Genomic DNA, 109,736 nt, shown 5'->3' with positions numbered 1-109,736 from the left:
TCTCGCCCTGCTCGGTCAGCACCAGGCCGCGGGCATGGCGATTGAACAGCGGCACGCCGACGTCATGCTCGAGCGCGCTGACCTGCCGCGAGATCGCCGACTGCGACAAATGCAGTGTTTCCGCGGCATGGGTGAACGACCCCGCTTCCGCCGCGGCGTGAAACACGCGTAGCTTGTCCCAATCCAACGCCATGATTTCCCCTCGTCCTGTTTTCTGGCGTCCGCCTGTTTTCGGCGTCTGAATGAAAAATCAGGCTTTTGCGCGGCTTTTCTCAGCCGCTTATCGAACAATCACTCCGCCGCTTCGCGGTGAACCTCGATCCCCGCCAGATATTTTTCCGCCTCGAGCGCGGCCATGCAGCCGAGCCCGGCCGCCGTCACCGCCTGGCGGTAGATGTCGTCGGTCACGTCGCCGGCGGCGAACACGCCCGGCATGTCGGTGCGGGTCGAATCCGGCGCCGTCCACAGATAGCCGTTCGGCTTCTGCTTCAGCTTGCCGGCAAACAGCTCGACCGCCGGCGCGTGGCCGATCGCCACGAACACGCCGTCGACCACCAGATGCATCTCCTGCCCGGTCACCACGTTGCGCAGCTTCAGCCCTTCGACCGACGGCGGCAGCGGCGCCTTGCCGGGCCTGCCGGTGATCTCGTCGACCACCGTGTCCCAGATGATGCGGACATTGTCTTTCCGCAGCAGCCGCTCGCGCAGGATGCGCTCGGCGCGGAAATCGCTGCGCCTGTGGATGACGGTGACGCTCTTGGCCAGGTTGGAGAGATAGAGCGCTTCCTCCACCGCCGAATTGCCGCCGCCGATCACCGCGACATCCTTGCCGCGATAGAAGAAGCCGTCGCAGGTGGCGCAGGCCGAAACGCCAAATCCCATGAAGGTGTGTTCGCTCGGGATGCCCAGCCATTTGGCCTGCGCGCCGGTGGCGATGATCAGCGCGTCGGCGGTATAGATCGCGCCGGAATCGCCCTTGGCGCGGAACGGCCGCACGTTGAGGTCGACCTCGGTGATGATGTCGTTGACGATGTCGGTGCCGACATGCTCGGCCTGCCTGAGCATCTCGCTCATCAGCCATGGACCCTGGATCGGTTCGGCGAAGCCCGGATAGTTTTCGACATCGGTGGTGATCATCAGTTGCCCGCCCTGCTGCAGGCCGGCGACCAGCATCGGCTTGAGCATGGCGCGGGCGGCATAGATCGCCGCCGTATAGCCGGCGGGGCCGGAGCCGATGATGAGAACAGGCGCGTGCTTGGTGATCATGAAAAACCTCTGCGGGGAGCAGCCATGGATTGTGGCATGAACTCTCGTCGATTGTTGCGCGTAATGTAAGTGTTGCCTGCGACGCCAGCAAGGCAAGTTGCCGTTCGTCCCCGGAAAGCTTCGGCGCCGGCGACAGCGACAAGCAACCCGCAGCAAGATGATGCGAAAATCCTCGATCCAGCGGATGGAATAGACAGCAAAGTCGTTTAATTACAAAGTCGCGAAAGATTCTTTCGCGTCACCACGGAAGCCACCATGCCGATCAAGGCCGATCTCGATGCCATCGACTGGAAGATCCTGCGCGAGCTTCAGCAGGACGGACGCATGACCAATGTCGAACTGTCGGGCCGCGTCGGCATTTCGGCGCCGCCGTGCCTGCGCCGCGTCAGGCGGCTGGAAGAGGCCGGCATCATTCGCGGCTACCGCGCTTTGCTCAACGCTCCGGCGCTCGGCCTCGACGTCGTCGCCTTCTGTCTGATCGGCCTGCATCACCAGGCCGACGCCGAACTCAAGACCTTCGCCGAGCGCACTCGTGGCTGGCCGATCGTGCGCGACGCCTGGATGGTGTCGGGCGAGTCCGATTTCCTGCTGCATTGCGTGGCGAGCGATCTCGGCACCTTCCAGACCTTCGTCATCGAGGAACTGGCCTCGGCCCCCAATGTCGACACGGTGCGAACCGCGCTGACCATCCGCCGGGTCAAGGATGAAGGGCTGGTGGCGTTTTCGGCTTAAGAAAGCAGGCAACGCGGCTGCGAAACAAAAAACCGGAAACAAAAAACCCGCCTCGGCGGGCGGGATCGTCGGTGGAAATCATCACCATACCCAAATTAATAGCATAGCTGCCGGCACAAAGCAAGAACAAAATTGCCTTCAGCGTTGAAGATTGGCTTCATTCCAGCTTGGGTTCCTCGCCCCACGAAAGTGAGGAGAGGTGTCTCGGCGAAGCCGAGACGGCGAGGGGAACCGCGCCCTACGAAGCGCCCTCTCCGGCCGCTTCGCGGCCACCTCTCCCCCGCTTCGCGGAGGGCGAGGAACCCAGGTCCTGAGAGTTCGAGGATCACCCTGCGTCGCAGAGGCGCGTTTCGACCATTTCGCACAAATGGTGGTAGAGGCACAAATGCCCCTGCTGGATGATCGGCGTCGAGGTCGAGGGTACGTTGAGCAGGATGTCGGAGAGCGGCTTCAGCTTGCCGCCGGTGTCGCCGGTCAGGCTGATCACCGTCATGCCCATCATGCGCGCCTGTTGGGCGGCGGCGAGGATGCTTGGCGAATTGCCGCTGGTCGAGATGGCGAGCAGCACGGCGCCCGCCGAACCATGCGCCTCGACCTGGCGCGCAAACACCGTGTCGAAGCCGTAATCATTGCCCCAGGCGGTCAGCACCGCCGCGTTGGCCGGCAGCGCGATGACGTTATAGGCCTTGCGCTCCCTGAGGAAGCGGCCGACCAGCTCGCCGGCGATATGGATGGCGTCGCTGGCCGAACCCCCATTGCCTGCTATCAGCAGCGCCTTGCCCTGCGAAAGCGCGGCGACGACGGCGCTGACCGCCCGCTCCATCTCGCTGGTCAGGTCGCGCTCGACCATCGCCGAAATCGCGGCCGCCGAGCGCGCCAGGTAATCGTTCAGTTCGGACATGAAACCCTCAGTTCCCGGCGCGCAATCTGCCGATGGTGCCGGTCGTGCTCTTGCCGGCGACGAGGTCGACCAGCACGACGCGCCCGCCGGCCTTCTGCACGACATCGGCGCCAACCACCTGATCGACCGTATAGTCGGCGCCCTTGACCAGTATGTCGGGGCTCAGCGCCTCGATCAGCGAAAGCGGCGTATCCTCCTCGAAGATGACGACGGCGTCGACCGAGGCAAGTGCTGCCAGCACGCAGGCCCGGTCATGCTGGTCGTTGACCGGGCGCCCCGGCCCTTTCAGCCGGCGCACCGAGGCATCGCTGTTGAGGCCGAGCACCAGCCGGTCGCACTGGCTGCGCGCCGCATGCAGCAGGCTGACATGGCCGGCATGCAGGATATCGAAACAGCCATTGGTGAAGCCGACGCTCAAGCCCTCGTCTTTCCAGCCCGCCACCAGCCGCGCGGCGGCGGCGGCATCGAGGATCGCATCCAAGTGGGCGACCGGACCATGCGAGGCAAACAGCGCACCGGTGAGTTCCTCGATCGTCAGCCGCGCCGTGCCGCGCTTGCCGACGACAACACCGCCGGCGGCGTTGGCGATCGATCCGGCCATGACACGATCAGCCCCTGCTGCAAGAGCCAGCGCGAAGGTCGCGATTACCGTGTCGCCGGCGCCCGAAACGTCGAACACTTCGCGCGCCTGCGTGGCGATATGGCGGGCATCGTCCGCACCGATGACGCTCATGCCCTTTTCGCTGCGCGTCGCGACGACGAAATCGAAACCGTGCGCCGAAATCAGCTGGCGCGCCGCCGCCTCGATTTCGTCGTCGGCAAACACTGCGCGGCCGACCGCCTCGCCGAGTTCCTTGCGGTTGGGCGTGATTGCCGTCGCGCCGGCATAACGCGCATAGTCGCGGCCCTTCGGGTCGACCAGCACCGGCTTGCCCGCTTCCCGGCAGATCGAGATTAGCTCGCCGGCGACGCCGTCGAGCAGCACGCCCTTGCCATAGTCGGACAGAATGACGATGTCGGCGCGTGCCAGCGCTTCGCGAAAATGCCCGACCAATGTCGCGCGCTCGGCATCGCCCAGCGGCTTGATTTCCTCTTCGTCAAAACGCAGCACCTGCTGGTTGAGCGCGCTGAATCGGCTTTTGGACGACGTCATGCGATCGGCATCCTGCGCCAGCCCGCCGGTGTCGACGCGAAATTCGCCGAGCATGCGCATGAGGTTCTTGCCGGCCTCGTCAGCGCCGATCACCGAGACCGGTATGACGGCAGCGCCGAGCGAAACGATGTTGGCGACGACATTGCCGGCGCCGCCCATCGCCAGCGTTTCGCCGCGCCCGTGCAGCACCGGGATCGGCGCTTCCGGCGAAATGCGCTCGATCACGCCATTGACGAAACGGTCGAGGATGAAATCGCCGACCACCAGCACGGTGGCGCCGCCGAAGCGCGAAATGGCGCGGTGAAGGGGTTCGGGAGAGGGCAGCTTGATCATGTCAACGCGTGGGAGAGCCGATTTTCAGTGACGGGGGATTCGATTGGCAGGGCCGGCCGTTCATGGCGATGCCGATATACCGCAATTTCAGCCGACGCAACGGCAGGCCTTCGACCGATCGCGGCGGCGCGATAATGCGTCAGCTTTTCTGCAACGCGACATGCACGCCCAGTCCGACAAGCACCGCACCGCCGGCGCGCCGCATCAGGCGCTGCGCGCGGCTCGACTGCCGCAGCCTGGCGATCACCGCGCCGGCCAGCACCACGCAAACAATGTCGGCCGACGAGAACATCAAATTGACGATTGTTCCAAGCACGACGAACTGCAGCCAGACCGGAAACGCTGCCGAGGCATCGATGAATTGCGGCAGGAACGCCATGAAGAAAATCGCCGTTTTTGGGTTGAGCACCTCGACGGCAACGCTCTCGAAAAAGGCGCGGCGGGCGGATTTCGGCTGAATTCCCGGCAAGACAACGTCGCCTTGCGCCTTGGCGCGAAACAGCGAAACACCGAGCCAGACCAGATACAGCGCACCGACCAGCTTGACCGCCATGTAAAGCACCGGCACGGCATGGAAAAGCACCGACAGGCCGACAGCGGCGGCGAAGACATGAACGTAGCCGCCAAGATGGATGCCGAGCGCCGCCATCAGGCCGGACCAGCGGCCGCGCGCCATGGTTTGCGCGGCGGCATAGAGCATGGCGGGGCCGGGGATATAGGCGAAGATCGCCGTGGTGGCGAAAAAGGCGACAAGCAGTTCGGTTGACGGCATTACCTTGCTCCTGTCGCCGGTCGGCCGGCAGGCCGACTGAAACGTGACGTTTGCGGCGCCACTATGGCGCTCATCCGCCGCCCCGCCACCTGCTTTGTCGACAGCCCGGCCCGCCTCCCCTATAAGGCCAGAATCCCACAAGGGCTACAACCGGCACAAGGTACCAGAGGCTTTCATGATCATCGTCACGGGCGGCGCCGGCATGATCGGTTCCAACATCGTCGCCGCGCTCAACGCCGAGGGTTTCAGCGACATCCTCGTCGTCGACGACCTCACCGACGGCCACAAGATCTCCAACCTCGCCGATCTCGAGATCGCAGACTACCTCGACAAGGACGATTTCCTGGCGCGGATGGAGGCCGGTGACCTCGGCCGCATCGAGGCGGTCTTCCACCAGGGCGCCTGCTCGACCACCACCGAATGGAACGGCAAGTTCATGATGGAGGTCAACTACGCCTATTCGAAGCGCCTGCTGCACGCCTGCCTGGCCCTGCGCTTGCCCTTCCTCTATGCCTCGTCCGCTTCGGTCTATGGCAGCGGCGCCGAGTTCCGCGAGGAGCCGCAATGCGAACGGCCGCTCAACGTCTATGCCTATTCGAAAAAACTGTTCGACGACTATGTCCGCCGCACCGTTTTCGATACCGATCACTCGCCGGTCGCGGGCCTGCGTTATTTCAACGTCTATGGACCGCGCGAGGCGCATAAGGGCGCCATGGCCTCTGTCGCCTTCCATCTGTTCAACCAGGTCGAGCAAGGCCAGAACCCGAAACTGTTCGGCGCCTATGGTGGTTTCGGGCCCGGCGAGCAGAGCCGCGACTTCATCCATGTCGGCGATGTCGCCGACGTCAATCTGTGGCTGTGGAAACGCGGCTCGAGCGGCATCTTCAACTGCGGCACCGGCAAGGCCCAGCCGTTCCGCGCCATTGCCGAAACGGTGATCGATACGCTCGGCCAAGGCCAGATCGAATTCATCGAGTTTCCCGACCACCTCAAGGGCAGCTACCAGAGCTTTACGCAAGCTGATATGTCCCGCTTGCGCGCAGCCGGTTACAATGGCCAGTTCCGCACAGTGGAAACCGGCGTCAGAGACTATGTCGAATGGCTGAAAGCCCAACGATCCTCGTGATCGGCCCACGCTGGGTGGGCGACATGGTGATGGCGCAGTGCCTGTTCCAGGCGCTGAGGGAGCTTCATCCGGATGCCGCCATCGACGTGCTGGCGCCGGCCTGGGCAGCACCCCTGGTCAAGCGCATGCCCGAAATCCGCCAGCAGATCGACCTGCCACTGAATTCCGGCGCGTTCGAATTCCGCGTCCGAAGGCGCTTCGGCCGCCTGTTGCGCGGCCGCTACGACATGGCCTTTGTCCTGCCGGGAAGCTGGAAATCGGCGCTGATCCCGTTCTTTGCCGGCATTCCGCGCCGCGTCGGCCATCTCAAGGAAATGCGCTATGGGCTGCTGACCGACATCGTGCCCTTGCCCGATCGCCTGAAACGGCGCACCGCGCAGGCCTATTTCAGCCTTGCCCGGGGTGGCGCCTTCCAGGCGCCGAAGCTCGCCGTCGATCAAGCCAGCCAGGCGGCACTGCTCAGCCGTTTCGGGCTGACGGGGGGGAAATTCGTGGCACTCATGCCCGGCGCCGAATTCGGCCCGGCCAAGCGCTGGCCGAGCGAACACTATGCCGGCCTTGCCCGTGAGATGATGGCGAAAGGGTTTGGCGTGGCACTGTTCGGGTCGAAGAACGACGCTGGGGTGACGGCGGAAATCGCCGCGCTGGCTCCGGGCGCCGTCGATCTTGCCGGCCAGACGCGGCTCGAGGATGCCATCGACCTGATCGCGGCGGCGAGGCTCGCCGTCTCCAACGACAGCGGGCTGATGCATGTCGCCGCCGCCGTCGGCACGCCGGTAGTCGCCGTCTACGGCTCGACCTCGCCGCAGAACACGCCGCCGCTCGCCGATCGCCGCGAACTGGTCTGGCTCGGCCTGTCCTGTTCGCCCTGTCACAAAAAAATCTGCCCGCTCGGTCATCTCAACTGCCTGAAGACGCTGGAGGTCGAACGCGTCGTGGCGGCGGCGGAGCGGCTGCTGCCGGCCGCCGCATGAAAGTGCTGATCATCAAGACATCGTCCATGGGCGACGTCATCCACACCTTCCCGGCGATCGAGGACGCGCGCCACGCTCAGCCGGATATCTCCTTCGACTGGTGTGTCGAAGAGGCATTTGCCGGGATTGTGGCGCTGCATCCAGCCATCCAAACCATCCACAGCGTGGCGATCCGGCGCTGGCGCAGGAAGCTGCTCGAGCCCGGCACATGGCGGGAAGTGATCGGCTTGCGCCGCGCCTTGCGCGATTGCCGCTACGACCTCGTTCTCGATGCGCAAGGCTTGCTGAAATCGGCGCTGGTGGCGCGGCTGGCGGCGGCGCCGATCGCCGGTTTCGATCGGTCGAGCGCTCGGGAGCCGTCGGCGACCTTGTTCTACGACCACCGATATCCCGTGCCGCGCGGCCTGCATGCCATCGAGCGCACGAGGCGCCTGTTCGGGCTGGCGCTCGGCTACGAGCCGGATTTTTCCCGGCTTGACTCCGGCATCGCGCCGCCGGCCGGAAGATCCATTCTTGTCGGTGAAAAGACCGCCTTCCTGCTGCATGGCACCAGCCGCGACGACAAGAAATGGCCGGTCGCGGACTGGATCGAAACCGCCCGTCTGCTGGTGGACAAGGGAATAACGCCGGTCACCACTTGGTCGAACGACCGGGAAAAGGCGGTTGCCGAAGCGATCGCCGGCGCCGTTTCGCAAACCGTGGTGTTTCCCAGATCGCCGCTTGCCGAGATCGCCGCCGTCATCGGCGGCTCGGCGCTGGTCATCGGCGCCGACACCGGCCTGACCCATCTCGCCAGCGCTTTCGGCCTGCCGACGGTGGCGATATTCCTCGCTACCGAGCCTGGCCTGACCGGCCCGCGTGGGCCATTCTCATCGACGCTGCTGGCCAGGCCCGATCACAGCGTCACCCCGCCGGAGGTGATGGCGGAAGCCGAGAGGCTTGTGGAGCGCCAGACGCTTGGTCAGGCCGGTGACCGCTGATTTGCTCAATCAATTCAATCGGAAAGGTCAGCGCTGCCCCTTCCCTTCTCCCCTTGTGGGAGAAGGTGGATCGGCGCGAAGCGCCGAGACGGATGAGGGGTGTTGGACGGAGTGCGGAGGGAGCCAAGCTGGAACACCCCTCATCCGACCTCGCTTCGCGAGGCCACCTTCTCCCACAGGGGGAGAAGGCAGAGCAGCGCCAATCCCCTAGATAAATTGCACCTGGACGATCTCGTAGCCCCTGGCGCCGCCCGGTGCGTTGACCTCGATGGCGTCGCCGACTTCCTTGCCGATCAGGGCGCGGGCGATCGGCGACGAAATCGAGATGCGGCCGGATTTCACGTCCGCTTCCTGGTCGCCGACGATCTGGTAGGTCTTTTTCTCCTCGGTATCCTCGTCGACCAGCACCACGGTGGCGCCGAACTTGACCTTGTCGCCGCTGAGTTTGGTGACGTCGATCACCTCGGCCCGCGCGATCAGGTCCTCGAGTTCGTTGACCCGGCCCTCATTGAGGCTCTGTGCCTCTTTTGCCGCGTGATATTCGGCATTTTCGGAGAGGTCGCCATGCGAGCGCGCTTCGGAAATCGCCTCGATGATACGCGGCCGCTCCTGTTGCTGGCGCCAGCGCAGTTCTTCCTTCAATGACGCGAACCCCTCGCCTGTCATCGGGACCTTGTTCATAATGCCTGACCTTTCCTGCCGCCGCCCCCGCAATCGGGAGCGACCTTGTCGATGGTAAAAAAAGAAAACGGTCCGGCAGCCTCGCTAACGGAACCGTCTCACCACAATCTTGCAAGATATAGCAATCTTCGCGGGTTTTTCACGTCCAAAAAGTCGGATTCTGAAAAATCATCCACCGATTGCGCGACTGACCTAACGTCAAGGAGCGCATCACGTGTACCGTGATGCCAAATTCCAGTTCGGAGCAGCATATGAGCACAGCAAAAAACCGGCTGCGATCGCTCGCAGCCGGTTATGAGCAGCGTTCCGGAAGGCGGATCAGCTCCTCATGAAGTGATCGATCTGCTCCGACAGCATGCCGTATTCGCGAGACCCCTTGCCCGTGCGCTTCTCGATCTCGCGGAGCTGTTCCTGGGCGCCGGCAAGATCGCCGATCTGCAGGTGCGCCTCGCCGAGATATTCGCGCACCAGCGTGTAATTCGGGTCGATGCGCAGCGCTTCCTCGTAATAGCCGAGGCCGACGGTGACGCGGCCGGAATGGCGGTGCGAATAGCCGAGATAGTTGAGGATGCGCGGATCCTGCTTGTTGGCGGCGAGGCTGAGCACGGCGATCGCCTCGTCATAGCGTCCATCCATCGCCAGCGCGCGGCCGGCATCATAGATGCTGTCGTCATCCAGCATGCCTTGCTTCGGCGAGACACATTTCTTCTGCTTCTTGTCCCAGACCTGCCCCTTCTTGCACTGGCTCTGGCCGCCGCCGCCATTGCCGCCGCCGCCACCACCACCTCCCCCGCCTTCACCAGCCGAAAACGCCGGAGCCGCAATCAGCGGCAGGGCGGCAATGGCCATGGCGTAAATCAGCAATCGTCTGCGCATTACACTCTCCTTTGAACCTGACAATGCAACACTAACGCCGGGCCAACGCCGTTTCGTCCCCGGAAAATGCCATCCTATCTCAAAACCGCGATCTCCCCCAGCAAGGCCATCTTATCCCGGGAAGAGAGGGCATCGGAAATCATGCTCACGATCAACGCCGCCGCGCAAGATAACGTGACGAGCGCTGCAAATCCGCTATCATCGACCGACCGAGCACGAAGCAGGGAGACGGCCGGTGCAGCAACGCGTTGAACGAGACTGGGAGCTTTCGATCGGTCCCGACACCGTGCGCCTGTTCATCCTGAAGGCGAAGGCGCTCAGCGCCGCCGTCAACGAAGACTATGCCGACGGCGCCGAGCACGAGGTAGAGCTCGACGGCAACGCGCACGACAACCACCATCATGACGGCCTTGCCGAGGAAAGCTCCGAAGATCTCACCGAAGAAGAACTGCGCGAGCTTATCGACGATCTCAATGTCGACGAAGCGGCCGAACTGATTGCGTTGGCCTGGGTCGGCCGCGGCGACTATGACGCGACGGAATGGACGGACGCGCTGTCCGCCGCCCGCGAGCGCGCCAACAAGCGCACGGCAAAATATCTGCTCGGCATGCCGCTGCTGGCGGACTGGCTCGAGGAAGGCCTGGAAGCGATCGGCGCGTGACGGCGCGGTTACCGATTGTGATCGCCTCGAACCTTCGTCCAAGGCAACTTCCCTGCATTCTGGCCGTTGCGAGCTGATGGCGGCGTTTGGTTTTTCCGGATTGTGCAGACTGATGCTCGCCGTTGCGGCGGCGTCGCTGCTGGCGGGACCTGCATTAGCCAAGGCGCCCGAACTACCGCAAACCGCACCGGTTCCCCAGCTCAACCGGGAAGCCACCTCGCCATCCCCAACCGAGATCCCGGTCCCCGAACCACGCCCCGCTCCGGAGGCTGAGCGGCCCAAAGACGGTCAGCCTCAAAACGATCAGCCCCAAAATGGCCAGTCCAAGACCGAGCAGCCGGAGCCGCCGGCGATCGCGCCGCAGCCGCCTGAAAAGCCGGCGCAGGCCGAGCCGCCGGCAAACCCATCGGTCGCGCCACCAAACCCCGCCGAGGCAGACGAGAAGGCGGAGCAAAAAATCCTTCCAGATCCTCGATCGGTCGCCATTGCCGGGAAAGAAATGCCGCCGGAGGAGTTGGCCTGCCGCAGGCGGCTGAAGTCGATGGGCGTCGATTTCGAGGAGCGCAAGCCCGAGCATGATACGGCGGTCGGTTGCTCGATCCCCTACCCGATCGTGCTGAAGACGCTCGGCAAATCCATCGCCATCGGCCCGGACCCAGAGCTCAATTGCCAGATGGCGGAAGCGGCCGCCCGCTTTGCTGCTTCGGTCATCCAGCCTGCCGCAAAGGCCGAGTTCGGCATGGATGTCAAATCGATCGGCCAGGCCTCCGCCTTCGTCTGCCGGCCGCGCCACGCCGGCGGCAAACTGTCGGAGCACGCCTTCGGCAACGCGCTCGACATCGCCAGCTTCACGCTTTCGGACGGGAAGGAGATCGATGTCGGCCCGGCGCCGCCGGAAAAGGACGCGAAATTCCTGGACACAGTGCGCAAGGCGGCCTGCGGGCCGTTCAAGACCGTGCTTGGTCCCGGCAGCGATGCCGATCATTCGCTGCATCTCCATTTCGATCTCGAGCCGCGCCGCAATGGCGGCACGTTTTGCCAATGACGCCGGCCGCCGGTACTGGGCGCCGCAATTTGGCCGCAGGCGTGAACGGCGCCGCTGATTTTTCCTTTACTCTTCAGGTTTAGAGTCTGTGCCATCTGGGGACAGGAACCCTTCCGATGGCCGGGCTATTTCGCGCTGCGCTTGCCGCTGCGCGGCACACAGAATGCGCGCGCAGGGCCGGAAGGCTTGCCGCCCTGCTTGCCGTGGCGGCGGTCTCAGCCTGCAATACCGGCAGCGTGCTGTCGCTGCAGCCGGCCGTCGATGTCGGCAGCCAGACCGCTGCCGTCCCGCCCAATTCGGACCCGCAATATTCCGACCCGCAATATTCCGGCGCGCAAGATTCCGGGCCGCAATATTCGGGTATGCAGCGCCTCGTCCCGTCCAACCCCTATATGACCGCCGCCTATCCGCGCCTGGACAACCCGATGTCGCCGGCCGAACAGATGCCGGCCACCGAGATCGATTGCCGCAAGGAACTGAAACGCCTCGGCGTCGTCTACACCGATGTTGCGCCGATCCATGAAGGCCAGTGCGGCATCGATTATCCTGTCAAGGTGTCGGCCATCGGCAGCGTCGAGATGAAGCCGGCCGCGACGCTGACCTGCGACATGGCCGCCAGCTTTGCCGGCTGGACCAGGAACGAACTCGTGCCGTCGGCCCGCTGGCGCTATTTTTCAGGCGTCAAGACCATCCACCAGGGCTCGAGCTATTCCTGCCGCAGGATTGCCGGCGAAGGTGTTTTGTCGGAACACGGCAAGGGCAATGCGCTCGACGTGATGAGCATCGAGCTTAACAATGGCGACGACATCGACGTCCGCAAGCCCGGCCTGTTCGCCTTCCGCACGCGCGGCTTCCTCAACAATGTGCGCGCCGACGGCTGCCAGTATTTCACCACCGTGCTCGGCCCCGGCTATAATTACGACCACCGCAACCATTTCCATTTCGACATCAAGAACCGCAAGAACGGCTATCGCGCCTGCCGCTGATTGCAGCCCCTGCCCAAGACTTGCTGCGCCGGTTAAGATGGTGCGCAGACGCTTGGGTGGTGCCTCTTGAGCCAACGGAGCCTTCGACGACGTGCAACGACCTGGCTGGTGGCATGCTGTGCCGCCTATCTTTCGCTCGCCTATTTCGCCGCGCCTGAGTTCTGGACGTTACGGGACCGCAATTTTCGCAATCAGCAATTCGAGATGGTGACGCACACGCCGCAAGGCATTCCGGGCGATCCGATCAATGTCGGCCTTGTCGGCACCAAGAAGGAGGTTGTCCATGCTTTTGCCGTCGCCGGCTGGGATACGGCAGACGCCATCACGCTGAAGACCGCGATCGAGATCGGCGAAAGCGTGCTGTTCAACCGCCCCTATCCCGACGCGCCGGTCAGCCGGCTTTTGTTCGAAGGCCGCGCCCAGGACCTAGCCTTCGAAAAGCCGGTCGGCGACAGCGCCGACCGCCGCCACCACGTCCGCTTCTGGCAGACCCAGGCGACCGGAGACGACGGCCGGCCGCTCTGGCTCGGCTCGGCAAGCTTCGACCGGGGCGTCGGCCTCAGCCATGACACCGGCGCGATCACCCATCATATCGGCCCCGACGTCGACGCCGAGCGCGACGGGCTGATGCACGACCTCTCCGCCGCCCGCATGCTGGTCTCGACCAGCGAGATACCAGGCGTCGGCGCCACGAAGACCGGGCGCAACGGCGAAGGCGATCCCTATTTCACCGACGGCAAGGCCATCATCGGGGTCCTGCTGCAACTGCCGTAGGCGCGCAATCGGCCTTCCCGTCTGACAGCCATTTCGTCCCGACGGGTTCAGGGCACGGTGATCACGATCTTGCCGAACGGTCCTGTCTCCAGACGCTCAAATGCCTGCGGCACCTCGTCGAAGCCAAACACCTTGTCGATCACCGGCTTGATGGCAAGCGTCTCGATCGCCTGGTTCATTCGCTCGAAAGCGCGGCGGTGGCCGATCGATATGCCTTGTACGACGATCCGATTGCGCAGGAACGGAATGATCGGGAAACTGAGCTCCATGCTGCCGAGAAGGCCGATGAGCGACAGCCTGCCGTCGGCGCCCAGCGCATTGAGCGAGCGCCGCGCATTGTCGCCGCCAACCATTTCCAGCACATGGCTGACGCCGGCCCCGTTTGTCAGTTCGCGCGCCGCCTCGTCCCATGCCGGCTGGCTGCGATAATTGATCCTCTTCCAGGCGCCGAGCGCCTTCGCCCGCTCGAGCTTCTCGTCGCTGCTCGAGGTGATGATGGTGCGCAGGCCGAAGGCGGCGGCAAATTGCAGCGCAAACAGCGACACGCCGCCGGTGCCCTGGATGAGAACGGTTTCGCCCGGGATCGGCTTGGCCTCCTCGACCAGCGCGAACCACGCCGTCAGCGCCGCAATCGGCAGCGTCGATGCCTCGACGTCGCTGAGCTGCGGCGGCGCCGCCACGGCGGCATCCTCATGAAAAAGCACATGCTCGGACAGCATGCCGGGCAGTGACGAACCAAGCGTATGCTTGTGCAGCACCGGCGGGGCGTCGCCGTCCGGCCAGTCGGCGATCACCTGGCCGAGCACGCGCTGCCCGATGCCGAAGCGGCTGACTTCGCTGCCGGTGGCGACTACTTCGCCTACCGCGTCCGATGTCGGCACGAACGGAAAGCTGAGGTCCGGTATCAGCACGCCATCGACGATCATCCTGTCCTTGTAATTCAGCGATACCGCTGTGACTCGTACCAGAAGATCATGCGGCCCGGGTTGGGGCAGCTTTCCATCAGCCGGCCTCAACCTGGACAGGCCGAAACCGTTCATCTGCCAGGATCTGTTTTCGGTGCTCATTTGGTTCGCGCTCCGTGGTTGATGATTGCGCGAGACATTTACGCCGTTTCACTATGGAGAAAAGTGCTTCCATGTGGCATGTTCTGCAACAGATTAAGGAGCAAAACTCTACAATAGGAGCGCTTCATTGGAATCAGCCAATTTGCAAGGCATCGTCGCATTCGTTCACGCGGTGGAGGCCGGCAGCTTCACCGGCGCCGGCGCGCGGCTGCATGTCACGAAATCGGCGATCGGCAAGTCGATCGCGCAGCTGGAACAGCGATTAGGCGTTCGCCTGCTCAACCGCACCACCCGCAGCCTCAGCCCGACCAGCGAGGGCCTGAGCTATTACGAAGCCTGCGTCAGGGCATTGGCCGAGATCGATGCCGCCCAGTCGCTGCTCGCTTCCCGCAAGCAGGTGCCTTCCGGCCGGCTTCGTGTCGACCTGCCTCTGGCCTTCGGCCGCCGGTGCGTCGCCCCAGTGCTGTTCGAGATTTCCAAAAGATATCCGGATCTGACGATGGAAATCTCCTTCAACGACCGGCGCGTCGACTTGATCGAGGAAGGCATCGACCTGACGGTGCGTATGGGCGACCTCGACGACAGCTTGTCGCTCGCCGCGCGCCGCATCTATGCCCAGCGTTCGGGCGTCTGCGCCGCCCCCGCCTATCTCGACGCCCATGGCAGGCCGCAATCGATCGAGGACCTGGCCAGGCACAGCCTCATCGGCTACGGCCGCGACGGCACGGTCCATCCCTGGACCGTCAGGCATGCCGACGGCCGTCTCGAAAAATTCGCGCCCAAGGCGCGGCTGGTGCTCGGTCACGGCGAACCGATGCTCGATGCGGTACTGGCCGGCTGCGGCATCGTCTATCTGCCGACATGGCTGACGGCCGACAGCATCAGGCGCGGCGAGCTCGAAATGGTTCTGTCGGACTGTCTTGTCGAAAACACCGTGGTGCATGCCATCTGGCCGGTAACACGCAATCTCGCGCCAAAGGTGCGCGTCGTCGTCGACGCCCTGATCGAGCATTTTGCCGCGCCGTCCTGGGATGCGGCAGGAGTGCCGCCTGATTGCCCGGCTCGCTAAATTTAAAAAGCGCGACCGTCCTATTTTCGAAAACAGCGCGGCAATGCTATGGACCCGGCATGCTTTATGCTGAAATTGCCATCGTGGTCGTCCTCATCTGCATTAACGGCCTTCTGTCGATGTCCGAGCTCGCCATCGTCTCGTCGCGGCCGGCGCGCCTCAAGACGATGATCGACCGCAACGTCAAGGGCGCCGGCCGGGCCCTGGCGCTCGGCGCCAATCCGGGAAAATTCCTGTCCTCGGTGCAGATCGGCATCACTTTGGTCGGCGTCTTGTCCGGTGCCTTTTCCGGCGCCACGCTCGGCGAGCGGCTGGCCACCTCCCTGGCGTCCGCCGGCATCCGCGAAAGCCTCGCCGATCCGCTCGGCGTCGGCATCGTCGTCGCCCTCATCACCTATGGCTCGCTGATCATCGGCGAACTGGTGCCCAAGCAGATCGCATTGCGCGACCCCGAACGGGTAGCCGTCAGGGTCGCCCCGGCAATGACCATCCTCGCCAGCGTCTCGGCGCCGCTGGTCTTCCTGCTCGATTTTTCCGGCCGCGCCCTCCTGTGGCTGCTTGGCCAGCGCGGTCAGAGCGAGGATAAGGTTACCGACGAGGAGATCAAGATGCTGGTCGCCGAAGCCGAGCACCACGGCACCATCGAATCCGACGAACGGCGGATGATCGCCGGCGTCATGCGGCTCGGCGACCGTGCCGTGCGCGCGGTGATGACGCCGCGCACCGAGGTCGACTGGATCAATCTGCAATCCGACGAGGCGGCCATCAGGAAGCTGCTGATGGACACCCAGCATTCGCGCCTGCCGGCCGGCGACGGCGGCGTCGACGCCATGATCGGCGTCGTCCAGACCCGCGACGTGCTGGCCGCAATGCTCGGCGGCCGCGCTCTCGACCCGCGCCGGCACGTGCGCGCCGCGCCAATCGTGCATGACCAGGCCGACGCGCTGGACGTGCTTGCGACGCTGAAAGAATCCGACGTGCCGATGGCGCTGGTGCATGACGAATACGGCCATTTCGAAGGCATCGTCACCCCGGCCGACATACTGGAAGCGATCACCGGCGTCTTCCGTTCCGATCTCGATGCCGGCGAAGAGGAAAACGCCGTCAAGCGCGAGGACGGCTCATGGCTGCTCGCCGGCTACATGCAGGCCGACGAGATGGCGGAGGTCCTCGGCATCGACCTGCCTGAGAACCGCGATTACGAAACCGTCGCCGGCTATGTGCTGTCGCATTTGCACCATCTGCCGGCGACCGGCGAATGCGTCGACGCGCAAGGCTGGCGCTTCGAGGTCGTCGACCTCGACGGCCGCCGCATCGACAAGCTCATCGCCACCCGCCTGCCCGGCGGCCACCGCGAGGTCGTGCGGTAACGATCGACGCGACTTATGGGCTATATGCTCGCGGCGACACCGCTCGCACAGTCAAAGTTGATTGGGAATACCGCCTATGGTCGACCACCTTTTCGCCGACCCGTATCTCGCTGCCGTCTACGATGCCTGGCACCCGAGATCTGCGCGCGACGACTATGATTTCTACCTGCCCCGCATTCTAACAGCAGACGCGGTGCTTGATGTCGGATGTGGAACGGGCACCCTCCTTCACGAGGCACGCCTGGCCGGACATTCAGGGCGGCTCTGCGGCATCGACCCAGCACCCGTCGTGTTGAATCGCGCACGAACGCGCGCGGATATCGAATGGGTTCTCGGCGATCTCCAATCGGCCGGCTGGACAGCCGAATTTGATCTCATTGTGATGACGGGGCACGCATTCCAGGCCCTTGTCAGCGACGAAGACCTGAGGGATTTCATGGCGGCTGTCCGACACGCCCTTGTCCCAGGCGGATGCTTCGCGTTCGAAACGCGGAACCCTTCGGTGCGGGCGTGGGAGCACTGGACACCCGAAAATGCGGTCGTCGTTGAGCTGCCTGACGGGTCGCTGGTGCAGATCACAACAGAGGTGATCGTGCCGTTCGATGGACAGACGGTGACATTCACCCACAGGTTCGGCGGAAAGCATCCGAGCCTTCCGCAAGTTAGTCGCAGCACCTTGCGATTCCTCGAGACGGACGCCTTATCGAGCCTGCTGGGGAACGCGGGGCTACGGATCGAACAGCAATTCGGCGACTTTGACGGCAGCCCACTTGGCCCTTCGAGCCCAGAGATCATCACGTTCGCGGCCAGATGAAAAGGAGCATCCGCTCTCCAGCCCTGCAAGCAACGACAACTCGCGGCCCCATTGCGGACGTGGAGCCGTATTTTGCGGCGGCTGCGACGCAGAAATGAGACTGCCGACCGTCAGCCAGGTCAAGCTTGGCAATCGCAGGACTCAGCGATCAATCGATTGCCTCGATGCCTTGTGCCCTCAGCCGTTCGAGATGGTCCATCATCCAGAGTGCCGGTTAGATAGACCCAGGCTGCCTGCTTTCGCGCGCCGTAGTTGGAGCTGTAACCGGCTTCGATCAGGTCTCCCGGTTTAAGATCGGCCCGCGTGCCGTGGTAGAATTGGCGCGGCTGGTCGGAGGCTGTCATCGGCTCGCTACTCATCCTCGTCGTCCCAGGCATCATGGTGTCGTGGCGCGCACTATTTCATGCACGCCATCGAATCAAGCCTCCGGCCGCGCGGTTATCGGCCGTCCGCGCTTAGCGCTGCCGACACCCATTTCGGCCATACCGCCCGATGCGCGCTAGCGGTCGGCTGCCGGCGCGGTTATTATCGGCGCCTGCACCGTCGCTAAGGTGGAAAGATGGATCTGCAAGCCTTCAGGGAATCGATTGCGAAACCACAGCCGCCAGCCGGCTTGAGCCCTGCCCTGCAGGCGCTGTGGTGGGATGCAAAGGGCGATTGGGCTAAGGCGCACGAGTGCGCGCAGCAGCGCGACGATACGGCGGGCATGCACGTGCATGCCTATCTCCACCGCAAGGAAGGCGACCAATCGAATGCGGAATATTGGTATCGCCGCAGCAACGCGGCGCCGTCGACCTTGACGCTTGACGAGGAATGGCAAGAGTTGGCAGGTACACTTTTGCAGCAAAGCTGACGCTTGCTCAGTCATCGTAAAATAGCCGGTCTTGCATCCACTCGCCGCGGTTTCAGCTGGCGCCCTGTGGCTTGTCCCTGTCGTTCCATTCCGCATTGCGCGCCCGCGCCTCTTCGGCGATCAGCTTGAACTCCCGCATCTTCGCAGCTTCGATGGCGAATGCGCGGCTTGGCAGGACGCCAGGGTCCTCCTGACTGTTCTGAAACTGAAAACGGGCCTCCAGTTCGGCCCATATTCGCTCGGGTGCCGTATCCTTGCTGGCAAGCAGCGCAACAACCAGCGCCAGAGTCTCGCGCTGGGCGTTCAGCCGCCCTTCGATCTCTTCATTCGGCAATTCGGACATGCGGGTCGCTTCCAGTTTCTGGCTCAACGGCAAAATCGCACCCTTGTTCCGGAACTCGGGGCTGGCGCGGTCCGGCTGGGCAGCAGATGCTCGCAATCGCAATCGAGATGACCTCTCCTCCTCGATTCTGTTGACTCGGGCCGATGGCACTTCTCGCGCCGCTTGCGTCCAGCTTCTTCGAACGCGGCAATGCGAACAAATCTTGAGAGCCTGAAGCGAATTGTCGAGACTGCTCGTCCAGCAGATTGATCCCAAGGGTCGCCGTTTAACCTCATTCCAGCAGACTTCCGGATTCCACCCCGTAGCCGGCACCTGCGGTTAACTGCCCGCGACGATCAAAGCCTGTCATCGAGAACGGCCATAGGCTGCTGCGAGCACCGGAACAGCTGAGAAGCCTTGGCGTTGTTGGCATCTGGGATCTCGAGCGGACGCTATGAAACCTTCTGATTTTTAAGCCGTTATCGCCGGATGCCCGAGGCTAAATTTAAGCTGAAATCGGTTGACGGCGCCCGAACGCGCGATTCCGAGAAGTCGCGCCGCGAGAAACAATCGACTGTCGAAGTCGCGTCAGAGGTCGTCGGCCAGCCCGCGCCGCCGCCGGACGTCACCGAACCCGATCCTGAGCTGACACCTGAAGAGGCCGAGCGGGCGCGCAAGAGATACCTGCTTAAGCGCTTCTGGATCAGCGCGCGCGGTTACTGGGGCGGCAGCGGCGACAGGGTCGCCTGGCCGTTGACGATCGGGCTGCTGGTCCTGATCATCGCCAATGTCGGCTTCCAGTATGGGATCAATGTCTGGAACCGCGCAATTTTCGACGCCATTGAGCAACGCAATGCCCACACCGTATATTGGCTGAGCGCCGTATTCCTGCCACTCGTGCTCGGAAGCGCCAGCCTTGTGGTGGCACAGGTCTTCTTTCGCATGAGGATACAGCGCCGCTGGCGGTCCTGGCTCACCACCGCGGTCATCGCGCGCTGGCTCGCAAGCGGCCGCTACTATCAGCTTAACCTCGTCGGCGGCGATCATAGCAACCCCGAAGCCCGCATCGCCGAGGATTTGCGGATTGCCACCGAATCGCCCGTCGATTTCATCGCCGGTGTCATCGTCGCATTTCTGTCGGCCTCGACCTTCATCGTGGTGCTGTGGACGATCGGCGGCGCCCTGACCCTGACGATTGCAGGTTCGACCGTCACCATTCCCGGCTTCCTGGTCATCACCGCAGTGCTCTATTCCGCGATCACGTCCACTTCGATGGCGGTCATTGGCCGTCATTTCGTCCACCTCTCCGAGGAAAAAAATCAGGCGGAAGCCGAGTTCCGCTACACGCTGACGCGCGTGCGGGAAAACGGCGAGAGCATCGCATTGCTCGGCGGCGAGGAGGAGGAGCGCAGCGGCATGGACAAGACATTTGCCCATGTGCTCAGGCAATGGGCGCTCCTTGCAGGCCAGCACATGCGCACGGCGCTGGTGTCTCAGGGGTCGAGCCTGTTTGCGCCTGTCGTGCCGGTCTTGCTTTGCGCTCCAAAGTTCCTCGAAGGCAGCATGACACTTGGACAGGTCATGCAGGCTGCCTCGGCCTTTGCCATCGTGCAGGGCGCGTTCGGATGGCTGGTCGACAACTATCCCCGTCTCGCCGATTGGAACGCCTGTGCTCGACGCATCGCTTCGCTGATGATGTCGCTCGACGGGCTCGAGCGGGCGGAACAGAGCAACACGCTGGGACGCATAAAGCGCGGCGAGACCGGCGGCAATGCGATGCTCAGCCTGAACAATCTCTCCGTGTCGCTCGACGACGGCACCGCCGTGGTCAAGGAAACCGAGGTCGTGATCGAACCAGGCGAGCGGGTGCTCGTCGCCGGCGAATCCGGCTCGGGCAAGAGTACGCTGGTGCGGGCCGTCGCGGGTCTGTGGCCATGGGGTAGCGGCAGCGTCAACATCCGCGCCGACAGACGGTTGTTCATGTTGCCGCAACGGCCCTACATCCCGACCGGGACGCTTCGCCGCGCTGTCGCCTATCCAGGCGCCGCCGACAACTGGACGCTGGATAAGATCAAGGCTGCCCTCGACAAGGTGGGGCTCGACTACCTCAACGACCGGATCGAGGAGGACGCGCCATGGGACCAGACCTTGTCGGGTGGCGAAAAGCAGCGCCTCGCCTTTGCGCGTCTTCTGCTGCACCGCCCCGATATCATCGTGCTGGACGAGGCAACGTCGGCACTCGATGAGAAGAGCCAGGACAAGATGATGGAGATGATTATTCGCGAATTGCCGAAGGTCACCATCATAAGCGTAGCGCACCGCGCCGAGCTGGAGGCCTTCCACAGCCGCAAGATCACATTGGAGCGGCACAAGGGCGGCGCAAAACTTGTCAGCGATATCGAACTCGTCCCGCGCAAGGACAGACGGAACTTGCTCATGCGCCTTCTGAGGCAACGGCGCGCCAACGGAAAGCCAGCGCGACCTTGAGCAAAGCGGCGCTGCCCTACGCAAAGAGTGAGGCCGCCGGTCGGATCAGGCGGACCATCGCCGGTTCGAGTCACTGCCCGCATCTGGTCCTGAAAGCAGCAGTCGTGGTACCTTGATTCCGGGCAGCTGCTGCTGTCGGAACGTCGATGGCACGAGCGCATTTCCATGTCCGGTGCAACGCCGATGCAACCCGGGTTGATTTCAAAAGCCCAGATTGATTCGAAAGCAAAGGGACCAGCAATGACAATCGCCAAGAACACGATCTGCCTTTGGTACGACAAGGACGCCGAGGCTGCGGCCCGCTTCTATTCCGAGATTTTTCCCGACAGTTCGGTGAAATCCGTCCACCGCGCTCCCAGCGACTACCCGTCCGGCAAGGCCGGCGACGTGCTGACGGTCGAGTTCACGGTCGTCGGCATCCCCTGTCTCGGCCTCAATGGCGGGCCCGCGTTTAAGCACAACGAAGCCTTCTCCTTCCAGATCGCCACCGACGATCAGCAGGAGACCGATCGCTATTGGAACGCCATCGTCGGCAATGGCGGCCAGGAAAGTGCCTGCGGCTGGTGCAAGGACAAATGGGGCATCTCCTGGCAAATCACGCCGCGCGTGCTGACCGAAGCGATGGCCGCCGGCGGCGATGAAGCAAAGCGCGCATTCGAGGCGATGATGGAGATGAAGAAAATCGACGTTGCAGCGATCGAGGCGGCGCGGCGCGGCTGACAGTTTCGGGTGGCCCGACGCGGAAGTCGGTGCATCACCCGGTCCGGCCTTCCCGTCAGTCCATTTGCGGCGTGACTTCTGAAAGCAGCCAATCCCTGAAAGCCTTGACTTTGCGCTGACGGATCGCCTCCGGCGGGTAGACGAAATAGAAGCTGGAGGGGGATTTCAGGGCGTAGCCGAAGGGGCGGACAAGTCGCCCGGCGGCAAGGTCGGCCGCAACGAGCATGGTCCGGCCGAGCACCACCCCCTCGCCTTGTGCGGCCGACTCCATGGCAAAGGTGGCAGAGTCGAAGGTAATCCCGCTCTGCGGGTCCACGCCCTCGACCCCGGCGCTAGCCAGCCAGGTCGCCCAGTCGATCGGAAAGCTGTCACGGATCAGCGTGTGGTGTTTGAGGTCCTGAGGCGTGCGGAGCGGATGTGCACCCTCAAGAAGCTTTGGGCTGCACACTGGAAACACCTCCTCGCCGGTGAGGAACTCCGACGTGAGCCCCGGATAGTTTCCATTGCCATAACGGACGGCGACATCGATGCCGTCGCCGAGGAAGTTGGTCAGCTTCCCGCTTGTCGAAACCCGCACATCGACGTCGCCATGCGCACGGTGAAAGCGATAGAGGCGCGGCACCAGCCATCTCCCCGCGAAGCCATCGGAGGTGCTGACGTTCAATGTCGAGCTCGAATAGCGGGCTGTTGCTGCAGCGGTGGCGGTGGCCAACTGGGCGAGCGCCTCGCGCACCGCCCGCGCATAGGGCTCGCCAACGGCTGTCAGACTCACCGAACGCGTACCGCGCTCGAACAGCTGCACACCGAGCTGATCCTCAAGGTTCTTGATCGCCCGGCTGATCGCGCCGTGGGTGACATGAAGTTCCTCTGCCGCCTTGGAGAAACTCAACAGGCGCGCCGCGGCCTCGAAGCTCGGCAAGGTGGTGAGGGGAGGCAGCTTCCGGGGCATGGACCGAGACCTATGTGTGAGCATCGCTCACACATTGTCGCCGATAAGTCGTTTGTCGTCCAGGCCAGAAGCCGGCATGTTTGTTCGCGTAATCAGTCATTCACCGTCGCTGCAAAAGGCGAATTTGATGTGACTGATACTCTCGCTGACAAAAGTCGCGGGGCAACTGCTGAAACCAAAACTGCCGCCACTCTGGGAGAGCACCATGAACGCCAAACGAGTTGAACCGATCGTCGACGTCCTGACCGGCATGGCCGGCCGCATCCTCGCCTCGAGCAGCCGGCGCCGGACTGGGCGGCAGATTGCACGCTTCTCCACCCGCCGGCTCGAAGACCTCGGATTTGCCCGCGACTGGGACGGCTCGGTCTATCGGCCGTCGGACCACCGCTAGCCTGAACGAAAGCAACAGCGGACAGGCTCTTCGCAAAAGATCGCTGTCGCAAGGAATTAATGGAGAACGGACATGGCCACCATCCACCCATTCCTCTGGTTCAACACCGACGCGGAGCAAGCTCGCGATTTCTATCTCTCGGTCTTCAAGAACAGCAAAGCGCTCCAGACCGTCGAATACACCGACTGGGTGTCCGGAACCAACAAGACGGTCCCGCATGCCATCTTCGATTTCGAGCTCGAAGGACTGCACCTCACTGCGCTCAATGCCGGGCCGCAGCCGCCCTTCAACGAGCGGCTCTCGCTCTACATCGAGACCAGGGACCAGGCCGAGACCGACTACTACTATGAGGCGCTCACCGCCGGCGGCGGCAGGGCACAACCCTGCGGCTGGCTCACCGACAGATACGGCGTCTACTGGCAGGTCATCCCGGAAATCCTGCCGCGGCTGAGTGCCGATCCGGACCGCGAAAAGGCCAACCGCGTCCGGCAGGCGATGTACGGGATGCGCAAGATCATCATCGCCGACCTCGAAGCCGCATATGCCGGCAAGGCCTGACCCTCACCGCAATCGCAACGAACGGAGAACCCTCATGACATCGCTCGTGGACAGGAAAGTCATCGTCGTCGGCGGTAGTTCCGGCATCGGTCTCGGCGTCGCGGAAGCTGCTCTCAACGGCGGAGCGAAGGTCGTGATCGTCGGACGCTCGCCCGAGAAACTGCTGGCTGCCGAACGGACGCTCAATGCGGGCCGCGTGACCAGCGTGGTCGCCGACATGACCGACGAAGCGGACGTCGCTCGCCTGTTCGACGAGGTCGGTCCCTTCGATCACCTCGTATCGACCGCCGGAACACTGCCGCCCGTCGATCCCATCGGCAGTACCGACATGGAGGCTGTGCGAGGCTTCGTCGATAACAAGCTGATTGGCGCCGTCATGCTTTCCAAGCACGCTGTGCGCACCCTGAAAGCCGGCGGCTTGATGACCTTCACCTCGGGAATAAATAAGGATCGGCCGCCGGTGCCGGGAGGCTCGGTCGTCTCCGCGATTGCCGGTTCATTCAGCTACTTCGCCCGCGCCCTGGCGCTCGAACTGGCCCCGACGCGCGTCAATGTCGTGTCGCCCGGATGGGTCGATACACCGATGTGGGACATTGTTGGAGAAGCCAAATCCAGCTTCTTTGCCGACATGGCTGCCCGGTTGCCATCGAGAAAAATTCCGACCGCTGCGGACGTCGCCGCCGCCTACCTCTACCTCATGGAAAGCGACTTCACGACCGGCGAGACGATCCGCATCGATGGCGGCCATAACCTGATCTAGCCGCCATTTGCACGCCGCCTGGATGGGTTGAGCCGGCATGACTGCTGGACCGGTGCACTGCTGCCGAAGGCGACGAACGCCGGCGGGTCATGCCGGCGCAATCGGGGTTTACATCGGCAGCCAGGTCCCTAGTTTTAGCGTTTCGCGCCGCGCACCTAAGTGTGTGGATGATCGAGGACGGGACCGTGAGCTCTGGCCGGCCCCTCGAAACTTTCAAAGGATGGCTATCATGACACAGGCCAAGAATGGCGACACCGTGCGCATCATTTACAATGGCCGCCTGGCTGACGGCACTCAGTTCGATTCTTCCGGCAACGAACCGCTGCAATTCACGTTGGGTGAAGGACAAGTGATCGCCGGTCTCGAAACCCATGTCGAGGGTATGGAGGTGGGCGCGAAAAGCACCGTCACCATTCCCGCCGAGGCCGCCTATGGCCCCCACCGCCCCGAAGCGGTCATGACCGTCGATCGCGCCCGCGTACCAGACAACATCAATGTCGATATCGGCGCTCGATTGCAGGTCAGAACCCCGGAAGGGCGCCCGATGCCGGTAACAGTCGTCGGCGTGGACGACACCAGCGTCAAGCTCGACGGCAATCATCCGTTGGCCGGACGCGATCTCGTGTTCGACGTTGAACTGGTCGAGATCGTTCAGGCGGCGTAGGGCACGGCAAAGCGCGTAACGGCCATGATTTTCGGGTGACGCATTTCGACCGGCGGTTCCGGCGGTGCGTCACCTGTTCGGAGGCAAAGACCGCGACGGCGGAAATCGTGTAGCGTGCAGCAACCCATAGAGACATTCGGCATCTGGAATGTCCAATTCAGCGTCGCAGGTTCGCGGACCTGTGGAAGGGTAGTGTCTCAGTTTGAAATTAAGACGACTGTCCATCGTAGTCAGGCGGTGGCGGCGTGCCTGGCCACCGAAGCTCGACTTCCTCGCAGGAGTCTTGCATGCGCATGACGCGGACGGCGTTGCCGATCACATCGGCGGGGCGCTTCTGGCCCCTAGGTCCGGTGGGCAATTGCTGCCTCCTGAATTGGCCAGCGCTTATACGCGACGACCCAGAGAATGATTATCATTCCCAACGGGACCACAGAGAGAAGCACCCACGCCCGAGACATTCTTAGTCGCCCAAACAGCACCCACGCGGGGATTGCTGTGAGGACTGTCAACAAGGCGAATGGTAGCAACTGAATCGGATCTGACATTGGGTGCCTTCCATGCTTTCCGCTGAGCACATAGGCGGTTCCGCCTAGACGAGCAAACCGGGATAGGCGCTTTCGCATATTTCAAATTTCAAACTGAGACACTACCTGTGGAAGACCTCGCTTGACAGCCGACTTCTCGTGACCGCAAAGTCCCGTGATGCGGGCGATTGGCTGGAATAGAATTGCGCGTGTCGGGGCAATCGTGCTGATGATTGGCACAAATGTTCCTGCGCCGGCACGTTCCGACTCGCTCCTTCTCACAAGCCCGTCCCAGCCGGCCAATGTCGGCGATGCGATGCTGGCGGCTGCCAATTATCATGATTCCGGCGACTATGATCGCGACCTGGCCGCTGTGGCGAAGCAGGCAGGCGACTGGCTCGTCAAGCGCGCAATGGAGGTGCCTCGCCCCGCACTGGTGCTCGATATCGACGAGACGGCTTTGGCCAACTGGGAAGTGATCACACGTGACAATTTCGGCCGCCCGATCGGCGGCGCCTGCGACATTGCAATCGACGGTCCCTGTGGCTGGGCCGCCTGGGATCAGCTTGCGAAGGATCCGGCCATCGACCCGGTGCTGGAGGTTTTCCGGCAGGCGCGAACGGCGAAAGTCGCGGTGTTCTTCATCACCGGACGTCCGGAGGACCAGCGTCAGGCAACCGAACAGAACCTGCAGTCGGCCGGCTATGCCGGCTACGAGCACCTTTACATGGTCCAGCCTGGGGCCAAATACGGCTCCGCCGCAGATTTCAAGGCACCCATAAGGGCCGAAATCGAAAAGGCCGGCTACACGATAATTGCCAATGTCGGTGACCAGCCATCCGACCTGTTCGGGGGGCATGCGGAGAAGCTGTTCCTGCTGCCAAATCCGTTCTACCGGGTTCGCTGACGGCCTGTACGGCACAACCCCGGATCCTTGCGGAGCACCTACTAAGGTATCAAGACAACCTTGCCGGTCGCGCCGCGCTCGTCCAGCAGGCGATGTGCGTGGCTGGCCTGGTCGAGCGGGAAGCGGCCACCTTTGGTCACCACAAGCTGACCACCAGCGGCCAGATCGAAAAGCTCCAAAAGGCCGTCACGGAGACCGTCCGTAGACAGCAACGGCAGCAGGGCAAAACCCTTCAGCGACTGGTTGCGGCCGATCATCGCCTCCATCTCCGGGGCGCCGAGCGCGTATCTGCCAAGTGCTGCAAACACCAACTCTCCGCGAGGTGCCAGAGCCTCCAGCGCAACCGCCGTCAGCGGGCCGCCGACAATGTCGTAGATGATGTCGACGCCGGCGCCGTCTGTGGCTGCCCGGACGTGCACCGGCCAATCCGTGTTGCTGTAGTCGACGGCAGCATCGGCTCCCAGCGACAAAGCAAGGTCGAGCTTGGCCTTGCTGCCGGCTGCCGCGATGACACGGCTCGCGCCGGCGCGCTTGGCAAGCTGGACGAGCAACGAACCGACGCCGCCCGCGGCAGCGGCGACCAGCACCGATCTGCCGGCCGGCGGGCTTTGCCGCGATAGATACAATGCCGTCAGTCCTTGCACCATCAATGCCGTCGCGTTTTCGAACGAGAGCGAATCCGGCAAGGGCACGGTCAGGCTTGCGTCGATCGTCACATACTCGGCATAGCCGCCAAACGGGCGGCTCGAGGCGAACAACGGCGCGGCGACGCGCGTGCCGAGCAAGGAAGCGTCCACCCCCTGGCCAAGCGCCTCCACGATCCCGGCGGCCTCGACGCCAGGGATCATCGGCAGTTGCGGCGTCACCGCATAGCGATCCGCGCGCATCAGCACTTCGAAGAAATTCACCCCGGCCGCATGAACGCGGACCAAGACTTCGCCGGCTTGCGGCTCAGGCTTCGGCACCGCGACTATGTCGAGAACGTCGGGCCCGCCGAAGCGGCTCAGTTGAATGGCTCTCATCGCATGCACCGATCGCTGTTGGCATCGGCCGCTGTTTGCCACTATCTGCCTGGCTTCGACTACACACCAATTTGTCCGCTGCTGACCGGGAGGTGACCATGGCCAAGCCGATCAAGAGACTGCCGATGCTGCCGGCGGAGCGCGCGCTGAAAGTGATTTCGGGCCGCTGGAAGGCGGTCATCCTGTACCATCTCTTCGACGCGCCCCGGCGGCTGTCGGCGCTGCAGGCGCTGATGCCCGATATCACCCAGAAAGTGCTGATCCAGCAGCTTCGCGAAATGGAAGAGCACGGTCTCGTCCGCCGCGAGATCTTTGCCGAGATACCTTCGCGCGTCGAATATTCGGCGACGCGGCTCGGCCTCAGCCTCGAGCCGATCCTGCTGGCACTTTGCCAGTGGGGCCAGCATCACGCCGACGAGCTGAATGAGATGGACCGCCTTGCCGATTGCATCATCAGACCACGGCAAGCGCAGGACGCCCATGCCGTGTAAACAAAAGGGGCGGCGCATGCGCCGCCCCAATGCTTGGGAGACTTAATCCTTGGGAGGACTGTTCGAACCTGTGCTCAGGCCGCCTTGACTTCCTCGGCGACGGCATCGGCCTGACGCGCCGTCTTCAGCACCCTGGCCCACCATGCAATGTCGTTGACCAGCGCGGTTGCCGCCTGGTTGAGGTGCTCGAACTCATCGAGCTTCTTGTCGCCTTGCTTGACCGCAAGGAAATCGGCCCAGGAGATGTGTACGGCGGACTTCACCGGCGCCATCTGCAACTCGACCGCATGCAGCCTCAGCTGCTCGACCGCGCGCGCGCCACCGACGCTGCCATAGCCGACGAAGCCGGCCGGCTTCTTGTTCCACTCGTTGGCGGCGTAGTCGATGGCGTTCTTCAGCACGGCCGTCGGGCCATGATTGTATTCGGCGGCGGTGAAGATGAAGCCGTCGAATCCGGCGACCTTCTTTTGCCAGCGCTGCGCCACTTCGTTCTGCGACGGCGCCCAGGCGGAGGATGCGACCTCATCGAAGAACGGCAGCGGGAAATCGCGCAGGTCGACGACTTCGACGTCGATGTCGGCGTGCGACTTGGCGATCTTGGCAATCCATTCGGCCGGGACGTCGGCAAAGCGCGCGGCGCGGGTCGAACCAATGACGATGGCAATTTTGGGTTTTGACATAGAGGGGCTCTCCTTACAGGAATACTGGTATCGTTTAGATACCTGAGCTATATGAGTAACTGGCCGCTCAATGTGCAAGGAGGCACTTTTTTGTTACCAAGGCACCCGCACCGCACCGAGGACTGCCGCGCCATCTCGGAAATCCTGCAGCGCGTCGGCGACAAATGGACGGTGCTCGTGGTCGGCAAGCTTGGCAACGGGCCGCTGCGTTTCAACGAGTTGCGCAGCGCGGTCGGCGGGATTTCGCAAAAGATGCTGACCACGACCTTGCGCGGGCTCGAGCGCGACGGCTTCGTTACACGCACCGTGTTCCCGACCATCCCGCCGCGGGTCGACTACGAATTGACCGATCTTGGCTACGAACTGCTGGTGCCGGTCGATGCGCTCGGCGAATGGGCACGCAAGAACACCGAGCGCGTCAAGGCGGCGCGCGAGAAGTTCGACGCCATGCACAGCTGAACCCTTGTGCTGCAAAGGTTTGAACCTGCCCGGGAGCCTCCGGATGAGCGCTACTGCTGTAACTGCATCTTGGTCTTCGGCAGCTTCTCGATCCGGTTCCATTTCGGGTTGGGACTGACCACCCTGCCGCCAATCGTGCAGGTCGTGGTCGTCTCCTTGCGGCAATTGCTCACCGTCGTGCCGCTGGTGTCGCATTTCGTCGCCGAGCAGATCTCGCACTTGGCCGCTTGCCCGTTGATGGTGCGGTTTTCCGACGTGCAGGTGGCGCCTGGATCGCCTTTTTTGACCTCGGCAAAAGCGCTTGCGGACGACAGGCAGAGCAAGGCTGCAAAGGCACCCGCCAGGGCAGCGTTCAGCATGTGTTGACGCATTGTCTTTCCTCCCAATATCCCGTCGGTCGCGCTGCAGGCGCGCATGCGGGAAACCCGTTAGCCAAAGACCACGCGGGATCGCTGTCCGCATCCCCCGCGCGGGAGAGACGGCTGTTTAAATCCGTCTTCTGGAATCAGGCCGGGTCAGCCTTCGGCCGGAACCGCCTTCGGCTTGCCTTCGCCGTCCAGCGCCACCATGACGAAGTCGGCATGGGTGACCTTCTCCATCAGGTCGGAGAGATAGCGCTGCGCCCAGGCCTCGACCTTGAGCGTCATCGAGGTGCGGCCGACGCGTTCGACATGCGTATAGATGCACAGCGTGTCGCCGATCTTCATCGGCTTGGCGAAGGACATTTCCTTAACCGCCGCCGTCACCACGCGGCCCTTGGCGCGCTCGGCGGCGCGGATGCCGCAGGCGAGATCCATCTGCGCCATCACCCAGCCGCCAAAAATGTCGCCTGCCGCATTGGCGTCGGAAGGCATGGCCAGCGTCCTGAGCGTCAGATCGCCGATCGGCCGCCCGTCCGCGTAATGCACCATTTGGCCAATCCTCTCGAAGCCGATTGTCCCGATCCCGTATCGTCATGGCACGGGCAGGTCAACGCGCCACTGAACAGTGTCGCGGCCTGAGGTTCGGCTATCGGTCGACAGTGTTGAAAAGATGCTGTGCGGAGCGGGACGTAGGCATAGGCGTTGCCCTCGCGAATAACATGACCGATTCCTGGAAAGGGCAGGTGCATGCCTGCGACGAGCAGGCCATCCGCCGACACCATGTCGAGCACCTTCTTGCGTGTGGCGATTGCGGCCTCCTGGTCCACGTCGAAGGCGATTGCCCATTCCGGATGCGCAAATTGCAGCGCGGAGGCGTGAATTACGTCAGTGAAGAGCAGCAGGTGGTTGGCCCTCCGAACGGCCTCGCTGAGCCCCGGCTGGCCGCCTACTGGACAGGTTGCCGGGGTTCGAGCGCTCGGCGCAACGTCGGCGCCTCTTGCTCGATATGATCCCACAGACGGTTCGAGATCGGCCCGTGCGGCCGGTCGCGGCGGCGCGCCACCACCAACTCCTCGGTGCGGCCTGGCAGATGACGGCCGGCAACGGATTGCAGGCGTCCGTCGCGCAGCTCATCCTCGATCAGGAAGCGGGGCATGTGGCCCCACGCGAGGCCCTGCAGGATGATTTCCTTCTTCATCCCCTGGTCGGCCACCATGCATTGCGGCGCACCCTCGATCATGAAGTAGTCTTGTTGGGGTGAATGGCGGGCCGTGTCGCGCATGACACATTGGGTGAACGCGTGCATCTGATCCGGCGTGATGGGGTGCTTGATGCGTTCCGGCAGAAAGCCCGACGCCACTACTGGGACGAAGGGCACCTTGCACAGATCGATCCATTCCACCCGCGGATCGCTCTTGTCGATCCAGTGCAGGATCAAATCGGCTTCGTCATCGAAGAGGCGCTCCCACGGGCCGCCCACCGCCTCGAAGTGCAGATGCAGGCGTGTGCCCGGACACTGGGCGAAGAACCGTCCGAGCATGCCCAATGCCTGCGGGCGCGGGCAAAGGTCGCCGATCACCACATGGATCTCGCTTTCTTCGCCCATTGACAGCTGAGCAGCATGAAGCCGCAAGCCCTCGAGCTCGCGCAGCAGCGATTGTGCCCTGCGATGGAACGACAGCCCTGCCTCGGTGGGGCGCACGCGATAGCCGCTGCGATCCAAGAGAACGAGGTCGAGTTGCCGCTCCAGCTTTGCAACGGCTGCGAACACAGCCGGGTGCGAGCGATGCAGCATGGCCGCCGCAGGCTGAAAGCCGCCGCAGCGGACCACGGCATCGAAGCATTGCAGGTCGTGCAGGGTGAATTCGGCCATGTCAGCTTCTATTACAGAGATGGTCCCATCTTTGTAATATCATCAAAAGCGCGCCGCAGCTAGGCTTTGCCACATTCAACGCTCCAAGAAGGAAGGTGTATTCACCATGAATGAGCTGGATTTCGTGACCGTCGGCGATGGCACACGCATCGCCTACCGCATCGACGGCGACGCCGGGAAGCCCGTGCTGATGCTGTCGAATTCCATCGCCACCACGCTGCGGATGTGGGACATGCAGGTCGGCGAGCTGTCGAACCATTTCCGTGTTCTGCGCTATGATTTTCGCGGCCACGGAGAGTCGAGCGTTCCGGCCGGCGCTTATTCGCTCGACCGGCTTGGCCGCGACGTGATCGAGTTGCTCGACACCCTGGGCATTGAACGCGTACACTTCCTCGGTCTGTCGTTGGGCGGCTTCGTCGGGCAGTGGCTCGGCATCCACGCGCCCGAGCGGATCGAGCGCTTGATCCTGAGCAACACCTCGTCCTACCTCGGACCGGCAAAGCAGTTTGACGAGCGGATTGCCGCCGTGCTGCAGGCGCCGGATATGTCCGAAACCGCCGAGATGTTCCTGGGCAACTGGTTTCCTGCGCGTATGCTGGCGGCCAACGAGCCCGTCATCGAAGAATTTCGCACCATGCTGCTGGCCATCGACCGGCAAGGCTTGGCTGGTCTGTTTGCGGCGGTTCGCGATGCGGACCTTCGCCGAACCATAGCGCTGATTTCCAGGCCAACGCTGGTGATCGCCGGCCGGCACGACACTGTGACAGCCGCCAGCCACAGCGAGCTAATCGCGGCGACGGTGCCCGGCGCGGAGTTGGTTGTCCTGCCCGCGGTTCACTTGTCGAACGTCGAGTACCCCGCCGAATTCATGGAGGCCGTGCTTGGTTTTCTGCGCTGAGCTGGAGCACGACAGGTGAGAGCGCCGTCTGCAGTCGCTGTTGGTGTATGTACGGGCGGATCGGCCGTTCTTATCGAAAGCGGCCCGGCGAGGAAAACAACGCAGTGTTCCGGCAAGCCGTCCAGCATGGTCCGCCTCCGGGTTTGCTCGCCTTCGACGGCGATACGGCTGTCGGCTGGTGCCGGGTGACGCCGCGAGATGCCCTGCCCTGGCTCGATCGGCTATGGCAGCTCAAGCGCGTGGACGGACAGGCCGGTCTGGTCCCTGTCCTGCCTCTACGTGCGAAAACGATACCGCAGGCGGGGCGTAACATTCCAGCTGATTGCGGAAGCACTGGAAGTCGCGAGGCGCGCAAATGCTCCGGCACTCGAAGCCTATCCTTTCGAGGCCGACGTATCGCCGAGTGCTTCCGGCAGCGGATATGCCTCCACCTTCGCGCGCGCCGGGTTCAGGGTCGTCGCTCGCAGAACGCCGGCCCGCCCGATCATGCGCTATGATTTCAAGCAGATTGCCGATCATCGCCTGTAATGGTTGGATCGCTTGTCGAGGAAGCGCAGGCACTTCGAAATGAAGCCGGATCGTTTTCAACTTTTGGTCAGAGGCACAACGTGGATTACTTCACACGACGCAAGCCGTTCTCGGGCGCTGCGAAGTCAGCTTTCCCAGTCAGCACGTTGGCCACCGTGGCGGAGGACGAGCTGAAGCCTTTTGTCGACGACACTTATCGGACGCCGTCCAGACGTCTCATTTCTGATGGAGCGGGCATCTATATTCCTGATCGGTTATATTTTCTACCAGGTGTGGGAGAGCATCACCTCGGCTTTTCGTTTCCGTCGCATTGTCTGCTGACACGATCGACAGATGGCTTTTTGCGGCAGAGATCAGCCAGGGTGATCCTTTCGCTGAACGAAAGTTGGAGCATCGCCTTCGTCGTGCTGCTGTTAGGCGAATATGTCGTCGAAATCGCCGAAGATATCTACGCGGCAGTACCTGATCTGGACGCATCGGCCTATGCCAGTTTCGTCCGACAGAACCGAGACGTGATGCGTACGATGCGCGCCAAGGCCACAAGTTATTGGAATGTCTATTACAGGCGTGCTTATCCCAACCGGAAATCCTATCCGGCGATTGCTGTCCTCAATCAACTCGACGCGTGGGCAAGCTAGGTTCTTTTCAAAAAAACTTCTTGGCGCTGGAAGTCGAAATTCAAACGAAGTTGCCGGTCGCTTTTTTCACATCAGATGCCGGAAGACCCGGCGACGCCGCGCCGCGCGCGAGTCTAGGTTAGAGGCCGAATTCCGGAGCCGACCGCAGCCACCATGCAGACCTATGATTTCATCATCGTCGGCTCCGGTTCGGCCGGCTCGGTCCTGGCCGAAAGATTGTCGGCTTCCGGCCGCTTCTCGGTGCTGGTGCTGGAAGCCGGCGGCAGCGACCGTCGCTTCTACGTGCAGATGCCGCTCGGCTACGGCAAGACCTTCTTCGACCCGGCGGTCAACTGGAACTACAAGGCCGAGCCGGATCCCGGCCTGGCCGGCAATGCCGACCACTGGCCGCGCGGCAAGCTGCTCGGCGGCTCGAGTTCGATCAACGCCATGGTCTGGATCAGGGGCGCGCGTGAGGATTTCGACGCTTGGGCAGCGGCCGGCAATCCCGGCTGGGGCTTCGACAACCTGCTGCCTGCGTTCAAGGCGCTGGAGGATAACCAGGCCGGCGCCGACCAATGGCGCGGCGTCGGCGGGCCGCTGCATGTCACCGACTGCTCGACCTCCGTCCATCCGCTCACCAAGCGCTATCTCGCCGCCGCCAACCAGGCCGGCCTGCCGCTCAACCCGGATTTCAACGGCGCCTCGCAGGAAGGCGTCGGCGTCTACCAGATCACCACCAGGAACGGCCGCCGCATGTCGGCGGCGCGCGCCTTCCTGCGCCCGGCGACGAAGCGCAAAAACGTCCGCGTCGAGATCAACGCCCTGGCGACAAAAATCCTGTTCGAGGGCAAACGCGCCGTCGGCATCGAATATCTCCAGAATGGCGCGACGAAAACCGCCCGCGCCGGCCGCGAGATCATCCTGTCGGGCGGTTCGGTCAATTCGCCTCAACTTCTCCAGCTTTCCGGTGTCGGCCCGTCGGCGCTTCTTGGCGCGCTCGCCATTCCCGTCGTTCACGCCAACGAGAATGTCGGGGCAAACCTGCAGGACCATGTCGGCATCAACTACACGTTCAAGGGCAGGCTGCCGACGCTCAACCAGATCCTGCGCCCGTGGTGGGGCAAGCTGCTGGTCGGCATGCAATACGTGTTTTTGCGCTCAGGCCCGCTGTCGCTGTCGATGAACAATGCCGGCGGCTTCTTTCGCACCGATCCGGCCACGGCACGGCCCAACATGCAGCTCTATTTCCAGGCGTTTTCAACCGTCATTCCGAAGAGCGGCGAACGCCCGATCCTGACGCCCGATCCATGGCCGGGCTTTTCCATCGGGCTGTCCAATTGCCGTCCGTCGAGCCGCGGCGAAATCATGATCCGTTCCGCCAATCCGCGCGATTATCCCAAAATCGTCGCCAATGCCTTTTCGACCGAGGCGGACGTCGCTGAAATGCTGGCGGCGGTGAAATTCGTCAGGAAGATCGCCTCGATGCCGGCGATGGCCGAGATCATCGAGGAAGAGGTTTTGCCCGGTCCCTCGATCACCTCCGACGCGGATCTCATTCAGGATTTCAGGAAGCGCTCGGGCACCGTCTATCACCCGGTCTCGACCTGCCGCATGGGGCCGGACGCGGCGCACGCCGTCGTCGATCCGCGCCTCAAGGTACACGGCATCCAGGCGTTGCGCGTCATCGACGCCTCGATCTTTCCGGACAACATAACCGGCAACACCAACGCCGCCGCGATCATGACCGGATGGAAGGGCGCCGAACTGGTTCTGGAGGATCAAAAATGAAAATCACCGACGTCAAGACCTGGGTGGTCGGCAATCCGCCGCCCGGCATCGGCGGCAAGTATTTCATCTTCGTCAAGCTCACCACCGATGGCGGCGTCGTCGGCTATGGCGAGGCCTACAACGCCACCTTCTCGGCCCATGTCACGGCGAAAATGGTCGAGGACATGGCCGAGCGTTATCTGATCGGCCGCGACCCGCACGATATCGAGACCTTCTTCCGCCGCGCCTATTCGTCCGGCTTCACCCAGAGGCCCGACGTGTCGGGCATGGGCTGTTTCTCGGCGCTGGAAATCGCCTGCTGGGACATTATCGGTAAGGAGGCCGGCAAGCCGGTCTACAAGCTGCTTGGCGGCCAGGTACACGAAACGCTGCGTTCCTATACCTACCTCTACCCGCACAGCGGCAGCGTCCATTCGGAGGACGCCCGCGGCAAGAACGTCTACAATGATCCTGACCTGGCCGCCGCCTGCGCGCTCGAATATGTCGAGCAGGGTTTTAACGCGGTCAAGCTCGACCCAGCCGGCCCCTACACCGCCTTCGACGGCCACCAGCCGCGCCTCGTCGACATCGACCTCTCCGCCCGTATGGTCAAGGCGATCCGCGAGGCGGTCGGCACCAGGGCCGACATCCTGTTCGGCACGCACGGCCAGTTCACCGCATCGGGTGCGCTGCGCCTCGCCCGCGCCATCGAGCCCTATGATCCGCTGTGGTTCGAGGAGCCAGTGCCGCCCGACATGCCCGAGGTCATGGCTCAAGTGGCGCGCGGCACTTCGATCCCCATCGCGACAGGGGAAAGACTGACCACCAAGTTCGAATTTGCCCGCGTCATCGAGAACCGTGCGGCGACCATTCTTCAGCCCGACCTCGGCCGCTCCGGCGGCATTCTCGAAACCAAGAAGATCGCCGCCATGGCCGAAGCCTACCACATCCAGGTCGCGCCGCACTGCTATTGCGGGCCGATCGTCGGCGCCGCCAACATCCAGCTCGCGGTAACGCTGCCCAACTTCCTCATTCTGGAATCGCTGAAGCAGTGGAACGGCTTCCACGAAAAGCTGCTGAAGAAGAAAATCGAATGGCAGGACGGCAACGTCATCCCGTCGAAGGAGCCGGGCCTCGGCGTCGAGCTCGACGAAGCCGTCTGCGAGGCGCATCCCTGGACCGGCAAGGACCTGCATTTGCAGATGATGCAGACGCCGCTGATACCGTGAGCGCGCGTCAGAGCTATGCCTTCGTCGGTCTTGGCCATCTCGGCGGCCAGCTCGCCGCCAACCTGATCCACAACGGCTTTGCCGTCACCGTCCGTGCCAGCTCAGGCCTTGGAGAGCAGTTTGCTCATGCTCACGCGCTGCTCGACCTCATACCCGCACTTGCGGTAGAATCCGAGGCCCGCTGAGTTGGAAGCGACAACTTGGAGGTTGATCTTTACGCAGCCAAGGGCGGCGAGCCGTTTTTCGGCTTCGTGGATGAGGGCCTCGCCGATCCCCTTGTGGCGATGGGATTGCAGGACGGCGATCCGGGAAATCCAGCCCCGGTGGCCATCGTATCCAGCCATGATCGAACCGACGACCCGGCCAGATTCAAGCACAACCAAAAAGAGGTTCGGCTGATATCTCAGCTTCTCGGGGATCGAAATATGAGCCGCGTTCCAAGGGCTGTCATCGGGGAATGCGTCCCGCCAAAGCGTATCAACCCCGTCAAAATGACTGTCGGTGTATTCAATGGTCGAGAACATTCATGTCCGTTCCAACTGGCCCGACCGGGGTGTCTGACATCAGGCAGAATATCAGCAATTTCAAAGCGCTGAATGTATCTCCGGAATCAAAGCGGTAACGACCGGATTCAAAGTCTCAACACCTTGATTCAATATCTCAGCGTCAATGCGCCGGGCAGGATCTCGAAAGTCGCTGGTATGCGACCCGGCGATTCGCCGTCTACGTCGATCAGCGCGGCGTTCTTTTGCACATCGCCGAGCGGCTCGACAACCACTTTCTTGCCGCGCAGGATGGTGATCGCAGGATGGTTGCGGTGCCGCCCGCCATAGAGCAGGCGGATGTCCCAGATCAGCTTCAGCTTGCCGGCGGCGCGCAGGATGACGATGTCGAACTCGCCGTCGTTAAGCTCGGCGTCGGGCGCGATCATCATGCCGCCGCCGAAGAATTTGCCGTTGGCCACCGCCACCAATGCCATGCGCGCCTCAACCGGGGCACCGTCGTCGATGGTGATCGCAACCTCCTGGAACCGATAGCGGAGGAATTCCCAGACCGTGCGCCAGTAGAACAGTGCCTTGGCCGAAACCTTGCCCTTGCGCCTGTCGGCGTTGACGGCACGGTCGGTAGCGCCGGAAAGCCCGAGGCTGGCGATGTTGATGAAATGGCGGCTGGCCAGTGCGCCATGGTCGTCGACATAGCTGATGCAGCCGGCATCGACCTTGCGCGGCTTTGCCTCGGCAATCCGCTTCAGCGTCAGATCGACATTGTTCGACAGGCCGAGCCCGCGGGCAAAGTCGATGCCGGTGCCGCAAGGCAGCAGCCCGAGTTCGGCCGTCCGGCCGCTTTCCCGGAAAGCCTTCAGCAGCCCGTCGGCGACTTCGCTGGCGGTGCCGTCGCCGCCGGCCGCGATCACCAGCTCGAAGCCGATGGCGGCAAGGTCGAGCGCCAGCCGTTCGGCATCCCCCTCGGCCTGCGTTTCACGCAGCTCGAAATCACCGAAATGTCTTTTCAGCGAAGCCGCAACCTCGGGCCAATGCCGCTTGAGCCTGCCGCCGCCGGCGATCGGATTGAGAACCACCGCGACCTTCAAGCCTGCCTCCCCAAGGCCATCGAACACGCCTTCCAATCATTTGCCGGCATTGAAGCCCGCGCCGGCCTGCGGGGCAAGGGTCGATTACCCGACAATGCGGCTTCGGCATCGAGGCGGCAAATCCCGACCGGCGGCGGCAGAGATCGGAAAGTCGCTATTTTGGCAGGGTCAGTCCCCGATAATCCCGCTATCCACAGGCATGCGGCAGTTCCGCCAAACGCTTATCCGACGTACGTTAAAACCCATCTCAGGCGGCTACCGATCGCCACGCCGAAAGGCAAAGCGGAACGGCGGATTTCCTGAGGCCCGTACGGCCCTGAACGAGAACAGGCTTGCTTGTTGGAGGGATGGACGCCGAGACCTACGGGGCCGCGGAAAGCGTGCGAACGCCGACGGCGGACCGATGCTGCCATGAAGGACGGCAAAAACCTTCGATGGCGCGCTGGGCAAAGCTCGCAAGAGTGGAGACCGGCGTGGTCCGGAACGGACGCTGCCCTCGGGTGGCGACTGGCAGGACCGTCAAAATCAAGGCCGGCATGGCGCGACATCTTTCGGGAGTTGCTGCCGCGACCGTGTCCTGATCTGACAGGGAGGCGCTGGGAGAAATCCCGGCGCCGACTGTCTATGTGGCCCCGCCTGACGATTTTGCCGGCGACGCTTCACGCTGCGCCAAAATCAGCTACTATCCATTTGCCGTCGGGGGCCGTTTAAAAGGGCTGACGGCAGGGGGACATTTCATGACGCTCATCCAGAAGCTTGCTGTTGCCTATGCTTTCCTGTTCTTCGGCGTTGTTGCCATCGGCTATGTGCCGGCTTTCAACGACGCCGGCGGCAATCTGTTCGGCCTGTTTTCGCTGCAGTGGTATGACGATTTGCTGCACGCCTTCTCCGGCGTCTGGGCGCTGGCCGCCGCCTTCATCTCGCACCGCCAGGCGGTGTTCTATTTCAAGCTGTTCGGCTCGGTCTATCTGTTCGACGGCGTGCTCGGCCTGGTCACCGGTTCCGGCTGCCTCGATGGCGGCATCTTCATCAACGGCTTCCGCTCCCTGAATGACATCGAATTCCCGGCCCGCTTCTTCGCCAACCTGCCGCACATCGTCATCGGCGGCTTCGCCGTCTACGTCGGGTTCTGGCTGTCGAAACGTGTGTACGACCATTTCGCCACGGCCTGACCGGCCATGTTCCTGTTTCGCTGGCTGAAGCGCATCATCAAGGCGATCCTCTGGCTCGTCGTCATTGTCGTGTTGATCCCGATCGCCGGGCTGGCCTACGGCTTTCTCACGACGCCGTCGTTGGACACAACACCATTGCCGGGCGTCACCGAGGGTGCCCCGCCGAAGGCGCTGGCCGACAAGGTCCGTGCCGAGATTCCCGGCTACCAGCGGCCGGAGGAATCGACCTTTCTCACCTATCCGGAATGGGCCATCGTCTACGCCGCGCGCGAATATGCCGGCTTCGTCGACAAGAACCAGCCGAGCGGTTTTCCCTATCTCTCCTATATCGGCCGCTTCTGGCAGGACTATGCGATGGTCATCCGCGCCAGCTCCGCCTACAAGTTCAACCTCGACAACCACCAGATGCTGGTGATCATCGGCACCAGCCACACGATCGAGCACGCCATCCAGTGGGCCTATGAAAATACGGTCGGCCGCATTACCGAAGCGACAGCCGGCAAGCGCACCGCCGCCGACATCTACCAGGCCAAGGTCGCGGCCGACTACGCCGGTTTTCTCGACCAGGTGCCGTGGTACCAGTTTCCCTATGCCGAAAAACGTGCCGGCCTGTTTGCCGTCCAGCCGGCAGCGGACGACAGCGCCTTCCGCACCAGCGAACGCAAGCTCGCCTTCGGCCTCGCCGACACCATCAAGCAGGGCTACGCCGATCTGATCAAGTCGGCGCTCGCCGCCACCACCGACCCGGCCTTGCTCGACATTCACGTCTGGGCCAAGGGTCCGGTCAGCGAGGTGACGCGCAACGAGCCCGACACCTTGCTGGAGCGCGATCTCGGCGCCGACGGCACGGTCTTCGTCACCAGGCGCTATCAGGTGTTCACCGACATGATCCCGCGCCTGATCGACAAGGGCGTCTCCTTCGTCGAGATCGGCGGCAATGACGAGATCATGGTCACCATGCTTTCCAATGACGAGATCAATGTTCCCGAAGGTGCACGCACCTTGTTCAGCTACCCGCTTCCGGCGGAACCCTCCACGCGCCGCACTGGCCTGACTGTCGCCGTGCGCAAGCTGCACATCGTGCTGCCGGCGCTGATGACGGCAGGCGCCAGGCTTGAACACGTCTACGATTACTGAGGCCTTTCAGTCACAGCCGGCCTCCACAAGACGTAGCGTGATGCTCCGCCACGCTCATTCCACAATCGCGGCCAAATCCCGCCTTGTTCCGCAACGATTGATGATGCCGTAGACACGTTGTCTTGCGCACATGTGCCAGGCAACTCGGAGGGACACGACCGTGATCAAGACCGCCCTTGTCGCCATGACCATCGTCGGCTGCGATTGCGACGCCAGGCTTTGCGAATATATCGGCGAGACGCCCGCCAAATGGTCGACCATCGCCGAATGCGAAGCGGCGATGAAAAGCCAGATGCTGCACGAGCGCAATTTCGACTATCCGCTGGTCTCCGGCATCTGCCGGATACAGAACTCGTCTTCGTCATCGCAGCTCGCTGCGACCGCTTCCGAGCCTGAATTGACGACGGCCAGTACGGCCGCGACAGACCCGCTGCCACCGGAACTGAGCCATCGGCCCAGTGCTGCGGTCGGAACGCAGGCCACGGCGACGGAAACGGAAGCCGTCCGGCCGGTCGCCTATGAAGCGGCGGTCGATGGCGGCCGCGCCGTGGTCTACCGCACGAAGGCCGGCTACGCCGTGGTCAAGACCGATCTCGGCCGCGCCGCATCGGCAACGATCGGCATCGCCAGGCGTTCGGCGAACTGGCTGGCGGCGAAGCTGCCTGACGGTTTGTAGCCGCCGCTTCAGGCCGTGCCGATCAGTGCCTTGACGGCGCGATAAAAAATCGACGAAAACAGCTCGCCCGGATCGTATTGCAGCTTCTTCGCCAGGAAGGACGGCAGTTCCGGATAGGAGGCAAGCAGCTCCTTGCCTGTGTAGTGGAGCTGGTAGGGCAGGAAAAAACGCCCGCCATGCTTGATCGTCACGTCGATCAGCGCCCTTGTCAGCGCCCGCATCCTGGCATTGCCGTCAGCGTTTGTCGGCTGATTGATGTAGAGCACCAGCGAATAGGCCGGCTCCGGCGCATAATTCAGCGCCACATCCTCCTTGTGGACGATGCGTACCGACGCGTTGAGCACCGGCAGGGTCTGGTTGCGCAGGATCTCGCGCGCTTCCGCGATGAACGGGTTATAGGCCGCCCGCGGGATGAAATACTCGTGCAGGATGTCGGTCTCGTCGAGCAGATCGTTGAACAGATAGGGCACTGAATCGTGCATCGGGTTGTTGCGGGTGACCAGGCAGGCCTCGCCCTCGCCCATTGCCGTCGTCCGCGCCACCGTGCAGCTCTCGAATTGCGGCTCCAGCGTCTTTTCGGTGAACCATTTCAGCTCCTGGAACAGGCTGCCCCATTTCGCCAGGTTGATGATCACCCGCTTGAGCCCGACCGAACCCGGTTCACCGATTGCCGGCTGGTCGGCCGGCGGCTGGTCGGCGACCTTGTCATAGCGGTAGACGATCATATCCTCGAGGAAATTGCCCGGCGCAGTCGACAGATGCCCATAAAACAGACCGATCGCCCTGTTTGGCTCCAGAACCTCGGCGAAGAACGTCGGGAAATCGTCCGATTTTATGATCTCGCGCGAGGTCCGGTAGACGGCGTTGTCGACGATGTCGAGTGTCGCCTCCAGCACCACGCCGAACAGGCCGTAGCCGCCGACGACGTGGCGGAACAGCTCGGTATTTTCGGCCGGTGAGCAGGTCGTCACCGAACCGTCCGCCAGCATCACCCGCATCGATCGGATCGAACCGGCGACCGAGCCGGCCTGGTGGTCCATGCCATGCGCGTTGACCGACAGCGAGCCGCCGACCGAAAAGATGTCGGTCGACTGCATCGCCTTCACCGCGAAGCGCGGGTGCAAAAGGTTCTGGATGTCGTGCCAGCGCGCGCCCGGCTGCAAGGTCAGCGTCTTTGCAGCCGGGTCGATACTGACCTTGTTGAATTTACGCATGTCGAGGACCAGCGCGTTGTCGTCGAAGGCGTGGCCGCCCATCGAATGGCGCACCGCCGCGACCGAGACCTTCAGGCCATTGGCGCGGGCAAAGGCCAGCGCGCTCGCGATGTGGTCTTCCTTGCTGACTTCGATAACGCCGTAGACCGGTGTCATCGACAGGCCGCTGGCATCGTTGATGTTGCCGCCCTTGGTCAGCCATGGCAGCGCCGGATCGTAGGCTGGCGGGCCCTCCAGCGGCTTCTGCGCCAGGTCGATTCCGTCAATGTCGGCGATGCGCCCGGAATTCTTCTGCCCCGACGGACCGCGCGCCAGCCGCGCCACGGTCGTGCCGCCCCAGAGCATCGCGCCGCCGACCACGGTCGTACCCAGCAGCAGCCGCCGCGACAGGCGAAACCCCTTGCGTTCTTCGACCATAGCCCCACCCCACTGCCCCAGGAATAGCGCCTGATGGAGACAAAAACCAGTTGCCAATCAGACGTTCGGCGAACGATGATCCGGTTTGTCTGGCGAAAATGTCGAAAGCAGTCGCATCATGAAGCTTGCAGCCCGTATCGCGCTTGCCCTGTTGCTTGCGTTTGCTCCGGCATCAGCCGACGCGCAGACTCCTGGTCAAGGCGACGACAAGGTCGTCAGCGTAGCTGGCGACGATCCGGAGATTGCGGCCGCTATCGAGCAGGCGCGTGCCAGCCTCGACGACTTCCTGGTATTGGCCGACGCACGCCATCCGGAACGGCCGACTTCCAATTGAAAGTCGTGGTCAGGGACGGGGACGCCACTGAACATTTCTGGGTCTTTCCCTTCCACCGGACGGCGGCCGGATTTGCAGGAACCTTGGACAACGAGCCGCAGACCGTGCACAACGTCGTGGCAGGCCAGGAGATCGAATTCAGCCGGGACGATATTTCCGACTGGGGCTACATGAAGAACGGCCGCCGGGTGGGAAGTTTCACTGTCTGCGTTCTCTTCAAAAAAATGTCGAAGGAAGACGCCGACTATTATCGCCAGAACTATGGCTTCGATTGCTGACGGCTGAATTCTAGTTCAACCGGCTTCTACATCCTTCACGCCGATCTTGCGGACCAGTGCCGCGGTCGCCAGGATCGTGGCCATGTCGGCGATCATCGGCGCAACATGCTTGGCATAGTCGAGCGGCACAGAGATGTCCGGCAGTTCGAAGAAGTTCTTCGTCTGCGGAAGCAGCAGAAAGCCGTCGCTGCCGTTGAGCGCGACGCGTGCCGGTTCCTTCGGCCATGTTTCGCCAAGCCATTCGAGCGCCTGCGCCAGCCGGCCGGTCACCAGCGGCCGCGCCGCTTCGATGTTGTCGGTGTGGAACTCGTAGGCGGCGTCGAGTTCGGGTACGCCGCATGACAGTTGTTCCGTCTTGCTGCCGAACATGCCTCGGAAGAAACCTACCACCATATTGGCACGGCGCGCCGCCACCAAGATTCCCGGGAACGGCGCAATGGTGTCGAACGCGATAATGACGCCCTTGAACGCCTGAGATGTGGTCTTGCCGTTCCTCTCCAGCAGCGTCACCTCATAGAGCTCGAACGCAAAGCCTTCATACCGACCGGAGACGACGTCCTCGAAATACGAACGGTTGAACACGCCAATCGTCTCGCGCGGCAGCCGATCGAAGGAGTTCGGCGTTACGCCATGCTGATAGCGCACGTCCTGGATGAAGCCGAAGACGATCGGCAGCAAACTGTTGCGGAACGTCTGCTGCAATTTGCGCGCCGGCCTGATCGCCTGGAGATAGAGCAGGATCGCCGCCAGGAACCCGCCGATATAGAGGAACACATGCGGGGTCGAGAACCACTGCTCGTTGGGGTCGGCAACCCCGTTGAAGAGCCAGGCCACCAGCGCCACGAAGACAACCACCGATCCGATGAAAAGTGGCACCCGCCAGTGCGTCCGGCGATAGGCCGAAGCCCTTTGCGCCTCGTAGGCCTCGATGTCCTTCCTGAGGCCGGCGATCACCGCTTCGCTCGGCATGAAATCCGCAGTTTCCATCACCCACCCGCCCCACAAGCCCGCCCGCGTTGGGCATGATAGCCGGTTTGGTGGACCGCGTCAGCGCAGCTGTCAGCGCCCGGCACCGAAGATCGCATCGAGGCGGGCCAGAACCATTTGCCTGGATTTTCCCGCCAACGTTTCAACCGGCATCAGCCGCTCGTGATCGCCGGCGCGCAGCCGCATGAAAGCATGCAGCCGGTAGGCGGCGATGGCCCCGCGCGTGCCGGGATCGTCGCTGATGTCGACGACGAGAATGGCGCCGATGCGGCCGGGCCATGGCTGGCGCGCGAAGGCGGTGCCGATGAAATCGCCGAGCCCATAGGCGACGAGCGTCTTGCCGATCCGCTCGATCGGCTGCACGACATGGGCATGATGCCCGGCGATCAGGCCGACGCCATGTTCGGCCAGAAGTCGCGCCATTGCCCGCGTCTTCGCACGTGGAAAATGCCGGAATTCCCAATCCCAATGCGGCACCGCGCAGAGGAGGTCGACACCCGAAGCGGCAGCGTGCGGCCATTGCGTCGGATCGGCTTGCATCGAGACTCGGCCCGCCAACTGAGCCTCGTCGGTATTGCGCCACAAGGTAAAGGCGGCAAGGCCTATGGTCAGCGAACCAACCGCAAACCGCTCGACCGGAGCCGCACTGCCGATCGTGCGGATGCCTAATTGCTCCAGCGCGGCGACGGTCTCGTCGAAGCCGGCAATACCCTGGTCGAGCACATGGTTGTTGGCCAGCGACAGCACCAGTTTTTCACGCGAAATGCCGGCGGCGGCCAGCGCCTCGGCAAGGAACCGCTCGCTCATCGCGTGGTGCGTGCCGAGCCTGGTGCCCCAAACAGCGCTCGGCCGCTCCACCACCGGGCTTTCGCAATTGCCGACCACCAGATCGGCCGAGGCAAGCAGTGCCGCAATCGCCGGATCGCAGTCCGGCGCGCGGCGATTGGCCACCGCCGAGATATCGCCGACGAAAGCCAGCCGCACCGTCCGCGCCGGCAGTGGTTCGAGCAGGGCTGCGGCCGCCGGAGCAAAGCCGCGCGCGTCGCCATTGAGCGAAGGCCGGAGAAAACGCGGCAGCCACGACAGTTTGTAGGAAAGCGGATAGTTCGACACGCGACGCCCAATCGTTTGCCTTGTGTAGACCGTCCGCCGGATTGATTGAAGCGTCGACTGTTGTGGGTGAACCGCAGGCCACAGGCGCAGCGAACCAAATGCGTGTATGATCCACTGCGGAGCGACAAAGGGGCGATCACGATGACGCGTTTTTCCAGGCTGGTGGCGTGCGCCATCATTCTTCTCCTGCCGCTGGCTTCACCCAGCGCCGCGGCTCCCGAAGCGGCGGCCCTGTTCGAGGCAAAAATCGTAGCCGAACGCGACAGCGCTCTTGCCGCTCTGGAAGCCGCCGTGCCAGGCGATCCGGCAGCCGCCTACGCCGCCGGCGCCGGCGAATTCTTCACCGCGCTGGAGATCCTGGCCGGCGGCCTGCACCGCCACGGTTTCGACAGCCCGCAATCCTTCATGCTGCCGCTGATGCGGCTGCCGGTGCCGGACAATGCCAATCCCGAGCCGCTGACCTACGAACAATTCCGCGCCATTCTCGTCGCCTTCCGCGACCGGCTGGAGAAATCCGCAGCCACGCTCGGTTCGGTACCCCCCGACGCCGACATCGGCATGGTCATCGACCTCACCCGCCTCGGCATCGACCTCAACGAGGACGGCACGATCGCGCCGGACGAGAGCGCCGCCGCGATCATGGCGTCTCTGTCACGCGGCGGTGGTGCGCCAGACGCGGCCGCACCCGCCCTCACCTTCCGCTTCGACCGCGCCGACGGCTATTGGCTGCAGGGCTATGCCGAGTTCCTGATGGCGCAGGCCGACTTCTGGCTGGCGCATGATTTCAGAAACACGTTCGACGGCTCCTTCCACATGCTGTTCCCGCGCGCAAAACTGCCGCTGCAGGATACGCTCGTGCCGCTGGACGGTGGCACGAATGGCGGCATCCTGACGTCCGAATGGCGACTAGCCGACTTTATCTCCCTGGTGCATCTCATTAACTGGCAAGTGGTCGAGCCTGAGCGCCGGCAAGCGGCACGCCGCCATCTCATGGAAATGATCCGGCTGTCGCGCGAGGACTGGAAAGCCATCCGCGCCGAAACCGACAATGACCGCGAATGGCTGCCCGGGCCGCAGCAGAAAGGCACCAGCCCGCTGACCGGTCTCGAAGTTGGTGAGCAGCAGGTACAGGCCTGGCTCGCCGCCCTTGATATGGCCGAGGATCTGCTGGAGGGACGCACCTTGCTGCCGCATTTCCGCAGCGCCGACAAAGGCATCAACATGAAGCGCTTCTTCGGCGAGCCGAAGCCCTTCGATCTGGTGCTGTCGATCACCGGCCCGGCCATCGCGCCCTATCTCGAACGCGGCAAGATTCTCACCAGCGAGGAGTTCGATCAGATCCAGCGCCAATTCGGCGGCGCCGGGTTTCTGACATTTGCGCTGTGGTTTAATTGAGCGGCGCACTTCGACGTTGCTCCTGACAGCCTGCTGTCAGCAGCCAAATTGCGCGCGGCACCCTTCACCACTCCGCTCTTTCCATTTTGGCCGATACCTCCCATATTCGGGCCATGGCCAGACTCCCCGACAAGAAAACGCCGCCGCCGGCGAATGACGAGCGCGCTTCGCCGCACAAGCGGCGCAGTCCGCTGACCGATTTCCTCGATGCGTCGGAGCCCCTGTACAAGGGCGGCTTTGCCGAGGCGCCGCAGACCGAGTTCACCGGCGCCCCGCTGACCGGCTCGATCGCCGACTGGGCCGAACAGATCGAGCAGGAAGCCGAGAAGGAAGGGCGTCAAATCTCCCCCCTCGAGGGGGAGATGTCGCCGAAGGCGACAGAGGGGGTCGGCAAAGGAAGCGCTCGGCATCAAGGGTCGCCGAGCACTGCCGCACCGACCCCACCCGGCGGCTCCGCCGCCACCCTCCCCTCGAGGGGGAGGGAAGGCGCCAAGTCTGCCAAGAAAATCCCGGAGCGCTCCTCTTCTCCCGGCCGTACGGCACGCGGCACCTCGATGGGCGGCGCGGCTTCGGCGCGGGAGCGCACTGCGGCCGGTCTCAACCCTGTCGCTGGCCTCGATGTCTCCCTGGAAGAGGCCGAGACCATGGCCTCGGGCGGCGTCACCGCGACCGTCGCGGCGCTGTCGGCGCTGATCGAATCCGGCAATCCGCTGCACAAGGACGGCGTGCTGTGGACGCCGCACCGCCCTGCCCGGCCTGAGAAATCCGAAGGTGGCATCGCCATCAGGATGGTCTCGGATTTCGAGCCGGCCGGCGACCAGCCGACGGCGATCAAGGATCTCGTCGAAGGCGTCGACCGCAACGACCGCACCCAGGTGCTGCTCGGCGTCACCGGCTCGGGCAAGACCTTCACCATGGCCAAGGTGATCGAGGAGACGCAGCGCCCCGCTCTGATCCTGGCGCCCAACAAGACGTTGGCTGCGCAGCTCTACTCCGAGTTCAAGAAATTCTTCCCGGAAAACGCCGTCGAGTATTTCGTCAGTTACTACGACTATTACCAGCCGGAGGCCTATGTGCCACGGACCGACACCTACATCGAGAAGGAATCCTCGATCAACGAGCAGATCGACCGCATGCGCCATTCGGCGACGCGTTCGCTGCTTGAGCGCGACGACGTCATCATCGTCGCCTCGGTGTCCTGCATCTACGGTATCGGCTCGGTCGAGACCTACACGGCGATGACCTTCCAGATGCAGATCGGCGACCGGCTCGACCAGCGCGCGCTGCTCGCCGACCTCGTCGCCCAGCAATACAAGCGCCAGGATATCAATTTCGTCCGCGGTTCGTTCCGGGTGCGCGGCGACACGATCGAGATCTTCCCGGCCCACCTTGAGGATCGCGCCTGGCGCATCTCGCTGTTCGGCGACGAGATCGAGGCGATCACCGAGTTCGATCCGCTGACCGGCCAGAAGACCGGCGAGCTGAAGAGCGTCAAGATCTACGCCAATTCGCACTATGTGACGCCGCGGCCGACCTTGAATCAAGCCATCAAGTCGATCAAGGAAGAACTGAAGTATCGCCTGCAAGAGCTTGAAAAGGCTGGCCGCCTGCTTGAGGCGCAGCGGCTTGAGCAGCGCACCCGCTTCGACCTGGAGATGCTGGAGGCGACCGGGTCCTGCGCCGGCATCGAGAACTATTCGCGCTATCTGACCGGCCGCCAGCCGGGCGATCCGCCTCCAACCTTGTTCGAATACATACCCGACAATGCGCTGGTCTTCGTCGACGAAAGTCACGTCACCATACCGCAGATCGGCGGCATGTATCGCGGCGACTTTCGTCGCAAGGCGACGCTGGCCGAGTATGGTTTCCGCCTGCCGTCCTGCATGGACAACCGGCCGCTGCGCTTCGAGGAATGGGACGCCATGCGCCCGCTCTCCGTCGCGGTTTCGGCGACGCCCGGCGCCTGGGAGATGGAGCAGTCCGGCGGCGTCTTCGCCGAGCAGGTCATCCGCCCGACCGGCCTCATCGACCCGCCGGTCGAAGTACGCCCGGCCAAGACGCAGGTCGACGACGTCGTCGGCGAAATCCGCGAAACCACGAAGGCCGGCTACCGCACGCTGGTGACCGTGCTGACCAAGCGCATGGCCGAGGATTTGACCGAATATCTGCATGAGCAAGGCATACGCGTGCGCTATATGCACTCCGACATCGACACGCTGGAGCGCATCGAGATCCTGCGCGACCTGCGCCTCGGCGCCTTCGACGTGCTCGTCGGCATCAACCTGTTGCGCGAAGGCCTCGACATTCCCGAATGCGGTTTCGTCGCCATTCTCGATGCCGACAAGGAAGGTTTCCTGCGCTCCGAGACATCGCTGATCCAGACGATCGGCCGCGCCGCCAGAAACGTCGACGGCAAGGTCATCCTCTATGCCGACCAGATCACCGGCTCGATGGAGCGGGCAATGGCCGAGACCAACCGCCGTCGCGAAAAGCAGATGGAGTGGAACGCGGCCAACGGCATCACGCCGGAATCGGTCAAGTCGCGCATTTCGGACATCCTGGACTCGGTCTACGAAAAAGATCATGTCCGCGCCGATATCTCGCAGTTCACCGACAGCGCCGGCGCGATGATGGGCAACAATCTGAAAGCGCATCTCGACGCCCTGGACAAGCAGATGCGCGATGCCGCCGCCAATCTCGATTTCGAGAAGGCAGCCCGTATCCGCGACGAGATCAAGCGGCTGCGCGAGATGGAGCTGTCCATCTCCGACGATCCGCTGGCCAAATATGCCGACATGGAAAGCCCGGTCTCGGGCCGCGAAAAGGGCAAGCACAACAAGGGCGTGGCCAAACACCGTACATCGGAGGAACAGGAGCGTTTCCGCAAGCTCGACGAGGCACGTTCGGCCGAAGAGGCGGCCCGGCCCAACCTCTTCCGCAAGCCGGCACTCGACGAGATGGGCGCCGACGGCGCCGTGCCGGTGAAGAAGCCGCTGTTTTCGAAGCCCTCGCTCGACGCCATGGGGCCGGGCACGGATATGCCGACCCCGGCCGGCGCAGTGTCGCGTTCGCTGTTCAAGAAGCAGTCGGCCGAAGAGGCGCACGGCTCCGACTTCGGCATCCCGGGCGAACCGACCAAGCCGCTATTCAAGAAGAACTCGCTCGACGAGATGACCGTGCGGCGGACGGAAAAGCCGGTCGAAGGAAAGGTGCCAGCGAAACCACAGCCGATCTCCCCCCGTGTGGGGGAGATGCGCGGCAGGGCAGAGGGGGGGGCAAAGGAACGCAACGATTCCGCCAAACCCATTGTCCGCCAGCGCAGTGGTATCGGCTCCTACGAAGACCCGGCCGACGCCCGCCGTGAAAAGCGCCGCCCCGGCAAGACGGGGCGCCCGGGACGCTAGCGAGCTTCCCTTCTCCCCTTGGGGGAGAAGGTGGATCGGCGCGCAGCGCCGAGACGGTTGAGGGGTGCTGGACGGATCGCCGTCGGTGCCAAGCTGGAGCACCCCTCATCCGACCGCTTCGCGGCCACCTTCTCCCACAAGTGGAGAAGGGGGAGCCCAGCCACTTGCCATCGGCCCTAGCCTTGGTGTAGCCAGTTTCTACAACTCGAACGTCTTGAAAGGAGGGCTGCGTGTTATTTTCTCACCACCGTCAGCGCGGCCCTGTCTTTGCCCTGCGAGCTAGCTTGCAGGGCTGACCAGGGACGGTCCGGGTTTTTCCCCGCTTCGATTTTTTGGTCTGCCCTTCGTGGTGCGCAATGCCGAGCCTAATGGCTGGCACGTGCACCGTCAAAGTGCATTGAGCCGGGCTCCGGCAAGACCAGAGAAATCAAAATGGCCCTGATCAGCCTCAAATCCCTCGGCGTCACCCTGAATGCGCCGCTGTTTTCCAACCTCGACCTCACCATCGGCACCGGCGACCGGCTCGGCATCGTCGCCGCCAATGGGCGCGGCAAATCCACTTTGCTGAAGTGCCTGACCGGCGAGATGGAGCCGACATCAGGCGACATCACCCGTACGCGCGGCCTGCGCGTCGGCTATGTCGAGCAAGTCGTCCCGGCAGCGCTGGCCGGGCGCAGCTTCCAGCAGGTGGTCGCTGATGCCTTGCCGGCCGGACAGGTCGAAAGCGAACAATGGCGCGTCGATGTGGTTCTTGACTCGCTTGACGTGCCAGAACCGATGCGCGGGCGGCCAATGCAGGCGCTGAGCGGCGGCTGGCAAAGGCTGGCGTTGATCGCCCGCGTCTGGGTCACCGATCCCGACGTCCTGCTTCTCGACGAGCCGACCAACCATCTCGACCTCGGCAAGATCAGCCAGCTCGAGACCTGGCTGAACGCGCTGCCGCGCGAGGTGCCGGTGGTGATCGCCAGCCATGACAGGGCGTTCCTCGATGCCACGACCAACCGCACGCTGTTCCTGCGTCCCGAACAATCACCGGTGTTTTCGCTGCCCTATTCGCGGGCGAGGCTTGCGCTGGACGAGGTCGACGCCTCGACCGAACGCAAGTTCCAGCGCGACATGAAAGTGGCGCAGCAGCTGCGCCGGCAAGCGGCCAAGCTCAACAATATCGGCATCAATTCCGGCAGCGACCTTTTGACGGTCAAGACCAAGCAGCTCAACCAGCGGGCAGAGCGCCTGGAAGAAGCGGCAGCGCCGGCACACCGCGAAAAGTCGGCGGGCGCGATCAAGCTTGCCAACCGCGGCAGCCATGCCAAGGTGCTGATCACGCTCGACGAGTTGGTGGTCGGAACACCTGACGGCACGGTTCTGTTCAGCACCGGCAAGCGCCACATCTGCCAAGGCGACCGCATCGTCCTGCTCGGCCGTAACGGCGTCGGCAAATCACGGCTGATCGGCCTGATCCGGAACGCCATCGTCGAGCCGGAAACGGCGGCGCAAAGCCTGAAGGTGACGCCGTCGACGGTGCTCGGCTATAGCGACCAGGCATTGTCGGGCATCGGCGGCGACGACACGCCGCTGGCGATGCTCTCGCGCAGATTCGATGTCGGCGAGCAGCGCGCCCGCTCGCTGCTGGCGGGCGCCGGCGTCAGCATCGACATGCAGGAGCGCAGGATCGGCGTGCTGTCGGGCGGGCAGAAGGCGCGGCTGATGATGCTGGCGCTCAGGCTCGCCAATCCCAATTTCTATTTGCTCGACGAGCCGACCAATCATTTCGATATCGATGGCCAGGAAGCGCTGGAAGCGGAATTGCTGGAACGTCAGGCGAGCTGCCTGCTTGCCTCGCACGACCGCTCCTTCATCCGCGCGGTTGGCAACCGCTTCTGGCTGATCGAGAAACGGCGGCTGACCGAGATCGATAGCCCGGAGGAGTTCTTCCGGGAGGTTGCCGAAGCCGGCGGCTGAAGGCTTGCGGAAAAAAATTCCGGCGCTCTGTCGGTTGATGATCGCATGCCACGTCCTTGGGTTGCCGACACGGTGATGCCGGCGCCAATCGAGGAGAAAGCAATGTCTATTCTGTCATCCATAGGTCACGCCGTGACGCGTTACTCGGCGGCTCGCGCCCGTTATCGCAGCGAACGCGCCATCCTTTCATTGCCGATCGAGCTGCGCAAAGATATTGGCTGGCCGGAAATCGTCGTCGACGCGCAAAACAGCCCGCGGATTCGCATGGAAGGTTGAAAGGTGGCAGTTGGCCGTCGCGGCAGGCGCCATTTCGAATCCAAAAAACATCGGCCGTGTAGGATCGTCGCCGTTCCGTTCGTCCTGTGGTTCGCAAAGGCAAACCAGACGCAAAGAGGAGCATGACATGAATGACCAGCCGCAGACCCAGCCCGCCGCCAAAGTGCTTGGCGGATTGACGCCCTACCTTCAGTTGGATGGCGCTTTCAAAGCCGCCGAATTTTACCGAAAGGCCTTCGGTGCCGAGCAGGTCTTTGCCTATCCGCCGGACGAACAGGGCCGTACCATGCATATCCATCTCCACATCAACGGTTCGACCCTGATGCTTTCCGACTTCTATCCCGAGCATGGAATGGCCGCTGTGAAGCCGCAGGGCTACACCATGCAGCTCCATCTCGGCAGCGACGACATCGACGCCTGGTGGCAGCGGGCCATCGAGGCGGGCTGCGAGGAAGTCGTGCCGTTGCAAGTGATGTTCTGGGGTGATCGCTGGGGCAATATGCGTGATCCGTTCGGCGTCGAATGGGCAATGAACGCACCGGTGAAAGCAGCTTAGCATTCCACACAGGCTGTGTCTGAAATCACCTCTCCCCGCTCTAATGGGAGAGGAAAACGATCACATGGAGGAAGTCAGATGTCCTATGTCGACGGTTTCGTACTGGCCGTGCCCAAGGCAAATCTCGATGCCTACAAGAAAATGGCGCAGACGGCCGGCGCCGTCTGGAAGGAGCACGGTGCTCTTGCCTACGTCGAATGCGTCGGCGACGACGTCCCTTATGGCGAGCTCACCTCGTTCCCGCGCGCCGTACAGGCCAAGGACGACGAGGTCGTCATCTTCTCGTGGGTGGTCTACGAATCGCGCCAGAGCCGCGACGCGGTGATGGCCAAGGTGATGGCCGACCCGCGCCTCAAGTCGGACTGGGAGACCATGCCATTCGACGGCAAGCGCATGATCTTTGGCGGTTTTCAGCCCTTCATCGAGCTGTAGGCGCCCCTCGATCAAGTTTGTCGTGCAGCGGCTTCAGCCGGTCGCCATAGCGCTTCCACAGGTCGACCGAGCCCTGATACATCGGCTGGCGCACTTGCGCAGCCGACGCCGTTCGCACCGGCCGGTCGGTCTCGTGGAACGACAGCACGGCGTCGTCCCACGGCAGGCCGAGATGGGCGATCAGCGCCCGCGACCGGCCTTCCTGGTCGGCGACGAAATCCTCGTAGCGAACGTCGTGCACGACATCAGGCAGCACGGCATGCCAGTGCGCCATGATGTCGGTGTACAGATTGTGGAAATCGGCGAGCTCGTCGAGATCGTAGCCGTAGCGATGGCTGTCGCCGCGGAAGTGCACCTTGTAGATCGACAGGCAGGTCGCCGCCGCATCGCGCGCGCAATGGATGATCTTGGCCCGCGGCAGCATCATGTGGATGAAACCGACCAACAGGAAATTGCCGGGCATCTTGTCGGTGACGTGTCGAGAACCCGGATAGCGGGCGTGCAGCATGTCGAGATAGGCCTGGCCGGCCTCGGCATAGGCCTTGTCGGGCATGTCGGCAATGCCCCAGGGAAAGCCGCCCTTCATGCTGAGCGGAAACTGCTTGCCGACCGCCGTCTTCAATATGCTGAGCTCGCCGGCGCCATAGACCTGCGGATGGCTGGCGATGATCTGCTCGACCAGCGTGGTGCCGGAACGCGGCATGCCGACGACGAAGATCGGAGTGTCCTCGGCTATCTCGCTCGGCTTGTGCCTTTCAAAAAAGGCCTTGTCGAACACCGCCTTCATCGCCTCGAACTCGCCGCGCGTCTTGCCGGCGTCGTAGTCGATGCCCTGGCGGCGGATCGCGTTGCCTTCGGCGAAATAGTCGAAGGCGCGGCCATACTCCCTGAGGTCGTCATTGGCCTTGCCGAGACCGAAGGAAAGCTGCATGCGCGCCAGGCTGCCTTGCGGCGCCTTGGCGTGCTCCGCCTCCATGCGGGCAAGCTCGGCGTCGCGCTCCTTTTGGCGCTTGACCTGGGTAAGCATCAGCCAGGCCCTCGCCATGCCGGGGTCCACAGCCAGCGCCTGCCTGAAAAGATCCGCAGCCTGGTCGAGATTGCCCTTTTCCATCAGCCCGACACCCAGGCCGTGCAAAAGATCGGCATCCTTCGGCCGGATCGTCAGCGCCTCGCGAAAAACAGCCAGTGCCTCATCCAGCCGGCCCGCTTCCTGCAGCGTTTCGGCAAGCCCGACGCGGGCGCGGACATGGAACGGGTTACGGCCCATCGTGCCGCGATAAATATCCTCGGCGCCTTCGAATTGGCCGAGCTGCTTCAGCGACGAGCCGAGATTGTCACGCGCCGCCAACTGGTCCGGCCGAATCGTCACCACCTTGCGGAAGAGATCGGCGGCGGCCGCGACCCGGCCGAGGTCGCGCAGCACGGTGCCGAGATTGTTGAGGAAATCCGGATTGTTCGGTTGCAGACGCACCGATTGTTCGATCAGCGCCAGCCCCTCGGCGCTGCGCCCGGTCTGGTGCAGCAGAAGCCCGAGGAAATGCGCAGCAGCCGGGTGGTTGGCCTTTTGCGCCAGCACCTGTCGGTAAAGCGCCTCGGCTTCCTGCCGGCGCCCGGCCTGGTGCAGCTGCAGCGCCTGCTGCACGTGCTGGTCGAGCCCCAGCGGCGGCTGTCCGCCTGAGCCGTAACGTGCGCCTGCCGGTTGTCTCGGATCTCTGTTGATGGGAAACCTGCCGTGTTGTCCGCCTGCCGCGATCTAGGCCATCGCTGCGGCGCGTGCAAGAGCAGACGGCGGTCGCTACGAAGCAAAACTTCGAACCCGGGGGAGCCTACCGAAAGTCGGCCGGCGTCAGCACATACATGTTCCTGCGGCCGTGCGAGTAGGCTTGGCGCGCAATCTCGTGGATCGACGAACGCTTGGCGTCGAAGGCGCTGAGAAATTCGGCCTCGGCTCCGCTTGCTGCCGGGTTTGCCGCCGAAAGTGCCGCGACCTCGACAAAGAACGGGACTTCGAGCATGCCGTCATGGCCGACGAAACGAATGCGCTTGGCCGCCGGGTCATAGGAGCGGCTGGGATTGGGAAAATTGAGCGTCATGGCTTGCGCGTCAAATCAGGCGGTTGCTTTCGGCAAGCTGGCGCGCCCGCCGCGCCGTGCCGTCGGTGTCGGCAATCCTTCGCCTTGCCGCCTCGTCGCTTCTTATCGTGAGACGCGGCGACAAGACCTTTATCGGCTTTGCGACAGGACTGACTGCAACTGTCGGGACATCCGGTGTTCTTGCGGAGTTCATGACTCTCTTCCTTCCATTGCTAGATAAATACAAATGCCGGAGGAATTTTTTCGGAAGTTCTTCAAACAATTTTTGAGGTGCACCGGGACCGTATCATCGTTCTGCGGATAACTATAGAAAAGTAATTTGACGTTGGTAGGGGTAAGAGGCCGAAAACTTCTTGAATAAGTCGTATTTTCAGACTAGAGGTATGAAACCGTTTGGGTCATGCTTGGCCCCGCGGTGTCAGGGATTCTCGGCCCGCCAAACTTATCCAAATCGCCGACACCTGGTACCGCAATGCAGGCTCCGCTTCCGGGGCAGGCCGGAAAGAAACTTCAAGGCACGAGAACTTCAAGGCACAAGCGAGAACTTCGAGGCGCACAAGAATGTCTGCTCGCACCACCCATTCCATAGCGCATTTCGCGGCACCTTTCGTGCTTGGCGGGCTGGATGGCATGCAGCCGGCCGGCGACTATGACATCGACCACGACGAAGAACTGATCGACGGCATGTCCTGGCCTGCCTGGCGCCGCGTCGCCACTTTCATCCATCTGCCGGCAAGGACAGTGAAAAGCGCGACCAGCCAGCTTGTCGCCATTGACCATGCCGAGCTCGACGCAGCGCTTCGGCACGACCAGGAGAATGTCACATGATCCGCTTCCAGCAGAATGCGCGGCGCACGGACACGCCGGCGCATATCTTCACCGTCGGCCAGACCGTCCGCATGAAGAGCCGCACCGGCCTTGCCCAAAAGACCGCGGAGCTGTTCCAGATCAAGAGCCGGCTGCCGGTCAAGGACGGCTCGCCGCAATATCGCATCCGCAGCGATCAGGAGACCTATGAGCGGGTCACCACGGAAGACAATCTCGAACCGGTCGACAACCCGGCCAACTGAGCCGACGCGCCACAACGCTGCTTCACATGCTGATAATGCCGCAGATCCGCATCTCCAACGGGAACGGCGCTGAGCTCTACGCCGGCCCCCAGATGGTGCTTATCCGGCCAGGCTGTAGGTCGGTGCGCTAGCAGGGCCCGTCATCGACGACGCGATAATCCGCCGCGCGGGCTTCGCATTCGTTGGGGAATGTGCGCAGTTCGCCATGGCGACGGGCACAGACTGGGCGGTATTCGCGGGTGCAGAATGTCTGCTCCTCACCGCCACCACCACCGCCGCGGCACTCGCCCTCGCGAATGATGCGGTATCCGGCCCGTTCGGCAAGGCAGGCATTGGCGAAGGTCTGGCGGTCGCCGCCGCGCCGGGCACAGACCGGGTCATATTGCCTAGTGCAGAATTGCGGCCCCGGCCGTGGCGGGCGCGGCCCCGGCCCCTCATCATCCACCACGACGGTGCAGGCTGCGAGAATTGCCGACAGGAACAGGATGGAAAAAACCTGCCGCGGAAAGATTGCCGCAAGAAACCGCATGAATGTTCTCTCCCTCGAAACTCCTGCCTGCACAAATGGTGCCTGGGTCAGGCCAATCCTCGTCATTCCGCTGCCAGATGCAACCCCTGTTTGCAACTGGCGAGCCAGGGCGGTATGCCGGCGCAAGCCAAGACAGCACCTGCCCCGCTGGCTGGACCATGCCTGGGTGAAGTCTGGCCGATGACCGCGCAGAGAACCGGGACTATCGGTGCGATGCGTCGGGATGCGCCTGTTGGGGCCGCCCGCGGCTGTGTCTTGCAAGCATCACGTTTCCGTGCGATAAATTTTGTGTTCGGGCATTTGCGACCCGGAGAGCGGAACGTTTTGGACGACCTTTCCCCGATACTGTGAATCTCTGACAGCCCCGTTTTCGGCGGGGGGTTTTACCCATGCGCCAATGCATGACTGCCGAAGCAACCACCGGGACTTGCCCAGGCGCCAGGCGGCGGGCGGAACCACCAAGACTGACACGGGTGAAGGAGTTTCCCCAATGGCCCAGACCGGCACCGTTAAATTCTTCAACGCTACCAAAGGCTTCGGCTTCATCACGCCCGATGGCGGCGCCAAGGATGTGTTCGTCCACATCTCGGCGATCGAGGCTTCCGGGCTGCGCACGCTCGTCGACGGTCAGAAGGTCACCTTCGATGTCGAGCCCGACCGTATGGGCAAGGGTCCGAAAGCGGTCAATCTCCGCGCCGCCTGAACGGCGGCGTGCCGCGCGTCCTTTCGGGGTGTGAGGATGCTGCAAGGCTTTTGAGTGAACTTGAATTCTGTAAAGGCGCGGCGGTTTTCGTCGCGCCTTTTGTGTTCCGGGATGCTTGCCGGCACCCGCAAAACTTTCTCTTGCCGATGGCACTAAAATAAAGGACAAATTTCCGTCCGGGCATTTGCCGGCCCGAGACTGGACTTGTGGGATCAAAGGAGCTTCCCATGCCGCAGACCGGCACCGTCAAATTCTTCAATCACGCCAAGGGCTTCGGCTTCATCACGCCGGACGACGGGGCAAAGGATGTCTTCGTCCATATTTCGGCCGTGCAGGCGTCGGGTCTTCCCGGTCTCGAGGATGGGCAGAAAGTGACATTCGACACCGAGCCGGACAAGCGCGGCAAGGGTCCGAAAGCCGTCAACCTGTCGATCGGCTGAACCACCCCCGGGCAGAATGGACGTGGGCCGGTCTGGCCTGCGGTATTTGCCGCACGCTTGAACCGCCCAGTTAGATGAACCGCCTGGCCAAATTTCGTTCAGCCCCCGTTCAGCCACGGTCGCATATTAATCTTCGTTAAAGCCGGACCGCATCCCCCGAAACGACCCGGGCCGGCACGAAGGAGACTGACATGAACCGAATTTTCAAGACTGCCATCCTGTCCGCCGCGGTCGTTGCGACCACGCTTGCGACCTTGCCCGCGGCCAATGCCGACGAATGGCGCCATCACCGCCGGCACCACGGCCACGGCGACGCCGTTGCGGCCGGCGTGCTCGGCCTTGCGGCCGGTGCCCTGATCGGCGGTGCGCTCGCCAGCCCGCAGCCCCGCTATTACGACCCGGCCTATGATGATGAATACTACAGGCCTGCCCCGGTGCGCCGTTATTACGTGCAGCCGCGAGTGGCCTATGCCGAAAGCTATGCGGAGCCGTGGACCCGCGGCTGGTACGAATACTGCTCGGACCGCTACCGGAGCTTCAACGCCCGTACCGGCACGTTCACCGGCTATGACGGCGAACAGCATTTCTGCACCGCCAATTAGCGGAGGCAGTTTCCCGTCGGAAAAAAGCGCGGTCGCACAGGCCGCGCTTTTTGTTTCCGGCAAGCGGTTTCAGACCAGAAAAGGATTGCTCCGCCGCTCCTCACCAAAACGGCCGCCGGGACCATGGCCGCAGATAAAGCCGATGTCGTCGCCCAACGGCAAAAGCTTCTCCTTGATCGAGGCGATCAGCGCGGCGTGGTTGCCGCCCGGCAGATCGGTGCGGCCGACCGAACCGCGGAACAGCACGTCGCCGACATGGGCGAACTTCGCAGCCCGGCTATAGTAGACGACGTGGCCGGGTGCATGGCCCGGACAATGGAGCACCTCGAACACGTGCGAGCCGAACGAAACGGTCTCGCCTTCGGCAAGGAACCGGTCGGGGACACAGTTGCGCACGGGATCGGTGATGCCGTAGCGCTTTGCCTGGTTCTCGAGATTGGCGAGCAGCGGCCGGTCGGCGGCATGCGGACCGATGATCTCGATACCGAGCGCCTCCTTCAACCCCATGGCCCCGCCGGCATGGTCGATATGGCCGTGCGTAATCCAGATCGCGCCGGCAGTGATCGCATTGTCCTCGAGCGCCGCCAGCACCTTGTCGATGTCGCCGCCCGGATCGACGACAACGCCTTGCCTGTCGTCCATGTCGAAGAGGATGGTGCAGTTCTGCTGGAACGGCGTGACCGGCACGATGCCGGCGTTGAGCTGACCCATATTCGTCCTTTCACGCTGTCGGAGCGCTGCGCGTCCCCTCGAACGCGTCAGGAGAGCTCCAACCTTGAACCAGGCCCTGATGTAGAGACACACGCGAACGGCGTCCACCGCTCCCACAAACGGCAAACGAAATGGGCGGCCGAAGCCGCCCATTTGAAAACCTGAAACGTCAAAGCTTATTTCTTCATCGCGTTCATGACCGCACCGATGATGCCGGTCAGGATGGCGCCGCCGCCGGCACCGCCAACGATATTTGAAATGTTCAACGCGCTGCCGGCCCCTGCCGCCGTGGCGGCGGCTGCCGGATCGACCGAGCCACCCAGCAGACTGTTGAGGATGGCCGCACCGCCGACGCCGCCGACAGCGCCGCCCAGGATTTTGGTAAGCTGCCCCATCGCCGCAGTCTTGATAGCCGCGCCAACCGCCTGACCACCGATGATACCCGTAATCACCTGAATAATGATCGGAAGAAGCGTGTTCATATCCATATTTCCAGTCCCTCCATAGCTGCCAGCCTCCCGGGCCGACCCCATCATGAGACGCCGAATTGTGTGAAAGTCAAATGCAGAAGCGCTTAAATAAAAGGGGCGGCCCGAAAACCGCCCTTACTAGTTAAAAAAGCTGTGACTTTCGTTATTCTGCAGCGATTGCGTGCTTGGGCTGAACGGCCGCAGAATAGTCATTCATCAGCGTCTTGGCGATTTCGCCGACCTCGAATCGGTATGGACCGATCTCCGAAACCGGCGTCACCTCGGCTGCCGTCCCGGTGAGGAAGCACTGCTGGAAGCCTTCAAGCTCATCCGGCATGATGGCGCGCTCGATCACCTCCAAACCGCGGTCCTTGGCAAGGCCGATAACCGTGCGGCGGGTGATGCCGTCGAGGAAGCAATCAGGCTTGGGCGTATGGATCTTGCCGTCCTTGACGAAGAAGATGTTGGCGCCTGTCGCTTCCGCCACCTGGCCACGCCAGTCGAGCATCATGGCATCGGCATAGCCCTTGGCCTCGGCGGCATGCTTGGACATGGTGCAGATCATGTAGAGGCCGGCCGCCTTCGATTTCGACGGTGCGGTGCGCGGGTCGGGGCGGCGCCATTCGGCCATGTCGAGGCGGATCCCCTTGAGCTTCTGCGCCGGGTCGAAATAGCTTGGCCACTGCCAGATGGCGATGGCGCAGTTGATCCGACTGTTCTGTGCGGAAACGCCCATCTGTTCGCTGCCGCGCCACGCGATCGGCCGGACATAGGCGTCCTGGAAACCTTGCTTCTTCAACAGCGTGCGGCAGGCGTCGTCGATCTCGGCGACCGAGTAGGGTATCTTGAAGCCAAGCAGGCGCGCCGATTCATGCAGGCGTTCGGTGTGGTCGGTCAGCTTGAAAATTTCGCCCCCATAAGCGCGCTCGCCCTCGAATACCGCGCTGGCGTAGTGCAGCCCGTGGGTCAAGACGTGGATCTTGGCGTCGGCCCATTTGACGAATTCGCCGTTCATCCAGATAAAGCCGTCCAGTTGGTCGAAGGGAACGGATGCCATGGTAACCTCCCGCGGGCGGCAGCCCGCACATCATTGTGTCGTTGCGTGTTTCGCCTCGGCCGCTGCGGGCGGCCATTGTCTCAAAGCGTAGGCGGATATTTAAGGTCTGGCAAACTCAGGAAGTTCCGGAAAAAACGGCTTCGCTTGCCTTTTCGTTCGCAATCCGCCGAAAAGCTTGCCAAAAATTACCATCGCGCGGAAAATACGTCAATAGTGCTGACATAATTTCCTGCTTCACACGGAGAAAAGATGACGAGCCACGCAGCCGCAGAGCCGATCAGGACGGCGATCACCGACGAGGACGGCATCGATTTCGCCATCATCGAGTTGTTCTTCTTCGCCTATCGCGACTTTACCTCCGATCCGGACCAGATCCTGGCCGATTACGGTTTTGGCCGCGCCCATCATCGGGTGTTGCATTTTGTCAATCGCCGGCCCGGCCTGACGGTCGCCGAGCTCCTCGATGTGCTCAAGATCACCAAGCAGAGCCTGGCGCGCGTGCTCAAGCAACTGATCGACACCGACCATATCGTGCAATTGCAGGGCCCCCGCGACCGCCGCCAGCGCGAGCTTTATCCGACGGCCAAGGGCCGTGCTCTGGCGCTGGCACTGGCGCGGCCACAGTCGCGCCGCATCCATGCTGCATTGGAAGATTCCGGAGCCACCGAACGCGCCGTTATCGAACGGTTCCTTGAAGCGATGGTAAATCCGGAACTAAGGGCGCAGATCGACATTGTGCCCGCAAAGATGTCAGGGAAAAACCATGGAGACCATTGAGAGGGTTGATCATCCGACAGCACCGGAAGACGACGCGCCGCATCTGCTGGTGGTCGACGACGACACCCGTATCCGCAATCTTCTGAAACAGTATCTGACCGAAAACGGTTTTCGCGTCACCGTCGCCGGAAATTCCGGCGAGGCGAGGCGCAAGCTCGCCGGCCTCGACTTCGATCTGATCGTGCTCGACGTCATGATGCCGGGTGAAAGCGGCGTCGATCTCACCAAGGCGCTGCGGGCCGAGAAAAACGTGCCGATCCTGATGCTCACCGCACTGTCCGAAACCGACAGCCGGATCACCGGGCTCGAGGCCGGTGCCGACGACTATCTGCCTAAACCGTTCGACCCGCGCGAGCTGATCCTGCGCATCAACAATATCCTGCGCCGCGGCGGCCCCGCGACGACGCCCAAGGTCGAACAGCTGGTCTTTGGCCCCTATACGTTCCAGATCGCCAGGCGTGAGCTGAAGCGCGGCGGCGAGGCGCTCAAGCTGACCGACCGCGAGCAGGAAATCCTGGCGATCTTCGCTGCGCGTGCCGGCGAGACGATACCGCGGCATGAGCTTGTCGGCGATGAATCCGAGGTCGGCGAGCGCACGATCGACGTCCAGATCAACCGGCTGCGCCGCAAGATCGAACGCGATCCGTCCAATCCGGTCTGGCTGCAGACCGTGCGCGGTATTGGGTATCGGCTCAGCGTGGAATAGAATGCCGCCGACAGCGGCCCTTTGCCGGGTCCCGGTGAGCGAAAGGACGAATGGCGACCACGCAACTCGAACGGCCGGGAGATGGCGGCTTCAGCGCCCGCGCGACGCGGGCGCTCAAGGCCGTGCCGCGCGCCTGGAACCGTTTCTGGCGCCTGGTGTCGCTTTACATGCCGAAGCGGCTCTATGCCCGCTCGCTGATCATCGTCATCGCGCCAATGATCATGCTGCAGTCGGTCGTCGCCTTTGTCTTCATGGAGCGCCACTGGCAGACCGTGACGCAACGCCTGTCGCAGGCCACGGTGCGCGACATCGCCGCCATCATCGACCTGATAGAGACCTATCCGCATGACGCCGACTACGCCAACGTCATCCGCATCGCCCAGGATCGCATGCAGCTGAAGGTCGACCTCCTCCCGCCCGACCCGCTGCCGCCACCCGGGCCAAAGCCGTTCTTCTCGATCCTCGACGAGATCCTTTCGTCCGAGATCACCCGCCAGATCAACCGTCCGTTCTGGATCGATACGGTCGGCAATTCCAATATCGTCGAGGTCCGCGTCCAGCTCGAGAACAAGGTGCTGCGCGTCTTCGTGCGCCGCAGCCAGGCCTATGCATCGAACACCCATATTTTCCTGATCTGGATGGTCGGCACCTCGCTGGTGCTGCTGATGATAGCCATTCCCTTCCTGCGCAACCAGATCCGGCCGATTCTGACGCTGGCCGAGGCGGCCGAGAGCTTCGGCAAGGGCCGGCCGATGCCGCGCGATTTTCGCCCGCGCGGCGCGGAGGAAGTCCGCCGCGCCGGCTTTGCCTTCATCCAGATGCGCGAACGCATCGAACGTCAGCTCGAGCAGCGCACCGCCATGCTGAGCGGCGTCAGCCACGATCTGAGGACCATCCTCACCCGCTTCAAGCTGCAATTGGCGCTTGCCGGGACCAAGGCGGCCGATACCCAGGCACTCGACCAGGACATCGACGACATGCAGTCGATGCTGGAAGGCTACCTTGCCTTTGCACGCGGCGAAGCTTCGGAAGATGCCGGTCAGTTCGATCTCGAAGCCTTCTTCGACAAGCTTCGCGAGGAAGCCGCGCTGCGCAAGCGCAAGCTGTCGACCGTGCTTGTCGGCGATCCGCATGTGCACGTGCGCCCCAATGCCTTTGCGCGGCTGCTGTCCAACGTCGTCGGCAATGCATTCCGCTATGCCAAGACGGTGGAGATCAATGCCAATCATGGGCGCGGTTCGCTGCTCGTCACCATCGACGATGACGGCCCGGGAATTCCGCCCGAAAAGCGAGAAGATGTATTCAAGCCGTTCGTGCGGCTGGACGAGGCCCGCAACCTCGACGCCAGCGGCACCGGCCTTGGCCTCTCCATCGCACGAGACATTGCCCGCAGCCATGGTGGCGACATTGTCCTCGAACGCAGCCCGCTCGGCGGCCTTCGGGCGGTGATCAAGGTCCCCGCTTGACGGCAGCGACACCCGGCCTTCATCGGCCCGTCATGAAACCATGGTGAAGAGCGCCAATGAAGCGCGCGATCCTGATTGATTCGGCCCTGCGGCCTCATTTCGACCCCGCGCCTGCCCGGGTGCGCTGGTGCGACGCCCGAGCTGCGGCGTGGTCGCCGCTCAGGCGTAGCGGCGAGGCAATCAAGCTTGCCGCCAAGGGACCGCCATGCGCATCCTGATGGTCACCGACGCCTGGCGCCCGCAAGTCAACGGCGTCGTCCACACGCTGGAGCGTCTCTCGGAGACCCTGAAATCCTTCGATATCGAGACGGACTTCCTGACGCCGAATATCTTTCGCACCCTGCCTCTGCCGACCTATCCCGATATCAGGCTGGCGCTGACGACGCCGCACCGCGTGGCGCAGCTGATCGAGGCACGCAAGGTGGACCACATCCATATCGTCACCGAAGGACCGCTCGGCATTATGGCCCGGCGCTACTGCCGCAACGCCGGCCGCCCGTTCACGACCAGCTATCACACACGTTTTCCGGAATATCTGAGCGCGCGCCTGCCGGTGCCTGAAGCATGGGCCTATCGCTGGCTGCGTGATTTCCACAATTCAGGACAGGGCACGCTGGTTGCCACCCAGTCGCTTGCCGACGATCTTGCGGCGCGCGGCTTCACCAAGCTCCGGCCGTGGACGCGCGGCGTCGACACCGACCATTTTCGGCCGGACAAAAGAAAGGACCTGGGATTTCCCGGACCGATCTTCCTCTGCGTCGGCCGCGTCGCGATCGAAAAGAACCTGCCGGCCTTCCTAGACCTCGACCTGCCTGGCAGCAAGTTGGTCGTAGGCGAAGGGCCGGAATTGGCGAAGCTGAAGGCCAGATATCCCGATGCCCATTTCCTTGGCCATCGTCCGAACGACGAACTGGCCGAGATCTACGCCTCGGCCGATGTTTTCGTCTTCCCCAGCCGTACCGACACGTTCGGCAACGTCATCATCGAGGCGCTGGCCAGCGGCACGCCGGTCGCAGCCTATCCCGTCACCGGACCCATCGATATTGTGGGTGACGGCATCGGCGGCGCGGTGTCGGACGACCTGCGGCAAGCAGCGCTCGCCGCCCTTTGCGTAGACCGCGCCGAGGCGCGGCAACGCGCAATGCGCTACAGCTGGAAGGCCTGCGCGGAAATGTTCATGGAAACGGTCGAAGAAGCGCTGGGTACCAGGCGTAAACTGGCTGCGTGAACAACAGCGCAGCTAGAACAACCTGCCGCCGTCCGGCACTTTGCGTTCGATTGCCCCAAGCACCACCGCGCCCTCTTCATCGGGAAAGCCGAGCGTCAGCACTTCCGACATGAATGGCCCGATCTGACGCGGCGGGAAATTGACCACAGCGAACACCTGCCGGCCGATCAGGGTTTCGGGCAAATAGTATTTCGTGATCTGGGCCGAGGACTTCTTCACCCCGATCACGGGACCGAAATCGATTTTCAACTTGATCGCCGGCTTGCGCGCCTCGGGAAAAGGCTCTGCCTCGACGATCGTGCCGGCGCGGATGTCGACGCGGTCGAAATCGGCAAAGCTGATCTCGGGTTTTCGCGCGTTGCTCGAAACCATCGACGGTCAGGCGTTTCCGTAGGTTTCGAACAGCACGCCGGCCAACGCATCCTTGGCCGAAGTTCCCGACCAGACGACGAACTGGAACGCCTGGAAATAGCATTCGCAGGCCTCCAGCGCCGACGACAGCAGCACCTCGACCTGCTGGCTCGACGGCTCGACCCCACCGGCCAGCAGCAGCGACTGGCGGAACATGATGGCGCCTTCCTGCTCCCAGAGATCGAAATGGCCAAACAGCATCTGCTCGTTGATCAGCGAAAGCAGCCGCATCACCTCGAGCGCGCGCGCCTCCGGGACCTTGATGTCGAAGGCGCAGGCCAGGTGCAGCGCCTCGTAGTCCTCCATCCAGGAGAATGAAACGTGGTAGTCGGTCCAGCTTCCGGCAACCGAGATCGAGATCTCGTCGTCGCCGGCCCGCTCGAAGGACCAATCGTTATTGTGCGCCACCTGCTCGATAACATCCACCGGATGGATTTCGCGGGAGAATTCGAGTTCGAGAAGTTCCATGAAATGCTTCCTGTCGTTCTGGGAGCGCCACCACACGCTCCGCGGGAGAGGCACACTCGAACAATTCTGCCTAGAACTCGGACGGCCAGGACTTCGTCAACGCAAAGACCCCGGACCGGACCCCACCGCCCGGCGCATGACCCTGCTCCGAATCATGCAACAAATTCAGTCTATTGATCGGGAGTCGCGTGACCAGCCAAATTTTTCGCACTGCGTCATTCGCATGTGGAAAGGCGCTGTCACAAAGATTCACGCAGTGCCGGTAAGCGATTCACGACAAAGCGCTTTTTGCGATCCGGCTTTGTGGAAAAGTTTAACGATTTATTTCTTTTTATTTTTTTGCACGCGGCTTTGACGCAGCCGCAGGCGCTGGTTGACCGGTCAATTCGGCAAGCCTGGCCTCGAGCGCCTCGATGCGAGCGGCGAGGCGGGTGTTTTCTTCCCTGGCCTTCGCCGCCATGTCGCGAGCGGCCTCGAATTCCTCGCGCTGCACCACGTCCATGGAGTTGAGTATGCGCTCGGCCTGGCCCCTGAAGGCGGTCTCCACCTCGCGCCGCACGCCTTGCGCGGCACCGGCTGCATCGGTCATCAGCTTGGCGAATTCATCGAGAATGCGGTTCGGTCCGGTCGCCATGGCAAATCCTCGCTTGGTCGAATTGACGTAGTGGCGCGCGATTCGGAATGCAAGCATATGCTTGCCTTGACCCCGCCAAAAGCCTGCCGCATGGTCCGCGCCCGAACCTGATTGGGAACCCGGAGACCCTGTTGAGCGAATATTTGCTGCCGCTGGCCGCCCTGCCCTTTCCCAACATCGACCCGGTCATCGTCCGGATCGGACCGCTGGCGGTGCATTGGTACGGCGTCGGCTACATCGTCGGCATTCTGTTCGCCTGGTGGTATGCCAAGCGCCTCGTCACCAACCCAAAACTGTGGCCCGACGGCACCCTGCCGATGAAGCCCGTCGACCTCGACGACTTCATCGTCTGGGCAGCCATCGGTGTGGTGCTCGGCGGACGCACCGGCTACGTGCTGTTCTACGACCTGCCGCGCTACATCGCCAATCCGCTCGATATCGTCGCCGTCTGGCAGGGCGGCATGTCGTTTCATGGCGGTCTGATCGGCGTCATTGTCGCAATGACGCTGTTTTCCCGGTCTCGCGGCATCCGCACATGGTCGCTGTTCGACGTGGTTGCCGCCGGCGTGCCGGTGGGGCTTGGCCTCGTTCGCCTGGCAAACTTCATCAATTCCGAACTATGGGGCCGGCCGACCGACGTTCCATGGGCATTCGAATTCCCCAATGGCGGTCCATTTGCACGCCATCCGAGCCAGATCTACGAGGCGCTCCTCGAAGGGCTGGTGTTGTTCCTTATCCTGCGCTTCCTCACCCATTCGCGGCTCAAGCTGAAGACGCCGCGCTTCGTCGGCGGCGCCTTCATCGCCGGCTATGGCGCCTCGCGCATCTTCGTCGAATTCTTTCGCGAGCCCGACCAGCAGCTTGGCTACCTCCTTGGCACGAGCTGGCTCACCATGGGAATGGTGCTGTCACTGCCGATGGTGCTGGCCGGCATCTGGGCGATGGCTACAGCCAAGCCGGTGACAAAACCGCAGCCGGCATGACGCGGCTGAAGACCCGCATCGCCGAGCTGATCGGTGCGGTGGGACCGATCCCCATCAGCGAATACATGGCGCTCTGCCTGTTCGATCCGCTGGACGGCTACTATACGACACGCGAGCCGTTCGGCGCCGCCGGCGACTTCGTCACCGCGCCGGAGATCAGCCAGATGTTTGGCGAACTGGTCGCCATCTGGCTCTACCAGGCGTGGCTGGCGATCGACCGGCCGACGCCGGTCGCCATCGCCGAAATAGGCCCCGGCCGCGGCACGCTGATGAGAGATATGCTGCGCACGCTTTCGCGGCTCGATCCGACGCTTACCGCCAGCGCATCGTTCGCCTTGATCGAGACCAGTCCGCGGTTGACCGAGGTCCAGAAACGAACGCTTGCCGGGACGTCGGCCACCGTCGCCTGGCATGAGGCCGTGGACACACTACCGCAGGCGCCGCTTCTGATTGTTGGTAATGAGCTGTTTGACGCGGTGCCCATCCGCCAGTTCGTCCGCGCCGGAGCCGGCTGGCGCGAGCGGATGATCGGTCTCGACGATGCGAACCGGCTGCGCTTTTTCGTCGGCGCCGGCTCGCTCGACCCGATGCTGCTGCCGGAGGGTGCCGAGAATGCGCCGCAAGGTGCTATCGTCGAGGTGGCGCCAGCCCGCGCCGCCCTGATGGCGGCCATCGCCGGGCGACTTGCCGGATTTGGCGGCGCCGGCCTGTTTCTCGACTACGGTCACCTCCAGCCCGGGATCGGCGACACCTTGCAGGCCTTGCGCAAGCACGGTCATGAGGACGTGCTGGCCAATCCGGGGCAGGCCGATCTCACAGCCCATGTCGATTTCGCTGCCCTCGCGGCAACCGTTCGGGCACACAGCCTCGATGCCCACCTCTCAACGCAAGGTGAATTCCTGCTCAAGATGGGGCTTCTCGAACGAGCTGGCCGGCTCGGCGCCAATGCCGATGAGGCAGCTCGCGAAAAGATCGCGGCCGACGTCGAGCGCCTCGCCGGCCCGCTGGCCATGGGCGAACTCTTCAAGGTGCTTGCCGTCCTCCCCGCCGGCATTGCCGTTCCGCCGTTTCCAAGCACGGATTGACTTTTCGCTGCCGCCTCTCTCACTCTCCCGTCTCCGACTAGCGCCCGACATCAACTGCGCCAGCCTTCAACTGACCAGCCTTCAACTGACCAGCCTTCAACTGCGCCCCTTCAACTCGCTTGACGAAATCGCCCATACGGACAACAAAGCCGCCATGCTGAATCAGACCAAACCGGATCCCGTTCGGTCGCCCTTGCTGGAAACGGCGCAAGGCATCCGCCACGGCTACTTCACGCGCGTCGGCGGCATTTCCAGCGGCATCTACCGGGGCCTCAACATCGGCACCGGCTCGAACGACGACCAGACGCTGGTGCGCGAGAATCGCCGCCGGGTCGCCGAATGGATGGGCGTGCCTGCAAACCATCTGCTGACCGCTCACCAAGTTCATTCGCCGGACGTCGTCATTGCCAGGGAGCCTTTTGCCGGCGAGCGGCCCAAGGCCGACGCCATTGTCACCGACCGGCCGGGCATTGCCGTCGGTGCCTCGACCGCCGACTGCGGACCGGTCCTCTTCGCCGACGCCGAGGCGCGCATTATCGGCGCCGCCCATGCCGGCTGGAAAGGCGCCTTCACCGGAGTGCTGGAAAACACCATCGCGGCAATGGAAAGCCTCGGCGCCCGGCGCGACCGCATCGTCGCAGTGCTCGGTCCTTCGATCGGCCCACGGAATTACGAAGTCGGACCGGAATTCGTCGCCCGTTTCGTCGACGCCGATGCCGGCAGTGCCCGCTATTTCGCGCCCTCCGCAAATGCCGGACACGCGATGTTCGATCTCAACCGCTACACGGTCGACCGGCTGACCAAGGCTGGCGTCAATGCCGAAGGACTTGGCCGCTGCACCTATGCCGAGGAAGAGCTTTTCTACTCCTATCGGCGCAGCACGCATCGCGACGAGCCCGACTACGGGCGGCAGGTTTCGGCAATCGTTTTGGAGGCTGACTGATGGCTCTGCATTTCGAACGCTCGGAATTCGACGCGCGGCGCGATCGACTGATGATCGAGATCGCCGAAAAGAAGCTCGACGCCGTCCTGCTGTTTGCCCAGGAAAGCATGTATTGGCTGACCGGCTACGACACCTTCGGCTTCTGCTTTTTCCAGTGCCTGGTGGTCAAGGCCGACGGCTCGATGGTGCTGCTGACGCGTTCGGCCGACTTGCGCCAGGCGCGCCACACCTCGATCATCGACAACATCGTTTTGTGGACGGACCGCAACGGCGCCAATCCGGCGGTAGACCTGCGCAATCTGCTCAACGAGCTTGACCTGCTCGGCGCCCGGATCGGCGTCGAATACGACACCCACGGCCTGACCGCCTATAATGGCCGGCGCCTCGACGAGCAGTTGCAGACCTTCGGGCAGATCGCGGATGCCTCCGGCATTGTCAGCCGGCTACGGCTATTCAAGAGCCCGGCAGAAATCGCCAAGGCGGAAAAAGCCGCAAATCTGGCCGACGACGCGCTGGACGCAGCACTGCCGCTGATCAAGCAGGGTGGCGATGAGGCGCTGATCCTCGCCGCCATGCAAGGTGCGATCTTTGCCGGCGGCGGCGATTATCCGGCCAACGAGTTCATCATCGGCTCCGGAGTCGACGCCCTGCTTTGCCGCTACAAGGCCGGTCGCCGCAAGCTCACCAAGAACGACCAGCTGACGCTCGAATGGGCCGGTGTCTTCCACCACTACCATGCGGCAATGATGCGCACGGTGTTGACCGGCAAGGTATCGAAACGCCACCAGGAATTGTTCGATGCCGCCCGCGCCGCGCTACTTGCAGTCGAGAAGGCGATGACGCCCGGCAATACGTTCGGCGACGTGTTCGACGCCCATGCCCGCACCCTCGAAGCCCACAACTTGACCAAGCACCGGCTCAATGCCTGCGGCTATTCGCTCGGCGCCCGCTTCACCCCGTCCTGGATGGATATGCCGATGTTCTATCAGGGTAATCCCGAACCGATTGCGCCGAACATGACGCTGTTCGCCCATATGATCATCATGGACTCCGAAACCGAAACCGCGATGACGCTTGGCCGCACCTATCTGACCACCGAATCCCAGCCGAAGCCGCTGTCCCGCCATGATCTCGACTTGATCGTGCAGTGAATCCATAATGGAGAGAGTGTGAGGGGCGTTCGTCGCCAAGGAGTTTTCAGGCTAATGAGACGATCGCATGTGACGACCGTGTCATTGCTCGTGGCGCTGGCACTGGCGGCCTGCACCAATGCGAAGGACGTTCTCGAACCCTCGGCCATTGCCCCGCAATCGACGCAATCCCTCTCCGGAGCCGGAGGTGCCGCGACGCCCCCCGCAACTCCGGCTCAGCCTGCCGGCACCGCGCAAACTGCAGATACGGCGCAGCCTTCCGCTGCAGCAGCCGTGCCGCTCGCCAAAAGCGCGGCTGCCATTGCGCGGACCCGGCTGCAGGTGGCGCCGATCGTCGGCGCCTCGGTAGAAGCCGCGACACCGCTGACCGCCGAGCTTCAGACACGCGCCAGGCAGCGCGGCATCACCTTGGCCGGCAGCACCGACCAGACCCCAACGCATGTGCTCAAGGGCTATTTCTCGACCATGACGGAAGGCAAGGACACTACCGTCATCTATGTCTGGGACATCTATGACCCGGCCGGCAACCGGCTGCATCGCATCAACGGCCAGCAGAAGGCGCCCTCTGTTGGCGGCGGCGAAGGCTGGACGGCGGTCGCGCCTGCGACCATGCAGGCAATTGCCGACCAGACAATCGACCAGTTCGCCACCTGGCTTGGCGGCGGCGCCGGCTGACCTGGAGCATAATTCCGAAAGTGAAATCCGGTTTTCGGAAAAGATCATACTCAGACTGAAAGATAGAGCTATGCCGATTCCGTCGGCGTCGAAGTGGACCTATCGCCGCATCGTCAAGCCGTAAGCGTTTATTGAGATTAGCCGGCGGATTCCCATTCACGACGCTTGCAATACCGGCGCGGGCCGCTAAAAGCCCGACTAAGAGGCTGGAGTGCTATCGGAGTCTCTCAATCCTTCGCCAGGAACGGTGCATGAAGCTCTTCGCGGGCAATTCCAACAGGGTGCTGGCCGAATCAGTCGCCCGCTACCTCAACATTCCGCTGGGCAAGGCCAGCGTCAGGCGCTTCGCCGACCAGGAAATCTTCGTCGAGATCCAGGAGAATGTGCGCGGCGAGGACGTCTTCATCCTGCAGTCCACCTCGTTCCCGACCAACGATCATTTGATGGAACTGCTCATCATGATCGACGCCTTCATGCGCTCTTCGGCCAAGCGCATCACTGCGGTTATTCCTTATTTCGGCTATGCCAGGCAGGATCGCCGTGCCTCGGGCCGCACACCGATCTCGGCCAAGCTGGTCGCCAACATGATCACCAGGGCGGGCGTCAACCGGGTGCTGACCCTGGATCTCCATGCCGGCCAGATTCAAGGCTTCTTCGACATCCCGACCGACAATCTGTTTTCCGTGCCGGTCATGGCCCGCGACGTAAAGGCGAAATACAAGCAGCTTGCCAATGTCATGGTGGTGTCGCCGGATGTCGGCGGCGTGGTCCGCGCCCGCGCGCTCGCCAAGCGCATCGACGCCCAGCTTGCCATCGTCGACAAGCGCCGCGAGCGCCCGGGCGAATCGGAAGTCATGAACGTCATCGGTGACGTGCGCGGCAAGGATTGCCTGTTGATCGACGACATCATCGATTCGGGCGGCACGCTGTGCAATGCGGCCGATGCGCTGCTTGCCGATGGCGCCACCAGTGTGACCGCCTATACTACCCATGGCGTTTTGTCCGGCGGCGCCATCGCCCGCATCGGCGCCTCGAAACTGCAGGAACTGGTCATCACCGATTCCATCCAGCCGACCCAGGCAGTGCTGGACGCCGCCAATATCCGCGTCATCTCCATCGCCGAACTGATGGGCGAGGCGATCTCGCGCACGGCGACCGAGGAATCGGTGTCGAGCCTGTTCGATTAATGCGTGTCGCGCAAAACTGTGCAGCGGTTTTGCGATAACGACATGCATACAACAAGAACCCAAAGCGCGTCGCATGAGGCCGGTCGAACGCGACGCCCTTCAGGGCTGCGCCTCAGGCCGAGCCGGACCACTTGTTCGTCGCACACCTTCGCCAGCATCACGGGCGCCCCGCATGTAACCGCGTGGCGAGGCTCCCAGCATGCGCTTGAACATGGTGATGAACGCCGGCACGCTGTCATAGCCGAGATCGAGCGCCACCCTCGTGATCGGCTCGCCGTCGGCCAGCCGTGGCAGCGCCGCGAACAGACAGGCCTGCTGACGCCAGGTCGACAGCGACAATCCGGTCTGGCGGTGGAACGCGCGGGTGAAAGAGCGGCGGCTCATGCCGACGATAGCAGCCCACTCGTCGATCGTCGCATGCGGTGACGGTGCCGACACGAAGCGCCGGCACAGCGTCGCCAACCTTGCATCGGACGGGAACGGAAGGCCGAGCGGCCGTTCCGGCAGGTTCGGGATTTCGTGCAGCAGGAGCTTCATGATCAGTCCGCCCCGCCCCTTCAGCTCGGCGCCTTGCGGCAGCTTTTCCGATTCCACGATCAGGCTGTGCATCAGGTCGGTGATGCCGACGACACGCAACCCGTCCGGCAGGCCGGGAATGGCCTCCGGCATCACATAGACGGACCGCATGCTGACGTCGCCCAGCATCTCGACGGAATGTTCGGTGCCGGCGGGGATCCACATCGCGTGGTCCGGAGGCACCATCCAGCGCCCATGCCGCGTCTTCACCAGCACGACACCGACCAGCGCGTGCAGCAACTGGCTGCGGCTATGATGGTGCGGTGGCACATGGTAGCCGTCCGGATATTCGATCGGCAGCGCCACTGCCGGCCCTACGGCCTGCTCCAGCCATTGCCAGCGACGCTCATGCAACAGCCCGAGATCGGTGTCGCCCGCTCTGAACATTTCCCTGCCATGCGGCATCAGCTATGGCCCACTTGCGAAACTATTGGACCAAACCACGAAAGAAGTCGCGTGACAAGCAACGTATAAGGCTGCGCCCTATAAGACCGCCTGCGGGAGCGCCCGCCAAAAAGACCACGGAGCCTGCCTTGACCGATACCACAGCAACCGCCGACGCCAAGCCGGCAGCCGCCAGCCACATTTCAGCTCAGGCGACGGCCTTCACCGTCATCCTGGCGGTGAGCTTCTGCCATTGCATCAACGATATCATGCAGTCGCTGCTGTCGGCGATCTATCCGCTGCTGAAGGACAATTACGGTCTCGATTTCTGGCAGATCGGCCTTTTGACTTTTACCTTCCAGGTGACGGCATCCTTGCTGCAGCCGGTGATCGGCATGATTACCGACAAGCGGCCGATGCCTTATTCGCTGCCCCACGGCATGGCTTCTTCGCTGATCGGGCTGGTCGTGCTGGCCTATGCCGGACATTACTCGCTGCTCCTCATCGGCGCCTCGCTGATCGGCATCGGCTCAGCGATCTTCCACCCGGAATCCTCACGCATCGCCCGCTTCGCCTCCGGTGGCCGGTTCGGTCTTGCGCAGTCGCTGTTCCAGGTCGGCGGCAATTTCGGCCAAGCGATGGGGCCGCTGCTGGCAGCCTTCATCGTCGTGCCCTTCGGCCAGACCAGCATCGCCTGGTTTGCCGGCGGCTCGCTGATCGGCATCATCGTGCTGTGGCAGGTTGGCGGCTGGTACAGCCGCCTGCGCGCCGCACAGGGCACCCGCAAAGCGGCAGGCTTCGTTTCGCCTTTCCCGCGCCGCAAGGTCCTGGGCGCGCTGGCGGTGCTGACCTTGCTGGTATTGACCAAGAACGCCTACATCGCCAGCCTGTCCAGCTACTACACCTTCTATGCCATCCATAAATTCGGCGTTTCGGTGCAGATGTCGCAGGTCATGCTGTTCCTGTTCCTCGGCGCCTCGGCCCTGGGCATCCTGCTCGGCGGCCCGTTCGGCGACCGCTACGGACAGAAGGCGATGATCTGGTTCTCGATCGTCGGCGTGCTGCCCTTCACCCTGGCCCTGCCCTACGCCAATTTCGAGTGGACAATGGTTCTCACCGTGCTGATCGGCCTGATCCTGTCCTCGGCCTTCTCGAACATCGTCGTCTTCGCGCAGGAACTGGTGCCCGGCCGGGTCGGCATGATCGCCGGCATCTTTTTCGGCTTCGCCTTCGGCATGGGCGGCATCGCGGCCGCCGTGCTTGGCGTCGTCGCCGACATGAAGGGCATCGATTTCGTCTTCCAGGTCTGCTCGTATTTGCCGCTGCTCGGGCTGCTGACGGTCCTTCTGCCTAACATGAAGGAAGCGAGGAAGGCGGAGGCGGGGACCACGATCGGGTGAAGTTTGGGTTGGACTTCGGCTTCCCCGCCCACCGGGCAGCGCGAAATTCGGTTCTCGACATAGACTTCGAGCCGGTCAGGGCCGCCGCGTAGCGACATCGCGGCCATTGGCTGACACGCTCCGTCATCTGAAACACGCTCCGTCATCTGAACTTGAAAGCACGCGTCGCCCGCATCAGCCGGAATGCCTGCTCGGCAGCGTTCGCCAGCAGCGTGTCGGCGTCACGGATCGCGTCTTCGAGGGAACACGGTCGGCACAGAATGCTGAAGAAGGCATCGATGCCGATGTCGTGGGTCGCCTCTGCACCTGCTCCGATCGTTCCGGCCAAGGCGATGACGGGCAGATTGTGACGTTTCGCGCGCCGGGCAATCTCGGCTGGTATCTTTCCAAAGCTCGTCTGACCATCCAGGCCACCCTCGGCTGTCATGACGATGTCGGCGTTTGACAGCCGATGATCGAGATCCATATACCGCAGGATCAGGTCGAAGCGCGGATGCAGCCGGGCTCCAACAAAGGCGTGAAGTCCGGCGCCGAGTCCCCCGGAAGCTCCTCCGCCGACAAGCGGCGTCACGTCGACGCCGAGGTCGCGGCGAACGACGTGAGCGACATTTTCCATGCCCTGCTCGAGCAAAACCACCTGATCAGGTGTTGCACCCTTTTGCGGGCCGAACACCCGAGCGACGCCTCTCTCGCCGAGCAGCATGTTGTAGGGATTTACCGCGACGTCGACACGAACATTCGAAAGGCGATGATCACGACTGGAAAGATCGACACGAGCTAGCGATGAGAGGGCCGAGCCGCTCCCCGAAATGGGACGGCCGCCGCCATCGAGCAGACGCACGCCTAATGCTTGGGCCATGCCGGTTCCTGCATCGTTGACACCCGAGTCACCGCAGCCGATCAGAATTCTTTCCGCGCCAAGATCGAGCGCAAAACGAATCAACTCACCAACCCCATAACTTGTAGTGCGGGTCGGGTCACGCATGTCAGTGGGGACGAGCCGGAGCCCGGCAGCCGCCGCGATTTCCAGAACTGCAGTCCGTTTCTTTCTTCGCCCGAGAAAACCGACATTGGCCGCCACGGGTTGTCCCACCGGTCCCGTCACTGTGACGGAATGCAGCTCGCCATCAGACAATTCAACAAGGGTCCGCGTAAAATCCTCGCCGCCATCCACCATTGGAAGGCCCAGGATCTTTGCTGTCGGAACGGCATTGCGAACGCCGCGCGCCAATGCAGCGATGACATCACGAACGCCGAGGCTCTCCTTAAAGCCGGAGGGTGCGACCAATACTCGAAGCCGTCTTCGTTTCGTCAATCCTTTCTTTTTCGACATTCTACGGCTCTCCAACAAGTTGCAGATGGAGCGTGTTGAGCAGGGCTCCGGTGGCTGGCCACACGGCGACCGCGAACACGACGATGAGGATGAACTGCATCGGCAGCAGGATTGAGCTGAGCAAGGCGAGGTCTTTCGGGCCGTAGCCTTCCTCGTCGACCCCCGCGAAAAGCGCCACCGGTTTCGCGCAGATCGCGAGGGTTTGGCAAAAGCCGGTCGCCGAGACGAGGACAAACATTGCCAGGAGAGGGTCGAGCCGCGCTGTCGATGCGAGCATCAGCGCCGGGGGCAGCAGCACCGAGACACGCGCCGTGCGACTGTGGATCACGAGATGACTGAAAAGCCCAAGCAAGGCTAATAAGGAGATAAGCGCCAACGGGCCCAAGCCGGTGCCGCGCAGCGGATCGACAGTCGTCTCGATCAACCACCGATTGAGGCCTGATGCCGTCAGGCCGTCTGCCAAGCAGATCGTCGCCGCCAGAAACAAGAGCAGCTTCCACTCCGCACTCTTGATTGCATCGCCAAACGCCACGGAGCCTACTCTAGGAAGTGTGGCCAAGAGAGCGCCGCCAAGAGCGACAACGGTGGCATCAAGTCCGTGGACAGGTTCGGTCAGCCACGCGATGACAACCCCGCCGGCGATCCAGAGTATCGGCTGCCGTGCCAATCCGGCACCGCCACTAGTCACCGTCGTTGGCTGCAAAAGGGTCATCCGCCGTTCGACCGGCGACAGGAAAAGCCGGAGCAGGCATTCGACCGAAAGGAAGGTGCTTACGGCCGCAAACGGCTTGCCGAAAGCGATCCATTCCAGATAGCTTACTTTCACACCCGAGAGGCGGCCGACCATTTCGATCGCCAGTAGATGGGCACCGGCGCCGACGGGCGATGCAATGGCCGAGAGCAGGATAACAGTGGGGAACAGCAGCGCGAAGGCCCTTCGCAACCGGGCGCTTCCACAGCGTCCCGCGATCGCCTGAAAGGCGGGGATCATCAAAGCTGCGCGACCTGAGGTCGACGGAATGACGAAGGCTGTGGCGATCATGACGGCCGTCAAGGAATAGGCGATTGCGCGAACCGATCGCATGCGCCCCGTCACGAGGCCGAGAACGCGATCTGCGACCCCACTCGCCTTGAAGGTGGCCGCCAACATGAAGGAGGCAAGCAATAGCCAGATCAACTCATCGCCGAGCGCATGAAACAGCGCGCCTGGATCACGGTTGACCAGCAGCGCCATTGCCAGCCCGGCGGCGATCGCAACGAAGGTGTCGTCGAACCGCGTTAAGGTCCACCCGATGATCGCGACAAGCAGGATCTCGAGCGCTCGCCGGGCGTCGGACGGGAGCGCGGAGAGGCCGAATTCAATGATGGCCACACACAGGGATACACAGGTTCCGATCAGTGCGGCTCGCCATATCGGCCAGAGCACCGGCGGTGTCCTTTCCCGAAGGGTGGCGTCACTGTCGGTCCGAAAATCTACTTGTGCCAACCGAAACCTCGTCTAGTTCGCCGCCAACGTGGCGATGAGGGCGTCGCACACCCTCCGCTCGAACTTAGGAGGTTCCGATTAGACGCTTGGGAGGGCTCCGGTTAGAATTTGGTGAGAGGCATTATCCGATCGCCGGCAGGATTACCGCATGACCGTTCGAGGCCGCATCTTCCTATTTCAAATCGTCATTCTCGCCCTTGTCGGACTGATTTCAGGACTGGCATTCGCAACACTCCAGCTGACAGAGGAATTCGTCCGCCGAATCGACAGCGTCCACGGGCGGTTCGAGGCGCTCGCCGAACTCAATGGGCAAGCCAACAATTACACCGAGCAACTCGCTGAAGTCTTGCTGCTTGGGCCCGAGCAAATGCCGGATTTCGAAGCGGCGCGAGAAGCAGTGAAATCCGGATTCTACAAGCTGGAGGGCGCCACTCGCGAGGAACTCGGTGCTCTCGGATATTGGAGCGATAGACGCCAGGAGGAGGCCGAACTCAGATTCGTCGGTCGCGTCAAGGCGCTGTTTGAGGCGATCGATCGGGCCGCCCAGCGACTGTTCAGCCAGCGAACAAAGGGGGATCCAAAGGGCATCGTAGACGCCTTCCGCAACGATGTGGAGCACCGATTAGAGAACGATCTTGAAGAAATGATTGAAGCCGCTTTGCACGATGAGCGCAGGGAGGTTGGAGAGGAACTCGCCGGCGTCCGTGGCGCACAATGGCGGCTGCTGCTGCTGACCGGCGGCTTCGCTGCGTTGCTCATGCTGGGCAGTCTGGGGTTCGGCCTGGTCCTGCGACGATCAATCGCCACACCTGTGCGTGAACTGAACGAAAGCGCCAAAGCCATCGCTGCAGGCAAGCTCGACCATCGCGTTTCCGCGACCGGACGCGACGAGTTCGCTTCCCTCTCGCGAAGTTTCAACAGCATGGCCGAGGCTCTCGAGATCGAACGTGCTGCTCTGATTTCGGTACAGGACCGCTTGGAGGCGGAGGTTCAGTTGCGCACCCGTGAACTGCGGAAAGCCAATGAGCAACTGAGAGCGATCGATAGCCGACGCACACAATTTTTTGCGGAGGCAAGCCACGAACTCCGCACGCCGTTGACGATTCTCCGCGGAGAGGCCGACGTTGCCCTCCGCGGCCAACCGCGTGTTCGATCTTACCGCGAAGCTCTGAGCCGAATCCGCAATTGCGCTGAAGATATGGCTCGCAACCTGGGGGACCTTCTGGCATTCGCCCGCTCCGAAGCTGAAAATTTCAGGTTCTCCTTGCGCAACATCGATACCGGTGAGGTTGTGAAGGCGGCCGTTCAGGAGGCTTCCGTACTCGCAGGTCCCAAGCAGATATCCGTTGACCTGTCGCTCAACCCAGACCATTGCCTCATTCGGGGTGACGCCCAGCGCCTAAAGCAAGCGCTGCTGATCGGCTTCGACAACGCCATAAAGTACTCAAAGCCGTATCAGACAATAGCAGTCGAGATGGCTGAGCGTCATGGAATGCTTGAGATCGCCATCCGCGACAACGGTTCAGGGATCGATGCCAACGATCTCCCGTTCGTGTTTGACCGATATTATCGCGGGCGTGTCGGCGGGAGGTCCGCAGCCGACGGCCTTGGTGTTGGCCTCGCGATCGCCAAGGAGATTATAGACGGGCACAATGGCACAATCGGCCTTGAAGGAATTGAGCCTTCGGGAACCCTCCTCAGAATCAGACTGCCGCTGGTACATCGCACCCATGATTCGAATCCTGATCGTTGAAGACGACCGGCGTGTCTCCGACTTTCTCCGCCGGGGGTTGGAGGCCGAAGGCTTCCACGTGAGTGTCGCGGAGGACGGTCGCGAGGGACTAGCCATTATTCGTACGGATCCATTCGATCTCGTGATCCTGGACCGTCTGCTTCCCTACCTGGACGGCCTTGAGCTGTGCCGGATCGTGCGATTGGAGCAGTGGCCGGTTCTCATCCTGATGCTGACCGCGAAGGAGACAATTCAGGATCGCGTAGATGGGCTCAAGGGCGGTGCCGACGATTACCTGACGAAACCGTTTGCGTTTGATGAACTGGTGGCCAGGATTGACGCGCTGCGCCGACGCCGTCAGGGTGCAGTGGATCGACAATTGCTTCGAGTGAGCCGCCTCAATCTCGACACGAGCGCTCGTCGTTTTGCGGACGGCGACCGGGAAATCAGCCTTACCCGACGTGAATTCGACCTTCTGCATTTTCTCATGCTCAACGCGGGGAAAGTGGTTAGCCGCGAGCGCATCCTCAACAATGTCTGGTCATACAGCTTCGAACCCGGGACGAAGATCGTGGAGGTATACATTCGCTATCTGCGTGCGAAGCTCGGGCCGGATGCATCGGCCAGCATTCAGACAGTTCGTGGGATCGGCTACATGCTGGTCGAGCGGAAGCCATAGAAGGTAGAGCGAAACTCTTTATCGCACCGTTCTCGCCACTCGCTGGAAACCTCCTCTTTCCGCAACGCCGCTTCCACCGCTTGTTTCCGAATAGGTGTTCATCGGCTCCCTTCCATGCTGCCGGCGCGCGCCGTCCACCCGCCGTGGGCATTGCCCCGCCGCGGTTCCCCTTTCCACCCGCCGCGGTTCCCCTTTCCATTTGTGTTCGGGCTTGGGCGGCGACACCGATTTTGGCGGCCGTTAACCGCTTTCGTAATTCACGGCCTCTACCCCCAGGCCTGCAGCCACCCAGTCGGGGAAGCCGCCTTCGAACCGGCGCGGGGCCCAGCCTCGTGCCCTGAGGATTGCCAAGGCGTCGGGCGAAAGAACGCACTGGACTCCACGACAATAGGCGACAACGGGTGAAACAAGAGATGCCAAAATGTTGGAGTTCGTTGTTCGTGCGGCCGTCGTTGGAATCGGCGCGACAGCCCTGATGGACCTCTGGGGATGGTTTCTGAAGCGAATGTTCGCGATTCCACCGCTTGATTACGCCTGGGTCGGCCGCTGGATCGGGCACTTTCCACATGGACGTTTTGCACATGCGAATATCGCACAAGCTGCCCGCGTTCGCGGCGAAACCGCCATTGGATACCGCCATTGGATGGAGTGCGCATTACGCGACCGGCATCGTATTTGCCGCAGCGCTGATTGGAGTGTGGGGCCTCGACTGGGCACGGCACCCGACAGTGCTTCCGGCCCTGTTGGTCGGCGTCTGCACCATCGTCGCCCGATCTTCGTGATGCAACCGGCTTTTGGGATCGGCATCGCGGCTTCGAAAGTTCCCAACCCGCGCACTGCGCGCCTGCGCAGCCTTATGGCCCATCTGTCTTTCGGGGTTGGGCTGTACGTTGCAGCATCGCTTTCGGCATTGCTACTTCCGGCCTGATGGGCCGCCCGCTTGCACCTCGCGCCGCCTTCCGCTATAGAGCCGCCACCCGCGTAGACACCCTTGGAGGCAACGCGGCGGAAGGCCGCCTTCCCGCATGATCCCGAAAAGTGGATTCCGGTTTTCGGACCAGGTCATGCGTCAGCTATGTCGGCTTTCGACGTTTACGGCCCCGGCACGTTGCCGGCCGCGAACGCTCCAGAACAACGCGAAAGGAAATGCCATGAGCCACGATACTTACGAGCTCAAGGCCGAAGCGCGCGAACAGGTCGGTAAGGGGTCCGCCCGTGCAGTTCGCCGCAACGGTAAAGTGCCTGCAGTGATTTACGGCGACAAGCAGCCTCCCCTGGCGATTGCGCTGACCTACAAGGACATCTACTACAAGATCCATGGCGGCGGGTTTCTGACCACGGTCGCCACGATCGATGTCGACGGCAACAAGATCCAGGTTCTGCCCAAGGATTTTCAGCTCGACCCGGTCAAGGATTTCCCTGTCCATGTCGATTTCCTGCGCATCGGCAAGGATACCGAAGTCAACGTCGATGTGCCCGTGCACTTCATCAATGAAGACAAGTCGCCCGGCATCAAACGCGGCGGCGTGCTCAACATCGTGCGCCACGAGGTCGAGTTCCACTGCCCGGCCAATGCGATCCCGGATTTCATCACCGTCGATCTCACCGGTACCGATATCGGCGATTCGATCCACATTTCGGCCGTCACCTTGCCGGCCGGCGTCAAGCCGGTGATCTCCGACCGCGACTTCACCATCGCGACCATTGCCGGCTCCTCGGCGATGAAGCCGGAGGCTGCGGAAGAGACGACTGAAGCGGCTGCGCCCGAAGCGGCTCCTGCCGCCGAAGAGAAGTAACCCCTTCCCGCCCGGAGGCGACGATGCTTGTCTTTGCAGGCCTCGGCAATCCGGGCGCGAAATACGCCAACAACCGGCACAATGTCGGCTTCATGGCGGCGGACGCGATCGCCCGCCGCCATTCCTTTTCGCCTTGGTCGAAGAAATTCCAGGGTCTGATTGCCGAAGGCACGCTTGCCGGCGAAAAGGTGATCCTGATCAAGCCGCAGACCTTCATGAACCTGTCCGGCCAGGCGGTCGGCGAAGCCTTGCGCTTCTACAAGCTCGGCCCTTCGGCGCTGACTGTCTTTTATGACGAGATCGACCTTGCCGCCGGCAAGGTGCGGGTCAAGGTCGGTGGCGGTTCCGGCGGCCACAACGGCATCCGCTCGCTCGACCAGCACGTCGGCAAGGATTTTCGCCGTGTGCGCATCGGCGTCGGCCATCCCGGCGTCAAGGAAATGGTGCACGGCCATGTGCTTGGCGATTTCGCCAAGGGCGACCGCGAATGGCTGGACGTGCTGCTCGACGCAATCGCCGATGGTGCCGGATTGCTTGCCAAGGGCGACGACAATTCGTTCATGAACCGCGTGACGCTGGCGCTGCGCGACAAGCTCACGCCGACGGACGACGACGATCGCCCGCCGCCCAAGGCGCCAAAGGCGCAAAGCCACGTCCGCCAGGCGCGGCCGCAGCAGCCGGCGGCCAAGCTGCCCGAAACCGGCCCGATGGCGGCCATGCTGAAGAAGCTTTTTGGCGGCAAGGACTGAGCCATGGATCTGGATGACATTCAGGAATTGGTCCGTCTCATCAGACAGAAGTATGTTGATTATTTCGTCACCGCTGCCGGCGAACTTGCTCGCAACAGCCAAGGATCGCATGCGACCGAAATCAAGTTTTCGAACGTCGATTCCTTCTATCGAAATTTCATCGCGGTTGATTTCGTCAGTAATGACGGACAGCCAAATCCGCAATTCATCAACAGCGATTCCTATGTGAAATTCTCTCCGGATATTCACGCCGGGATGGGTGGAATGGATGTCCTCATCTCACCTTTCAGGTGGGATGAGGTTCATTTTAAATTCCCTATAAATGAGCTCGACGGCGATCTCTTCGACGAATGGTTTCGCGGCTGGTTCGATATCGATAGCGAGCGTGAAACATCGGAGACCGTCGGAAACGTCATTCACAGTGCGCAATTGCTCGAGGGGCAACTGACCATCGATTTCGGAACCGCTGAGGTCGACGCGTTCTGGCATCTTCTGCAAATACTGAGCAGGTCCGGCGTTCGTTCGTTGGCGATAGGCACCGATGACATCGCGCAGCGTCTGAATTGAATTGCGCCTTGACGATCATCGGGGCTTTCGCCCATAGCCCTGATTAAATTTCGATTTCCCGATAGGACCAGACAAAAATGGGTTTCAAATGCGGCATCGTTGGCTTGCCCAATGTCGGCAAGTCGACGCTCTTCAATGCGTTGACCAGGACGGCGGCCGCGCAGGCCGCCAATTATCCGTTCTGCACCATCGAACCGAATACCGGCGAGGTGGCGGTGCCCGACCCGCGCCTGCAGAAGATCGCCGCGATCGGCAAGTCGAAGGAGATCATCCCGACCCGCATCTCGTTCGTCGACATTGCCGGCCTGGTGCGTGGCGCCTCCAAAGGCGAAGGGCTTGGCAACCAATTCCTCGCCAACATCCGTGAGGTCGACGCCATCGTCCATGTGCTGCGCTGCTTCGAGGATGACGACGTCACCCATGTCGAGGGCCGCATCGATCCTGTCGCTGATGCCGAGACCGTCGAAACCGAATTGATGCTTGCCGACCTCGACAGCCTTGAGCGCCGCATCGTGCAGATCCGCAAGCGTGCCGCCGGCAAGGACAAGGAAGCAGCGACCGCACTTCCGATGATGGAAGCGGCGCTTGAACTGCTGCAGGCCGGCAAGCCCGCCCGCATCCTGCTCAACGGCATCTCGGCTGAGGATCTACGCATCCTGCAGGGGCTGAATCTCTTGACCTCACACCCGGTGCTTTACGTCTGCAACGTCGCGGAAGCCGATGCCGCCACCGGCAACGCGCATACCAGGGCGGTCGAGAAGATGGCCGCCGCGCAAGGTGCCCGCACCGTTGTGATTTCCGCGGCGATCGAGGCCGAGGTCGCCCAGTTCTCGGACGAAGAGGAAATGGAATTCCTGGCAACGCTCGGTCTGGACGAACCCGGCCTGAACAAGGTCATCCGCGCCGGCTACGAGCTGCTCCAGCTCATCACCTACTTTACCGTTGGCCCCAAGGAGACACGCGCCTGGACCGTGCACAAGGGCGCCAAGGCGCCGCAGGCGGCAGGCGTCATCCACACCGATTTCGAGCGCGGCTTCATCCGCGCCCAGACCATCGCCTATGAGGACTTCGTCAGGCTGGGCGGCGAAGTCGCGGCCAAGGAGGCCGGCAAGGCGCGCGACGAAGGCAAGGAGTATGTCGTCCAGGACGGCGACATCATGCTGTTCAAGTTCAACACCTGAACCTGCGAGGGAGCCCAATGGTCACCATTGCCGTCGCTCGATGACAAACTTCAAAGCAGGGTGTCGCAGTGCCTCTTGCGCTGCTTGACGGGCCATCGTGCGGGGTCTAAGGGGCCTCTGCACCGGCCTCGCGCCTCGCCTGCCCGTGTCCGTGCCATGTGACTGACGCGCCCCCTCCAAACGAACGCTCTTTGGCAACAGCAAGGGAGACCCCGGCGATGATCAAGGCCTTCGTCGTCGACAATGATCGCCTGCACCTTGTCGACGATCTGGTGCAAAACAGCGACACTGTCGTCTGGGTCGACCTCTTCAACCCGACAAAGGAAGAAGAGACCACAATCGAGACCTGGCTCGGAATCGCCGTTCCGACCCGCGAAGAGATGGAAGAGATCGAGATCTCGAGCCGTCTCTACGTCGAGGACGGCGCCTACTTCATGACCGCCATTCTGCCTGCGCAGACCGAGGTGAACGATCCCTTGATGTCGCCGGTCACCTTCGTGCTCGCCGGAAGCAGGCTGATCACCGTGCGTTACCACGAGCCGAAGGCGTTCAAGACCTTTCCGCTGCGCGCCGAGAAGGTGGCGACCGGCTGCACCAGCGGCGACACCATCCTGATCGGACTGCTGGAGGCGATCGTCGACCGCCTCGCCGACATTCTGGAGCGCGCCGGCCGCGACGTCGAGGCGATCTCGCGCGACATCTTCGAGGCACGCTCGACCAAGGTTTCCAAGCGCAACCGCGACTTCCAGGAGCTGTTGAAAGGCATTGGCCGCAAGGAAGACCTCGCCTCCTCGATCCGCGACAGCCTAATCTCGCTGCAGCGCCTTGCCGGCTTTCTCGCCCATGCCTCCACCCAAAGCAGGATGAGCAAGGATATCCGCGCTCGCATCAAGACCTTGTCGCGCGACGTGCTGTCGCTCGCCGACCACGCCACGTTCCTGTCGCAGAAGATCAGCTTCCTGCTCGACGCGACGCTCGGCATGATCTCGATCGAGCAGAACGCCATCATCAAGATCTTCTCCGTCGCCGCTGTCATCTTCCTGCCGCCGACGCTTGTCGCTTCGATCTACGGCATGAATTTCGACATCATCCCTGAGCTCAAATGGCACTTTGGCTATCCCTTCGCCATCGGCATGATGGTGCTTTCGGCAATCCTGCCCTTCTGGTATTTCCGCCGCCGCGGCTGGCTATAGGGTCGTCAATACCGCGCTGCGGCTTGGGCGCAGCGGGCTGGCGCAATAGAAATTGCTTGACCAAATGCCGCCCTGCCTGCATCCGGGACCCGGACCCGTAGCGATCGTACAATCCTGAACAGGATTTCCAAACCATGACCGCAAAGACCTGGGCTTATGAGGATTTTGTCGAGGGCGCTTCGCTCGACCTGGGCACCAAGTTGGTAAGCGCCGCCGAAATCATAGAATTCGCCAACGAGTTCGATGCCCAGCCGATGCATCTCGACGAGGCCGCGGGCAAGGCCAGCATCCTCGGCGGGCTGGCGGCTTCAGGCTGGCACACCTGCGCCATGTTCATGCGCATGCTGTGCGATGCCTTCCTGCTCGACTCAACCTCCCAAGGCGCGCCGGGCGTCGACCAGGTCAAATGGAAACGGCCGGTCCTGGCCGGCGACCTGTTGACCGGCAGCACCACCGTCCTTGCCAAGCGACTGTCCAGATCGAAACCCCGCCTTGGCCTGGTGACCATGCGCAGCGAGTTGTTCAACCAGCGCGGCGAAGGTGTTTTCGAGCTCGAAAACACCGTCATGTTCCTCACCCGCGAGGGCAGTGCGTGAGCCTCGACGAATTCTTCTGCATCGGTATCACCGTCACGCTCGGTTCACATCGATTCGAACCGGAGGCGGTCAAGGCGTTCGCCCGCAAATACGACCCGCAGATATTCCATATCGACGAAGAGGCGGCGAGGAACAGCATATTCGGCGGGCTCTGCGCCTCGGGCTGGCACACCGCCGCCACCTGGATGAAATTGAACCTCCAGGCTGGCATAGAGGCAGAGGTCGCCCGCTGGCCCGGTCCCGGGCCGGTGCCGGAATTCGGTCCCTCGCCCGGCTTCAAGAACCTCAAATGGCCCAAACCTGTCTATGCCGGGGAAACCGTGACTTTCACCCGCACCGCGCTGGCCCATCGCCCCATCGCCTCGCGACCGGGCTGGCGGCTGCTGACGCTCCGCTCGGAGGCCTTCGATTCGACCGGCGACAAGGTCATCGAATTCGAAAGTGCCGTGCTGGTGAAGGTGGAGTGAGCGGAGTTCTTCCCTACTCCACAAGAAGGGGAGAAGGAAGAAACGCTCAATGCCCCTCAAACCCGATCAGCGTCCTCACCGGTACGCCGAGCGCCTCTAACCTCTCGCGGCCGCCAAGGTCCGGCAGGTCGATGACGAAGCAGGCGGCGAGGATGTCGGCGCCGATCTGCCGCAATAGCTTGACGGCCGCCTCGGCCGTGCCGCCGGTGGCGATCAAATCGTCGACGAGGATTACCTTCTCGCCTGGAGAAACACCGTCTTTGTGCATCTCCATCTCGTCCAGCCCGTATTCCAGGCTGTAGGCGACGCGCACCGTCTCGGAAGGCAACTTGCCCTTCTTGCGGATCGGCACGAAGCCGGCCGAGAGCTGGTGGGCGATGGCGCCGCCGAGGATGAAGCCGCGCGCCTCGATGCCGGCGATCTTGTCGATCTTGAGGCCGGCATAGGGATGCACCAGTTCGTCGATGGCGCGGCGGAAGGCCCGCGCATTGCCGAGCAGCGTAGTGATGTCGCGAAACAGGATGCCCGGCTTGGGATAATCCGGAATGGTGCGGATCGCGGCAAGCAGCGTCTCTTCGAGCGAGGATTTCATCAAGCGGCTCTCCGGGCCTTTCAGATTCGGCTGAAGACGTGAAGGGAATGGGCCAATCGTAACCCGGTGCAGCTAAGTCCGGCTACCGCCATGTGACGCCTGACGGAAAATTGTCCGGCAAAAGGGGCCACTCTGCGCCGGCAGCGATGAATCGACATGCCTGCAATGAGAAGGGCGTCTTTCGACGCCCTCGCATTCTCGTAGATCGCAGGGCTCAGTGCGCCACGCCGGCCCACACCTTGCGCTTGGTCAGGTAGACCAGTGCGCCGAACAGCAGCAGGAAGACCAGTACGCGAAAGCCGGTCTTCTTGCGGTCCTCGAGGTGTGGCTCGGCCGCCCACATCAGGAAGGCCGACACGTCACGCGAATACTGGTCGACCGTCTGCGGCGCGCCGTCATCATAGGTTACCTGTCCGTCAGAGAGCGGCTTCGGCATCTTCAGCGACACGCCGGACAGGAAGTACGGATTGTAGTACGTGCCTTCTGGTATGACCATGCCCGCCGGCGGCTGCTGGTCGTAGCCGGTCAGCAGCGAGTGGATGTAGTCGGGGCCGCCCTGGGCATACTGGGTAAAGATATCGAAGACGAAGCGCGGGAAGCCGCGTTCGACCCCGCGCGCCTTTGCCAGCAGCGACATGTCGGGCGGTGCTGCGCCGCCATTTGCCGCCGCCGCCGCCTCCACATTGGGGAACGGCGCCGGGAAATGGTCGGACGGCTTGCCGGGACGATCGAACATGTCGCCGGCATCGTTCGGTCCGTCATGGATCGTATATTCGGCCGCCAGCGTCTTGATCTGCGCATCCGAATAGCCAAGGCCCTCCAGTGTACGGAACGCCACCAAATTCATCGAATGGCAGGCCGAGCAGACTTCCTTGTAGACCTTCAGCCCGCGCTGCAGCTGGGCCTTGTCGTAGGTGCCGAATGGCCCGGCGAAGCTCCAATCCATTTCCTCCGGTTCGTGTATCGGGAAATGCGTCGGCGCCGCCTCATTGTGCGCCTCTTCCTGGGCGCTGGCTCCAGTGCTTGCGGCACCCATGCCCGCGGCCAAAAGGCCAAGCAGCGCCAGCGAGGAGAGAATCTTCTTCATGCCAAATCCCCTTGAGATTCTCTGACGCGCCGTCACCGTCTCGAGCATGACCTTGTCCGAGTACCGGTTTCCACTTTTCGGAATCATGCTCAGCCCTTGGTTTCCGGCGCGGTCGTGGCGCCGGCAGGATGTCCACCGCCGCCCTTGTTCTTCTCGAGCACCGCCTCGGTGATCGAGTTCGGCAGCCGCCGCGGCTTTTCGATCAGCCCGAGCACCGGCAGCGCTACCAGGAAGAAGGCGAAGTAGAACAGCGTCGCCATCTGCGCCATGAATACATAGCTGCCCTCGGCCGGCTGCGAGCCCAGCCAGCCGAGCAGGATGGCGTCGGCCACGAACAGCCAGAAGAACAGCTTGTACCAGGGCCGGTAGACTGCCGAGCGCACCTTCGAGGTGTCGAGCCACGGCACTAGGAACAGCATGACAATCGCGCCGAACATGCAGAGCACGCCGCCGAGCTTGGAGTTGATGGGCCCGATATTGAAGGTGATAGCGCGCAGGATCGCGTAGAACGGCAGGAAGTACCATTCCGGCACAATGTGGGCCGGCGTCTTCAGGGGGTTGGCAACGGTGTAATTGTCCGGATGACCGAGATAGTTCGGCAGATAAAAGACGAAATAGGCGAAGACGAACAGGAACACGATCATGCCGAACCCGTCCTTTATGGTCGCGTAAGGCGTGAAGGCGAGCGTGTCGGTCTTCGATTTGACCTCTATGCCGGTCGGATTGTTCTGGCCGACGACGTGAAGCGCCCAGATGTGCAGCACGACAACGCCGGCGATCATGAACGGCAGCAGGTAATGCAGCGCAAAGAAGCGGTTCAGCGTCGGATTGTCGACCGCGAAGCCGCCGAGCAAAAGCTGCTGGATCCAGTCGCCGACCAACGGGATGGCGGTGAAGAAGCCGGTGATGACAGTAGCGCCCCAGAAGCTCATCTGGCCCCAGGGCAGCACGTAGCCCATGAACCCGGTCGCCATCATCAAGAGGTAGATGATGCAGCCGAGTATCCACAGCAACTCGCGCGGTGCCTTGTAGGAGCCGTAGTAGAGCCCGCGGAAGATATGGATGTAGACGGCGACGAAGAAGAACGACGCGCCGTTCGAATGCAGGTAGCGCAGCAGCCAGCCCGAATTCACGTCGCGCATGATCTTCTCGACCGAATCGAAGGCGAGAGTGCTGTCGGCCGCATAGTGCATGGCCAGCACGATACCGGTCAGGATCTGCGCCGCCAGCATGAGCGCAAGGATGCCGCCGAAGGTCCAGGCATAGTTCAGGTTGCGCGGCACCGGATAGGCGATGAAGCTGTCATAGACCAGCCGCGGCAGCGGCATGCGCGAATCGAACCAGCGTCCGATGCCGGTCTTGGGCGTATAGGTCGAGTGTCCCTCGCTCATCGAAATATCCCTTGCCTCAGCCGATACGGATCTTGGTGTCGGAAACGAATTGAAACACCGGCACCGCCATGTTCTCGGGCGCCGGTCCCTTCCGGATGCGGCCGGCCGTATCGTATTGCGAACCGTGGCATGGGCAGAACCAGCCGCCGAAATCGCCTTCCTGGCCGAGCGGGATGCAGCCAAGATGGGTGCAGACCTGGACCATCACCATCCAGGCTTCCTTGCCCGGCGTGGTCCGGTTGGCGTCGGTTGCCGGCGCGTCGGCCGGCAGGTTGGCGTTGCGGGCAATTGGATCCTTGAGTTCGGCGAGATTGACCGCCTCGGCGTCCCTCATCTCTTTTTCGGTGCGGTTGCGCACGACAACCGGCTTGCCGCGCCACTTCACGACGAGCGACATTCCCGGCGTCAGCGAGGAGACGTCGACCTCGACCGAGGCGAGCGCCAGCGTCGAGGCATCCGGTCGCATCTGGTCGATGAATGGCCAGGCAACGGCGCCCGCGCCGACCACTGCGGCCATGCCGGTGGCGACGTAGAGAAAATCACGACGGTTGGGATCCTGGGTGTCGGTTGCGCTCACGGGTGCCTGATCCTTTCGCCTCTTCCGTGCCGGCGGCCGAGCCTTGTTCCCCGCTCAATCGCGCCGGCCCGACAGCGCATGGCGAACAGGCTAGCGAATTCCTCCGGCATTTGGGACTTGGGTTTATGCGTGAAGCCTGTTTTTGTCCAGACGGGTGAAGGCACAAGGGCAGATTGTCGCGGGGGCGTAATTCGCACGGCGGAACGATTGGAAAACAGCAGCAAAACCAAATGGCTGCGTTCGCCTCGACATCTGGCGCTCGCCCGGTTTATCCTCGGCCTATGGCGCATGTCATAGACCGCGGCAAATGGGCCGAAGCGCCCGACCGCTGGCCCGACCACTGGCAGGGCGAGCTGCAAGGCGGAGCTTACGGCTCCCGCAGCTGCCTGATCTTCAACTACCTGCCTGACATCGGCGGCGGCCCCAGGCTGCACAGCCATCCCTATTGCGAGATTTTTATCATCCGGACCGGCACCGGCCTGTTCACCATCGGCGACCGGCAGATCGAGGCCACCGCCGGCCAGATCCTGGTCGTACCGCCGAACACGCCGCACAAATTCACCAATCTCGGGCCAGGCCCGCTGGAAACCACCGACATACACGAGAACGGCAGTTTCATCACCGAGTGGCTGGAATAACGCTTCCCAAACCAGTTCCGGTTCGGATCATGCGCTGGCGCCGAGCCTGGCCAGCACGGCCTTGGGAATGTTGTATTCCCGGATCACCGCGTCGTGCTTGCGCAGGCCGCAGAGTTCGCGCTGGATGAAATACCCGTGCACCGCTTCGGCTGCATCCCTGAGCAGCCGGGCGCGGTCGACATCGTCGCAATTCTCGCGCAGCCTCGTCAATGTTTCCTCGACGCGCCGGCCGGCGCGGCCGAGCGCGGCCTCCGCCGGCCGGGTCTCGGCCAGCGCGCTCTCCTCGTTGAACAGGAAACCGCCGGACTGCCGCTTCCACAGCCTGGCATAGAGCCCGTCGAGCCCGACCAGCTCGTCATGCGTGCCTTGCTCGACGATGCGGCCCTCGTCGAGCACCACCAGCCGGTCGAGTGCCGCAATGGTCGACAGCCGATGCGCGATGGCGATGACCGTCTTGCCTTCCATCAGCCTTGCCAGATTTTCCTGGATCGCCGCCTCGATGTCGGAATCGAGCGCCGAGGTCGCCTCATCGAGCACCAGTATCGGTGCATCCTTGAGGAAGACGCGGGCGATCGCCACGCGCTGGCGCTGGCCGCCGGAGAGCTTGACGCCGCGCTCGCCGACATAGGCCTCGTAGCCGATACGATCGCGATTGTCGCGCAGACCGAGGATGAACTCGTGCGCCTCGGCCTTCTTCGCTGCCGCGACCACCTCGGCGTCGGTCGCTTCCGGCATGCAGAGCTTGATGTTGTCGCGCAGCGAGCGGTGGAAAAGTGCCGTATCCTGGCTGACGACGCCGATATTGGCGCGCAGCGAATTCTGCGTGACCCTGGAGACGTCCTGCCCGTCAATGGTGATCTTGCCGCTCTCGAGGTCGTAGAGGCGCAGGATCAGATTGACCAAGGTCGTCTTGCCGGCGCCGGACGGGCCGACCAGGCCGACCTTTTCGCCCGGCCGCACGACGAGGTCGATGCCGTTGAGCACGCCGGACCCCTTGCCGTAGTGGAACTCGACATTGTTGACGTTGATACGCCCGCCGCCGACGACAAGCTCTTTCGCGTCCGGCGCATCGGTCAGGCCGAGCGGCTGTGAGATCAGCGCCTTGGAATTCTCCAGCACGCCGAGGTTCCGCAAGATGCCGTTGAGCTGCATCATCAGCCGGCCGAGCAGCATGTTCAGCCGCAGCACCAAAGACAGCGTGAAAGCCACGGCGCCGACTGTGATCGCACCCTCGACCCAGAGATAAACGGCAAAGCAGGCGATCGCCGTGATCATAATGCCCGACAGCATCGTCAGCGCCATGCGCACGCCGGTCAGCCTGCGGGTGAACGGGCGCAGCGCGTCGAGATAGATGTCGAAGCCGTTCCTGATGTAGCGGTCGTCGCCATCGGCCGAGAACAGTTTCAACGTCTGCACGTTCGAATAGGAATCGACAAGGCGGCCGGTGATCATCGAGCCGGCTTCGGCGGTGGCTTCGGCATGTTTGCGGATTGCCGGCAAATAGCGCCTGGCCAGAAAGCCGAAGGCGGTAATCCAGATCACCACCAGCACCGCCAGCCGGAGATCGAGCCCGGCGACCAGCGCCAGCGTCGTCACCGTATAGACGACCATGAACCAGACCACCTCGATGAAGCTTTCCATCAGATCGCCGGTCGCCTGTCCCGCCTGCCAGACCTTGGTCGCGATACGCCCGGCAAAGTCGTTCTGGAAGAAGGCGTAGGATTGGCGCGAGACATGGCGATGCGCCTGCCAGCGCACCAGATTATAGAAACCCGGCGTGATCGTCTGCTCGTCGACCAGCGCCGACAGGCCGACGACAATGGTGCGGATGACCAGCACCACCGCGATCATGAAGACAAGTTCCGGGCCGGCGGCAGTCCACAGAGCGTGCCAGCTGCGTTCACCGGGAAGCTGGTCGAGGATGTCGACCAGCCGCCCGACGAAATAGAACAGTCCGGCTTCGACCAGCGGCGCGATGCCGCCGATCACCAGCATGGCGAAGAAGGCGATCTTCGCCTGCCCGACATAATGCCAGAGGAAACCCCTGACGCCGGCAGGTGGCCGAAGGTCCGCAGGCTCGCGGAATGGATAGACCCAGTTCTCGAACCAGCGGTAGATGGCAGTCATCATTCGGCGGCTTCACCCTTGGCGATTGCATCGTTGGCGGCTGCATCGTTGGCGGAGGGGCCGTCGTCGAGCAGGAAGCCGCCCGACTGGCGCTGCCAGAGCTGGGCGTAGAGCCCGCCGCTGGCAACCAGTTCCTCATGCGAACCTTCCTCGATGACGCGGCCCTTGTCCATGACGACGAGCCGGTCCATGGCGGCGATCGTCGACAGCCGGTGCGCAATGGCGATGACGGTCTTGCCTTGCATCAGTCTGTAGAGGTTCTCCTGGATGGCCGCCTCGGCCTCGGAATCGAGGGCGGAGGTCGCTTCGTCGAGGATAAGGATTGGTGCGTCCTTCAGCATGACACGGGCTATGGCGATGCGTTGCCGCTGGCCGCCGGACAATTTGACGCCGCGATCACCGACATGCGCGTCGAAACCCTTTCGACCGTTAGAATCCGACAATCCGGCGATGAAATCCAGCGCCTCGGCGCGCCGCGCCGCCTCGATCAGCATCTGGTCACTGGCGTCCGGCCGGCCATAGAGGATATTCTCGCGCACCGAGCGATGCAGCAGCGAGGTATCCTGCGTGACCATGCCGATCTGGGCGCGCAGCGAGTCCTGCGTCACCGCCGCAATGTCCTGGCCGTCGATCAGGACCTTGCCGCTTTCGAGGTCATAGAAGCGCAACAGAAGATTGACCAGCGTCGACTTGCCGGCACCCGAACGGCCAACGATGCCGACCTTCTCGCCCGGCTTCACCGTCAGCGACAGGCTTTCGATCACGCCCTTCTGCTTGCCATAATGGAAGCGGATGTCCTCAAAACGGATCTCCCCCTTGGTCACGGCAATATCCTTGGCGCCAGGCCGGTCTTCGACGAGGCGCGGCAGCGAGATCGAGGCGATGCCGTCCTGCACCGTGCCGATATTCTCGAACAGCGTGGACATCTCCCACATGATCCATTGCGACATGCCCCAGAGCCGAAGCACGAGGCCGATGACTAGGGCGACGGCGCCGATCGTCACGGCTTGGCCGAGCCACAGCCATAGCGAGATTGCAGTGACCGAAAACAACAGCAGCGAATTCAGGACGTAGAGCAGGCCGTAGAGCTGCGTCACCAACCGCATCGACCGGTAGACTGTATCGAGAAAGCCAGCCATACCGTCCTTGGCGAAGGATGCCTCGCGCCGCGCATGCGAGAACAGCTTGACCGTCTGGATGTTGGAGTAGCTGTCGACGACACGGCCGGTCATGGTTGAGCGCGCATTAGCCTGCTCCTCGCCGACCTTGCCCAGCCGCGGGATGAAATAGCGCAACAGCAGGACATATCCGGCAAGCCAGACGGCAAGCGGCGCAGCCAGCCGCCAGTCTGCCGAGCCGACAATGAACAGCATGCCGAGAAAATAGACGACGATATAGTTGAGCACATCGATGAGCTTGATGACGCACTCGCGCACCGCGAGCGCGGTCTGCATCAGCTTGGTCGCGATGCGCCCGGCAAACTCGTCCTGATAGAAGCTCATCGACTGCTTGAGCAGGTAACGATGCACCTGCCAGCGGATACGCATCGGATAATTACCCATCAGCGTCTGCTGGTTGAGCAGCGAATGGAACCAGACCGTCGCCGGCAGCGCGAAAACCACGATGAAGGCCATCCCGGCCAGCTTCAAGCCTTCGGTCTGCAGGAACGTCTCGCGATTCTGTCCGGACAGCCAGTCGACGATCCGGCCCATGAAGCCGAACATCCACACCTCGGCAAGGGCGATGGCCGTCACCAGTACCGCATCGAGAGCGATGTAGGGCCACGCGCCGCGCGTATAATGCACGCAGAAGGCGATCAGTGTCCGCGGCGGCTCGACCGGCTCCTTGGCAGGGAACGGATCGAGCCTTTTTTCAAACCAGCTAAACATAGAGATGCTCACAATACCTGTTTCCGCTCACGCGGCACGCGAACGGACGGGGTGCCCAGACCGCATGGCGTCAAGGACCGGCGATACGGAATCGTCCGCCTCGCCGGTCCTGCTTCGCGCTATATAGGTTGTCGCGGGCCTTTCGCCGACAGTCTCGTTTGACGATGCTGACGACGTTTTGACGATCCGGATTTTCGCGCTGGTTTTTGCACCAGGCCGGATCAGCCTGATGATCCGGCGCACCAGCGACGGCCGGCTATAGTCCGGAACGGCGCGCGAGAAATCGACGTCCGGCAGCATACCGCGATGCGGACGCCGGCGGGTCTCGGCGTGAACCGCCGACGAGTAGGTCTCGCCGATCAAAAGCGCCCAGGTCGCAGTCTTCCGCTCGTGCAGGCTTCTTGTGCCGGGTATTCTACAGGGATCGAACATCGGTCCGTCCTCCAGTTGAAGATGCAGGTAGAAGGGTGAACCAACCCAGGCCGCGGGCACGCGCGGCGCGGCAAAGGTGGCATCGGTCGAAGCGTGTTCAGGTGGGGCGTTCAGCCCCTTCCACAGCTTGAAAAACATCGCAGGATTCCTTCAAAGGCCGAAAAAGGTTTCGGCGGGAATCGGTGCGATTGAAGTCTAGAAGGTCAGGAGAATCGTCGTACCGAAACCGCCGTCGGGCTGGTAAGCCCACGAGAGGGGTGGTGGATGTGCATGGCCATCATGAATTACCCCTCCATCGGTTCGGGTTGACAATGCTGGCCGTATAACCGACTTCGCAGAAAATGACCACCCGCCAGTCCAGGAATTTCCAAAACCGCGAGAGCTCTGTGGCTGATCTGCCACTTATTAGAAAGACGCGGAAATGACCGACCGTCTCCGCATCGCGCTCTACCAGCCTGATATCGCCGGCAACACCGGGACAATCCTGCGCTTCGCCGCTTGCCTTGGTCTCGGCGTCGACATCATCGAACCGGCGGGCTTCCCGCTCGGTGACCGGGCGCTGAAACGCGCCGGCATGGACTACCTCGAAATGGCGGCGCTGACCCGCCATGTCGACTGGCACGCCTTCGAGGACTGGCGCAAGCTTGCCAAGCGGCGGCTGGTGCTGCTGTCGACCAAAGCAGCTGCCGCCTACACGGATTTCGCCTTTGCCGGCGACGACATTCTCTTGTTCGGCCGTGAATCCGCAGGCGTGCCGGACGCCGTTCACGAGGCGGCGGATGCGCGACTGATCATCCCGATGCAGCCCGGCGCGCGCAGCATCAACGTCGCGCTTTCCGTTGCGATGGTGGCGGCCGAGGCGATCCGGCAGCTCCGCTAGGATGTGTACGCGATCGCCGGCCGCAGCGACCAAGGCGTCGTCCTCACGCAACACTGCGTCCTCTCCGGTCATTCTCATCCAGACGCCCATCGCCTTCTCCTGCCGTTTGCATCTTCGAGGCTTCTTCGCTACAAGCTCAACTTAACTTGAGGTCAAGCGGAAAAATCGGAGATGGCTGCGGCAACGGAATTAACAGTCGGCCAGGTGGCGATGCGCAGCGGCGTGGCGGTGTCGGCGCTGCATTTCTACGAAGCACGCGGGCTGATCCGCAGCCACCGCACATCAGGCAACCAGCGGCGTTATGGCCGCGACGTGCTGCGACGGGTGGCGATCATCAAGGTAGCTCAGGAGGTCGGCATTTCGCTGGCCGAGATCGGCACAGCCCTTCGATCATTGCCTGAAGGCCGGACGCCGACGCGCGAGGATTGGAACCTGCTTTCGACGGCTTGGCGCGATGACCTCGACCAGAAAATTAGTCAGCTCAAGAAGCTGCGCGACGGGCTGAGCGACTGCATCGGCTGCGGCTGCATGTCGATCGACAAATGTCCGCTGCGGAATAAGAACGACAGGCTGGCAAGGGACGGCGCGGGCGCCCGCAGGCTGGTCGTGCGTTGAAGCCATGACGGTCTGGACGGGTTCAGCGAACTTATCCTGTCCGTTAGTCACTATACAGTCTTGTGAAGTTCATGTGCCCGTGCTTGATACGCCACTGCAACTAACCTTGGGGGGCAGAATTGAAATTTGCATACAAGACTTACGCCGCGTTGCTTGGCGCCATTGTGTTGGCTGGATGCATGCCGAGCGAAGGTGAATGGAATACGGCAAGGACTTTGGTTCAGGGCAGTCCTGCCATGTATAAGAAAGTGCTTACGGAATGCATCAGGCATTCGGAGCAATCGCCTCTCAGTTCGAAGCAGGAAGCTGGCAAGATCATGAATGTCAGCGCAGCCGCGGCGCCACGTGTCTGGTGCGGAAGAACCGTGCGGGCCTTCGCGAATGGGCGCCTGACGTATGCCGAGATGAAAAGAGCGCATCTTGGAACGGGCGACAGAAGCGTGTTTATCAAGATCGTTCAGGGCAGATGAACTAGCCCTGATACATTCAGCCTCGATACCGGAGCGTTAATCGGCCGCCGGCAGCCGCCTGATGGTGAATTCGATGACGTCGCCCGGCCGCTCGAACCAGCTTTCGATCTCGGTCCAATAGGCCTGCTTGGGAAAGCGCTCGAACCATTCCTTCGCCTTGAGACGAGCATCGGAGCGCGGCAGCACGAACGTCTCGCGCAGGAAGCCGTCGCGCGGCATGCGCGCGTTCTCGGCGCGCGAACGGTCGAGCCTCTTCTTCAGGCCATCCAGCGGCGGTCTTGCCGGGGTGCGCACGAAAGAACTCCATTCACCCTTGACCCTTGCACCCAAGAGATTAGGGATCGCGGCCGGAAAAGACGAGTCATTTGTCGGGCGCGCCCGCAACCGGAGACAGGATTTGCAACGACCCGAGATACCGGCGGGGCTGCCAGCCGACATCGAACAGAAGAAGACGAAGGCACGGCTGTGGTTCGAGACGTTGTGCGAGCGCATCTGTGCCAGCTTCGAGCAGATCGAGCAGGACCTGCAGGGGCCGCAGGCTAGCTGGTCGCCCGGCCGCTTCGAAAAGACGCCGTGGCAACGCGATGCCGGCAAGGGCGGCGGCGGTATCATGTCGATGATGCACGGCCGCGTCTTCGAGAAGGTCGGCGTCCACACCTCGACCGTCCACGGCGAGTTCTCGCCCGAATTCAGGAAGCAGATGCCGGGCGCCGAAGAGGACCCCTCCTTCTGGGCAAGCGGCATTTCGCTGATCGCCCATCCGTGGAACCCCAACGTGCCGGCCGTGCATATGAACACGCGCATGGTCGTCACCTCGCGCCAGTGGTTCGGCGGCGGCGCCGATCTGACACCGGTGCTCGACCGCCGCCGCAGCCAGGACGACCCCGACACGATCGCCTTCCACAGAGCGATGCAATTTGCGTGCGAGAAGAACGCGGCGATCGCCGACTACGTGAAATTCAAAGCCTGGTGCGACGAGTACTTCTACCTGCCGCACCGTGACGAGCCACGCGGTACCGGCGGTATCTTCTTCGACTGGCTGCATTCGGATGAGGACAAAGGCGGCTGGGACGCCGATTTCAACTTCGTCCAGGACGTCGGGCGATCTTTTCTCGTCGTCTACGAACATCTGGTGCGCGCCAACTTCAATGACAACTGGACCGATGGCGACCGTGACGAGCAGCTCATCCGCCGCGGCCGTTATGTCGAATTCAACTTGCTTCACGATCGCGGCACCATCTTCGGGCTGAAGACCGGCGGCAATGTCGCCTCGATCCTGTCCAGCCTGCCGCCAGAAGCGAAATGGCCGTAAAATCTCGGTGAGCACGACGTGAGCCGCAATCGGGTCCAAATCCCCAGAATTTGACGGCGAATGTGGCGCAAGGCGCGCCAGAAAATATCTTTTTCGTCTAATGTATCATTGTAAAGATTGGGCTATTTGTCGCGTCGGGCCGGGAAACGCCGGCGGTTCTTTACTCCCGAGAGCCGCGACCCGACGTGACCGGACGGCCCATGATTGAATCGGGCACCTTTCCCAAGCGGTGCCCGTATTTTCCAGGAGAGCATGCCATGCGCAAGCTTATTATGACCGCAGCCGCCACTGCCGTTCTCGCCTCTGGTACTGCCGCATTCGCTGCGGTCAAGCACACCACCGGCACGATCAAAAGCTTTGATGGAACGGCGATGAGCCTAGTTCTGGATAACGGAGCCACCTTTACGTTGCCCCAGACCTTCAAGGATCCTGGCCTGAAGGTCGGCGAAAAGGTCCGCGTCACGTGGGATATGAGCGGCAAGGATAAAATTGCCGAGGCAGTCAAGATCGTGAAGTGATGTCCTGCCCGCTGGAGCAAGACGAGGTCTTACTCCTGGGTGGCGTAAGAGGGCGGAGCAGCGATGCTCCGCCTTTTCGCAACCCGATCACCAGAGGGCCGCGTGTCGGCTTGGACGCACGGCACTCTAAGGCAACCAAAACCGTTCGATCGTGTTATGCTTAGCTGGCCAGCGTGTAGCCCGGATACCGTACGCGGTTTCCGGATCGCGCAATCAAAGGTCTGGAGCTTCCGTGTCAGTGCGCTGCGCGGCGCTCCAAGGAGGAGATGAGGAGAAGCCGATGAAGGAATTCCATTGCGGGTCGCTCGTACCCGGCTGCGAGTGGCACACACGCGCCGAGGAGGAGGCTGAGGTCATGCGCCGTGCCGTCGAGCATCTGCGCGAGACGCACGGCGAGACGGTGATCCGCGAGACGATGATCGAGGCGATCCGCTCGCGCATCGAAAAGGTCCGCGACGCAGCGTGACGGTCAGGATTCGAGTGCCTCCGCGGCGCGCTTGAGCAGCGCGCCGCGATCAAGCGCAAAACCGGACTCGACCCATTCCTTTTCGAGATTCTTCAACGTTGCACCAAGCTTCGGCCCCGGTGATGCGCCAAGCGTCGTCAGATCGGCGCCCTTGACCGGAAAAACAGGGTTTTGCCATTTTGCAGCGAAGGCAAGCAGGCGCGAGAAGCCGCCGGCTTCGAGCAGTGCGTCATTGTCTTCGACCGCGCGGGATCGAGCGGAAGCGAGCAACAGCCGCAACCGGTCGACAAAGCCTTGGCGGTCGCCAAAATAAAGCCTTTTCGCCAACTCTCCTTCAGTCGTTTTCGGATCGACGGCAGCCGTGATCGCCCAATTCCGCAGCCGGCTTGCTTCGCTCACGGAAAGCCTCAATCTCTCGGCAAGCGTTTTCATGCGCGCGGCATCCGGCGGCACGATGGATTCCAGCCTGAGCAGCGGGTCCGGCGCCCAGGCCAGGTCCTTCTCGGTCTTGGTCAGCCCGTGGATGGCATCGATGCCCCATTTCTCGCTTTCCGGCAAAACGGCGGTCAGAACGCCGGCCTGGCGCATCCACAGCAGCGCCCGCGACGGATCTGGCGCCGACAGCAATTTCTTCAATTCCCACCAGACGCGCTCGACCGAAAGCTGGTCGAGCCCCTGCTTCAGCCGAGCACAAGCCTTCAACCCTTCGGCATCCGGCCTACCGTCGCCATACCATGCGAAGAAACGGAAGAAACGCAGGATGCGCAGATAATCCTCGCGGATACGGGCTTCCGGATCGCCGATGAATCGCAGCCTCCGCGCTTCGATATCGGCGATACCGCCGACCAGATCGACGACCGTTCCATCGGCCTCGGCATAGAGTGCATTGATGGTGAAATCACGCCGCTCAGCGTCGGCTTTCCAGTCGCGGCCGAACGACACTTTGGCGCGCCGGCCGTCGGTTTCGATATCGGCACGCAGCGTGGTGACCTCATAGGCCTTGCCGTGGCCGACCGCGGTGACTGTGCCATGCTCGATGCCGGTCGGTACCGTCTTGAAGCCTGCCGCCTCGGCGCGCCGGATGGTTTCCTCGGGCACCGTGGTGGTGGCGATGTCGATGTCGGCGACCGGCTGGCCGATGAGCGCGTTGCGCACCGCACCGCCGGCGACACGCGCCTCCTCGCCGCCATCAGTCAGCGCGGCGAGCAGGCGCTGCAGGTGGCGTTCGCCGAGCCACCCGGCCTTGTCCGCGATCGACACTGGATCGCTCACGAATAGAGCCTTTCATAAAGCGTACGGATGATGCCCGCGGTGACGCCCCAGATGCGCTGGTCGCCATAGGGCATCTCGTAATAGAACCATTCGAGGTCGTTCCACATGCGACTGTCTCTGGTGTGGTTGGCGGGGTCCATCAGAAAGCCCAGCGGCACCTCGAAGACGGCATCGACTTCGTCGGAATTCAACGTCAGGCTGAAACCGGGCCGCACAATCCCGAGCACCGGGGCGATGCGATAGCCGCTGCCGGAAACGTAGTCCGGCAGACGGCCGACGATCTCGATGTAATCCCTATCGAGACCGATCTCCTCGAATGTCTCGCGCAACGCCGCCGCTTCCGGGCTCGCATCGGTTTGATCGATGGTACCACCGGGGAAAGCCACCTGCCCCGAATGGTTGCGCAGCTTTTCCGCCCGCCTGGTCAAAAGGACCGTGGCTTCATGGCCATGATCGACCACCGGGATCAGCACGGCGGCATCGCGCAGCGCCTTGGCCAGCTTCAGCCTGGGATGGCCCGGATTGAAGCGGTGGTCGCCAAAATCGTCGCCGGCATGCGCCAGCGGCTGCGCCGCGACGCGCTGGCGAAACCCGGCAACGGAAAACGGCAACGGCATCACCTGATCCATCATAGGCGGTCCATCATGCGCTCAGCCGTTTCAGTTTCTCAGCCGGCATGATTGGATAGACCTCGCCTTTGGAACGGACGGCAAACATCCTCTTGCCACCGATGTCGATCTCTTCGCCGTGCTCGACCAGCTCGTACATCACCGGCCGTGCCACCAGCGCCTCCAGCCGCCCGCGCACCAGCACATAAGGCTTCAGGCCACCTGTCTCGTCCTCATCGACGAAGCGCAGCGGGTGTCCCGCCCCAGCCTCGACCACGTCGCCGACATTGGTGCGAAAGGTGATGATTTGTCCGTCGCCGACGCCCGACACGTCCATCTCGACGGCAATGAAGGGCGCGTCGGCGACGCGGATGCCGACCTTTTCCACCGGCGTCACCAGGTAAGTCCTGCCGTCCGCGTCCTTGCGCAGCACTGAGGAAAAAAGCTGCACCAGCGGCATCCGGCCGATCGGCGTTCCCAGATAGAACCAGGTGCCGTCCTGCTTGATTTCCATGTCGAGATCGCCGCAAAATGCCGGATTCCAGCGTTCCACCGGCGCCGGCCCCTTACCGGCGCGCGTCGCGCGCGAGACCAGCGCTTCCAGCCCGCGCGCCTCGGTCGCGGCCGTCAGGCTCTCTTCACGATGGTCGGCGGCTTCCGTCATGGTCACGAAATAGTCACTGTTGTTCCGCTTGTCAGCCTAAGTCTGTGATTTAAGTTCATTGCAGGCGCATGCGAAGCCGAATCGCGGCATTCTCTGCGGCACCAAGGTGCCAAGCGGTGTTTCCAACAGAAGGATCGATGCTGCATGAGCGTTATGATCAAGGAAAGCCCAATCAGCGAAAAGGACATGGTGGCGCAGGCCGAGAAAGCGCTGGCCGACATTTCGAGGGTCCGTGACGGCGTCGGCCGGGTCATTTTCGGCCAGGAAAGCGTCGTCGAGCGCACGCTCGTCGCATTGCTGGCCGGCGGCCATGCACTGCTGGTCGGCGTGCCCGGCCTCGCCAAGACCAAGCTGGTCGAAACGCTGGGCATCGTGCTCGGCCTCGATTCGCGCCGCATCCAGTTCACGCCCGACCTGATGCCATCCGACATTCTCGGCTCGGAAGTGATGGAGCAGGATGAATTCGGCAAGCGCTCCTTCCGCTTCATTTCCGGGCCGATCTTTGCGCAACTGCTGATGGCAGACGAGATCAACCGCGCCTCGCCACGTACCCAGTCGGCGCTGCTGCAGTCGATGCAGGAATACCACGTCACCATTGCCGGCGTGCGCCATGATCTGCCGTCACCGTTCCACGTTCTGGCGACGCAGAACCCGCTGGAGCAGGAAGGCACCTATCCGCTGCCGGAAGCGCAGCTCGACCGCTTCCTGATGCAGGTCGATATCCTCTACCCCGAGATCGAGGCGGAGCGCCGCATCCTGCTGGAGACCACCGGTATCGAGGATGCCAAGGCTGAAAACGTGCTGCAGCCGGCGCGGCTGAAGGACATCCAGACGCTCATCCGCCGTATGCCGGTGCCGGAAAGCGTCGTCGAGGCGATCCTCAAGCTGGTGCGCTCAGCGCGCCCCGGCCAGGGCAACGCCGATACCGACAAGCACGTCGCCTGGGGCCCAGGCCCGCGCGCCAGTCAGGCGCTGACGCTGTGCACCCGCGCCCGCGCCCTCTACGATGGCCGGCTGGCGCCGTCGGTCGACGACGTCCGCGCGCTCGCCGAGCCGGTGCTGCAGCACCGCATGGCGCTGACCTTCGCCGCCCGCGCCGAGGGCACCACGGTTCGCGATGTTGTGGCGAAGCTCGCGAAAGGGATTTGATGGCGCGCATCGGTGAAGCGCAGGCACCGGCAGCGACGCGCGATGCGCTCGCCAGAGGCCGGTTGCGGGCTTCGTTGGTGCCGGACCTGCTGGTCGAGGCGCGCCGCATCGTCAACACGGTAATTGCCGGCTGGCATGGCCGCCGCAAGCGCGGTATCGGCGAGAATTTCTGGCAGTTCCGGCCCTATGTCGAAGGCGATTCCTCGCGCATTGACTGGCGCCGTTCCGCTCGCGACGACCACACCTATGTCCGCGACCGTGAATGGGAGGCTGCCCACACGGTGTGGCTGTGGGCCGATCCCTCGCCTTCCATGCTCTACAAATCGACCGGGGCCAGCGTTTCCAAGGAATCGCGCGCCCTGGTGCTGACGTTGGCCATGGCCGAGCTTTTGTCGCGCAGCGGCGAGCGCATTGCCTGGCCGGGCCTGACCGACCCGTTCACCGCCCGCAATGGCGCCGAGCGCATCGCGGCGCAACTGATGCACGCCGGCGACCTGCCGGCAAAGCCCGATCTATCCGGCATTCGCCGGTTCTGCGACATCGTCCTCGTCAGCGATTTCCTCGACCCCGTCGAGGACACTATTGCGTGGCTGGACGTTCCCGCCCGCCACGGCGTGCGCGCCCATCTGGTCGAGGTCGCCGATCCGGCCGAGGAAAGCTTCCCCTATGCCGGGCGCACCGAATTCACCGATCCTGAGACCGGCGACAAGCTGACCGCCGGCCGCGCCGAAATGCTGGGCGAGGAATATCGCCTGCTTTATGCCGCCCGCCGCCAGGAACTGGCCGCCTGGTGCAAACGGCTTGGCTGGAGCTTTACCGTCAATCATACCGATCGCCTTGCCTCCGAGGCGCTGGTGCGCATCCACATGGCGATGACCGCCGAAGGCAGCTTTGCCGGGAGGGCCCGCGCATGAGTTGGCTGCCGCTCTCCTTCGGGGCGCCGATGGTGCTGTGGGGCCTGCTGGCGCTGCCGGTGATCTGGTGGCTTCTGCGGCTGACCCCGCCCAGGCCGCAAGCCGAGGTGTTTCCGCCGCTCAGGATTCTCGCCCGCGTGCTGAGGCGCGAAGAAACGCCGCAGCAGAGCCCTTGGTGGCTGACGCTGCTCAGGCTGCTGATGGCCGCGCTTGTCGTGGCAGCACTTGCCGAACCCGTCTTCAACCCGCGCGAAAAGCTGCCGGCCGAAGGCGCCGCCCTGGCGCTGGTGATCGACAATGACTGGGCAAGTGCCGCCGACTGGGGCAAGCGGGTCGCCACCGCCGAGCGGCTGATCGCCGATGCCAATTCGAACGGCGTGCCGGTGCTCATCGCTTTCACCGCCGAGAAGCCGAATGCCGAGATCGGTCCCTTCGATGCCGCTGCCGCGCTCGACCGGCTGCGCGCGGCAAAGCCGCGGCCGATCCCGACCGACCGCCCCGCCGTCTACGCCCGCGTCGCGTCAGCCCTGGAGTCGCTGCCGGGCGCAAGCGTCGCAGTGCTCGCCGATGGCTTGGCGGCGCAAGGCGACGAAGCCGCCTTCAACACGTTGTTGTCAAAGAACGCGGCACGTGTCGTCTGGGCCGTCTCCGACCGGCTGTCGCTGACCGGCCTGACCGGCGCCGACAACCAGGTCGACGGCTTCGCCCTGACCGCCATCCGCGCACCGGGCGATCCGGCACCTGCACAGGTGACGGCCGGCGCGTTCGACGACAAGGGGCGCCGCATTGCCGACGCGACGCTGACCTTTGCCCCGGGCGGAACCACCGCAACCGGCACGATGGCGGTGCCGTTCGAACTGCGCAACGACTTCGCCTACATCGCGCTCGATGGCGAGCGCCAGGCCGGTGCCGTCCGCGTGCTCGATGAGAGCTCAAAACGCCGCCGCGTCGGGCTGCTGTCGCAGTCCGAGGCTGATCAGGCGCAACCGCTGCTGTCGCCGCTCTACTACATTCGCCGCGCCCTGCAGCCCTTCGCCGATCTCGTCGAGCCGTCGAGCGTCGATCTCGCCGACGCCATCCCGCAACTGCTCGACCAGAAACCGGCGATGATCGTCATGGCTGATGTCGGCACCATTCCGGAACAGGCGCGGCAGAGGCTGGTCGACTGGGTCGACAAGGGCGGCACGCTGGTGCGTTTTGCCGGTTCGCGGCTGGCCGCTGCCGGCAATGACGACGATCTGCTGCCGGTCCGGCTGCGCACCGGCGAGCGATCGCTTGGCGGCGCGCTGTCATGGACGGCGCCGCAGCCGGTCACCGAATTCCCGAAAACCGGTCCCTTCGCCGACCTCGCGCCGCCGACCGAGGTCACCGTTACCAGGCAGGTGCTGGCCGAGCCGACGCCCGACATTGTCGAGCGCACCTGGGCCACGCTTGCCGACGGTACGCCGCTGGTGACCGGGATGAAGAAGGACAAGGGCACCCTCGTACTGTTCCACGTCACCCCCGAGGCGACGTGGTCCAACCTGCCGATCTCCGGCAGCTTCGTCGAGATGCTGCGGCGCATCGTGCAATTGTCGCGCAACCAGGGCTCGGCGGTCGCCAATGCCGAGGCAGCCGCCACGTCGCTGGCACCCTATCGCATGATCGCTGCCGACGGCACGCTGGTGCCGCCGACGCCGGATGCCAGGCCGCTGGTGCCCGGCGCCGGCCCGCTGCCGGTGACGCTGGAAAACCCGCCCGGCCTCTACGGCTCGGAGACGGGAGTGTTCGCTCACAATCTGCTCGGTGGCGACAGCGCATTCACGCCGCTGGCCCGGCCTGAAATCACGGTGCCGGTCACCACCATCCAGTATGCCTTCGACGAGCAGCACAACCTCAAAGGTCCGCTTGTCACGGCCGCTCTGGTGCTGATGGTGCTCGACACGCTTGCCGTATTCTGGATGGGCGGCCTGTTGTCGCGCCGGCCGCGCCGTGCCGGCGCTGCGGCCACGGCAGCCGTCCTGCTGATTGCGCTCGGCGCTTTGATTGGCCACGCGGACGTCGCGCGCGCCGACGACGCCAAACCGGGAGATACGGAGGCGATCGGGGACATTTCAAAGACCCGGATCGCCTATGTGCTGACCGGCGAGCCGGGTGTCGATTCGATCAGCCGCGCCGGGCTCGAAGGCCTGACCCGCTTTCTTATCGAAAAAACCGCGCTCGAACCCGGAGCACCGGCCGGCGTCGACATCTCGAAGGACGAACTTTCCTTCTATCCGCTGATCTACTGGCCGATCGATCCCTCGGCCCCGATGCCCAGCGAGGCCGCCATCGCCCGCATCGACGCCTACATGCAGCAGGGCGGAACGGTCTTGTTCGACACCCGCGACCAGTTCGCCAATGGCATTGGTGCGGATTCGACCAGCCCGGCGACGGAGCGGCTGCGCGACATCCTCGGCAACCTCAACGTGCCACCGCTTGAACCGGTGCCGTCGGATCACGTGCTGACCAAATCCTTCTACATTCTTCCGGAGTTTCCCGGCCGTTTTGCCGGCAGCCCGCTTTGGGTCGAGGCATCGCTCGAAGCCAGCAACACCGAGAACCGCCCGGTGCGCACCGGCGACGGCGTTTCGCCGATCATGATCACCGCCAATGATTTCGCCGGCGCTTGGGCCGTCGACGAGAATGGCGACCCGCTATTGCCGACGGTGCCTTCGGATCCGATGCAGCGCATCTATGCGCTGCGTGCCGGCGTCAACATCATGATGTACATGCTGACCGGCAACTACAAATCCGATCAGGTGCACGTCCCGGTGCTGCTCGAACGGCTGGGGCAGTAGACTATGAACTGGTCGCTCTCCTTCGAACCGCTCATCACCTGGCCACTGCTCGCAGTGGTTCTGGTGCCGCTGCTGCTGCTGGCGCTGGTCGGCCTTTGGTTTCGCCAGCGCGGCGCGGTCTTCCGCCTGGCAGCCCTGATTGCCCTGGCGGCGGCGCTGCTCAATCCGGTGTTCCTCGACGAAGAACGTGAGCCGCTGAAAAGCATTGTCGCCGTCGTCGTCGATCGCAGTCAGAGCCAGGATATCGGCGACCGCACCAAGCAGACTGACGCGGCGTTGGCCGGGCTTCAGCAGCGTCTCGGCCGCTTCAAGCAGTTCGACGTCCGTGTCGTCGAAGCCGGCAAGTCCGAAGCCGCTGACGAGCGCACCGAGACGCGGTTGTTTTCCTCGCTCGAAAATGCTTTCCGCGACGTGCCGCCATCGCGCATCGGCGGCGCCATCATGATCACCGATGGCGAGGTGCATGACGCGCCGTCCGGCGCACCCGATTTCAATGCCCCGCTGCACGCGCTGATTACCGGCAACGAGCATGAAAAGGACCGTCGCATTCGCTTCGAGAATGCGCCGCGCTTCGGCCTCGTCGGCAAGCCGCTCGACATGACCTATCGCGTCATCGCCACCAACAACGAAACCGGCCCGGTCGATGTCCGCGTATCGGTCAATGGCGAGCAGGTATCGGTCGAGCACGCCAACATCGGCCAGGCGATGCCGCTGCAGGTGACCATTCCCAGCGCCGGGCGCAACATTGTCGAACTCGCCATCAACCACGAGCCGGGCGAACTCACCGACACCAACAACCGCGCCATCGCGCTGATCGACGGCATTCGCGAAAATCTGCGCGTATTGCTCGTTTCCGGCGAACCGCATGCGGGCGAGCGCACCTGGCGCAATTTGCTGAAATCCGACGCTTCGGTGGACCTCGTGCACTTCACCATCCTGCGCCCGCCGGAAAAGCAGGACGGCACGCCGATCAACGAATTGTCGCTGATCGCCTTCCCGACGCGCGAGCTGTTCGTCGAGAAGATCAAGGATTTCGACCTGATCATCTTCGACCGCTATCAGCACCGCGACGTACTGCCGATCCTCTATTACGACTATATCTCCGAATACGTCGAAAAGGGCGGCGCGCTGCTGATCGCGGCAGGCCCCGAATATGCCGGCGAAAGCTCGATCGCCCGCACGCCGCTGATGTCGGCGCTGCCGGCAATGCCGACCGGCGAGGTCATCGACAAGGCCTTCTATCCGCGCCTCACCGATACCGGCCAGCGTCATCCGGTAACGCGCGGGCTCGACGGCTCCGCGACCGAGCCGCCGCACTGGAGCCGCTGGTTCCGCACCATCGGCGTCGAGAACCCCGAGGGCGAGGTGGTGATGAAGGGCGCCGACAACCGGCCGCTGCTGCTGCTCGATCGCAAGGGCGAAGGCCGCGTCGGCATGCTTCTGTCCGACCAGGGCTGGCTGTGGGCGCGCGGCTTCGAGGGCGGCGGCCCCCATGTCCAGCTCTACCGGCGCATCGCCCACTGGCTGATGAAGGAGCCCGAACTCGAGGAAGAGCGGCTGACCGCCGACGGCCGCGGCATGGTGCTTGAAATCCGCCGCCAGACGATGAGCGACGACCCCGGCCCGGCGCAAGTCATCACGCCGTCCGGCAAGGCACTGATCGTCAGGCTCGAGAAATCCGAACCAGGCGTCTTCCTCGGCAGCGTCGAGACCAACGAAATCGGTCTCTATCAGGTCGGCAATGGCGACCTGACGGCATTGGCCCATGTCGGGCCGGTCAACGCCCCGGAATTCACCGACGTCGTCTCCACCGAGAACCGGCTGAAACCACCGGCTGAGGCAACCGGCGGCAGCGTTCGCCGGCTGGCGCCGGCCTCAGCACTTGGCACTCTCACCAGCACCGTCACGCTGCCATCCGTAGTCCCGGTCCGTTCCTCGGGCGCTGCCTCCGGCGATGACTGGATCGGCCTGCGCACCACCGACGACAGTGTACTCAAGGCCGTCTCGCGCGTGCCGCTGTTCGGCGGCTTCCTCGGCCTCGGCCTGCTGCTTCTGGCGATGGGCTCGATGTGGTACCGCGAAGGGCGGTAACGCGGTTTATCCTTCTCCCCTTGTGAGATCTTTGCACAGAAGCCGATCAGTGATTCTGTTGTGAGGTTGGAGCAGGGAGATTCGCGATGGTGGATCGTGTTCTGGGTCA

119 protein-coding genes (1 of these 119 running past the window's edge) are annotated in these 109,736 nt (G+C 62.9%); 74 read left to right on the top strand and 45 right to left on the bottom strand.

Going from position 1 to position 109,736, the window contains the following annotated elements; all coding sequences use genetic code 11:
• Window positions 1-193, bottom strand: partial view of a LysR family transcriptional regulator gene (locus NKH59_RS19425; protein ID WP_023678345.1) — the beginning only. It extends 704 nt beyond the left edge of the window; the window shows 193 of its 897 coding nt (coding positions 1-193); the start codon lies at window positions 191-193; the stop codon falls past the left edge of the window.
• Window positions 194-291: 98 nt separating this feature from the next.
• Window positions 292-1,266, bottom strand: coding sequence for a thioredoxin-disulfide reductase (gene trxB, locus NKH59_RS19420; protein ID WP_352980364.1), 975 nt, complete (start codon window positions 1,264-1,266; stop codon window positions 292-294).
• 255 nt (window positions 1,267-1,521) lie between these two features.
• Here trxB and NKH59_RS19415 point away from each other — a divergent pair, with 255 nt between their 5' ends.
• Window positions 1,522-1,998 carry an Lrp/AsnC family transcriptional regulator gene (locus NKH59_RS19415; RefSeq protein WP_352469300.1) on the top strand — a complete coding sequence of 159 codons (477 nt, stop codon included), beginning with the start codon at window positions 1,522-1,524 and terminating at the stop codon, window positions 1,996-1,998.
• Window positions 1,999-2,323: 325 nt separating this feature from the next.
• Here the strand turns inward: NKH59_RS19415 and NKH59_RS19410 are convergent, their stop codons facing one another.
• The 3 genes from NKH59_RS19410 to NKH59_RS19400 all read right to left on the bottom strand — a co-directional run bounded on the left by NKH59_RS19410 (window position 2,324) and on the right by NKH59_RS19400 (window position 5,157).
• Complete coding sequence (locus tag NKH59_RS19410) at window positions 2,324-2,899, bottom strand: D-sedoheptulose-7-phosphate isomerase (RefSeq protein WP_023678348.1); 576 nt, start codon at window positions 2,897-2,899, stop codon at window positions 2,324-2,326.
• Between the two features lie 7 nt (window positions 2,900-2,906).
• On the bottom strand, window positions 2,907-4,385 hold the full coding sequence (gene rfaE1, locus NKH59_RS19405) for a D-glycero-beta-D-manno-heptose-7-phosphate kinase (RefSeq protein WP_353022768.1): 1,479 nt from the start codon (window positions 4,383-4,385) through the stop codon (window positions 2,907-2,909).
• 139 nt (window positions 4,386-4,524) lie between these two features.
• Complete coding sequence (locus NKH59_RS19400; protein ID WP_352683552.1) at window positions 4,525-5,157, bottom strand: LysE family translocator; 633 nt, start codon at window positions 5,155-5,157, stop codon at window positions 4,525-4,527.
• A gap of 175 nt (window positions 5,158-5,332) precedes the next feature.
• Here NKH59_RS19400 and rfaD point away from each other — a divergent pair, with 175 nt between their 5' ends.
• From rfaD to waaC, 3 genes are read left to right on the top strand one after another with little or no spacing between them, the layout of a single operon-like run.
• Entirely contained in the window at window positions 5,333-6,283 is a 951-nt protein-coding gene (rfaD, locus tag NKH59_RS19395; RefSeq protein WP_353022766.1) for an ADP-glyceromanno-heptose 6-epimerase, read from the top strand.
• The gene (waaF, locus tag NKH59_RS19390; protein ID WP_353022765.1) at window positions 6,256-7,257 is read left to right on the top strand and encodes a lipopolysaccharide heptosyltransferase II; all 1,002 of its coding nucleotides are present in this window, start codon (window positions 6,256-6,258) and stop codon (window positions 7,255-7,257) included. Before rfaD ends, waaF begins: the two co-directional genes overlap by 28 nt.
• On the top strand, window positions 7,254-8,237 hold the full coding sequence (gene waaC / locus NKH59_RS19385) for a lipopolysaccharide heptosyltransferase I (RefSeq protein WP_353022763.1): 984 nt from the start codon (window positions 7,254-7,256) through the stop codon (window positions 8,235-8,237). The genes waaF and waaC overlap by 4 nt, the downstream gene beginning before the upstream one ends.
• 207 nt (window positions 8,238-8,444) lie before the next feature.
• Here waaC and greA read toward each other — a convergent pair whose 3' ends face one another.
• A complete protein-coding gene (gene greA / locus NKH59_RS19380) occupies window positions 8,445-8,918 on the bottom strand; it encodes a transcription elongation factor GreA (RefSeq protein ID WP_023719113.1) in 474 nt (157 codons plus the stop codon).
• Between the two features lie 318 nt (window positions 8,919-9,236).
• On the bottom strand, window positions 9,237-9,794 hold the full coding sequence (locus tag NKH59_RS19375) for a tetratricopeptide repeat protein (RefSeq protein ID WP_353022761.1): 558 nt from the start codon (window positions 9,792-9,794) through the stop codon (window positions 9,237-9,239).
• Between the two features lie 235 nt (window positions 9,795-10,029).
• On the opposite strand from NKH59_RS19375, the gene NKH59_RS19370 reads away from it, so the two are divergent.
• From NKH59_RS19370 to NKH59_RS19355, 4 genes are all read left to right on the top strand, one after another.
• On the top strand, window positions 10,030-10,455 hold the full coding sequence (locus NKH59_RS19370; protein WP_023678354.1) for a DUF3775 domain-containing protein: 426 nt from the start codon (window positions 10,030-10,032) through the stop codon (window positions 10,453-10,455).
• Between the two features lie 76 nt (window positions 10,456-10,531).
• On the top strand, window positions 10,532-11,500 hold the full coding sequence (locus NKH59_RS19365; RefSeq protein ID WP_353022759.1) for an extensin-like domain-containing protein: 969 nt from the start codon (window positions 10,532-10,534) through the stop codon (window positions 11,498-11,500).
• Window positions 11,501-11,616: 116 nt separating this feature from the next.
• Entirely contained in the window at window positions 11,617-12,486 is an 870-nt protein-coding gene (locus tag NKH59_RS19360) for an extensin-like domain-containing protein (protein ID WP_353022757.1), read from the top strand.
• A gap of 66 nt (window positions 12,487-12,552) precedes the next feature.
• Window positions 12,553-13,260, top strand: a complete 708-nt coding sequence (locus NKH59_RS19355) for an LssY C-terminal domain-containing protein (RefSeq protein WP_352683540.1) — start codon at window positions 12,553-12,555, stop codon at window positions 13,258-13,260.
• A 47-nt stretch (window positions 13,261-13,307) separates the two neighbouring features.
• Here NKH59_RS19355 and NKH59_RS19350 read toward each other — a convergent pair whose 3' ends face one another.
• Entirely contained in the window at window positions 13,308-14,327 is a 1,020-nt protein-coding gene (locus tag NKH59_RS19350; protein ID WP_353022755.1) for a zinc-dependent alcohol dehydrogenase family protein, read from the bottom strand.
• Between the two features lie 127 nt (window positions 14,328-14,454).
• Here NKH59_RS19350 and NKH59_RS19345 point away from each other — a divergent pair, with 127 nt between their 5' ends.
• The 3 genes from NKH59_RS19345 to NKH59_RS19335 all read left to right on the top strand — a co-directional run bounded on the left by NKH59_RS19345 (window position 14,455) and on the right by NKH59_RS19335 (window position 17,580).
• The gene (locus NKH59_RS19345) at window positions 14,455-15,396 is read left to right on the top strand and encodes a LysR family transcriptional regulator (RefSeq protein ID WP_353022753.1); all 942 of its coding nucleotides are present in this window, start codon (window positions 14,455-14,457) and stop codon (window positions 15,394-15,396) included.
• 59 nt (window positions 15,397-15,455) lie between these two features.
• The gene (locus NKH59_RS19340; protein ID WP_352775078.1) at window positions 15,456-16,766 is read left to right on the top strand and encodes a hemolysin family protein; all 1,311 of its coding nucleotides are present in this window, start codon (window positions 15,456-15,458) and stop codon (window positions 16,764-16,766) included.
• 76 nt (window positions 16,767-16,842) lie between these two features.
• Window positions 16,843-17,580: a class I SAM-dependent DNA methyltransferase gene (locus tag NKH59_RS19335; protein WP_352770984.1), complete on the top strand. Its 738-nt coding sequence runs from the start codon at window positions 16,843-16,845 to the stop codon at window positions 17,578-17,580.
• A gap of 119 nt (window positions 17,581-17,699) precedes the next feature.
• On the opposite strand, the gene NKH59_RS19330 is transcribed toward NKH59_RS19335, so the two are convergent.
• A complete protein-coding gene (locus NKH59_RS19330; RefSeq protein ID WP_352771009.1) occupies window positions 17,700-17,924 on the bottom strand; it encodes an NAD(+)--rifampin ADP-ribosyltransferase in 225 nt (74 codons plus the stop codon).
• Between the two features lie 215 nt (window positions 17,925-18,139).
• Between NKH59_RS19330 and NKH59_RS19325 the strand changes: the two genes are divergently transcribed.
• On the top strand, window positions 18,140-18,433 hold the full coding sequence (locus tag NKH59_RS19325; RefSeq protein WP_352683531.1) for a hypothetical protein: 294 nt from the start codon (window positions 18,140-18,142) through the stop codon (window positions 18,431-18,433).
• Window positions 18,434-18,485: 52 nt separating this feature from the next.
• Here NKH59_RS19325 and NKH59_RS19320 read toward each other — a convergent pair whose 3' ends face one another.
• Window positions 18,486-18,776 (bottom strand): hypothetical protein, encoded by a 291-nt coding sequence (locus NKH59_RS19320; protein WP_352980372.1) that lies wholly within the window; start codon window positions 18,774-18,776, stop codon window positions 18,486-18,488.
• A gap of 468 nt (window positions 18,777-19,244) precedes the next feature.
• On the opposite strand from NKH59_RS19320, the gene NKH59_RS19315 reads away from it, so the two are divergent.
• Entirely contained in the window at window positions 19,245-21,242 is a 1,998-nt protein-coding gene (locus tag NKH59_RS19315; RefSeq protein ID WP_352980373.1) for an ABC transporter ATP-binding protein/permease, read from the top strand.
• Window positions 21,243-21,488: 246 nt separating this feature from the next.
• Window positions 21,489-21,962, top strand: coding sequence for a VOC family protein (locus NKH59_RS19310; protein WP_352541103.1), 474 nt, complete (start codon window positions 21,489-21,491; stop codon window positions 21,960-21,962).
• 55 nt (window positions 21,963-22,017) lie between these two features.
• Here NKH59_RS19310 and gcvA read toward each other — a convergent pair whose 3' ends face one another.
• Window positions 22,018-22,911, bottom strand: a complete 894-nt coding sequence (gene gcvA / locus NKH59_RS19305) for a transcriptional regulator GcvA (protein ID WP_352775091.1) — start codon at window positions 22,909-22,911, stop codon at window positions 22,018-22,020.
• Between the two features lie 205 nt (window positions 22,912-23,116).
• Between gcvA and NKH59_RS19300 the strand changes: the two genes are divergently transcribed.
• The 5 genes from NKH59_RS19300 (at window position 23,117) to NKH59_RS19280 (ending at window position 26,715) form a co-directional block, all read left to right on the top strand.
• Window positions 23,117-23,302: a DUF1127 domain-containing protein gene (locus NKH59_RS19300; RefSeq protein ID WP_352567970.1), complete on the top strand. Its 186-nt coding sequence runs from the start codon at window positions 23,117-23,119 to the stop codon at window positions 23,300-23,302.
• 72 nt (window positions 23,303-23,374) lie between these two features.
• Window positions 23,375-23,860, top strand: coding sequence for a VOC family protein (locus NKH59_RS19295; RefSeq protein ID WP_353022751.1), 486 nt, complete (start codon window positions 23,375-23,377; stop codon window positions 23,858-23,860).
• A gap of 34 nt (window positions 23,861-23,894) precedes the next feature.
• On the top strand, window positions 23,895-24,620 hold the full coding sequence (locus tag NKH59_RS19290; protein WP_353022749.1) for an SDR family oxidoreductase: 726 nt from the start codon (window positions 23,895-23,897) through the stop codon (window positions 24,618-24,620).
• A 229-nt stretch (window positions 24,621-24,849) separates the two neighbouring features.
• Window positions 24,850-25,284 carry an FKBP-type peptidyl-prolyl cis-trans isomerase gene (locus tag NKH59_RS19285; RefSeq protein WP_353022747.1) on the top strand — a complete coding sequence of 145 codons (435 nt, stop codon included), beginning with the start codon at window positions 24,850-24,852 and terminating at the stop codon, window positions 25,282-25,284.
• A 753-nt stretch (window positions 25,285-26,037) separates the two neighbouring features.
• Window positions 26,038-26,715: an HAD family acid phosphatase gene (locus tag NKH59_RS19280; RefSeq protein ID WP_353022745.1), complete on the top strand. Its 678-nt coding sequence runs from the start codon at window positions 26,038-26,040 to the stop codon at window positions 26,713-26,715.
• A gap of 41 nt (window positions 26,716-26,756) precedes the next feature.
• On the opposite strand, the gene NKH59_RS19275 is transcribed toward NKH59_RS19280, so the two are convergent.
• On the bottom strand, window positions 26,757-27,737 hold the full coding sequence (locus tag NKH59_RS19275; protein ID WP_353022743.1) for a quinone oxidoreductase family protein: 981 nt from the start codon (window positions 27,735-27,737) through the stop codon (window positions 26,757-26,759).
• A gap of 98 nt (window positions 27,738-27,835) precedes the next feature.
• Here NKH59_RS19275 and NKH59_RS19270 point away from each other — a divergent pair, with 98 nt between their 5' ends.
• Window positions 27,836-28,228 (top strand): winged helix-turn-helix transcriptional regulator, encoded by a 393-nt coding sequence (locus NKH59_RS19270; protein WP_352450464.1) that lies wholly within the window; start codon window positions 27,836-27,838, stop codon window positions 28,226-28,228.
• 74 nt (window positions 28,229-28,302) lie between these two features.
• Here NKH59_RS19270 and NKH59_RS19265 read toward each other — a convergent pair whose 3' ends face one another.
• Window positions 28,303-28,908: an NADPH-dependent FMN reductase gene (locus tag NKH59_RS19265; RefSeq protein ID WP_352469781.1), complete on the bottom strand. Its 606-nt coding sequence runs from the start codon at window positions 28,906-28,908 to the stop codon at window positions 28,303-28,305.
• A 90-nt stretch (window positions 28,909-28,998) separates the two neighbouring features.
• Between NKH59_RS19265 and NKH59_RS19260 the strand changes: the two genes are divergently transcribed.
• Window positions 28,999-29,367, top strand: coding sequence for a winged helix-turn-helix transcriptional regulator (locus tag NKH59_RS19260; RefSeq protein ID WP_023678378.1), 369 nt, complete (start codon window positions 28,999-29,001; stop codon window positions 29,365-29,367).
• 50 nt (window positions 29,368-29,417) lie between these two features.
• Here the strand turns inward: NKH59_RS19260 and NKH59_RS19255 are convergent, their stop codons facing one another.
• The 3 genes from NKH59_RS19255 to NKH59_RS19245 form a co-directional block, all read right to left on the bottom strand.
• Window positions 29,418-29,738: a hypothetical protein gene (locus tag NKH59_RS19255; RefSeq protein ID WP_352541039.1), complete on the bottom strand. Its 321-nt coding sequence runs from the start codon at window positions 29,736-29,738 to the stop codon at window positions 29,418-29,420.
• Between the two features lie 144 nt (window positions 29,739-29,882).
• Window positions 29,883-30,278 (bottom strand): acyl-CoA thioesterase, encoded by a 396-nt coding sequence (locus NKH59_RS19250; RefSeq protein ID WP_023678380.1) that lies wholly within the window; start codon window positions 30,276-30,278, stop codon window positions 29,883-29,885.
• 397 nt (window positions 30,279-30,675) lie between these two features.
• Window positions 30,676-31,602, bottom strand: a complete 927-nt coding sequence (locus tag NKH59_RS19245) for a LysR family transcriptional regulator (RefSeq protein ID WP_352506700.1) — start codon at window positions 31,600-31,602, stop codon at window positions 30,676-30,678.
• Window positions 31,603-31,708: 106 nt separating this feature from the next.
• On the opposite strand from NKH59_RS19245, the gene NKH59_RS19240 reads away from it, so the two are divergent.
• The 5 genes from NKH59_RS19240 to NKH59_RS19220 all read left to right on the top strand — a co-directional run bounded on the left by NKH59_RS19240 (window position 31,709) and on the right by NKH59_RS19220 (window position 36,644).
• On the top strand, window positions 31,709-32,500 hold the full coding sequence (locus NKH59_RS19240) for an alpha/beta fold hydrolase (protein ID WP_353022741.1): 792 nt from the start codon (window positions 31,709-31,711) through the stop codon (window positions 32,498-32,500).
• A 198-nt stretch (window positions 32,501-32,698) separates the two neighbouring features.
• Window positions 32,699-33,028: a GNAT family N-acetyltransferase gene (locus tag NKH59_RS19235; protein WP_353022739.1), complete on the top strand. Its 330-nt coding sequence runs from the start codon at window positions 32,699-32,701 to the stop codon at window positions 33,026-33,028.
• A gap of 80 nt (window positions 33,029-33,108) precedes the next feature.
• Window positions 33,109-33,666 carry a hypothetical protein gene (locus NKH59_RS19230; RefSeq protein ID WP_353022737.1) on the top strand — a complete coding sequence of 186 codons (558 nt, stop codon included), beginning with the start codon at window positions 33,109-33,111 and terminating at the stop codon, window positions 33,664-33,666.
• A gap of 153 nt (window positions 33,667-33,819) precedes the next feature.
• Window positions 33,820-35,436 (top strand): GMC family oxidoreductase, encoded by a 1,617-nt coding sequence (locus tag NKH59_RS19225; RefSeq protein WP_353022735.1) that lies wholly within the window; start codon window positions 33,820-33,822, stop codon window positions 35,434-35,436.
• A complete protein-coding gene (locus NKH59_RS19220; protein ID WP_352541032.1) occupies window positions 35,433-36,644 on the top strand; it encodes a mandelate racemase/muconate lactonizing enzyme family protein in 1,212 nt (403 codons plus the stop codon). The genes NKH59_RS19225 and NKH59_RS19220 overlap by 4 nt, the downstream gene beginning before the upstream one ends.
• Window positions 36,645-36,745: 101 nt before the next feature.
• Here the strand turns inward: NKH59_RS19220 and NKH59_RS19215 are convergent, their stop codons facing one another.
• Together NKH59_RS19215 and NKH59_RS19210 are read right to left on the bottom strand one after the other, a co-directional pair.
• Entirely contained in the window at window positions 36,746-37,168 is a 423-nt protein-coding gene (locus tag NKH59_RS19215) for a GNAT family acetyltransferase (protein ID WP_352469774.1), read from the bottom strand.
• A 128-nt stretch (window positions 37,169-37,296) separates the two neighbouring features.
• On the bottom strand, window positions 37,297-38,235 hold the full coding sequence (locus NKH59_RS19210) for a diacylglycerol/lipid kinase family protein (protein ID WP_352469773.1): 939 nt from the start codon (window positions 38,233-38,235) through the stop codon (window positions 37,297-37,299).
• Window positions 38,236-38,972: 737 nt separating this feature from the next.
• Between NKH59_RS19210 and NKH59_RS19205 the strand changes: the two genes are divergently transcribed.
• The 3 genes from NKH59_RS19205 (at window position 38,973) to NKH59_RS19195 (ending at window position 41,220) form a co-directional block, all read left to right on the top strand.
• On the top strand, window positions 38,973-39,407 hold the full coding sequence (locus NKH59_RS19205; RefSeq protein WP_023719157.1) for a DUF4383 domain-containing protein: 435 nt from the start codon (window positions 38,973-38,975) through the stop codon (window positions 39,405-39,407).
• 6 nt (window positions 39,408-39,413) lie between these two features.
• Window positions 39,414-40,544 (top strand): hypothetical protein, encoded by a 1,131-nt coding sequence (locus NKH59_RS19200; protein WP_353022734.1) that lies wholly within the window; start codon window positions 39,414-39,416, stop codon window positions 40,542-40,544.
• A 160-nt stretch (window positions 40,545-40,704) separates the two neighbouring features.
• Window positions 40,705-41,220, top strand: a complete 516-nt coding sequence (locus NKH59_RS19195) for a hypothetical protein (RefSeq protein WP_352836590.1) — start codon at window positions 40,705-40,707, stop codon at window positions 41,218-41,220.
• An 8-nt stretch (window positions 41,221-41,228) separates the two neighbouring features.
• Here NKH59_RS19195 and NKH59_RS19190 read toward each other — a convergent pair whose 3' ends face one another.
• Window positions 41,229-42,851, bottom strand: coding sequence for an FAD-binding oxidoreductase (locus NKH59_RS19190; RefSeq protein WP_353022732.1), 1,623 nt, complete (start codon window positions 42,849-42,851; stop codon window positions 41,229-41,231).
• Window positions 42,852-42,969: 118 nt separating this feature from the next.
• Here NKH59_RS19190 and NKH59_RS19185 point away from each other — a divergent pair, with 118 nt between their 5' ends.
• A complete protein-coding gene (locus NKH59_RS19185) occupies window positions 42,970-43,185 on the top strand; it encodes a hypothetical protein (RefSeq protein WP_353022730.1) in 216 nt (71 codons plus the stop codon).
• 5 nt (window positions 43,186-43,190) lie between these two features.
• Window positions 43,191-43,463, top strand: coding sequence for a YegJ family protein (locus NKH59_RS19180; protein WP_353022770.1), 273 nt, complete (start codon window positions 43,191-43,193; stop codon window positions 43,461-43,463).
• Between the two features lie 15 nt (window positions 43,464-43,478).
• Here the strand turns inward: NKH59_RS19180 and NKH59_RS19175 are convergent, their stop codons facing one another.
• Window positions 43,479-44,450, bottom strand: coding sequence for a DUF3137 domain-containing protein (locus NKH59_RS19175; RefSeq protein WP_353022728.1), 972 nt, complete (start codon window positions 44,448-44,450; stop codon window positions 43,479-43,481).
• Between the two features lie 72 nt (window positions 44,451-44,522).
• A complete protein-coding gene (locus NKH59_RS19170; protein ID WP_352921141.1) occupies window positions 44,523-45,563 on the bottom strand; it encodes a CapA family protein in 1,041 nt (346 codons plus the stop codon).
• 141 nt (window positions 45,564-45,704) lie between these two features.
• On the opposite strand from NKH59_RS19170, the gene NKH59_RS19165 reads away from it, so the two are divergent.
• From NKH59_RS19165 to NKH59_RS19140, 6 genes are all read left to right on the top strand, one after another.
• Window positions 45,705-46,958 (top strand): hypothetical protein, encoded by a 1,254-nt coding sequence (locus tag NKH59_RS19165; protein ID WP_353022727.1) that lies wholly within the window; start codon window positions 45,705-45,707, stop codon window positions 46,956-46,958.
• A gap of 113 nt (window positions 46,959-47,071) precedes the next feature.
• Window positions 47,072-50,362 carry an excinuclease ABC subunit UvrB gene (gene uvrB, locus NKH59_RS19160; RefSeq protein ID WP_353022725.1) on the top strand — a complete coding sequence of 1,097 codons (3,291 nt, stop codon included), beginning with the start codon at window positions 47,072-47,074 and terminating at the stop codon, window positions 50,360-50,362.
• Between the two features lie 432 nt (window positions 50,363-50,794).
• Window positions 50,795-52,324, top strand: a complete 1,530-nt coding sequence (locus tag NKH59_RS19155; RefSeq protein ID WP_353022723.1) for an ABC-F family ATP-binding cassette domain-containing protein — start codon at window positions 50,795-50,797, stop codon at window positions 52,322-52,324.
• Between the two features lie 75 nt (window positions 52,325-52,399).
• On the top strand, window positions 52,400-52,600 hold the full coding sequence (locus NKH59_RS19150) for a hypothetical protein (RefSeq protein ID WP_352816210.1): 201 nt from the start codon (window positions 52,400-52,402) through the stop codon (window positions 52,598-52,600).
• A gap of 127 nt (window positions 52,601-52,727) precedes the next feature.
• Window positions 52,728-53,156, top strand: coding sequence for a VOC family protein (locus tag NKH59_RS19145; RefSeq protein WP_352541022.1), 429 nt, complete (start codon window positions 52,728-52,730; stop codon window positions 53,154-53,156).
• A 78-nt stretch (window positions 53,157-53,234) separates the two neighbouring features.
• The gene (locus NKH59_RS19140) at window positions 53,235-53,588 is read left to right on the top strand and encodes a DUF1428 domain-containing protein (protein ID WP_353022721.1); all 354 of its coding nucleotides are present in this window, start codon (window positions 53,235-53,237) and stop codon (window positions 53,586-53,588) included.
• Here NKH59_RS19140 and NKH59_RS19135 read toward each other — a convergent pair.
• From NKH59_RS19135 to NKH59_RS19125, 3 genes are all read right to left on the bottom strand, one after another.
• On the bottom strand, window positions 53,575-55,230 hold the full coding sequence (locus tag NKH59_RS19135; RefSeq protein ID WP_353022719.1) for a tetratricopeptide repeat-containing sulfotransferase family protein: 1,656 nt from the start codon (window positions 55,228-55,230) through the stop codon (window positions 53,575-53,577). The two genes, NKH59_RS19140 and NKH59_RS19135, sit on opposite strands and share 14 nt — an antisense overlap.
• Before the next feature lie 184 nt (window positions 55,231-55,414).
• The gene (locus tag NKH59_RS19130; protein WP_352683477.1) at window positions 55,415-55,681 is read right to left on the bottom strand and encodes a DUF1488 family protein; all 267 of its coding nucleotides are present in this window, start codon (window positions 55,679-55,681) and stop codon (window positions 55,415-55,417) included.
• Window positions 55,682-55,691: 10 nt separating this feature from the next.
• Complete coding sequence (locus tag NKH59_RS19125; RefSeq protein ID WP_023678406.1) at window positions 55,692-55,874, bottom strand: hypothetical protein; 183 nt, start codon at window positions 55,872-55,874, stop codon at window positions 55,692-55,694.
• Window positions 55,875-56,242: 368 nt separating this feature from the next.
• Here NKH59_RS19125 and NKH59_RS19120 point away from each other — a divergent pair, with 368 nt between their 5' ends.
• Together NKH59_RS19120 and NKH59_RS19115 are read left to right on the top strand one after the other, a co-directional pair.
• On the top strand, window positions 56,243-56,509 hold the full coding sequence (locus tag NKH59_RS19120; protein WP_352469759.1) for a hypothetical protein: 267 nt from the start codon (window positions 56,243-56,245) through the stop codon (window positions 56,507-56,509).
• On the top strand, window positions 56,506-56,751 hold the full coding sequence (locus NKH59_RS19115; RefSeq protein ID WP_023678408.1) for a hypothetical protein: 246 nt from the start codon (window positions 56,506-56,508) through the stop codon (window positions 56,749-56,751). Before NKH59_RS19120 ends, NKH59_RS19115 begins: the two co-directional genes overlap by 4 nt.
• Window positions 56,752-56,878: 127 nt before the next feature.
• Here the strand turns inward: NKH59_RS19115 and NKH59_RS19110 are convergent, their stop codons facing one another.
• A complete protein-coding gene (locus tag NKH59_RS19110) occupies window positions 56,879-57,280 on the bottom strand; it encodes a Kazal-type serine protease inhibitor family protein (protein WP_023678409.1) in 402 nt (133 codons plus the stop codon).
• 490 nt (window positions 57,281-57,770) lie between these two features.
• On the opposite strand from NKH59_RS19110, the gene NKH59_RS19105 reads away from it, so the two are divergent.
• From NKH59_RS19105 to NKH59_RS19095, 3 genes are all read left to right on the top strand, one after another.
• A complete protein-coding gene (locus NKH59_RS19105) occupies window positions 57,771-57,983 on the top strand; it encodes a cold-shock protein (RefSeq protein ID WP_006202520.1) in 213 nt (70 codons plus the stop codon).
• A gap of 227 nt (window positions 57,984-58,210) precedes the next feature.
• On the top strand, window positions 58,211-58,423 hold the full coding sequence (locus NKH59_RS19100; RefSeq protein WP_006202521.1) for a cold-shock protein: 213 nt from the start codon (window positions 58,211-58,213) through the stop codon (window positions 58,421-58,423).
• Window positions 58,424-58,614: 191 nt separating this feature from the next.
• Window positions 58,615-59,025: a BA14K family protein gene (locus NKH59_RS19095; protein ID WP_023678410.1), complete on the top strand. Its 411-nt coding sequence runs from the start codon at window positions 58,615-58,617 to the stop codon at window positions 59,023-59,025.
• Window positions 59,026-59,094: 69 nt separating this feature from the next.
• Here NKH59_RS19095 and NKH59_RS19090 read toward each other — a convergent pair whose 3' ends face one another.
• The 3 genes from NKH59_RS19090 to NKH59_RS19080 form a co-directional block, all read right to left on the bottom strand.
• On the bottom strand, window positions 59,095-59,736 hold the full coding sequence (locus NKH59_RS19090) for an MBL fold metallo-hydrolase (RefSeq protein ID WP_353022717.1): 642 nt from the start codon (window positions 59,734-59,736) through the stop codon (window positions 59,095-59,097).
• Between the two features lie 176 nt (window positions 59,737-59,912).
• The gene (locus tag NKH59_RS19085) at window positions 59,913-60,224 is read right to left on the bottom strand and encodes a hypothetical protein (protein ID WP_352450492.1); all 312 of its coding nucleotides are present in this window, start codon (window positions 60,222-60,224) and stop codon (window positions 59,913-59,915) included.
• 145 nt (window positions 60,225-60,369) lie between these two features.
• On the bottom strand, window positions 60,370-61,263 hold the full coding sequence (locus NKH59_RS19080) for a branched-chain amino acid aminotransferase (protein ID WP_352450493.1): 894 nt from the start codon (window positions 61,261-61,263) through the stop codon (window positions 60,370-60,372).
• Window positions 61,264-61,512: 249 nt separating this feature from the next.
• Between NKH59_RS19080 and NKH59_RS19075 the strand changes: the two genes are divergently transcribed.
• The 4 genes from NKH59_RS19075 (at window position 61,513) to NKH59_RS19060 (ending at window position 65,440) form a co-directional block, all read left to right on the top strand.
• Window positions 61,513-62,040, top strand: a complete 528-nt coding sequence (locus tag NKH59_RS19075) for a MarR family winged helix-turn-helix transcriptional regulator (RefSeq protein ID WP_352456926.1) — start codon at window positions 61,513-61,515, stop codon at window positions 62,038-62,040.
• The gene (locus tag NKH59_RS19070) at window positions 62,027-62,746 is read left to right on the top strand and encodes a response regulator (protein WP_023678415.1); all 720 of its coding nucleotides are present in this window, start codon (window positions 62,027-62,029) and stop codon (window positions 62,744-62,746) included. Before NKH59_RS19075 ends, NKH59_RS19070 begins: the two co-directional genes overlap by 14 nt.
• 50 nt (window positions 62,747-62,796) lie before the next feature.
• On the top strand, window positions 62,797-64,212 hold the full coding sequence (locus NKH59_RS19065; RefSeq protein WP_352541020.1) for an ATP-binding protein: 1,416 nt from the start codon (window positions 62,797-62,799) through the stop codon (window positions 64,210-64,212).
• Between the two features lie 205 nt (window positions 64,213-64,417).
• Window positions 64,418-65,440 carry a glycosyltransferase family 4 protein gene (locus NKH59_RS19060; protein ID WP_353022715.1) on the top strand — a complete coding sequence of 341 codons (1,023 nt, stop codon included), beginning with the start codon at window positions 64,418-64,420 and terminating at the stop codon, window positions 65,438-65,440.
• 12 nt (window positions 65,441-65,452) lie between these two features.
• On the opposite strand, the gene NKH59_RS19055 is transcribed toward NKH59_RS19060, so the two are convergent.
• The 3 genes from NKH59_RS19055 to NKH59_RS19045 all read right to left on the bottom strand — a co-directional run bounded on the left by NKH59_RS19055 (window position 65,453) and on the right by NKH59_RS19045 (window position 66,953).
• Complete coding sequence (locus NKH59_RS19055; RefSeq protein ID WP_352980387.1) at window positions 65,453-65,812, bottom strand: tRNA-binding protein; 360 nt, start codon at window positions 65,810-65,812, stop codon at window positions 65,453-65,455.
• A gap of 6 nt (window positions 65,813-65,818) precedes the next feature.
• Window positions 65,819-66,319, bottom strand: coding sequence for a type III secretion system chaperone family protein (locus tag NKH59_RS19050; protein WP_023678420.1), 501 nt, complete (start codon window positions 66,317-66,319; stop codon window positions 65,819-65,821).
• A gap of 331 nt (window positions 66,320-66,650) precedes the next feature.
• A complete protein-coding gene (locus tag NKH59_RS19045; RefSeq protein ID WP_352469829.1) occupies window positions 66,651-66,953 on the bottom strand; it encodes an accessory factor UbiK family protein in 303 nt (100 codons plus the stop codon).
• Window positions 66,954-67,084: 131 nt separating this feature from the next.
• Between NKH59_RS19045 and lgt the strand changes: the two genes are divergently transcribed.
• The 6 genes from lgt (at window position 67,085) to NKH59_RS19015 (ending at window position 72,977) form a co-directional block, all read left to right on the top strand.
• The gene (gene lgt / locus NKH59_RS19040) at window positions 67,085-67,936 is read left to right on the top strand and encodes a prolipoprotein diacylglyceryl transferase (protein WP_352541017.1); all 852 of its coding nucleotides are present in this window, start codon (window positions 67,085-67,087) and stop codon (window positions 67,934-67,936) included.
• The gene (locus tag NKH59_RS19035) at window positions 67,933-69,021 is read left to right on the top strand and encodes a class I SAM-dependent methyltransferase (protein ID WP_353022713.1); all 1,089 of its coding nucleotides are present in this window, start codon (window positions 67,933-67,935) and stop codon (window positions 69,019-69,021) included. Before lgt ends, NKH59_RS19035 begins: the two co-directional genes overlap by 4 nt.
• 154 nt (window positions 69,022-69,175) lie before the next feature.
• Entirely contained in the window at window positions 69,176-69,964 is a 789-nt protein-coding gene (pgeF, locus tag NKH59_RS19030; protein WP_352836623.1) for a peptidoglycan editing factor PgeF, read from the top strand.
• Window positions 69,964-71,115, top strand: coding sequence for a M24 family metallopeptidase (locus NKH59_RS19025; RefSeq protein WP_023678425.1), 1,152 nt, complete (start codon window positions 69,964-69,966; stop codon window positions 71,113-71,115). Before pgeF ends, NKH59_RS19025 begins: the two co-directional genes overlap by 1 nt.
• A 54-nt stretch (window positions 71,116-71,169) precedes the next feature.
• Entirely contained in the window at window positions 71,170-71,790 is a 621-nt protein-coding gene (locus NKH59_RS19020) for a hypothetical protein (RefSeq protein ID WP_352450502.1), read from the top strand.
• Window positions 71,791-72,041: 251 nt separating this feature from the next.
• Window positions 72,042-72,977, top strand: a complete 936-nt coding sequence (locus NKH59_RS19015) for a ribose-phosphate pyrophosphokinase (RefSeq protein WP_023678427.1) — start codon at window positions 72,042-72,044, stop codon at window positions 72,975-72,977.
• A gap of 99 nt (window positions 72,978-73,076) precedes the next feature.
• On the opposite strand, the gene NKH59_RS19010 is transcribed toward NKH59_RS19015, so the two are convergent.
• A complete protein-coding gene (locus NKH59_RS19010; RefSeq protein ID WP_353022711.1) occupies window positions 73,077-73,958 on the bottom strand; it encodes an AraC family transcriptional regulator in 882 nt (293 codons plus the stop codon).
• Between the two features lie 128 nt (window positions 73,959-74,086).
• On the opposite strand from NKH59_RS19010, the gene NKH59_RS19005 reads away from it, so the two are divergent.
• Window positions 74,087-75,337 (top strand): MFS transporter, encoded by a 1,251-nt coding sequence (locus NKH59_RS19005; protein WP_353022709.1) that lies wholly within the window; start codon window positions 74,087-74,089, stop codon window positions 75,335-75,337.
• Between the two features lie 142 nt (window positions 75,338-75,479).
• On the opposite strand, the gene NKH59_RS19000 is transcribed toward NKH59_RS19005, so the two are convergent.
• Together NKH59_RS19000 and NKH59_RS18995 are read right to left on the bottom strand one after the other, a co-directional pair.
• A complete protein-coding gene (locus tag NKH59_RS19000) occupies window positions 75,480-76,670 on the bottom strand; it encodes a glycerate kinase family protein (protein ID WP_353022707.1) in 1,191 nt (396 codons plus the stop codon).
• A 1-nt stretch (window position 76,671) separates the two neighbouring features.
• Entirely contained in the window at window positions 76,672-78,096 is a 1,425-nt protein-coding gene (locus NKH59_RS18995) for an SLC13 family permease (RefSeq protein WP_353022705.1), read from the bottom strand.
• A 208-nt stretch (window positions 78,097-78,304) separates the two neighbouring features.
• On the opposite strand from NKH59_RS18995, the gene NKH59_RS18990 reads away from it, so the two are divergent.
• The 10 genes from NKH59_RS18990 (at window position 78,305) to NKH59_RS18945 (ending at window position 87,116) form a co-directional block, all read left to right on the top strand.
• Complete coding sequence (locus NKH59_RS18990; RefSeq protein WP_352469745.1) at window positions 78,305-79,909, top strand: sensor histidine kinase; 1,605 nt, start codon at window positions 78,305-78,307, stop codon at window positions 79,907-79,909.
• On the top strand, window positions 79,887-80,567 hold the full coding sequence (locus NKH59_RS18985) for a response regulator transcription factor (RefSeq protein ID WP_352450507.1): 681 nt from the start codon (window positions 79,887-79,889) through the stop codon (window positions 80,565-80,567). Before NKH59_RS18990 ends, NKH59_RS18985 begins: the two co-directional genes overlap by 23 nt.
• Before the next feature lie 421 nt (window positions 80,568-80,988).
• Complete coding sequence (locus NKH59_RS18980) at window positions 80,989-81,495, top strand: DUF2938 family protein (protein WP_353022703.1); 507 nt, start codon at window positions 80,989-80,991, stop codon at window positions 81,493-81,495.
• A gap of 223 nt (window positions 81,496-81,718) precedes the next feature.
• Window positions 81,719-82,363, top strand: coding sequence for a 50S ribosomal protein L25/general stress protein Ctc (locus tag NKH59_RS18975; protein ID WP_352469743.1), 645 nt, complete (start codon window positions 81,719-81,721; stop codon window positions 82,361-82,363).
• Window positions 82,364-82,386: 23 nt separating this feature from the next.
• Entirely contained in the window at window positions 82,387-83,112 is a 726-nt protein-coding gene (gene pth, locus NKH59_RS18970; protein ID WP_352850303.1) for an aminoacyl-tRNA hydrolase, read from the top strand.
• A gap of 3 nt (window positions 83,113-83,115) precedes the next feature.
• A complete protein-coding gene (locus NKH59_RS18965) occupies window positions 83,116-83,679 on the top strand; it encodes a hypothetical protein (RefSeq protein ID WP_352770921.1) in 564 nt (187 codons plus the stop codon).
• A gap of 77 nt (window positions 83,680-83,756) precedes the next feature.
• The gene (gene ychF / locus NKH59_RS18960; RefSeq protein ID WP_353022702.1) at window positions 83,757-84,860 is read left to right on the top strand and encodes a redox-regulated ATPase YchF; all 1,104 of its coding nucleotides are present in this window, start codon (window positions 83,757-83,759) and stop codon (window positions 84,858-84,860) included.
• A gap of 218 nt (window positions 84,861-85,078) precedes the next feature.
• Window positions 85,079-86,053, top strand: coding sequence for a magnesium/cobalt transporter CorA (corA, locus tag NKH59_RS18955; RefSeq protein ID WP_353022700.1), 975 nt, complete (start codon window positions 85,079-85,081; stop codon window positions 86,051-86,053).
• A 134-nt stretch (window positions 86,054-86,187) separates the two neighbouring features.
• Complete coding sequence (locus NKH59_RS18950; RefSeq protein WP_352770919.1) at window positions 86,188-86,649, top strand: MaoC family dehydratase; 462 nt, start codon at window positions 86,188-86,190, stop codon at window positions 86,647-86,649.
• Window positions 86,646-87,116: a MaoC family dehydratase gene (locus NKH59_RS18945; protein WP_352772566.1), complete on the top strand. Its 471-nt coding sequence runs from the start codon at window positions 86,646-86,648 to the stop codon at window positions 87,114-87,116. Before NKH59_RS18950 ends, NKH59_RS18945 begins: the two co-directional genes overlap by 4 nt.
• Window positions 87,117-87,162: 46 nt before the next feature.
• On the opposite strand, the gene NKH59_RS18940 is transcribed toward NKH59_RS18945, so the two are convergent.
• The 4 genes from NKH59_RS18940 to petA all read right to left on the bottom strand — a co-directional run bounded on the left by NKH59_RS18940 (window position 87,163) and on the right by petA (window position 90,763).
• Entirely contained in the window at window positions 87,163-87,708 is a 546-nt protein-coding gene (locus tag NKH59_RS18940; protein WP_352469734.1) for an adenine phosphoribosyltransferase, read from the bottom strand.
• Between the two features lie 214 nt (window positions 87,709-87,922).
• Window positions 87,923-88,795 (bottom strand): cytochrome c1, encoded by an 873-nt coding sequence (locus tag NKH59_RS18935; RefSeq protein WP_352772563.1) that lies wholly within the window; start codon window positions 88,793-88,795, stop codon window positions 87,923-87,925.
• Between the two features lie 89 nt (window positions 88,796-88,884).
• Entirely contained in the window at window positions 88,885-90,186 is a 1,302-nt protein-coding gene (locus NKH59_RS18930) for a cytochrome b (protein WP_352541008.1), read from the bottom strand.
• 16 nt (window positions 90,187-90,202) lie between these two features.
• Window positions 90,203-90,763, bottom strand: a complete 561-nt coding sequence (petA, locus tag NKH59_RS18925; RefSeq protein WP_352469731.1) for a ubiquinol-cytochrome c reductase iron-sulfur subunit — start codon at window positions 90,761-90,763, stop codon at window positions 90,203-90,205.
• 281 nt (window positions 90,764-91,044) lie between these two features.
• Here petA and NKH59_RS18920 point away from each other — a divergent pair, with 281 nt between their 5' ends.
• Complete coding sequence (locus NKH59_RS18920; RefSeq protein ID WP_352469828.1) at window positions 91,045-91,401, top strand: cupin domain-containing protein; 357 nt, start codon at window positions 91,045-91,047, stop codon at window positions 91,399-91,401.
• A gap of 27 nt (window positions 91,402-91,428) precedes the next feature.
• Here NKH59_RS18920 and NKH59_RS18915 read toward each other — a convergent pair whose 3' ends face one another.
• The 3 genes from NKH59_RS18915 to NKH59_RS18905 are packed head-to-tail and all read right to left on the bottom strand — an operon-like array spanning window position 91,429 to window position 95,987.
• Entirely contained in the window at window positions 91,429-93,531 is a 2,103-nt protein-coding gene (locus tag NKH59_RS18915) for a DUF6665 family protein (protein WP_353022698.1), read from the bottom strand.
• A complete protein-coding gene (locus tag NKH59_RS18910) occupies window positions 93,528-95,417 on the bottom strand; it encodes an ABC transporter ATP-binding protein (RefSeq protein WP_352541005.1) in 1,890 nt (629 codons plus the stop codon). Before NKH59_RS18910 ends, NKH59_RS18915 begins: the two co-directional genes overlap by 4 nt.
• 27 nt (window positions 95,418-95,444) lie before the next feature.
• A complete protein-coding gene (locus tag NKH59_RS18905; protein ID WP_353022696.1) occupies window positions 95,445-95,987 on the bottom strand; it encodes a hypothetical protein in 543 nt (180 codons plus the stop codon).
• A 283-nt stretch (window positions 95,988-96,270) separates the two neighbouring features.
• Between NKH59_RS18905 and NKH59_RS18900 the strand changes: the two genes are divergently transcribed.
• The 3 genes from NKH59_RS18900 (at window position 96,271) to NKH59_RS18890 (ending at window position 97,814) form a co-directional block, all read left to right on the top strand.
• Entirely contained in the window at window positions 96,271-96,729 is a 459-nt protein-coding gene (locus NKH59_RS18900; protein ID WP_352815267.1) for a tRNA (cytidine(34)-2'-O)-methyltransferase, read from the top strand.
• A gap of 171 nt (window positions 96,730-96,900) precedes the next feature.
• Window positions 96,901-97,344, top strand: a complete 444-nt coding sequence (gene soxR / locus NKH59_RS18895) for a redox-sensitive transcriptional activator SoxR (RefSeq protein WP_023679485.1) — start codon at window positions 96,901-96,903, stop codon at window positions 97,342-97,344.
• Window positions 97,345-97,463: 119 nt separating this feature from the next.
• Complete coding sequence (locus tag NKH59_RS18890) at window positions 97,464-97,814, top strand: hypothetical protein (protein WP_156937440.1); 351 nt, start codon at window positions 97,464-97,466, stop codon at window positions 97,812-97,814.
• Window positions 97,815-97,850: 36 nt separating this feature from the next.
• Here the strand turns inward: NKH59_RS18890 and NKH59_RS18885 are convergent, their stop codons facing one another.
• Window positions 97,851-98,108 carry a hypothetical protein gene (locus NKH59_RS18885; RefSeq protein WP_023679487.1) on the bottom strand — a complete coding sequence of 86 codons (258 nt, stop codon included), beginning with the start codon at window positions 98,106-98,108 and terminating at the stop codon, window positions 97,851-97,853.
• 103 nt (window positions 98,109-98,211) lie between these two features.
• On the opposite strand from NKH59_RS18885, the gene hemF reads away from it, so the two are divergent.
• The 3 genes from hemF to NKH59_RS18870 all read left to right on the top strand — a co-directional run bounded on the left by hemF (window position 98,212) and on the right by NKH59_RS18870 (window position 100,110).
• On the top strand, window positions 98,212-99,126 hold the full coding sequence (gene hemF / locus NKH59_RS18880; protein ID WP_352833414.1) for an oxygen-dependent coproporphyrinogen oxidase: 915 nt from the start codon (window positions 98,212-98,214) through the stop codon (window positions 99,124-99,126).
• A gap of 257 nt (window positions 99,127-99,383) precedes the next feature.
• The gene (locus NKH59_RS18875; RefSeq protein WP_352541000.1) at window positions 99,384-99,644 is read left to right on the top strand and encodes a DUF1344 domain-containing protein; all 261 of its coding nucleotides are present in this window, start codon (window positions 99,384-99,386) and stop codon (window positions 99,642-99,644) included.
• 280 nt (window positions 99,645-99,924) lie between these two features.
• Complete coding sequence (locus NKH59_RS18870) at window positions 99,925-100,110, top strand: DUF1059 domain-containing protein (RefSeq protein WP_023679490.1); 186 nt, start codon at window positions 99,925-99,927, stop codon at window positions 100,108-100,110.
• Window positions 100,111-100,113: 3 nt separating this feature from the next.
• Here NKH59_RS18870 and NKH59_RS18865 read toward each other — a convergent pair whose 3' ends face one another.
• Genes NKH59_RS18865 through NKH59_RS18855 form a run of 3 tightly spaced genes read right to left on the bottom strand, consistent with a single transcriptional unit; the run spans window position 100,114 to window position 102,654 of the window.
• A complete protein-coding gene (locus NKH59_RS18865; RefSeq protein WP_352469725.1) occupies window positions 100,114-101,382 on the bottom strand; it encodes a CCA tRNA nucleotidyltransferase in 1,269 nt (422 codons plus the stop codon).
• Window positions 101,379-102,011 carry a CoA pyrophosphatase gene (locus NKH59_RS18860; RefSeq protein WP_352469827.1) on the bottom strand — a complete coding sequence of 211 codons (633 nt, stop codon included), beginning with the start codon at window positions 102,009-102,011 and terminating at the stop codon, window positions 101,379-101,381. The genes NKH59_RS18865 and NKH59_RS18860 overlap by 4 nt, the downstream gene beginning before the upstream one ends.
• A 13-nt stretch (window positions 102,012-102,024) precedes the next feature.
• Window positions 102,025-102,654, bottom strand: a complete 630-nt coding sequence (locus tag NKH59_RS18855; RefSeq protein ID WP_352469826.1) for a DUF1285 domain-containing protein — start codon at window positions 102,652-102,654, stop codon at window positions 102,025-102,027.
• Between the two features lie 144 nt (window positions 102,655-102,798).
• Between NKH59_RS18855 and NKH59_RS18850 the strand changes: the two genes are divergently transcribed.
• From NKH59_RS18850 to NKH59_RS18835, 4 genes are read left to right on the top strand one after another with little or no spacing between them, the layout of a single operon-like run.
• The gene (locus NKH59_RS18850) at window positions 102,799-103,803 is read left to right on the top strand and encodes an AAA family ATPase (RefSeq protein ID WP_352450525.1); all 1,005 of its coding nucleotides are present in this window, start codon (window positions 102,799-102,801) and stop codon (window positions 103,801-103,803) included.
• Window positions 103,803-104,717: a DUF58 domain-containing protein gene (locus tag NKH59_RS18845; RefSeq protein WP_352540998.1), complete on the top strand. Its 915-nt coding sequence runs from the start codon at window positions 103,803-103,805 to the stop codon at window positions 104,715-104,717. The genes NKH59_RS18850 and NKH59_RS18845 overlap by 1 nt, the downstream gene beginning before the upstream one ends.
• Entirely contained in the window at window positions 104,714-107,536 is a 2,823-nt protein-coding gene (locus tag NKH59_RS18840) for a DUF4159 domain-containing protein (protein WP_352815260.1), read from the top strand. The genes NKH59_RS18845 and NKH59_RS18840 overlap by 4 nt, the downstream gene beginning before the upstream one ends.
• Window positions 107,537-107,539: 3 nt before the next feature.
• Entirely contained in the window at window positions 107,540-109,627 is a 2,088-nt protein-coding gene (locus NKH59_RS18835; RefSeq protein ID WP_352833406.1) for a hypothetical protein, read from the top strand.
• Window positions 109,628-109,736: the final 109 nt, after the last annotated feature.

Source organism: Mesorhizobium sp. M0998 (assembly GCF_040318885.1).
Lineage (GTDB): Bacteria > Pseudomonadota > Alphaproteobacteria > Rhizobiales > Rhizobiaceae > Mesorhizobium.
This window is presented reverse-complemented; position numbering and strand designations above follow the sequence as displayed.

What these genes read in the sequence shown, in the direction of transcription:
- NKH59_RS18915 (WP_353022698.1), bottom strand. Translation starts at nt 93,531, where the DNA reads ATGATGACTGCCATCTACCGCTGGTTCGAGAACTGGGTCTATCCATTC.
- NKH59_RS19190 (WP_353022732.1), bottom strand. Translation starts at nt 42,851, where the DNA reads ATGGTCGAAGAACGCAAGGGGTTTCGCCTGTCGCGGCGGCTGCTGCTG.
- NKH59_RS19105 (WP_006202520.1), top strand. Translation starts at nt 57,771, where the DNA reads ATGGCCCAGACCGGCACCGTTAAATTCTTCAACGCTACCAAAGGCTTC.
- NKH59_RS19365 (WP_353022759.1), top strand. Translation starts at nt 10,532, where the DNA reads ATGGCGGCGTTTGGTTTTTCCGGATTGTGCAGACTGATGCTCGCCGTT.
- NKH59_RS19175 (WP_353022728.1), bottom strand. Translation starts at nt 44,450, where the DNA reads ATGGAAACTGCGGATTTCATGCCGAGCGAAGCGGTGATCGCCGGCCTC.
- NKH59_RS19070 (WP_023678415.1), top strand. Translation starts at nt 62,027, where the DNA reads ATGGAGACCATTGAGAGGGTTGATCATCCGACAGCACCGGAAGACGAC.
- pth (WP_352850303.1), top strand. Translation starts at nt 82,387, where the DNA reads ATGCTTGTCTTTGCAGGCCTCGGCAATCCGGGCGCGAAATACGCCAAC.
- NKH59_RS19350 (WP_353022755.1), bottom strand. Translation starts at nt 14,327, where the DNA reads ATGAGCACCGAAAACAGATCCTGGCAGATGAACGGTTTCGGCCTGTCC.
- NKH59_RS19325 (WP_352683531.1), top strand. Translation starts at nt 18,140, where the DNA reads ATGGATCTGCAAGCCTTCAGGGAATCGATTGCGAAACCACAGCCGCCA.
- NKH59_RS18975 (WP_352469743.1), top strand. Translation starts at nt 81,719, where the DNA reads ATGAGCCACGATACTTACGAGCTCAAGGCCGAAGCGCGCGAACAGGTC.
- NKH59_RS19285 (WP_353022747.1), top strand. Translation starts at nt 24,850, where the DNA reads ATGACACAGGCCAAGAATGGCGACACCGTGCGCATCATTTACAATGGC.
- trxB (WP_352980364.1), bottom strand. Translation starts at nt 1,266, where the DNA reads ATGATCACCAAGCACGCGCCTGTTCTCATCATCGGCTCCGGCCCCGCC.
- NKH59_RS19250 (WP_023678380.1), bottom strand. Translation starts at nt 30,278, where the DNA reads ATGGTGCATTACGCGGACGGGCGGCCGATCGGCGATCTGACGCTCAGG.
- NKH59_RS19240 (WP_353022741.1), top strand. Translation starts at nt 31,709, where the DNA reads ATGAATGAGCTGGATTTCGTGACCGTCGGCGATGGCACACGCATCGCC.
- NKH59_RS19000 (WP_353022707.1), bottom strand. Translation starts at nt 76,670, where the DNA reads ATGTCGAAAAAGAAAGGATTGACGAAACGAAGACGGCTTCGAGTATTG.
- NKH59_RS18910 (WP_352541005.1), bottom strand. Translation starts at nt 95,417, where the DNA reads ATGTTTAGCTGGTTTGAAAAAAGGCTCGATCCGTTCCCTGCCAAGGAG.
- NKH59_RS19360 (WP_353022757.1), top strand. Translation starts at nt 11,617, where the DNA reads ATGGCCGGGCTATTTCGCGCTGCGCTTGCCGCTGCGCGGCACACAGAA.
- NKH59_RS19080 (WP_352450493.1), bottom strand. Translation starts at nt 61,263, where the DNA reads ATGGCATCCGTTCCCTTCGACCAACTGGACGGCTTTATCTGGATGAAC.
- NKH59_RS19340 (WP_352775078.1), top strand. Translation starts at nt 15,456, where the DNA reads ATGCTTTATGCTGAAATTGCCATCGTGGTCGTCCTCATCTGCATTAAC.
- NKH59_RS19130 (WP_352683477.1), bottom strand. Translation starts at nt 55,681, where the DNA reads ATGACGCTCAATTTTCCCAATCCCAGCCGCTCCTATGACCCGGCGGCC.
- NKH59_RS18935 (WP_352772563.1), bottom strand. Translation starts at nt 88,795, where the DNA reads ATGAAGAAGATTCTCTCCTCGCTGGCGCTGCTTGGCCTTTTGGCCGCG.
- NKH59_RS19245 (WP_352506700.1), bottom strand. Translation starts at nt 31,602, where the DNA reads ATGGCCGAATTCACCCTGCACGACCTGCAATGCTTCGATGCCGTGGTC.
- NKH59_RS19255 (WP_352541039.1), bottom strand. Translation starts at nt 29,738, where the DNA reads ATGCGTCAACACATGCTGAACGCTGCCCTGGCGGGTGCCTTTGCAGCC.
- NKH59_RS19055 (WP_352980387.1), bottom strand. Translation starts at nt 65,812, where the DNA reads ATGGTTTCGAGCAACGCGCGAAAACCCGAGATCAGCTTTGCCGATTTC.
- NKH59_RS19035 (WP_353022713.1), top strand. Translation starts at nt 67,933, where the DNA reads ATGACGCGGCTGAAGACCCGCATCGCCGAGCTGATCGGTGCGGTGGGA.
- NKH59_RS19115 (WP_023678408.1), top strand. Translation starts at nt 56,506, where the DNA reads ATGATCCGCTTCCAGCAGAATGCGCGGCGCACGGACACGCCGGCGCAT.
- NKH59_RS19225 (WP_353022735.1), top strand. Translation starts at nt 33,820, where the DNA reads ATGCAGACCTATGATTTCATCATCGTCGGCTCCGGTTCGGCCGGCTCG.
- NKH59_RS19235 (WP_353022739.1), top strand. Translation starts at nt 32,699, where the DNA reads ATGCCCTGCCCTGGCTCGATCGGCTATGGCAGCTCAAGCGCGTGGACG.
- NKH59_RS19140 (WP_353022721.1), top strand. Translation starts at nt 53,235, where the DNA reads ATGTCCTATGTCGACGGTTTCGTACTGGCCGTGCCCAAGGCAAATCTC.
- NKH59_RS18840 (WP_352815260.1), top strand. Translation starts at nt 104,714, where the DNA reads ATGAGTTGGCTGCCGCTCTCCTTCGGGGCGCCGATGGTGCTGTGGGGC.
- gcvA (WP_352775091.1), bottom strand. Translation starts at nt 22,911, where the DNA reads ATGCCCCGGAAGCTGCCTCCCCTCACCACCTTGCCGAGCTTCGAGGCC.
- NKH59_RS18905 (WP_353022696.1), bottom strand. Translation starts at nt 95,987, where the DNA reads ATGTTTTTCAAGCTGTGGAAGGGGCTGAACGCCCCACCTGAACACGCT.
- NKH59_RS18850 (WP_352450525.1), top strand. Translation starts at nt 102,799, where the DNA reads ATGAGCGTTATGATCAAGGAAAGCCCAATCAGCGAAAAGGACATGGTG.
- NKH59_RS19125 (WP_023678406.1), bottom strand. Translation starts at nt 55,874, where the DNA reads ATGAACTCCGCAAGAACACCGGATGTCCCGACAGTTGCAGTCAGTCCT.
- NKH59_RS19120 (WP_352469759.1), top strand. Translation starts at nt 56,243, where the DNA reads ATGTCTGCTCGCACCACCCATTCCATAGCGCATTTCGCGGCACCTTTC.
- NKH59_RS18920 (WP_352469828.1), top strand. Translation starts at nt 91,045, where the DNA reads ATGGCGCATGTCATAGACCGCGGCAAATGGGCCGAAGCGCCCGACCGC.
- waaC (WP_353022763.1), top strand. Translation starts at nt 7,254, where the DNA reads ATGAAAGTGCTGATCATCAAGACATCGTCCATGGGCGACGTCATCCAC.
- soxR (WP_023679485.1), top strand. Translation starts at nt 96,901, where the DNA reads ATGGCTGCGGCAACGGAATTAACAGTCGGCCAGGTGGCGATGCGCAGC.
- NKH59_RS19165 (WP_353022727.1), top strand. Translation starts at nt 45,705, where the DNA reads ATGACGCGTTTTTCCAGGCTGGTGGCGTGCGCCATCATTCTTCTCCTG.
- NKH59_RS19295 (WP_353022751.1), top strand. Translation starts at nt 23,375, where the DNA reads ATGGCCACCATCCACCCATTCCTCTGGTTCAACACCGACGCGGAGCAA.
- corA (WP_353022700.1), top strand. Translation starts at nt 85,079, where the DNA reads ATGATCAAGGCCTTCGTCGTCGACAATGATCGCCTGCACCTTGTCGAC.
- NKH59_RS19085 (WP_352450492.1), bottom strand. Translation starts at nt 60,224, where the DNA reads ATGGATATGAACACGCTTCTTCCGATCATTATTCAGGTGATTACGGGT.
- NKH59_RS19280 (WP_353022745.1), top strand. Translation starts at nt 26,038, where the DNA reads ATGATTGGCACAAATGTTCCTGCGCCGGCACGTTCCGACTCGCTCCTT.
- NKH59_RS19320 (WP_352980372.1), bottom strand. Translation starts at nt 18,776, where the DNA reads ATGTCCGAATTGCCGAATGAAGAGATCGAAGGGCGGCTGAACGCCCAG.
- NKH59_RS18985 (WP_352450507.1), top strand. Translation starts at nt 79,887, where the DNA reads ATGATTCGAATCCTGATCGTTGAAGACGACCGGCGTGTCTCCGACTTT.
- NKH59_RS19290 (WP_353022749.1), top strand. Translation starts at nt 23,895, where the DNA reads ATGACATCGCTCGTGGACAGGAAAGTCATCGTCGTCGGCGGTAGTTCC.
- NKH59_RS19100 (WP_006202521.1), top strand. Translation starts at nt 58,211, where the DNA reads ATGCCGCAGACCGGCACCGTCAAATTCTTCAATCACGCCAAGGGCTTC.
- NKH59_RS19185 (WP_353022730.1), top strand. Translation starts at nt 42,970, where the DNA reads ATGAAGCTTGCAGCCCGTATCGCGCTTGCCCTGTTGCTTGCGTTTGCT.
- NKH59_RS18940 (WP_352469734.1), bottom strand. Translation starts at nt 87,708, where the DNA reads ATGAAATCCTCGCTCGAAGAGACGCTGCTTGCCGCGATCCGCACCATT.
- rfaD (WP_353022766.1), top strand. Translation starts at nt 5,333, where the DNA reads ATGATCATCGTCACGGGCGGCGCCGGCATGATCGGTTCCAACATCGTC.
- rfaE1 (WP_353022768.1), bottom strand. Translation starts at nt 4,385, where the DNA reads ATGATCAAGCTGCCCTCTCCCGAACCCCTTCACCGCGCCATTTCGCGC.
- NKH59_RS18870 (WP_023679490.1), top strand. Translation starts at nt 99,925, where the DNA reads ATGAAGGAATTCCATTGCGGGTCGCTCGTACCCGGCTGCGAGTGGCAC.
- uvrB (WP_353022725.1), top strand. Translation starts at nt 47,072, where the DNA reads ATGGCCAGACTCCCCGACAAGAAAACGCCGCCGCCGGCGAATGACGAG.
- NKH59_RS19220 (WP_352541032.1), top strand. Translation starts at nt 35,433, where the DNA reads ATGAAAATCACCGACGTCAAGACCTGGGTGGTCGGCAATCCGCCGCCC.
- NKH59_RS19415 (WP_352469300.1), top strand. Translation starts at nt 1,522, where the DNA reads ATGCCGATCAAGGCCGATCTCGATGCCATCGACTGGAAGATCCTGCGC.
- NKH59_RS19330 (WP_352771009.1), bottom strand. Translation starts at nt 17,924, where the DNA reads ATGACAGCCTCCGACCAGCCGCGCCAATTCTACCACGGCACGCGGGCC.
- NKH59_RS19110 (WP_023678409.1), bottom strand. Translation starts at nt 57,280, where the DNA reads ATGCGGTTTCTTGCGGCAATCTTTCCGCGGCAGGTTTTTTCCATCCTG.
- NKH59_RS19060 (WP_353022715.1), top strand. Translation starts at nt 64,418, where the DNA reads ATGCGCATCCTGATGGTCACCGACGCCTGGCGCCCGCAAGTCAACGGC.
- pgeF (WP_352836623.1), top strand. Translation starts at nt 69,176, where the DNA reads ATGCTGAATCAGACCAAACCGGATCCCGTTCGGTCGCCCTTGCTGGAA.
- greA (WP_023719113.1), bottom strand. Translation starts at nt 8,918, where the DNA reads ATGAACAAGGTCCCGATGACAGGCGAGGGGTTCGCGTCATTGAAGGAA.
- NKH59_RS18855 (WP_352469826.1), bottom strand. Translation starts at nt 102,654, where the DNA reads ATGACGGAAGCCGCCGACCATCGTGAAGAGAGCCTGACGGCCGCGACC.
- NKH59_RS19315 (WP_352980373.1), top strand. Translation starts at nt 19,245, where the DNA reads ATGCCCGAGGCTAAATTTAAGCTGAAATCGGTTGACGGCGCCCGAACG.
- NKH59_RS19065 (WP_352541020.1), top strand. Translation starts at nt 62,797, where the DNA reads ATGGCGACCACGCAACTCGAACGGCCGGGAGATGGCGGCTTCAGCGCC.
- NKH59_RS19205 (WP_023719157.1), top strand. Translation starts at nt 38,973, where the DNA reads ATGACGCTCATCCAGAAGCTTGCTGTTGCCTATGCTTTCCTGTTCTTC.
- NKH59_RS18965 (WP_352770921.1), top strand. Translation starts at nt 83,116, where the DNA reads ATGGATCTGGATGACATTCAGGAATTGGTCCGTCTCATCAGACAGAAG.
- NKH59_RS19010 (WP_353022711.1), bottom strand. Translation starts at nt 73,958, where the DNA reads ATGCCGCATGGCAGGGAAATGTTCAGAGCGGGCGACACCGATCTCGGG.
- NKH59_RS18860 (WP_352469827.1), bottom strand. Translation starts at nt 102,011, where the DNA reads ATGGATCAGGTGATGCCGTTGCCGTTTTCCGTTGCCGGGTTTCGCCAG.
- NKH59_RS19265 (WP_352469781.1), bottom strand. Translation starts at nt 28,908, where the DNA reads ATGTCAAAACCCAAAATTGCCATCGTCATTGGTTCGACCCGCGCCGCG.
- NKH59_RS19095 (WP_023678410.1), top strand. Translation starts at nt 58,615, where the DNA reads ATGAACCGAATTTTCAAGACTGCCATCCTGTCCGCCGCGGTCGTTGCG.
- NKH59_RS18900 (WP_352815267.1), top strand. Translation starts at nt 96,271, where the DNA reads ATGACCGACCGTCTCCGCATCGCGCTCTACCAGCCTGATATCGCCGGC.
- NKH59_RS19410 (WP_023678348.1), bottom strand. Translation starts at nt 2,899, where the DNA reads ATGTCCGAACTGAACGATTACCTGGCGCGCTCGGCGGCCGCGATTTCG.
- waaF (WP_353022765.1), top strand. Translation starts at nt 6,256, where the DNA reads ATGGCTGAAAGCCCAACGATCCTCGTGATCGGCCCACGCTGGGTGGGC.
- NKH59_RS19045 (WP_352469829.1), bottom strand. Translation starts at nt 66,953, where the DNA reads ATGGCGACCGGACCGAACCGCATTCTCGATGAATTCGCCAAGCTGATG.
- NKH59_RS19270 (WP_352450464.1), top strand. Translation starts at nt 27,836, where the DNA reads ATGGCCAAGCCGATCAAGAGACTGCCGATGCTGCCGGCGGAGCGCGCG.
- NKH59_RS19335 (WP_352770984.1), top strand. Translation starts at nt 16,843, where the DNA reads ATGGTCGACCACCTTTTCGCCGACCCGTATCTCGCTGCCGTCTACGAT.
- NKH59_RS19375 (WP_353022761.1), bottom strand. Translation starts at nt 9,794, where the DNA reads ATGCGCAGACGATTGCTGATTTACGCCATGGCCATTGCCGCCCTGCCG.
- NKH59_RS19300 (WP_352567970.1), top strand. Translation starts at nt 23,117, where the DNA reads ATGAACGCCAAACGAGTTGAACCGATCGTCGACGTCCTGACCGGCATG.
- NKH59_RS19400 (WP_352683552.1), bottom strand. Translation starts at nt 5,157, where the DNA reads ATGCCGTCAACCGAACTGCTTGTCGCCTTTTTCGCCACCACGGCGATC.
- NKH59_RS18835 (WP_352833406.1), top strand. Translation starts at nt 107,540, where the DNA reads ATGAACTGGTCGCTCTCCTTCGAACCGCTCATCACCTGGCCACTGCTC.
- NKH59_RS18950 (WP_352770919.1), top strand. Translation starts at nt 86,188, where the DNA reads ATGACCGCAAAGACCTGGGCTTATGAGGATTTTGTCGAGGGCGCTTCG.
- NKH59_RS18845 (WP_352540998.1), top strand. Translation starts at nt 103,803, where the DNA reads ATGGCGCGCATCGGTGAAGCGCAGGCACCGGCAGCGACGCGCGATGCG.
- NKH59_RS18875 (WP_352541000.1), top strand. Translation starts at nt 99,384, where the DNA reads ATGCGCAAGCTTATTATGACCGCAGCCGCCACTGCCGTTCTCGCCTCT.
- NKH59_RS19200 (WP_353022734.1), top strand. Translation starts at nt 39,414, where the DNA reads ATGTTCCTGTTTCGCTGGCTGAAGCGCATCATCAAGGCGATCCTCTGG.
- NKH59_RS19215 (WP_352469774.1), bottom strand. Translation starts at nt 37,168, where the DNA reads ATGTTCTCGACCATTGAATACACCGACAGTCATTTTGACGGGGTTGAT.
- NKH59_RS19150 (WP_352816210.1), top strand. Translation starts at nt 52,400, where the DNA reads ATGCCGGCGCCAATCGAGGAGAAAGCAATGTCTATTCTGTCATCCATA.
- NKH59_RS19015 (WP_023678427.1), top strand. Translation starts at nt 72,042, where the DNA reads ATGAAGCTCTTCGCGGGCAATTCCAACAGGGTGCTGGCCGAATCAGTC.
- NKH59_RS19020 (WP_352450502.1), top strand. Translation starts at nt 71,170, where the DNA reads ATGAGACGATCGCATGTGACGACCGTGTCATTGCTCGTGGCGCTGGCA.
- NKH59_RS18990 (WP_352469745.1), top strand. Translation starts at nt 78,305, where the DNA reads ATGACCGTTCGAGGCCGCATCTTCCTATTTCAAATCGTCATTCTCGCC.
- NKH59_RS19075 (WP_352456926.1), top strand. Translation starts at nt 61,513, where the DNA reads ATGACGAGCCACGCAGCCGCAGAGCCGATCAGGACGGCGATCACCGAC.
- NKH59_RS18930 (WP_352541008.1), bottom strand. Translation starts at nt 90,186, where the DNA reads ATGAGCGAGGGACACTCGACCTATACGCCCAAGACCGGCATCGGACGC.
- NKH59_RS19275 (WP_353022743.1), bottom strand. Translation starts at nt 27,737, where the DNA reads ATGAGAGCCATTCAACTGAGCCGCTTCGGCGGGCCCGACGTTCTCGAC.
- NKH59_RS19025 (WP_023678425.1), top strand. Translation starts at nt 69,964, where the DNA reads ATGGCTCTGCATTTCGAACGCTCGGAATTCGACGCGCGGCGCGATCGA.
- NKH59_RS19090 (WP_353022717.1), bottom strand. Translation starts at nt 59,736, where the DNA reads ATGGGTCAGCTCAACGCCGGCATCGTGCCGGTCACGCCGTTCCAGCAG.
- ychF (WP_353022702.1), top strand. Translation starts at nt 83,757, where the DNA reads ATGGGTTTCAAATGCGGCATCGTTGGCTTGCCCAATGTCGGCAAGTCG.
- NKH59_RS19145 (WP_352541022.1), top strand. Translation starts at nt 52,728, where the DNA reads ATGAATGACCAGCCGCAGACCCAGCCCGCCGCCAAAGTGCTTGGCGGA.
- NKH59_RS18980 (WP_353022703.1), top strand. Translation starts at nt 80,989, where the DNA reads ATGTTGGAGTTCGTTGTTCGTGCGGCCGTCGTTGGAATCGGCGCGACA.
- NKH59_RS19050 (WP_023678420.1), bottom strand. Translation starts at nt 66,319, where the DNA reads ATGGAACTTCTCGAACTCGAATTCTCCCGCGAAATCCATCCGGTGGAT.
- NKH59_RS19155 (WP_353022723.1), top strand. Translation starts at nt 50,795, where the DNA reads ATGGCCCTGATCAGCCTCAAATCCCTCGGCGTCACCCTGAATGCGCCG.